Annotated in this window: 124 protein-coding genes, 2 tRNA genes and 1 pseudogene (2 of these 127 cut by a window edge); 56 read left to right on the top strand and 71 right to left on the bottom strand. The window is 38.8% G+C overall.

Annotated elements, in window-relative coordinates; translation table 11 throughout:
- The 4 genes from A3854_RS00545 to hpf all read left to right on the top strand — a co-directional run.
- Positions 1 to 482, top strand: partial view of a type II secretion system protein gene (locus tag A3854_RS00545; RefSeq protein ID WP_084040782.1) — the 3' portion only. 214 nt of this gene lie to the left of the window's left edge; the window shows 482 of its 696 coding nt (coding positions 215–696); its start codon lies off the left edge, out of view; its stop codon occupies positions 480 to 482.
- Complete coding sequence (locus A3854_RS00550) at positions 479 to 1495, top strand: type II secretion system protein (RefSeq protein WP_257639840.1); 1017 nt, start codon at positions 479 to 481, stop codon at positions 1493 to 1495. The genes A3854_RS00545 and A3854_RS00550 overlap by 4 nt, the downstream gene beginning before the upstream one ends.
- A complete protein-coding gene (locus A3854_RS00555) occupies positions 1495 to 1917 on the top strand; it encodes a hypothetical protein (protein ID WP_084040786.1) in 423 nt (140 codons plus the stop codon). The genes A3854_RS00550 and A3854_RS00555 overlap by 1 nt, the downstream gene beginning before the upstream one ends.
- Before the next feature lie 80 nt (positions 1918 to 1997).
- On the top strand, positions 1998 to 2525 hold the full coding sequence (gene hpf / locus A3854_RS00560; protein ID WP_004317788.1) for a ribosome hibernation-promoting factor, HPF/YfiA family: 528 nt from the start codon (positions 1998 to 2000) through the stop codon (positions 2523 to 2525).
- A gap of 478 nt (positions 2526 to 3003) precedes the next feature.
- Here hpf and A3854_RS00565 read toward each other — a convergent pair whose 3' ends face one another.
- Complete coding sequence (locus A3854_RS00565; protein WP_084040788.1) at positions 3004 to 3546, bottom strand: DUF1523 family protein; 543 nt, start codon at positions 3544 to 3546, stop codon at positions 3004 to 3006.
- A 71-nt stretch (positions 3547 to 3617) separates the two neighbouring features.
- Positions 3618 to 5849: a nitric-oxide reductase large subunit gene (locus A3854_RS00570; RefSeq protein WP_084040790.1), complete on the bottom strand. Its 2232-nt coding sequence runs from the start codon at positions 5847 to 5849 to the stop codon at positions 3618 to 3620.
- 217 nt (positions 5850 to 6066) lie between these two features.
- On the opposite strand from A3854_RS00570, the gene A3854_RS00575 reads away from it, so the two are divergent.
- The 4 genes from A3854_RS00575 to A3854_RS00590 all read left to right on the top strand — a co-directional run bounded on the left by A3854_RS00575 (position 6067) and on the right by A3854_RS00590 (position 9195).
- Positions 6067 to 7122, top strand: a complete 1056-nt coding sequence (locus A3854_RS00575) for an ABC transporter substrate-binding protein (RefSeq protein ID WP_084040792.1) — start codon at positions 6067 to 6069, stop codon at positions 7120 to 7122.
- A 3-nt stretch (positions 7123 to 7125) separates the two neighbouring features.
- Complete coding sequence (locus A3854_RS00580) at positions 7126 to 8133, top strand: FecCD family ABC transporter permease (protein WP_021084752.1); 1008 nt, start codon at positions 7126 to 7128, stop codon at positions 8131 to 8133.
- Positions 8133 to 8906, top strand: coding sequence for an ABC transporter ATP-binding protein (locus A3854_RS00585; protein ID WP_084040794.1), 774 nt, complete (start codon positions 8133 to 8135; stop codon positions 8904 to 8906). The genes A3854_RS00580 and A3854_RS00585 overlap by 1 nt, the downstream gene beginning before the upstream one ends.
- Positions 8907 to 9003: 97 nt before the next feature.
- On the top strand, positions 9004 to 9195 hold the full coding sequence (locus A3854_RS00590; RefSeq protein ID WP_257639841.1) for an excalibur calcium-binding domain-containing protein: 192 nt from the start codon (positions 9004 to 9006) through the stop codon (positions 9193 to 9195).
- Positions 9196 to 9316: 121 nt separating this feature from the next.
- Here the strand turns inward: A3854_RS00590 and recG are convergent, their stop codons facing one another.
- From recG to A3854_RS00605, 3 genes are read right to left on the bottom strand one after another with little or no spacing between them, the layout of a single operon-like run.
- Positions 9317 to 11134, bottom strand: a complete 1818-nt coding sequence (recG, locus tag A3854_RS00595) for an ATP-dependent DNA helicase RecG (protein WP_084040798.1) — start codon at positions 11132 to 11134, stop codon at positions 9317 to 9319.
- A complete protein-coding gene (locus A3854_RS00600; protein ID WP_084040800.1) occupies positions 11124 to 12353 on the bottom strand; it encodes a M16 family metallopeptidase in 1230 nt (409 codons plus the stop codon). The genes recG and A3854_RS00600 overlap by 11 nt, the downstream gene beginning before the upstream one ends.
- Positions 12354 to 13400, bottom strand: coding sequence for a dehypoxanthine futalosine cyclase (locus tag A3854_RS00605; protein WP_084040802.1), 1047 nt, complete (start codon positions 13398 to 13400; stop codon positions 12354 to 12356).
- Between the two features lie 132 nt (positions 13401 to 13532).
- Here A3854_RS00605 and A3854_RS00610 point away from each other — a divergent pair, with 132 nt between their 5' ends.
- Positions 13533 to 13748, top strand: coding sequence for a hypothetical protein (locus A3854_RS00610; RefSeq protein ID WP_084040804.1), 216 nt, complete (start codon positions 13533 to 13535; stop codon positions 13746 to 13748).
- Between the two features lie 21 nt (positions 13749 to 13769).
- On the opposite strand, the gene A3854_RS00615 is transcribed toward A3854_RS00610, so the two are convergent.
- Entirely contained in the window at positions 13770 to 14162 is a 393-nt protein-coding gene (locus A3854_RS00615) for an NfeD family protein (protein WP_084040806.1), read from the bottom strand.
- Positions 14159 to 15073 carry an SPFH domain-containing protein gene (locus A3854_RS00620; protein WP_084040808.1) on the bottom strand — a complete coding sequence of 305 codons (915 nt, stop codon included), beginning with the start codon at positions 15071 to 15073 and terminating at the stop codon, positions 14159 to 14161. Before A3854_RS00620 ends, A3854_RS00615 begins: the two co-directional genes overlap by 4 nt.
- A gap of 80 nt (positions 15074 to 15153) precedes the next feature.
- Between A3854_RS00620 and A3854_RS00625 the strand changes: the two genes are divergently transcribed.
- The 3 genes from A3854_RS00625 to A3854_RS00635 are packed head-to-tail and all read left to right on the top strand — an operon-like array spanning position 15154 to position 18031.
- Positions 15154 to 15582 (top strand): copper resistance protein NlpE, encoded by a 429-nt coding sequence (locus A3854_RS00625; RefSeq protein ID WP_084040810.1) that lies wholly within the window; start codon positions 15154 to 15156, stop codon positions 15580 to 15582.
- 48 nt (positions 15583 to 15630) lie between these two features.
- The gene (locus A3854_RS00630; protein WP_084040812.1) at positions 15631 to 16833 is read left to right on the top strand and encodes a copper resistance protein NlpE; all 1203 of its coding nucleotides are present in this window, start codon (positions 15631 to 15633) and stop codon (positions 16831 to 16833) included.
- Between the two features lies 1 nt (position 16834).
- On the top strand, positions 16835 to 18031 hold the full coding sequence (locus tag A3854_RS00635; protein WP_084040814.1) for an MFS transporter: 1197 nt from the start codon (positions 16835 to 16837) through the stop codon (positions 18029 to 18031).
- A 48-nt stretch (positions 18032 to 18079) separates the two neighbouring features.
- On the opposite strand, the gene A3854_RS00640 is transcribed toward A3854_RS00635, so the two are convergent.
- From A3854_RS00640 to A3854_RS09510, 9 genes and pseudogenes are all read right to left on the bottom strand, one after another.
- A complete protein-coding gene (locus A3854_RS00640; protein ID WP_021090925.1) occupies positions 18080 to 18904 on the bottom strand; it encodes a CheR family methyltransferase in 825 nt (274 codons plus the stop codon).
- Positions 18891 to 19460 (bottom strand): CheB methylesterase domain-containing protein, encoded by a 570-nt coding sequence (locus tag A3854_RS00645; RefSeq protein ID WP_021090732.1) that lies wholly within the window; start codon positions 19458 to 19460, stop codon positions 18891 to 18893. Before A3854_RS00645 ends, A3854_RS00640 begins: the two co-directional genes overlap by 14 nt.
- Positions 19461 to 19571: 111 nt before the next feature.
- On the bottom strand, positions 19572 to 19832 hold the full coding sequence (locus tag A3854_RS00650) for a FlhB-like flagellar biosynthesis protein (protein ID WP_021090972.1): 261 nt from the start codon (positions 19830 to 19832) through the stop codon (positions 19572 to 19574).
- Positions 19832 to 21463 (bottom strand): flagellar hook-length control protein FliK, encoded by a 1632-nt coding sequence (locus A3854_RS00655; protein WP_180378624.1) that lies wholly within the window; start codon positions 21461 to 21463, stop codon positions 19832 to 19834. The genes A3854_RS00650 and A3854_RS00655 overlap by 1 nt, the downstream gene beginning before the upstream one ends.
- A gap of 21 nt (positions 21464 to 21484) precedes the next feature.
- Positions 21485 to 22729 carry an MFS transporter gene (locus tag A3854_RS00660; protein WP_084040818.1) on the bottom strand — a complete coding sequence of 415 codons (1245 nt, stop codon included), beginning with the start codon at positions 22727 to 22729 and terminating at the stop codon, positions 21485 to 21487.
- Positions 22719 to 23273 carry a hypothetical protein gene (locus A3854_RS00665; RefSeq protein ID WP_257639842.1) on the bottom strand — a complete coding sequence of 185 codons (555 nt, stop codon included), beginning with the start codon at positions 23271 to 23273 and terminating at the stop codon, positions 22719 to 22721. The genes A3854_RS00660 and A3854_RS00665 overlap by 11 nt, the downstream gene beginning before the upstream one ends.
- Positions 23224 to 23502, bottom strand: coding sequence for an AtpZ/AtpI family protein (locus A3854_RS00670; protein WP_084040822.1), 279 nt, complete (start codon positions 23500 to 23502; stop codon positions 23224 to 23226). Before A3854_RS00670 ends, A3854_RS00665 begins: the two co-directional genes overlap by 50 nt.
- The gene (gene hemL / locus A3854_RS00675; protein WP_084040824.1) at positions 23502 to 24785 is read right to left on the bottom strand and encodes a glutamate-1-semialdehyde 2,1-aminomutase; all 1284 of its coding nucleotides are present in this window, start codon (positions 24783 to 24785) and stop codon (positions 23502 to 23504) included. The genes A3854_RS00670 and hemL overlap by 1 nt, the downstream gene beginning before the upstream one ends.
- A gap of 266 nt (positions 24786 to 25051) precedes the next feature.
- Positions 25052 to 25387, bottom strand: a pseudogene (locus tag A3854_RS09510) (c-type cytochrome); the annotation flags it as partial.
- A gap of 83 nt (positions 25388 to 25470) precedes the next feature.
- Here A3854_RS09510 and folD point away from each other — a divergent pair.
- Genes folD through A3854_RS00695 form a run of 3 tightly spaced genes read left to right on the top strand, consistent with a single transcriptional unit; the run spans position 25471 to position 27885 of the window.
- The gene (gene folD, locus A3854_RS00685) at positions 25471 to 26331 is read left to right on the top strand and encodes a bifunctional methylenetetrahydrofolate dehydrogenase/methenyltetrahydrofolate cyclohydrolase FolD (protein ID WP_084040828.1); all 861 of its coding nucleotides are present in this window, start codon (positions 25471 to 25473) and stop codon (positions 26329 to 26331) included.
- Positions 26332 to 26333: 2 nt separating this feature from the next.
- On the top strand, positions 26334 to 27239 hold the full coding sequence (gene lepB, locus A3854_RS00690; protein WP_084040830.1) for a signal peptidase I: 906 nt from the start codon (positions 26334 to 26336) through the stop codon (positions 27237 to 27239).
- Positions 27226 to 27885 (top strand): site-2 protease family protein, encoded by a 660-nt coding sequence (locus tag A3854_RS00695; protein WP_084040832.1) that lies wholly within the window; start codon positions 27226 to 27228, stop codon positions 27883 to 27885. The genes lepB and A3854_RS00695 overlap by 14 nt, the downstream gene beginning before the upstream one ends.
- 18 nt (positions 27886 to 27903) lie before the next feature.
- On the opposite strand, the gene A3854_RS00700 is transcribed toward A3854_RS00695, so the two are convergent.
- Complete coding sequence (locus A3854_RS00700) at positions 27904 to 29289, bottom strand: DUF4139 domain-containing protein (protein ID WP_084040834.1); 1386 nt, start codon at positions 29287 to 29289, stop codon at positions 27904 to 27906.
- Between the two features lie 110 nt (positions 29290 to 29399).
- Between A3854_RS00700 and rpiB the strand changes: the two genes are divergently transcribed.
- The 6 genes from rpiB to ychF are packed head-to-tail and all read left to right on the top strand — an operon-like array spanning position 29400 to position 33883.
- A complete protein-coding gene (rpiB, locus tag A3854_RS00705) occupies positions 29400 to 29843 on the top strand; it encodes a ribose 5-phosphate isomerase B (RefSeq protein ID WP_084040992.1) in 444 nt (147 codons plus the stop codon).
- On the top strand, positions 29840 to 30172 hold the full coding sequence (locus tag A3854_RS00710) for a hypothetical protein (RefSeq protein ID WP_002939538.1): 333 nt from the start codon (positions 29840 to 29842) through the stop codon (positions 30170 to 30172). The genes rpiB and A3854_RS00710 overlap by 4 nt, the downstream gene beginning before the upstream one ends.
- Before the next feature lie 20 nt (positions 30173 to 30192).
- The gene (gene apt / locus A3854_RS00715) at positions 30193 to 30741 is read left to right on the top strand and encodes an adenine phosphoribosyltransferase (RefSeq protein ID WP_084040836.1); all 549 of its coding nucleotides are present in this window, start codon (positions 30193 to 30195) and stop codon (positions 30739 to 30741) included.
- Between the two features lies 1 nt (position 30742).
- Positions 30743 to 31348: a DedA family protein gene (locus tag A3854_RS00720; RefSeq protein ID WP_084040838.1), complete on the top strand. Its 606-nt coding sequence runs from the start codon at positions 30743 to 30745 to the stop codon at positions 31346 to 31348.
- Positions 31329 to 32780 (top strand): leucyl aminopeptidase, encoded by a 1452-nt coding sequence (locus tag A3854_RS00725; RefSeq protein ID WP_084040840.1) that lies wholly within the window; start codon positions 31329 to 31331, stop codon positions 32778 to 32780. The genes A3854_RS00720 and A3854_RS00725 overlap by 20 nt, the downstream gene beginning before the upstream one ends.
- Positions 32780 to 33883, top strand: a complete 1104-nt coding sequence (ychF, locus tag A3854_RS00730) for a redox-regulated ATPase YchF (RefSeq protein ID WP_084040842.1) — start codon at positions 32780 to 32782, stop codon at positions 33881 to 33883. The genes A3854_RS00725 and ychF overlap by 1 nt, the downstream gene beginning before the upstream one ends.
- Before the next feature lie 488 nt (positions 33884 to 34371).
- Here ychF and A3854_RS00735 read toward each other — a convergent pair whose 3' ends face one another.
- The 6 genes from A3854_RS00735 to mscL all read right to left on the bottom strand — a co-directional run bounded on the left by A3854_RS00735 (position 34372) and on the right by mscL (position 39688).
- Entirely contained in the window at positions 34372 to 35166 is a 795-nt protein-coding gene (locus tag A3854_RS00735; RefSeq protein WP_084040844.1) for a phosphatidylserine decarboxylase, read from the bottom strand.
- Between the two features lies 1 nt (position 35167).
- Positions 35168 to 36280 (bottom strand): metallophosphoesterase, encoded by a 1113-nt coding sequence (locus tag A3854_RS00740; RefSeq protein WP_084040846.1) that lies wholly within the window; start codon positions 36278 to 36280, stop codon positions 35168 to 35170.
- A gap of 192 nt (positions 36281 to 36472) precedes the next feature.
- Positions 36473 to 37840, bottom strand: coding sequence for a multiheme c-type cytochrome (locus A3854_RS00745; RefSeq protein WP_084040848.1), 1368 nt, complete (start codon positions 37838 to 37840; stop codon positions 36473 to 36475).
- A gap of 9 nt (positions 37841 to 37849) precedes the next feature.
- Entirely contained in the window at positions 37850 to 38422 is a 573-nt protein-coding gene (locus A3854_RS00750; protein ID WP_084040850.1) for a cytochrome c3 family protein, read from the bottom strand.
- Positions 38423 to 38542: 120 nt separating this feature from the next.
- Positions 38543 to 39181 carry a Crp/Fnr family transcriptional regulator gene (locus A3854_RS00755; RefSeq protein ID WP_084040852.1) on the bottom strand — a complete coding sequence of 213 codons (639 nt, stop codon included), beginning with the start codon at positions 39179 to 39181 and terminating at the stop codon, positions 38543 to 38545.
- Between the two features lie 102 nt (positions 39182 to 39283).
- Entirely contained in the window at positions 39284 to 39688 is a 405-nt protein-coding gene (gene mscL / locus A3854_RS00760) for a large-conductance mechanosensitive channel protein MscL (protein ID WP_084040854.1), read from the bottom strand.
- Positions 39689 to 39833: 145 nt separating this feature from the next.
- Here mscL and gltX point away from each other — a divergent pair, with 145 nt between their 5' ends.
- Genes gltX through A3854_RS00775 form a run of 3 tightly spaced genes read left to right on the top strand, consistent with a single transcriptional unit; the run spans position 39834 to position 43046 of the window.
- Entirely contained in the window at positions 39834 to 41129 is a 1296-nt protein-coding gene (gltX, locus tag A3854_RS00765) for a glutamate--tRNA ligase (protein ID WP_084040993.1), read from the top strand.
- A gap of 8 nt (positions 41130 to 41137) precedes the next feature.
- Entirely contained in the window at positions 41138 to 41431 is a 294-nt protein-coding gene (locus A3854_RS00770; RefSeq protein WP_021090481.1) for a YggT family protein, read from the top strand.
- The gene (locus tag A3854_RS00775) at positions 41409 to 43046 is read left to right on the top strand and encodes a lytic transglycosylase domain-containing protein (protein ID WP_084040856.1); all 1638 of its coding nucleotides are present in this window, start codon (positions 41409 to 41411) and stop codon (positions 43044 to 43046) included. Before A3854_RS00770 ends, A3854_RS00775 begins: the two co-directional genes overlap by 23 nt.
- Here A3854_RS00775 and A3854_RS00780 read toward each other — a convergent pair.
- On the bottom strand, positions 42967 to 43446 hold the full coding sequence (locus tag A3854_RS00780) for a hypothetical protein (RefSeq protein ID WP_084040858.1): 480 nt from the start codon (positions 43444 to 43446) through the stop codon (positions 42967 to 42969). The genes A3854_RS00775 and A3854_RS00780 overlap by 80 nt on opposite strands.
- A gap of 121 nt (positions 43447 to 43567) precedes the next feature.
- On the opposite strand from A3854_RS00780, the gene mobB reads away from it, so the two are divergent.
- From mobB to A3854_RS00805, 5 genes are read left to right on the top strand one after another with little or no spacing between them, the layout of a single operon-like run.
- Positions 43568 to 44047 (top strand): molybdopterin-guanine dinucleotide biosynthesis protein B, encoded by a 480-nt coding sequence (mobB, locus tag A3854_RS00785; protein WP_084040860.1) that lies wholly within the window; start codon positions 43568 to 43570, stop codon positions 44045 to 44047.
- A complete protein-coding gene (locus tag A3854_RS00790) occupies positions 44047 to 44910 on the top strand; it encodes a class 1 fructose-bisphosphatase (protein WP_257639843.1) in 864 nt (287 codons plus the stop codon). The genes mobB and A3854_RS00790 overlap by 1 nt, the downstream gene beginning before the upstream one ends.
- The gene (locus tag A3854_RS00795; RefSeq protein ID WP_084040864.1) at positions 44910 to 45128 is read left to right on the top strand and encodes a hypothetical protein; all 219 of its coding nucleotides are present in this window, start codon (positions 44910 to 44912) and stop codon (positions 45126 to 45128) included. Before A3854_RS00790 ends, A3854_RS00795 begins: the two co-directional genes overlap by 1 nt.
- Positions 45129 to 45143: 15 nt before the next feature.
- On the top strand, positions 45144 to 47066 hold the full coding sequence (gene metG, locus A3854_RS00800) for a methionine--tRNA ligase (protein ID WP_084040866.1): 1923 nt from the start codon (positions 45144 to 45146) through the stop codon (positions 47064 to 47066).
- Positions 47067 to 48050 (top strand): ferrochelatase, encoded by a 984-nt coding sequence (locus A3854_RS00805; protein WP_084040868.1) that lies wholly within the window; start codon positions 47067 to 47069, stop codon positions 48048 to 48050.
- On the opposite strand, the gene ybeY is transcribed toward A3854_RS00805, so the two are convergent.
- Entirely contained in the window at positions 48039 to 48485 is a 447-nt protein-coding gene (gene ybeY, locus A3854_RS00810; protein WP_072594784.1) for an rRNA maturation RNase YbeY, read from the bottom strand. The two genes, A3854_RS00805 and ybeY, sit on opposite strands and share 12 nt — an antisense overlap.
- A gap of 25 nt (positions 48486 to 48510) precedes the next feature.
- Between ybeY and queC the strand changes: the two genes are divergently transcribed.
- Entirely contained in the window at positions 48511 to 49224 is a 714-nt protein-coding gene (gene queC, locus A3854_RS00815; RefSeq protein ID WP_257639844.1) for a 7-cyano-7-deazaguanine synthase QueC, read from the top strand.
- A 295-nt stretch (positions 49225 to 49519) separates the two neighbouring features.
- Here queC and mrdA read toward each other — a convergent pair whose 3' ends face one another.
- From mrdA to A3854_RS00880, 13 genes are all read right to left on the bottom strand, one after another.
- Positions 49520 to 51358 carry a penicillin-binding protein 2 gene (gene mrdA, locus A3854_RS00820; protein ID WP_084040872.1) on the bottom strand — a complete coding sequence of 613 codons (1839 nt, stop codon included), beginning with the start codon at positions 51356 to 51358 and terminating at the stop codon, positions 49520 to 49522.
- Positions 51355 to 51846, bottom strand: coding sequence for a hypothetical protein (locus tag A3854_RS00825; RefSeq protein ID WP_084040994.1), 492 nt, complete (start codon positions 51844 to 51846; stop codon positions 51355 to 51357). Before A3854_RS00825 ends, mrdA begins: the two co-directional genes overlap by 4 nt.
- A gap of 1 nt (position 51847) precedes the next feature.
- Positions 51848 to 52462, bottom strand: coding sequence for a ribosome biogenesis GTP-binding protein YihA/YsxC (yihA, locus tag A3854_RS00830; RefSeq protein WP_084040874.1), 615 nt, complete (start codon positions 52460 to 52462; stop codon positions 51848 to 51850).
- Positions 52459 to 52935, bottom strand: a complete 477-nt coding sequence (gene lptA, locus A3854_RS00835; RefSeq protein WP_084040876.1) for a lipopolysaccharide transport periplasmic protein LptA — start codon at positions 52933 to 52935, stop codon at positions 52459 to 52461. The genes yihA and lptA overlap by 4 nt, the downstream gene beginning before the upstream one ends.
- On the bottom strand, positions 52917 to 53435 hold the full coding sequence (locus tag A3854_RS00840; RefSeq protein WP_084040879.1) for an LPS export ABC transporter periplasmic protein LptC: 519 nt from the start codon (positions 53433 to 53435) through the stop codon (positions 52917 to 52919). Before A3854_RS00840 ends, lptA begins: the two co-directional genes overlap by 19 nt.
- A complete protein-coding gene (locus tag A3854_RS00845; RefSeq protein ID WP_084040881.1) occupies positions 53426 to 53914 on the bottom strand; it encodes a KdsC family phosphatase in 489 nt (162 codons plus the stop codon). The genes A3854_RS00840 and A3854_RS00845 overlap by 10 nt, the downstream gene beginning before the upstream one ends.
- A complete protein-coding gene (gene hisB, locus A3854_RS00850; RefSeq protein ID WP_180378627.1) occupies positions 53911 to 54486 on the bottom strand; it encodes an imidazoleglycerol-phosphate dehydratase HisB in 576 nt (191 codons plus the stop codon). The genes A3854_RS00845 and hisB overlap by 4 nt, the downstream gene beginning before the upstream one ends.
- A gap of 15 nt (positions 54487 to 54501) precedes the next feature.
- Positions 54502 to 55359, bottom strand: a complete 858-nt coding sequence (locus tag A3854_RS00855) for a septal ring lytic transglycosylase RlpA family protein (protein WP_084040885.1) — start codon at positions 55357 to 55359, stop codon at positions 54502 to 54504.
- Positions 55346 to 56557, bottom strand: a complete 1212-nt coding sequence (locus A3854_RS00860) for a lytic transglycosylase domain-containing protein (protein WP_084040887.1) — start codon at positions 56555 to 56557, stop codon at positions 55346 to 55348. Before A3854_RS00860 ends, A3854_RS00855 begins: the two co-directional genes overlap by 14 nt.
- 64 nt (positions 56558 to 56621) lie before the next feature.
- Entirely contained in the window at positions 56622 to 57407 is a 786-nt protein-coding gene (locus tag A3854_RS00865; protein WP_084040889.1) for a TatD family hydrolase, read from the bottom strand.
- On the bottom strand, positions 57404 to 58660 hold the full coding sequence (locus tag A3854_RS00870) for a GGDEF domain-containing response regulator (protein WP_084040891.1): 1257 nt from the start codon (positions 58658 to 58660) through the stop codon (positions 57404 to 57406). The genes A3854_RS00865 and A3854_RS00870 overlap by 4 nt, the downstream gene beginning before the upstream one ends.
- Positions 58661 to 58748: 88 nt before the next feature.
- A complete protein-coding gene (locus A3854_RS00875; RefSeq protein WP_084040893.1) occupies positions 58749 to 60269 on the bottom strand; it encodes an AAA family ATPase in 1521 nt (506 codons plus the stop codon).
- Positions 60262 to 61137 carry an NAD(+) kinase gene (locus A3854_RS00880; protein ID WP_084040995.1) on the bottom strand — a complete coding sequence of 292 codons (876 nt, stop codon included), beginning with the start codon at positions 61135 to 61137 and terminating at the stop codon, positions 60262 to 60264. The genes A3854_RS00875 and A3854_RS00880 overlap by 8 nt, the downstream gene beginning before the upstream one ends.
- Positions 61138 to 61229: 92 nt before the next feature.
- On the opposite strand from A3854_RS00880, the gene aspS reads away from it, so the two are divergent.
- The 5 genes from aspS (at position 61230) to A3854_RS00905 (ending at position 64977) form a co-directional block, all read left to right on the top strand.
- On the top strand, positions 61230 to 62987 hold the full coding sequence (gene aspS, locus A3854_RS00885; RefSeq protein WP_084040895.1) for an aspartate--tRNA ligase: 1758 nt from the start codon (positions 61230 to 61232) through the stop codon (positions 62985 to 62987).
- Between the two features lie 190 nt (positions 62988 to 63177).
- A complete protein-coding gene (locus A3854_RS00890; protein ID WP_084040897.1) occupies positions 63178 to 63747 on the top strand; it encodes an adenylate kinase in 570 nt (189 codons plus the stop codon).
- 129 nt (positions 63748 to 63876) lie between these two features.
- Positions 63877 to 64188 (top strand): NirD/YgiW/YdeI family stress tolerance protein, encoded by a 312-nt coding sequence (locus tag A3854_RS00895; RefSeq protein WP_257639850.1) that lies wholly within the window; start codon positions 63877 to 63879, stop codon positions 64186 to 64188.
- 70 nt (positions 64189 to 64258) lie between these two features.
- Complete coding sequence (gene ppa, locus A3854_RS00900) at positions 64259 to 64777, top strand: inorganic diphosphatase (RefSeq protein WP_084040901.1); 519 nt, start codon at positions 64259 to 64261, stop codon at positions 64775 to 64777.
- 123 nt (positions 64778 to 64900) lie between these two features.
- Positions 64901 to 64977, top strand: a tRNA-Ile gene (locus A3854_RS00905).
- A gap of 111 nt (positions 64978 to 65088) precedes the next feature.
- On the opposite strand, the gene A3854_RS00910 is transcribed toward A3854_RS00905, so the two are convergent.
- Genes A3854_RS00910 through A3854_RS00945 form a run of 9 tightly spaced genes read right to left on the bottom strand, consistent with a single transcriptional unit; the run spans position 65089 to position 75222 of the window.
- Complete coding sequence (locus A3854_RS00910; protein WP_084040903.1) at positions 65089 to 65748, bottom strand: M48 family metallopeptidase; 660 nt, start codon at positions 65746 to 65748, stop codon at positions 65089 to 65091.
- Positions 65741 to 68815: a type I restriction endonuclease subunit R gene (locus A3854_RS00915; RefSeq protein ID WP_084040905.1), complete on the bottom strand. Its 3075-nt coding sequence runs from the start codon at positions 68813 to 68815 to the stop codon at positions 65741 to 65743. The genes A3854_RS00910 and A3854_RS00915 overlap by 8 nt, the downstream gene beginning before the upstream one ends.
- A gap of 17 nt (positions 68816 to 68832) precedes the next feature.
- Positions 68833 to 70101: a haloacid dehalogenase-like hydrolase gene (locus tag A3854_RS00920; RefSeq protein WP_084040907.1), complete on the bottom strand. Its 1269-nt coding sequence runs from the start codon at positions 70099 to 70101 to the stop codon at positions 68833 to 68835.
- Entirely contained in the window at positions 70077 to 70232 is a 156-nt protein-coding gene (locus A3854_RS09515; protein WP_180378625.1) for a hypothetical protein, read from the bottom strand. Before A3854_RS09515 ends, A3854_RS00920 begins: the two co-directional genes overlap by 25 nt.
- Positions 70225 to 70992, bottom strand: a complete 768-nt coding sequence (locus A3854_RS00925; protein WP_084040909.1) for an abortive infection family protein — start codon at positions 70990 to 70992, stop codon at positions 70225 to 70227. The genes A3854_RS09515 and A3854_RS00925 overlap by 8 nt, the downstream gene beginning before the upstream one ends.
- Positions 70985 to 72169 carry a restriction endonuclease subunit S gene (locus tag A3854_RS00930; protein ID WP_084040911.1) on the bottom strand — a complete coding sequence of 395 codons (1185 nt, stop codon included), beginning with the start codon at positions 72167 to 72169 and terminating at the stop codon, positions 70985 to 70987. The genes A3854_RS00925 and A3854_RS00930 overlap by 8 nt, the downstream gene beginning before the upstream one ends.
- On the bottom strand, positions 72166 to 73149 hold the full coding sequence (locus A3854_RS00935; protein WP_084040913.1) for a virulence RhuM family protein: 984 nt from the start codon (positions 73147 to 73149) through the stop codon (positions 72166 to 72168). The genes A3854_RS00930 and A3854_RS00935 overlap by 4 nt, the downstream gene beginning before the upstream one ends.
- A complete protein-coding gene (locus A3854_RS00940) occupies positions 73146 to 74636 on the bottom strand; it encodes a type I restriction-modification system subunit M (protein ID WP_084040915.1) in 1491 nt (496 codons plus the stop codon). Before A3854_RS00940 ends, A3854_RS00935 begins: the two co-directional genes overlap by 4 nt.
- 1 nt (position 74637) lies before the next feature.
- Positions 74638 to 75222 carry a restriction endonuclease subunit S gene (locus tag A3854_RS00945; RefSeq protein WP_084040917.1) on the bottom strand — a complete coding sequence of 195 codons (585 nt, stop codon included), beginning with the start codon at positions 75220 to 75222 and terminating at the stop codon, positions 74638 to 74640.
- Between the two features lie 379 nt (positions 75223 to 75601).
- On the opposite strand from A3854_RS00945, the gene A3854_RS00950 reads away from it, so the two are divergent.
- From A3854_RS00950 to nifB, 3 genes are read left to right on the top strand one after another with little or no spacing between them, the layout of a single operon-like run.
- Positions 75602 to 76462 carry a substrate-binding domain-containing protein gene (locus tag A3854_RS00950; protein WP_084040919.1) on the top strand — a complete coding sequence of 287 codons (861 nt, stop codon included), beginning with the start codon at positions 75602 to 75604 and terminating at the stop codon, positions 76460 to 76462.
- Complete coding sequence (locus A3854_RS00955) at positions 76455 to 77267, top strand: 4Fe-4S binding protein (RefSeq protein WP_084040921.1); 813 nt, start codon at positions 76455 to 76457, stop codon at positions 77265 to 77267. The genes A3854_RS00950 and A3854_RS00955 overlap by 8 nt, the downstream gene beginning before the upstream one ends.
- The gene (gene nifB, locus A3854_RS00960; protein WP_084040923.1) at positions 77267 to 78094 is read left to right on the top strand and encodes a nitrogenase cofactor biosynthesis protein NifB; all 828 of its coding nucleotides are present in this window, start codon (positions 77267 to 77269) and stop codon (positions 78092 to 78094) included. Before A3854_RS00955 ends, nifB begins: the two co-directional genes overlap by 1 nt.
- Before the next feature lie 518 nt (positions 78095 to 78612).
- On the opposite strand, the gene A3854_RS00965 is transcribed toward nifB, so the two are convergent.
- The 5 genes from A3854_RS00965 to A3854_RS00980 all read right to left on the bottom strand — a co-directional run bounded on the left by A3854_RS00965 (position 78613) and on the right by A3854_RS00980 (position 81813).
- Positions 78613 to 79968, bottom strand: a complete 1356-nt coding sequence (locus tag A3854_RS00965) for a HAMP domain-containing sensor histidine kinase (RefSeq protein WP_084040925.1) — start codon at positions 79966 to 79968, stop codon at positions 78613 to 78615.
- 24 nt (positions 79969 to 79992) lie between these two features.
- A complete protein-coding gene (locus A3854_RS09715) occupies positions 79993 to 80127 on the bottom strand; it encodes a winged helix-turn-helix domain-containing protein (RefSeq protein WP_257639845.1) in 135 nt (44 codons plus the stop codon).
- Between the two features lie 129 nt (positions 80128 to 80256).
- Positions 80257 to 80610: a response regulator gene (locus A3854_RS09720; protein ID WP_257639846.1), complete on the bottom strand. Its 354-nt coding sequence runs from the start codon at positions 80608 to 80610 to the stop codon at positions 80257 to 80259.
- 38 nt (positions 80611 to 80648) lie between these two features.
- The gene (locus tag A3854_RS00975; protein ID WP_084040927.1) at positions 80649 to 81281 is read right to left on the bottom strand and encodes a hypothetical protein; all 633 of its coding nucleotides are present in this window, start codon (positions 81279 to 81281) and stop codon (positions 80649 to 80651) included.
- A gap of 46 nt (positions 81282 to 81327) precedes the next feature.
- Positions 81328 to 81813 (bottom strand): PepSY domain-containing protein, encoded by a 486-nt coding sequence (locus A3854_RS00980; protein ID WP_084040929.1) that lies wholly within the window; start codon positions 81811 to 81813, stop codon positions 81328 to 81330.
- 538 nt (positions 81814 to 82351) lie between these two features.
- On the opposite strand from A3854_RS00980, the gene A3854_RS00985 reads away from it, so the two are divergent.
- The 10 genes from A3854_RS00985 (at position 82352) to A3854_RS01030 (ending at position 89766) form a co-directional block, all read left to right on the top strand.
- Positions 82352 to 83410 (top strand): tyrosine-type recombinase/integrase, encoded by a 1059-nt coding sequence (locus tag A3854_RS00985; RefSeq protein ID WP_180378626.1) that lies wholly within the window; start codon positions 82352 to 82354, stop codon positions 83408 to 83410.
- 99 nt (positions 83411 to 83509) lie between these two features.
- The gene (locus tag A3854_RS09725) at positions 83510 to 83686 is read left to right on the top strand and encodes a type II toxin-antitoxin system RelE/ParE family toxin (protein WP_257639847.1); all 177 of its coding nucleotides are present in this window, start codon (positions 83510 to 83512) and stop codon (positions 83684 to 83686) included.
- Between the two features lie 34 nt (positions 83687 to 83720).
- Complete coding sequence (locus A3854_RS09730; protein ID WP_257639851.1) at positions 83721 to 83837, top strand: type II toxin-antitoxin system RelE/ParE family toxin; 117 nt, start codon at positions 83721 to 83723, stop codon at positions 83835 to 83837.
- Positions 83824 to 84096 (top strand): helix-turn-helix domain-containing protein, encoded by a 273-nt coding sequence (locus A3854_RS00995; RefSeq protein WP_084040996.1) that lies wholly within the window; start codon positions 83824 to 83826, stop codon positions 84094 to 84096. Before A3854_RS09730 ends, A3854_RS00995 begins: the two co-directional genes overlap by 14 nt.
- Positions 84093 to 84296, top strand: coding sequence for a hypothetical protein (locus A3854_RS01000; RefSeq protein ID WP_084040933.1), 204 nt, complete (start codon positions 84093 to 84095; stop codon positions 84294 to 84296). The genes A3854_RS00995 and A3854_RS01000 overlap by 4 nt, the downstream gene beginning before the upstream one ends.
- 936 nt (positions 84297 to 85232) lie before the next feature.
- Positions 85233 to 86015, top strand: a complete 783-nt coding sequence (gene fdhD / locus A3854_RS01005) for a formate dehydrogenase accessory sulfurtransferase FdhD (protein WP_002951020.1) — start codon at positions 85233 to 85235, stop codon at positions 86013 to 86015.
- Positions 86008 to 86775 (top strand): winged helix-turn-helix domain-containing protein, encoded by a 768-nt coding sequence (locus A3854_RS01010; protein WP_084040935.1) that lies wholly within the window; start codon positions 86008 to 86010, stop codon positions 86773 to 86775. Before fdhD ends, A3854_RS01010 begins: the two co-directional genes overlap by 8 nt.
- Before the next feature lie 27 nt (positions 86776 to 86802).
- Positions 86803 to 86991 carry a hypothetical protein gene (locus A3854_RS01015; protein WP_002951016.1) on the top strand — a complete coding sequence of 63 codons (189 nt, stop codon included), beginning with the start codon at positions 86803 to 86805 and terminating at the stop codon, positions 86989 to 86991.
- Between the two features lie 183 nt (positions 86992 to 87174).
- On the top strand, positions 87175 to 88503 hold the full coding sequence (locus tag A3854_RS01020) for an aminotransferase class V-fold PLP-dependent enzyme (RefSeq protein WP_084040937.1): 1329 nt from the start codon (positions 87175 to 87177) through the stop codon (positions 88501 to 88503).
- Between the two features lie 297 nt (positions 88504 to 88800).
- Positions 88801 to 89766, top strand: coding sequence for a hypothetical protein (locus A3854_RS01030; RefSeq protein ID WP_141081815.1), 966 nt, complete (start codon positions 88801 to 88803; stop codon positions 89764 to 89766).
- Positions 89767 to 89853: 87 nt separating this feature from the next.
- Here A3854_RS01030 and tupA read toward each other — a convergent pair whose 3' ends face one another.
- Entirely contained in the window at positions 89854 to 90672 is an 819-nt protein-coding gene (gene tupA / locus A3854_RS01035; RefSeq protein WP_084040943.1) for a tungstate ABC transporter substrate-binding protein TupA, read from the bottom strand.
- Positions 90673 to 90744: 72 nt separating this feature from the next.
- On the opposite strand from tupA, the gene tupB reads away from it, so the two are divergent.
- The 6 genes from tupB to fdh3B all read left to right on the top strand — a co-directional run bounded on the left by tupB (position 90745) and on the right by fdh3B (position 97174).
- Positions 90745 to 91437, top strand: coding sequence for a tungstate ABC transporter permease TupB (tupB, locus tag A3854_RS01040; protein ID WP_084040945.1), 693 nt, complete (start codon positions 90745 to 90747; stop codon positions 91435 to 91437).
- A 93-nt stretch (positions 91438 to 91530) separates the two neighbouring features.
- Positions 91531 to 92484 (top strand): tungstate ABC transporter ATP-binding protein TupC, encoded by a 954-nt coding sequence (gene tupC / locus A3854_RS01045; protein ID WP_084040947.1) that lies wholly within the window; start codon positions 91531 to 91533, stop codon positions 92482 to 92484.
- 301 nt (positions 92485 to 92785) lie between these two features.
- Positions 92786 to 93511, top strand: a complete 726-nt coding sequence (locus A3854_RS01050) for a TorD/DmsD family molecular chaperone (RefSeq protein WP_084040949.1) — start codon at positions 92786 to 92788, stop codon at positions 93509 to 93511.
- Positions 93498 to 93674, top strand: a complete 177-nt coding sequence (locus tag A3854_RS01055) for a twin-arginine translocation signal domain-containing protein (protein WP_084040950.1) — start codon at positions 93498 to 93500, stop codon at positions 93672 to 93674. Before A3854_RS01050 ends, A3854_RS01055 begins: the two co-directional genes overlap by 14 nt.
- A gap of 46 nt (positions 93675 to 93720) precedes the next feature.
- The gene (locus A3854_RS01065) at positions 93721 to 96531 is read left to right on the top strand and encodes a formate dehydrogenase subunit alpha (protein ID WP_257639852.1); all 2811 of its coding nucleotides are present in this window, start codon (positions 93721 to 93723) and stop codon (positions 96529 to 96531) included.
- A 1-nt stretch (position 96532) separates the two neighbouring features.
- Positions 96533 to 97174, top strand: a complete 642-nt coding sequence (fdh3B, locus tag A3854_RS01070; RefSeq protein ID WP_084040953.1) for a formate dehydrogenase FDH3 subunit beta — start codon at positions 96533 to 96535, stop codon at positions 97172 to 97174.
- A gap of 197 nt (positions 97175 to 97371) precedes the next feature.
- Here fdh3B and A3854_RS01075 read toward each other — a convergent pair whose 3' ends face one another.
- The 15 genes from A3854_RS01075 to aroQ form a co-directional block, all read right to left on the bottom strand.
- A complete protein-coding gene (locus A3854_RS01075) occupies positions 97372 to 99615 on the bottom strand; it encodes a molybdopterin oxidoreductase family protein (RefSeq protein WP_257639848.1) in 2244 nt (747 codons plus the stop codon).
- Positions 99616 to 99873: 258 nt separating this feature from the next.
- Positions 99874 to 101553 (bottom strand): hypothetical protein, encoded by a 1680-nt coding sequence (locus tag A3854_RS01085; RefSeq protein WP_084040955.1) that lies wholly within the window; start codon positions 101551 to 101553, stop codon positions 99874 to 99876.
- A 34-nt stretch (positions 101554 to 101587) separates the two neighbouring features.
- Positions 101588 to 101854 carry a helix-turn-helix transcriptional regulator gene (locus A3854_RS01090; RefSeq protein WP_084040956.1) on the bottom strand — a complete coding sequence of 89 codons (267 nt, stop codon included), beginning with the start codon at positions 101852 to 101854 and terminating at the stop codon, positions 101588 to 101590.
- 333 nt (positions 101855 to 102187) lie between these two features.
- Positions 102188 to 102262: transfer RNA gene (locus tag A3854_RS01095), tRNA-Asn, on the bottom strand.
- A 112-nt stretch (positions 102263 to 102374) separates the two neighbouring features.
- On the bottom strand, positions 102375 to 103397 hold the full coding sequence (gene mnmA / locus A3854_RS01100) for a tRNA 2-thiouridine(34) synthase MnmA (RefSeq protein ID WP_084040957.1): 1023 nt from the start codon (positions 103395 to 103397) through the stop codon (positions 102375 to 102377).
- Positions 103398 to 103445: 48 nt separating this feature from the next.
- Positions 103446 to 104039 (bottom strand): TIGR00730 family Rossman fold protein, encoded by a 594-nt coding sequence (locus tag A3854_RS01105; protein WP_084040958.1) that lies wholly within the window; start codon positions 104037 to 104039, stop codon positions 103446 to 103448.
- Entirely contained in the window at positions 104039 to 104887 is an 849-nt protein-coding gene (gene fliY, locus A3854_RS01110; protein ID WP_072594737.1) for a flagellar motor switch protein FliY, read from the bottom strand. Before fliY ends, A3854_RS01105 begins: the two co-directional genes overlap by 1 nt.
- Entirely contained in the window at positions 104877 to 105977 is a 1101-nt protein-coding gene (gene fliM, locus A3854_RS01115; protein ID WP_084040959.1) for a flagellar motor switch protein FliM, read from the bottom strand. Before fliM ends, fliY begins: the two co-directional genes overlap by 11 nt.
- Positions 105977 to 106681, bottom strand: a complete 705-nt coding sequence (locus A3854_RS01120; protein ID WP_021090868.1) for an RNA polymerase sigma factor FliA — start codon at positions 106679 to 106681, stop codon at positions 105977 to 105979. The genes fliM and A3854_RS01120 overlap by 1 nt, the downstream gene beginning before the upstream one ends.
- On the bottom strand, positions 106653 to 106997 hold the full coding sequence (locus tag A3854_RS01125; protein ID WP_021090750.1) for a hypothetical protein: 345 nt from the start codon (positions 106995 to 106997) through the stop codon (positions 106653 to 106655). Before A3854_RS01125 ends, A3854_RS01120 begins: the two co-directional genes overlap by 29 nt.
- Before the next feature lie 13 nt (positions 106998 to 107010).
- Positions 107011 to 107877, bottom strand: a complete 867-nt coding sequence (locus A3854_RS01130) for a P-loop NTPase (RefSeq protein WP_084040960.1) — start codon at positions 107875 to 107877, stop codon at positions 107011 to 107013.
- Positions 107870 to 109237: a flagellar biosynthesis protein FlhF gene (gene flhF, locus A3854_RS01135; protein WP_084040961.1), complete on the bottom strand. Its 1368-nt coding sequence runs from the start codon at positions 109235 to 109237 to the stop codon at positions 107870 to 107872. The genes A3854_RS01130 and flhF overlap by 8 nt, the downstream gene beginning before the upstream one ends.
- A gap of 9 nt (positions 109238 to 109246) precedes the next feature.
- Positions 109247 to 109723 carry a 2-amino-4-hydroxy-6-hydroxymethyldihydropteridine diphosphokinase gene (gene folK / locus A3854_RS01140; protein WP_012140119.1) on the bottom strand — a complete coding sequence of 159 codons (477 nt, stop codon included), beginning with the start codon at positions 109721 to 109723 and terminating at the stop codon, positions 109247 to 109249.
- Positions 109720 to 110745 (bottom strand): M24 family metallopeptidase, encoded by a 1026-nt coding sequence (locus tag A3854_RS01145; RefSeq protein WP_084040962.1) that lies wholly within the window; start codon positions 110743 to 110745, stop codon positions 109720 to 109722. Before A3854_RS01145 ends, folK begins: the two co-directional genes overlap by 4 nt.
- Positions 110742 to 111221, bottom strand: a complete 480-nt coding sequence (aroQ, locus tag A3854_RS01150; protein WP_084040963.1) for a type II 3-dehydroquinate dehydratase — start codon at positions 111219 to 111221, stop codon at positions 110742 to 110744. Before aroQ ends, A3854_RS01145 begins: the two co-directional genes overlap by 4 nt.
- An 84-nt stretch (positions 111222 to 111305) precedes the next feature.
- Between aroQ and mqnF the strand changes: the two genes are divergently transcribed.
- Positions 111306 to 112523: an aminofutalosine deaminase family hydrolase gene (mqnF, locus tag A3854_RS01155; RefSeq protein WP_084040964.1), complete on the top strand. Its 1218-nt coding sequence runs from the start codon at positions 111306 to 111308 to the stop codon at positions 112521 to 112523.
- Positions 112511 to 113374 carry a signal peptide peptidase SppA gene (sppA, locus tag A3854_RS01160; protein ID WP_084040965.1) on the top strand — a complete coding sequence of 288 codons (864 nt, stop codon included), beginning with the start codon at positions 112511 to 112513 and terminating at the stop codon, positions 113372 to 113374. The genes mqnF and sppA overlap by 13 nt, the downstream gene beginning before the upstream one ends.
- A 53-nt stretch (positions 113375 to 113427) precedes the next feature.
- On the opposite strand, the gene A3854_RS01165 is transcribed toward sppA, so the two are convergent.
- The 3 genes from A3854_RS01165 to A3854_RS01175 all read right to left on the bottom strand — a co-directional run.
- Positions 113428 to 114318 carry a glutamate--tRNA ligase family protein gene (locus A3854_RS01165; protein WP_084040966.1) on the bottom strand — a complete coding sequence of 297 codons (891 nt, stop codon included), beginning with the start codon at positions 114316 to 114318 and terminating at the stop codon, positions 113428 to 113430.
- Positions 114296 to 114541 (bottom strand): RNA recognition motif domain-containing protein, encoded by a 246-nt coding sequence (locus A3854_RS01170; protein WP_009294719.1) that lies wholly within the window; start codon positions 114539 to 114541, stop codon positions 114296 to 114298. The genes A3854_RS01165 and A3854_RS01170 overlap by 23 nt, the downstream gene beginning before the upstream one ends.
- A gap of 223 nt (positions 114542 to 114764) precedes the next feature.
- Positions 114765 to 114953 carry the 3' portion of a DJ-1 family glyoxalase III gene (locus tag A3854_RS01175; protein WP_084040967.1) on the bottom strand. 363 nt of this gene lie beyond the right edge of the window, so only the last 189 of its 552 coding nucleotides appear in the window; its start codon lies off the right edge, out of view; it ends in the stop codon at positions 114765 to 114767.

Here is a 114953-nt window from a genome sequence, read left to right on the forward strand (position 1 = left end):
CCATGCCATCATCTATAACCACTCAAGAGGCTATAATTTTTCCTCTTATTATCTGCGATCAAGGGGCAAATCCAGATTTTTATGAAAAAAGCGGTGTAAAAGGAGAGGGACATAGGATACTTGCATATCCAGTGCAAAATTTATCTGCATGTGCCACAAGACCTAATGATTCAAAGCTTCCAGAATCAATCAAAAGCGTAAATTTTAAAGTAAAATCTATCAAAAATTTCAATACTCAAAAATCCATCTCACCAACTGCTAGCACTACTAAACGTGACTTTATCATAGATACAGAGACGACTCCAACTATAACAAATGGAGCTGATAAATTTGTAGTTAGCACTCCTTTAAATGATAGTGACGTTTTACAGATAAAGCTAGATACGACTATGAAAACTACAAAAGAGAGCAAAAGCGTACTTTATGGATATGCCTTTAATATAGGTGAAAGCAGTACTTTAAGTGTAAAAGAATGGAAATGAAAAAAAGAAAAAAAGCTTTTACATTAATTGAGTTAATAATAGTCATCACCGTGCTTGGCGTTATCTCACTTATGAGCTTTAATACGCTTATGAATTTATATCAAAACTATTTTCAAAGCAAAGTAATAAACGAACTAGAAACACAAAGCGAAATCGCTCTAGAGCAAATTTCAATGCTACTTAGCCACAGAATCAAACAAAGCGTTATCGCTAGAAAAAAAAATGGAGATTATCTAGCCCTAAATGATAGTGGCGTAAATTTAAGTAGTGACTTTGAAATTTTAGAATTTATCCCAGCTGCTTATGAGCTATTTGATGGCATAAACGAATATAAAGGAGATGATACTAACGGAGATCCGATCATCGAAGAAGGCATATATAGCGGATATGTAGATCTAGCAAATAGCTCTGTTGCAAATGGACTAAAAAGTCCTGGAAGCAAATTTAATGACGCTTTTAGAAACGGCGTAATGGACTTGACCTGCGAAAATGATAGCGATGAAGAAGATGTAAATAGTGGCTCTAGGTGCATAAACGCCAATAATGAAAATGGTGGTTTAGTAGCGATATTTTCTAGCATACTTTATAGGGTTGGTAGCAGCTTTGGCTATCAAGAAAATTTAGACCAAAGGCACTTAGATATCGCAAAAGTAGGCATACAGTCAATCGACACGCTTAAAATTTCAAGTGATTTTAAAAATAAAAAAATTTCAGAACAGTATAAACTAGCTTACACAGCCATTGCCATAGCGCCAGCTGAGCAAAGTGCCGAGGATATACAAAACGGCTCTTTTGACCTTAAAATTTACTACAACTATAGGCCATGGCTAAATGAAAGCTTTAAAAAATTTAGCCCAACATCTACAAAGGCCATCAAAGCCGAAAGTGCAACACTAGCTAAACACGTAACAAGATTTGTCTTTACAGAAAAAAATGGTGTCATCGCGCTAAAGCTTTGCCTTAAAGCAGAAAAATCAGAAATAACCATTTGCAAGTCAAAGGCGGTTTATTGATGAGAAAAGGATTTACATTAATAGCGGCGATATTTTTTCTAGTTGTGGCAGCTTCTATCAGTACTCTTGCTCTTTCGATAGCTAGCACATCAGCTAGACAAAGTAGTGAAATTTATCTAAGAGAGCAAGCACAACTCGTTGCTCAAGCAGCAGCAGAGTATGCGATGTTTGAAATTTTTAGAACTGATTTCTCAAACAAATGCTTAGATAAAGTAAATGGGGAATTTAACGATATGTTCGACTTTAAAGTAAAAATAACTTACTTTGGCGATATCGGTATATGCACTCCACCGACCATCATGCCAGGAACAAACGAAGTCGCAAGTACTGGCAACATGATCTTTGATGTTTTTGTAACATCAAAAGATAAAAAAACGCCAAATCCTATAAATTTTCACAAACGAACTCTTCAGAAACTTTAAAATTTTATAAATATTTTACTTTAATTTGCTTTTAGTTTCGTCGTGTTATAATCATCTTACTTTCTATAAAGGAGATTGCGATGAACATAAGCATTGTAGGAAAACAATTTGAGCTAACAGAGCCCATCAAAAACTACATCCAAGACGCTTTTGACACCCTTGGCAAGTACAACCTTGACATCATCTCAGCAAGATGCGTAGTAGGAGCGGATGAAAAGCAAGGTAAAAAGGGCTTTAATGCAGAATTTTCTCTAAATATGGCTCACAAAGACACGATAGTCGTTCGCCAAAAAGATAAAGATCTCTATGCAGCGATCGATCTTGCTATCGAAAAGGCTTCAAAAGTTTTAAGAAGAGAGCACGATAAGAAATTTACAGTAAAAGGCAAGGCTGATGATAAAGAATTTCGCTCGAGAATAGGCGAAGAAAAGATCGAAGGTGTCGAAGAGATCGTGCCTATGGAGCTTGAAATTTACAAACCTCTTGAGGTAGAAGAAGCACTCGATAAGCTAAAATCAAGCGATAAACAATTTTACGTATTTAACGATGTCGATGCCAAAATGCGCGTCATCTACAAAAGAACAGACGGAACTTTTGGTCTTTACTAAAAATAGGGGCAGCTTTGCCCCTAAAATTTATGCTAATTCACTATAAAATTTCTTTCTGAAATCTAAGAAATCTTGTTACAAAAACTGCTACGCCAGCAAATGGCTTTAAATTTTCAAAAATAGAATAGATATCCTTGCATAAGATAGATGTAGATACAATGTGGCTTTCATATGAGCCACATTTAGAAGATCTTGGCAAACTAAATTTAACGACATAAACTAGGTTACAACTGATGAATGGCAAGGCAAAGAATTACATGCCATAAAAAAAGTGGGCGATTTTCTTAAAAATAATTTTAAGCATCTGGATGTGGAATTTTACTTTACAAGCTGGAAAAACGTAGATGAATGTGGTAAATAATATAGCAGAGCAAACGAGCTAAAAATGCTTGATAGTACTAGAAATTTTTAAAGATAAAAGAGAGACAAAGCTCTCTTTTTGATTTTTAAAATATCAAATAACTAAAACAAATACTATCTATTTCTCTAAATTTTCACTAGTTTTTGGTCTAAAGGCCTTATTTATCTTTCTTATCCAAATGATTAGCGAGATAAACAAGATAAAGTAAAATACATAGCTAGCTACCGGCCAACTAGTATCAGTGCCGCTTTCTTTTAGCGAGATGACATTTCTAAATTCTTGAAGCATAGAAATTCTATATCCATAATATTTTACAGTTACGTTTTTATCGCTATTTGCAAAGCCTTGAGCCTTGGCTTGTACATCAGCTGAGTTAAATTTAAAATAAAACGGAAAACTCCATGCAGTATCTTCATTTCTATAAGCCATGACTTTATTTGAATTATTAGAATCTTTAGTGTAGATAAAATAAACATCTCTGGTAGGGCCATCTGCCGGATTTTTAGCATCGATGATGCCATCTTTGTCCATACGTTTGACATCGCCACCTGTTATTTGCACATTTGCATAGTGTGGAAACGAATAATCAACTACAAGAGCCAAAAAAGAGTGTAAGAGTACGATAAAAATAACGCAAATTCTTTTAAAAAATATAATCATTTCTTTCCTTTTAAATTTGCGTTATTTTATGAAAAGATAGCTTAATAAAGGGGCAAAACACCCCTTTAATTTTAAGCTTTTTTATTAAGCATAAATTTTAGAAGTTGTGCAAGGAAGCTGATTCCACCGATTATTAAAATCGTATCACCAATCATTCTTACCCATCTTAAATTTTGCAAGTGTGATTGTTGTAAAAGCTCAGCGCTTCTTGCATACCACATACCATGCTCTAGGCTTGCAAATGCTTGATAAATTCCTATTGGAAGTAGTGAAAGCACGATCATTAGCATAAGGCCTATATTTAAGCCCCAAAAACCTACTTTCATAAGTTTCTCGTCAAATTCTTGACCTTTGAATAGATAAGTAGCTACTAGCCAAACAAATCCAAGTGCTAAAAATCCATAAACACCAAATAGCGCAGCATGTCCGTGAACTGGAGTCGTATTTAGGCCTTGGATATAAAATAGTGAAATCGGAGGATTGATTAAAAATCCAAATACACCAGCACCTAGCATATTCCAGAAAGCAACTGCGATAAAGCAGTAAAGTGGCCATTTTAATGTCTTAGCCCAAGTTTGAGCAAACTGAAGTCTGTAATGCTCATAAGCTTCAGCTCCAAGCAATACAAGAGGAACTACCTCAAGTGCTGAGAAGCTAGCGCCAACTGCCATTATCGGTGTTGTAGTGCCCGCAAAATATAAGTGGTGGAAAGTTCCTGGAATTCCGCCTACTAAGAAAAGTGATGCACTCGCAAGTGTTGAAAACGTAGCAAATCTCTTTGAAACAAGACCAAGACTAACAAACACAAAAGCAAGTGAAGCGGTAGCAAAGACCTCAAAAAAGCCTTCAACCCAAAGGTGTACAACCCACCAGCGCCAGTATTCCATCACTGGAAGTGGACTTCTTTGGCCGTAAAATAATCCTGCTCCGTAAAATAATCCAACTGCAACAGCAGAAGCTGCGAAGATAGCAAGTAAATTTTTGTCACCTTTGTTCTTAAATCCGCCAATAAATCCGCGAAGTAAAAGTAGCATCCAAATAACAAGGCCAACAAATAAAATAATTTGCCAAACACGTCCAAGCTCGATATATTCATATCCTTGATGTCCAAACCAGAAGCTTAAATTTATAGGCATAATATTTGCGATCGCTAAATACTCGCCAGCAAAACTGCCAACTACAAGGATTAATAGTGCGTAAAATAATAAATCTACGCCAAGCTTTTGGAATTTTGGATCTTTACCGCCATTTATAATAGGTGCTAAGAAAAGACCGCCTGCTAAAAATCCTGTCGCAATCCAGAAAATACTAGCCTGAATGTGCCATGTTCTAGCAAGTGAATAAGGAATATAAGCTGATAAATTTATACCGTAAAATTCTTGTCCTTCGACTGTATAGTGAGCTGTAAAGCCGCCTATTAAAATTTGGAATGCAAAAAGAGCCAAAGTCACAAAAAGATATTTTTTAAGAGCTTTTTGAGATGGAGTTAGGCTTAATTTACTAAGTGGATCTTCGCTAATAGCTTCCAACTTTTCATCATCTTTTTTGCCATAAAAAGAGCTAAACCAAACAAGAAATCCAATACCAGCAATAAGTATTACAACGCTTGCAATTGACCAAAAAATATTTTCGCTTGTTGGTACATTATCGATTAGTGGCTCATGTGGCCAGTTGTTTGTGTATGTAGCATCGCTGTTAGGTCTGTTTGTTGCGGTTGCCCAGGCTGACCAGAAGAAAAAGTTATTAAGATCATCTCTATCAGAAGCATTTGGAAGAGTATTTTCTTTCATCGCATAAGCTTCTCTTAAAGATTTAAACTTAGGGTCATTTCCAAAAAGTGATGAATACTCTTGGCTTACTTGTTTCATAGCCTTTAATCTATCGCTGCTAAGTACGATCTTATCGTCTTTTACGCCATTTTCTCGGTACTCTTTTTTAAGTAGAACTTTTAGATTTGCCTTTTGCTCATCATTTAAGTCAGCATATTTTGAGTGGTAAATTTCATCTGCTTTTAACTCTAAAAATATAACTAACTCTTTGTGAAGCCAGTCCGCGCTCCAATCAGGTGCTTGATATGCGCCGTGTCCCCAAACAGAGCCAACTTGCATACCTCCTATGCTTTGCCAGGCCTCTTGACCTTTATAGATGCTCTCTTTGTCGATAACGACATTGCCATTCTCATCTGTAAAATTTACAACTGGTGGCGAGCTTCTATAAACCTCAACGCCGTAGTAGCCTAAAATACTAAAGCAAATTACTAGTACTGCAACAAGTGCTAGCCAATACTTTTTGTATTCACGCATTGATTCTCCTTTTTTTAAAAATTTTAAGGCGAAGTTTATCTCATTTTAAAAAAGCAAATAATGACATATGTCAATAAGAGGAGAGAATTTATCCCATTAGTTTTATAAGAATTTACAATATATGCAAATTCTTCATAATGTATATGCAAAATTTACATAGAATTAATATAAATATTATTAACATACATGTTTATACTTCAAAAATAAAGGAAAAAATATGCAAACAAATTTTATGCATAAAGTAGCTAAATTTAGCCTTGTTGCTTCACTATTTATGGCTCTTAGTCTAAGCGCTGCTGAGTCTGCTAGAAGCATCACAGATATGAAAGGTGTCAAAGTAAGCGTGCCTGAGAAGGTTGAGAAGATCGCAGCACTGTGGAATGCAAACAACGAGATCATCCTAGCACTTGGTGGCATGGATAAAGTTGTAGCCACAACTGATCTGATCAAAACCAACAAGTGGTTTGAGCACGTCTATCCAAAACTTAAAAATTTGCCAGCTGCACTAAATGGCAAAGACCTTCAGATCGAAGAGCTTGTTAAACTTGCTCCTGATGTTATCGTGGTATCAAGCAAAAACTACCAAGATGAACTTATCAAAAACGGCTTTAGCGCGGTAAATTTGATCTTTAGAGACTATCCAGATATGGAGAAAAGCATCTACGCAACAGCTGAAGTCATAGGCACTGATGACGCTAGAAAAAAAGCTGAAAAACTTGCTAATAAAATCCACGATAACTCTGAGTTTGTAACAGCAAGAACAAAAAACATTCCTGACGCTAAACGTCCAAAAGTACTTCACCTTCTTGGCGGAGCGAATTTGCTAAAAATTGATGGTACAAACACTATCCAAAACACTTGGATCAAGCTAGGTGGCGGTGTAAATGCTATCCAAACTGAGGGCTCAATGATCGAAGTTAGCGCAGAAGAGATCATCAATGCAAATCCTGATATCATCATCGTTGGCGGCAATGACACAGATGCACAGATCAAAAAGATAAAAGAGCACCCTGCATTCTCTGGCTCAAACGCTGTTAAAAACGGCAAAATTTACGGCAACCCAAAAGGTGTATTTAGCTGGGATAGATATGGCGCTGAAAACGTGCTTCAAATTTTATGGGCAGCAAAGACTATCCAATCAGATCTATTTAAAGATGTCGATATAAAAGCAAAAACAAAAGAGTTTTATAAAGAGTTCTTAAATCACGATCTTAGCGACACAGAGTACGGCTATATCCTAAAAGGTCTAAATCCAGACGGTAGCAGCAAGTAAGATATGAAAAACGCAAATTTTTCAATAGTTGTTATCTTTTTAGCTCTACTAACGCTTCTTTGCGCCTTTGTCGCACTGGGCGTTGGTAGATTTTACATACCATTTAACGACGTCTTTAGCGTGCTGGCTCACAGCTTTGGTTTTGGAGATGGCGCAGCTAGCAACATCACAAATGTGATAGAAAATTTACGCATCCCACGCATCATCGCAGCCATCCTTGTTGGAGCCGCTCTTAGCGTGAGTGGTGCGGCCTATCAAGGCGTCTTTAAAAACCAGCTAGTTAGCCCTGATCTTCTAGGCGTTTCAGCAGGCGCTTGCGTGGGGGCTGCGACTGCTATCATCTTTGATCTATCGCTATTTTGGGTGCAGGCTTTTGCCTTTGGCTTTGGCCTAGCAGCCGTTGCTATCACGCTAGCCATACCAAAGATGATGGGTCGCACGAGCACGCTTATGCTAGTTCTTTCTGGTATCATCGTAAGCGGCCTTATGGGCTCAGTGATCGGCTTTTTAAAGTATGTCGCCGACCCTGAGACAAAGCTGCCTGACATTGTTTATTGGCAGCTTGGTAGCCTTGCAAAGCTCGATAGTGACAACTTAAAATACATAGCTCCAGTGATGATCATCTGCGCCATTTTACTAATCGCCATGAGCTGGCGTATAAATTTGCTCTCTCTTGGCGACGAGAGTGCGGCTAGACTAGGCGTAAATGTCTCATTTGAGCGCGCTGTCATCATCATCTGCGCTACGCTTCTAACAGCCTGCAGCGTCTGCATAAGTGGCATAGTCGCTTGGGTGGGACTTCTCATGCCTCACTTAGCGCGCATGCTAGTTGGCGCAAATAACATAAAAAGCATGCCTGCAAGCATATTTATGGGTGCGATATTTTTGCTATTTGTCGATACTCTAGCGCGCAGCATAAGCGTGAGCGAAGTGCCTCTTGGCGTACTTACTGGCTTTATCGGCACGGTATTTTTCGTCTGGGTTTTATGGCGAAATAAAAAGGTTGCATGATGCTTGAAGTTAGAAATTTAAACTTTAGCTACCCAAATGGGGCTGGCAAACTAGAAAATGTAAATTTAAAGATAGGCGCTGGGGAAATTTTAACCATACTTGGTCGAAATGGAGCTGGCAAATCAACAACTTTAGGCTTAATAAGCGGCTCACTAAAGCCAGTTTCAGGAGAGATCTTTCTTGATGGCAAAAACGTAGATAGTCTAAGCAACAAAGAGCGCGCTAAGATCATGGCGTACGTGGCTCAAAGCGAAGTTACAGAGTATGACTACACCGGACTTGAGTTTATCACGATGGGTCGCGCGGCGCACCTTGGCATCTTTGCAAGACCTAGCAAAGAGGACGAAGAGATCGCTAGAATTTACACTAAAAAGCTCGAGATCGAGTATCTTGAGGATCGCTTCATCACGCAGATGAGTGGCGGTCAAAAGCAGATGTGTATGATCGCTCGTGCGATGGCTGCGCAGCCAAAGATGATCATATTTGACGAGCCAACTAGCGCGCTTGACTTTGGCAACCAGTATAAATTCCTACGTACCGTCAAATGGCTAAAAGAGCTTGGCTACTCGGTCGTGCTAACCACTCACAACCCTGACTTTGCCGTGCTTCTTGGCGGATATGTCGCTCTTGTAAAGGGTGATGGCGAGGTTGGATTTGGCACGGTTGATGAGATCATTAGAAGTGAGAATTTAAGCAAGCTTTACGGACTAAATTTAAACGTGAGCTACATCGACGAAGTAAAAAGAGAGTGCTGTTTAACATATCCTCTTTAAATTTATACTCTCAAAAGAGAAATTCTTTTGAGAGCGCTTTTTTGTATTATTTTTCTTATTTAATACTGCCTTTGGAGTAAAAATAAAAAAAGTAGTTTTGATTTTATTTTTTGCATTGATGGCAAACGCGGCGGATAAATTTGATTGTTCTAAACGCTACTGCAAAGAGATGAAAAGTTGCGAAGAAGCATATCACTATCTAAGAAACTGTGGACGCAGTGGGTTTGACCGTGATCGTGACGGCATACCATGCGAGAATGTATGCAAAGAGCACAGAGTAGAAAAATAATTTTATAAATTTTAAAAAGCTTAACCTTGGCACTTACTTTAAATTCGATAAATTATAAAAAATTTAAACAATCCAAAAGAGCCGGTAAAAAAATCAAAAATTTAGATTAAGCTAAAAGCAACTAGGCATTATTTTTAGCAAGTGCCGCCACTCTAGCCTTTGCAGCCTGTGTGATATCATCCTCATAGTCGTAGAAGTTAAATGTCGCTCCATGCTGTACAAAGCCGTTTAGTATATCGCCGCTTTGGCGGTTTTTAAGATCAAGCTCAGCCACCTTAAAGCCGTCATTTGTCGCGCAAAATTCTTTTAGCCTAGCTGGCGTCTCTTTTAGCTTAGTAAACAAAAAACAGTATCCATCGCCACCGTTTCGCCCTACTCTGCCCCTTAGCTGATGAAGCGTGGCAAGGCCTAGCCGCTCAGCCCCCACGATGACGATGGTATTTAGCCTTGGCAGAGAAATACCAACCTCAACAACGGTGGTTGAGAGCAAAATTTCACCCTCTTCTCTAAACCGCCTTAAAATTTCCTCTTTCTCTTTGTCCTTGCCGTGCGTAACGAAGACATTTTTGAAATTCTTTAGCCAAAAGCCCTGCGCCTCGCTTAGACTTTGGTAGTTTGAGCTCTCGCTGCTCTCAACTAGCGGATAGATGATAACCACCTGAAAGCCGCCCGCAAGCTGCTTTTTGATGTGAGTTAGCAAAAAGCCAAACTCGCTAGCGCCTAAAATTTGGCTCGTTATATTTTTCTTAAATGGCATCTGCTTTAAAAAGCTAAAATTTACGATCTCAGACTGGATTAAACTTAGCGTCCTAGGTATCGGTGTAGCTGAAAACTGCACGAAATTTGCTCGCTCGTCCTCGTTTGAGGCAAGCTCTTCTATCTTTTTGCGCTGATTTGAGCCAAAGCGGTGCTGCTCATCGACCATGACAAGCGGTGAGTTTGGCAGCTCGTGAAATAGCAGTGCATGCGTGCCGATGATCAAATTTACCCCGCTAAAGTCTATCTTTTTCTCCCCGCTTCGCACTAGCATCACATTCATAAAAGCAGGTAGCAACCTCTTTGCTTCGTCATAAATTTGCTCGCTTAAGATGCTTGTTGGCGCCATCAAAATGGCACTTTGCGGATATACGCTAAGAGCAGCTGCTAGGATCACTAATGTCTTGCCACTTCCCACGTCGCCCATTATGACGCGCCTTTTTGCCTGCACAGCACTAAGGTCGTCTCTGATATCATTTATTGCATTTAGCTGGTCATTTGTCGGCGTAAATGGCAAACTCTTAAGCCAAGAGCTTATGTCAAAAAGCTTGATTTCTGGGCTTTTAAAGTAGGTTTTTTTGGCACTTAGCTTTTTTATGTAGTTAAAAATTTCTACAAATTTTAAAATTTCTAAACCCTCGCCATCATTTTTTAGGCGATATAAAATTTGCACGCTTTGATCATCTAGCCTTTGCAGATCAGCTAGAAATTTAGCCTCTTTTTCATTTAAACCTTCGGCCATTAAATTTTGTAAATTTAGATATTTTAAGATGAGTTTTTTTAGCTCTTCGTCTTTTAGCTCGGTCTTAAATTTAGGCACGATCTGACCTATTTTTGTGGTGATTTTTGGATTTACTATCTGCCATGAGCCAAAGGCGTAGGAGCAAAGCCCATATATTGCCATCTCTTTGCCCGTCTTAAAAGCGCCGTAGTGCCAAGACTTTGCGTTAAAAATGACGATCTTTACGCTACTTTGCCACTGCTCGCAAAAGGCAAGTGTTGTTAGCATGCCAGGGCGCGAGGCTAGCGAAGTGATCTTTACGTTTATGCAGACCTGCCCCTCTCTTGGGCTCTTAGCGATAGTCGTATCCTCAAAGCCCTTTGGCAGCACTAGAGCAAGGTCAAGCAGGCTAAGCACGCCTATTTTTAGAAGTTTTGCTCTGTCGCTTGCTTCAAATTTCATTTTTTAGGACGCAAAAACTTAGCTGATTGATCTCTACGTGGGCTTTTATAAAGCTATTTAGCTCGCTTAGCGAAAGGGCTGAAATTTTATCAAGGTCCTTTAAAAATGCCCCAAGCTCGCCATGCTCATAAAACTCGCCCTGCGCGATGTCGAGGCGCTTAAATAGCGTCTCAAGTCTAAGCGGCAACGAGCCAAGTAAAAATTTCTTCGCCTGCTCAAGCTCGGCCTTGCTAACGCCTTTTTTACTAAATTTTAAAATTTCCTCTTTTATAACGGCGATAGCCTCATCTTTTTTCTCATTTTTTGTCTGCATGTAGCCATAAAGCTGGCTGTAAGAGAAATTTAGCAAATTTCTAGCGTAGGCACTGTATGCAAGACCTCTTTTTACGCGGATCTCCTCCATGAGCCTCGAGCCAAAGCCACCCTCGCCCAAGATAAATGTCGCCACTGTGGCCTTGTATTTTTCTTCAGGTTTTACATAAAATGGCGCTCCAAAGTAGATGTATGCCTGCTCGCTTTGCCTGATGATCTCGCTACTTTCGCACTTGTTGCTTGGACTAAAGCGCTCTAACTTTCGCACCTTGCCAGGTTTTAGTATCTCTAAAACACTAGCAAGCTCTTTTGTCTGTTTCTCGTCGATGTCGCCACCTAGCACGCAAAGCAAATTTGAAAGGTCTAAATGCTCGTTTAAAAATTTGCTTACATCTTCAAGCGTGATCGCTTTTACGCTCTTTTTAGTGCCAATACTTGGCTGAGCAAGCACACTTTTTGGGTATAAAAGCTCAAAAAGTCCCTGCCTTGCTAAGTAGTCAAAGTCATTTTCATTTGCTGCGATCTCGCCAAGTGTGACGTTTTTGCACCTATTTAGAATTTCTTCTGTCAAATTTGGAGCGAGCAGTAGCTCTTTTAGCTTGCCACACGCAAAGGCAAAGTGCTCTTTTAAGCAGTTTATATCGATGCAAAATGTCTCAAAGCCGCAGCTTGCATTTAGGCTGATCGCCCTTACTTCAAGCTCTTTGGCAAATTTAGCCGAGCCTAGCTTCATATCGCCCTCGTTTAGCAAATTTGCACTTAGTCTTGCAAGGCCTGCTAGCTTGCCATTTTGCGAGCTACCAGCTGCTTTGAAAACTAGCTTTAAGCTCACTACTGGCATCGCTTTTGAGCTTTCAAAAACGACTGGGATTTTTACATTTTTTACATTGATATCTAAAATTTTCATCTAAAATTTCTCCAAAATATCATAGTTTGTGTTGCGCTTAGCTGGAATTTCTCCGACATCTTTTATAAGCTCGATCATCTGATCTTGATTCATCCTAAAGCTTGCGCCTGCGGCCTTTACGACGTTTTCTTCCATCATTGTGCTACCAAGGTCGTTTGCACCAAAAAGAAGCGCTAGTTGACCTACGTAGCTACCCTGCGTGACCCAGCTACTTTGGATATTTTTAAAGTTATCCAAAAAGAGCCTTGAAACCGCAAGAAGCCTTAGATAGACATTTGAGCTTTGCTTTTTGATCTCAGGGAATTCTTGCATGAGTTTTGTATTTAGCCCTTGAAAGCTCCAAAGTATAAAGGCTCTAAATCCAGCCGTTTCATCTTGTAAATTTCTGATGTGCTCCCAGTGCTCCACGATCTCGCGAGTGCTCTCAACCGTACCAAACATCATCGTAGCAGTCGTTTTCATGCCAAGCTCGTGCGCCTCTTTGTGTATGCGAAGCCAGTCTGCAGTGTCACACTTTTTAGGGGCAATGATGTCGCGAACGCGGTCGCTTAAAATCTCCGCTCCAGCCCCTGGCATCGAGTATAAGCCCTTTTCGTTTAGGCGTCTTAAGACCTCTTTTGTAGAAATTTTTGAAATTCTTGCGATGTAGTCGATCTCAACGGCAGAAAAGCCATGTATCGTGATGCTTGGATAGTGCTTGCTGATGTAGCCAACAAGCTCCTCGTACCACTCGATCTTTAGCTTTGGATGAACGCCACCTTGAAATAAAATTTGAGTACCACCAATGGCGATTAGCTCCTCGATCTTCTTGCCGATCTCTTCAAAACTTAGCACATAAGCGTCTTCTTCTTTTGCGTGACGGTAAAATGCGCAAAATTTACAATCCACCCAGCAGACATTTGTATAGTTGATGTTGCGATCTACGATGAAGGTCGTTATGCCATCTGGATGAAGCTCTTTTTTTCTAGCTAGTGCCATCTTGCCAAGCTCGTGAAGCGGTGCATTTTCTATAAGATCGATGGCCTCATTTACACTAAGTCTTTTCAAATTTAACCTTTTATTTTGCTTATTTTTGGGCGAGAGTTTAGCCAAAAATGCTTTTAAATATGATAAATCAAGCGTTATGAAAAATTAATTTTTAAAGGCTAAAATGTGAGAAATTCTTTAAAGGAGCAAGTTATGAAAAAGATAGTATTTGCCGTTATTTGCGGACTATTTTTAGTTGGTTGTGCTAAAAATGAGCCAAAGCCAGCAAGCCATGAAGGTTGCGGTTGTTCTCATCATCAAAAAATGATGCAAGAAAATATGCCAAGCTGCCCACATCATGGCATGCAAGGGGCGATGCAAGGCTCAATGCACGGCGACATGCAAGGCTGCCCAGCTCACGCAAAATAACTAAAGTGCCAAATGGCACTTTTATTTTAATATCACCTTGTCACCTTTGGTGCCAAGAACCGTCACTTTCTCTCCATTAGCTAAATTTCCGTCATATTTCCAAAGTGTACCTTTGAAATAGACCATATTTTCTCTGATCTCGCCAACGCCGGCTTCGTCTAAAAATTCCTCGTTAAAGCTCTCTTTTCTGGACATAAATTTACTCTTTAACGGCGCTTTTAAAAGCACAAGGAGCACGATCGCAATCACTGCCGTAATTAAAATTTGATAGCTCCAAGCAAGACTAAAACCAAAATTTATAGCTCCAACTACGATAAAAGCTATGCCAAAAAATAGCAAATAAAACGAGAAAAAGATAAACTCGGTGATGCATAAAACCACACCGATTGCTATCATTATAAAAGGGCTGATCACGCCTTATCCTTAGCTAGGAAATTTTTCAAAACGCTAAGTGAACCAATAAGCTCAGTCGACTCGTAAGGAACTAAAATTTTATCTTTTGAGTTATTTTTAGCTAGCTCGCTAAATGCCCCTACTCTATCGCGCGCGAGCAAAAATTCTGCCGCATTTGCGTTTTTGCTCATGCTATCATTTATCATATCCATAGCCTCTTTTTGAGCCGTTGCGATAGCGATTTGCTCGTATTTTTTCGCATCAGCCATACGCTCGATCGCTTCTGCTTGAAGCACTTTTTCTTGTTTTAGCGCTTCGGCGTTGCGAATTAAAGCCTCTTTTTCAGCCAAGGCTTTTAGCTCGATCGCACGTTTTTCGCGCTCAGCTTTCATCTGCATATTCATCGCCTCTTCGATGCCAAGTGGGACAGAAATTTCAGAAATTTCTACACGCATGATCTTTACACCCCAGTTGCCAGCAGCGTCGCCAAGAGCCACTTGAAGTGCGGCATTTAGGCGGTCACGTGAGCTTAGTGTATCGTCAAGATTCATCGCACCTATCTCGCCACGAAGCGTTGTCATGGCTAAATTTGCAATGGCACGCTTGTAGTTATCGACATTATAAACCGCCATTTTTGCATCAAACACCTTTAAAAAGACGATACCATCGACGCTTATATTTACGTTATCTTTTGTGATGACTTGCTGTTTTGTGATGTCTACAAGCTGCTCTTTTACGGTAATGATCGCTCTTATTTGATCGACAAATGGGATGATTATGTGAAATCCGCCATCAAGCACTTTGTGGAATTTACCAAGTCGCTCGATGAGTAGATTATCAGCTTGTGAGACGATCTTGATGCCAGCCTTTAAAAACAAGAACGCAAAGATAACCAGAACTACGACTAAAACGCCAAATGCTTCGATTTGCATTTTTACTCCTTTAATTTATAATTTGTTATTTTCTTAAGTATTATAATACATTTTAAATTTTGTTTTCAAAAAGGATTAGCATGAAAAATTTTATATTTGCACTAAGTGCGGCTCTACTTTTAGCAGGTTGTGCCTCATCTAGCCAAAACGCAAACGTCCCACAAGGCAAATGTGAAGTAAAAAGCAGCTGCGAAGCTCCAATTAGTAGCATCGAGGGCACTTATAAAGCATTTTTACCTTGCGCTAGCTGCATGGGTATAGACTCAACCCTTATACTAAAAAAGGACGGCACATTTGAAAGTGTGATGAACTACAAGTCAAAAGACAACTACAAAGCCGTTAGTAAAGGCAAATACTCGATCAAAAATGGTGTGATAACAACGATTGATGAGTATAAAGAAAAGAGCTTTTATAAAATAGAAGGCGAGAACCTAAAAATGCTAGATATGGATCAAAAAGAGGTCACTGGCGAGCTAAAAGATAAATACATCTTTAAACGCGTAAAATAAATTTTAAAGGCAAAATGATATAATTTTGCAATTTTTAAGGAGTTGCAAATGAAATATCTTTTTGCCATACTTATCTCATTTTTCATCCTTGGCTGCGCAAAAAATGAAAATTTAGAGCCAAAACAAAACACACAAAATACAGTAAAAGAAGACAAACCGCTAGTTCAGGCAGATACACCCAAAAAGCCAGAAAAGCTAATACTTCCAAACTCAATTTATAGTAGTTTTCACACTATTTTGCCTTGCCCAAACTGCGAAGGTATAAAAACTATCATCACGTTAAATAAAGACAAAACCTACACAAAAACAATGCTTACTATGGATAAAGAAGTAAGCTTAGTTGAAAAAAATGGCACATTTGATGTTGATGATAGTGCTATCATTTTAAAAGATGAAAATGGCAATCTTAGCTACTTTGCACCAAATAAAAATTCCCTTCTTCAACTTGATGACAAGAAAAATAAGCGAGTTGGTGTGCTAGCTCAAATTTATAATTTTGAGCCAGTAAATAAAGCTTACAAAGATAGTTTTTTTGCTAAATTTTATAAATTTAAAAACAAAGATAACTTTTTAGATATCGTAATCGTGCCAAGTAAAAATGGTGCGAAAATAAGTTTTTATTCATCATTAAAAAATGGCTCGCCACTTTGCGAGTTTAGCTCTGAGCTACTTTACGACAAAGGAATTTTTTACCTTTTAGATGAAAAAGGCATTGCTCTAAGCATACACAGGATAAATAATGCAATTTTTCTAGTATCAAACGATAAAATTTGTAAAAATGCTCACATAAGCGGACGATATAAAAAAGATAAAGATCAAAAAAATCTCTTTGGCAAAGGCTTTTTTGCAGAGCTGACAAACGAATCAGCAAATAGAGATGTGATAAAAATTTACGGCTCAAAAAACATAAAACGAGATAACACAAAAAAAGAAAACAGCTACATCGTAACAAACAAAAATGAAAGAATTTTTGAATACACCTTGCTAAATGGCATTATCACAAGCATTGAAATTTATTCAAACGAGTTTAAAACTCCAGAAAATATCAGCCTTAAATCAAATTTCAAAGATATAAAAAATTCTCTCGTTATCTCTAAATTTAGTAGCGATAAAAACAATATCTATCTAAAAATAGATAGCCACGATATGCTAATCACACTAAAAAATCCACTTGCCAAAGAGATAACAAGCTTAAACGATATACCAGATGAAACAAAGATAGAGCAAATAACGCTAATGTGGAATCAATAAGTTGAAAGAATATCTTAAACTTTTAAAAGAAGAGAAAAATTTTCGCCTCTTAAGCATCATTCAGCTTATATGCTATTTTGGCGTATGGTTTTCGCACACAGGTATTTTTACACTTCTTATCAAGCTTGACGCTCCTGTTTGGGCGATCACACTAAGTGCAGCGATGGCATTTATCCCAGGTGTTGTTATAGCTCCATTTAGTGGGATTTTAGTTGATAAATTTAGCCCAAAACCGATGCTTGTCATCATGATGGCAGTTGAGACGATAAGCGTTTTCATGCTTCTTTTTATAGACTCACTTGATTTTTTATGGTTACTTTTACTTATCATTTTTGTTAGAAATGGCACTGGAGGAATGTACTTTCAAGTGGAAATGAGCGTGCTGCCAAAAATTTTAAGCAAAGAAAATCTCAAACTCGCAAACGAGATCCACTCTATCATCTGGGCAGTCTCATACACTGCTGGCATGGGGCTGGCTGGAGTTTATATACACTTTTTTGGGATAAAAAGCGCCTTTTTGCTTGATGGCATACTATACATTCTTAGCTTTGGATTTTTATATTTTTTAAATTTACAAGGTTTAAAGCCAGAATTTATAGAAAAACCACTAAAAATGCTCAAAAATGGGCTTAAATATTTAAAAGAAAATAGACTCATCGTGCATCTTATATTCTTGCACGCCTTTGTTGGCATTACCGCTTATGACGCATTGATCGCACTTTTGGCTGATTACAAATATGCAAATTTACTCTCGACATCACTAATTATAGGACTATTAAATACTTCAAGATCCATTTCGCTTATGTTTGCTCCAGCCATACTTAGTAAATTTATAAATAAAAACACGCTTATTTTCGTATATATCGGTCAAGGCCTTGGTATCATTATTTGGGCTTTATCGCTTTGGAATTTTTATCTATCGCTTATTGGCATTATCTTCGCTGGATTTTGCACATCAAGTCTTTGGAGCTACACCTATACGATGCTTCAGCAAAACTGCAAAAAAGAATTTTATGGCCGAGTGATTGCATATAACGATATGGTTTTTCTTGGCTTTAGCGCTCTCATTTCATTTATCATTGGTCTGCTTTATGATATTGGACTTAGCGTTGAGATGATTGCGAGTTTTATGGGAAGCCTCTTTTTTGTAGGGGCTTTTTACTATCACATCGTATTAAAAAGCTACAAAATAAGGTGATTGATTTTAAATTAAGTCGCCCAAGTTAAAAGGCGACTTGGCAAATTTTTATTTTTTTAGATAGTAGGTAGTTCCATTTGAAAAGCGTTTTTCATAAGCTGGAGTGTAAGGCACAAGATCAGCGTGCCCAGCATAAAGCCTACCGTCTGGCTTAAGCAATTTATGAAGCCTCTCAACGCATTTTAATCTAAAATCATCATCAAAATAGATCATCATATTTCTTGAAAGCACAATATCAAATTTTCCTAGATTAAAAATAGCATCATCAAAAACATTTAAAATTTTAAACTCACACCTTGGTAAAATTTCTTTTTTTATCTTAAATTTATCATCGACTTTTGTAAAAAATCTCTCTTTTTGAAAATCGCTTAATCTATGCAAGCTCCTCTCACTAAAAATACCATTTTGACAGCTTGCTATGGCTTCTGAGTTTATGTCTATACCTACGATTGAAATTTCATGCTGTTTAAATCCCATCTCATAAGCAAGCATCGCGAGCGAATATGACTCATCTCCAGTAGAGCAAGGAGCACACAAAATTCTAGCTCCTCCAAGCTCCTTTGCGTAATAGATCACATCTTTAAGTTGAGGTAACTCTCTATAAAAATAAGTCTCATTTACAGTTACTAAATTTAAAATGTCTTGTCGTAAGCTTGAGTTATATCTTATCATTGAAACAAGATCTTTAAAGCTTTTTATCTGGCGATCTCTAATAAAAATGGTAATTCGCTGCAATGTGATATCTCTTTTTGGCTCCAGATCAACTCCGCAAAGAGTTTTGATAACATTCATAAATTCATTAAAACTATCCATATCTTGTGAAGTATTTGTTTGCATTGTTTTTGTATCTTTTGCGTCATTAGTTAATAGCATTTAAAAAATCCTCCAGCTCTTTTTTTATCATAGTTAGATTTAATGATTTTAAGCTTTGATTTAGCTCTTTTGCACGTTTTGGCATACCATAAACTATCGCGCTCTCTTCATTTTCAGCTATACATTTTGCTCCAGCCTTATAAAGCTTATCAAGCCCAGATGCACCATCGTCTCCTATGCCAGTTAGCAAGATAGCTAGGACATTTGCGCTTTTACAAATTCCAACTCCAGATTTAAACAGCACATCAACATTTGGCGTATATATAGTCTTTTCTTCTGTATTTGGCTTTGCGCTAATTGGTAAATTTGGCGACACCACTACATTTTGTTCACAGACATATACGGTATTTTCTTTTAAAATTTTCCTCTCATTTAAAATTTCAACATCCAAGCCACACTCTTTTCCGATTTGCATAGCAAAAGAGTTTATAAACATTTTATTCATGTGCTGGGCTATCACGATGATAGCTCCATTTAGTTTTACGTTTTTTAGTAACTTTTTTAAATGCCCAGGCCCGCCAGTAGACGCCCCTATTAATATTAATTTTTGTGCCACAAATAGCCTTTAAAATTTTAATTTAATATTTAGCTTACGCCACTTTTTGTATATCGTCAATATCCCTGCCACTCTTTATATGCCTTGCTAATTTTTAAGCAAATTTATAGATTATTTCTTTGTGATCTTATACAAAAAGCTAAAAATTTCAGCAACAGCTTTATATAAATTTGGTGGAATTTCTTGATCAACTTCAACCTTGCTTAAAATTTCAATAAGATCAGGATCCTCTTTGATCGGTATATCATGTTCTTTTGCAAGATCAATTATTCTATTTGCTATCTCACCAGCGCCACTAGCCAGCACTCTTGGAGCATTATCTTTAGATCTGTTGTAGCCAAGAGCTACTGCTTTTTTCTTATTTACTTGCATTAAATTTTCTTATCAAAGCCCACATCAAGGCCACCAAATTTTTTAAATCTATCATTTAGCTTTACTTTTGACAAAGTTTTGATATTAAAGTTTGAAACTATAAGTCCAAACTTTGATATTGCTTGTTTTAATTCGCTAGAGTTTGAGAGGATTAGCTCCTTAAACTCATTTGTTTGCGTAGCTACCGAAAGATCGATGTATCTTTTATCAATAAGTCCAACCATCACATTTATCTGTCCAAATTTCTTAAAATTTAGATCGATCTGAGCGTAAAATTTATCCTTTTTGCCTTGCTTAAATGCGATATTTCCACCCTCAACGCCGTCCCAAATATAAGGCATATAAGTTTGAATCCCGCCTTGAAGGCTTGATATCATTTGATGCATCTCGATCTGCGAAATCATCTTATTTGCAGCATTTACGCTTTGTGGGTTTTGACTCTTTTCACTGATATTTAAAAGCGTACTTTTTATATCTTGGCTTAGCACTTTTGAAATTTCGCCACTATTTTTAGTCGTAATGTTATTTATATCGTTTGTAGCGAGATTTAACTGCTTTAAAAGCGCCTTGCTCTCGCTTAGCTCATTTTTAGCCAAACTTGCCTTAGCGTCAGCAAGACTTAGGCTATGAGCAAGACGTCTCGCCGCACTTTGGAGCTTATCTTGCAAGCTGCCATCCTTTGAAACATCACTCATCTCATTAAACGCTTTTACAAGCCCTGCTTCATCGCCTATGTTATTTAGCGTTTTTAGATCGTTTTTTATGCTATCAAGGATAGTTTTTAGCTCTTTGTGATTTTGGCTAAAACCAAAATTTTGATTTAGCTTTTCATTTGCTAGGCTTGCGACTTTCTCGCTTAAATTTGAGATGAAATTTTGCATTTTGCCTATTTGATTTTTTACTAGCTCGCCATTTTGATCTTTTGAAAAATTTTTATCTAAAAATTTAACCACACTATCAAGCTTATCAACATCTTTTAAAAGGGTTTTTATGCTTGAGTTATCAAGGATATTTTTTGCGTCACTACTCGCTTTTTCAAGTATAGAAGCAAGCTTTGAAAAAGAGTTTTGATTGTCTAATTTTTCATCATTTAGGGTTAAAATTTGATTTAGTAAATTCCCGCTTGAGAGATTTTTTATATCGCTTAGTAGCTTCTGAACCGAGCTTGGAAGCTTCTCTGGACTAAGTGCATCTTTTAAATTTGCTTCAAGCATTACGCCTGAGTTTTTGATCTGATCATTTAGTGAGCCAGCTTTTAGATCGGCTATTGGTTTTAGAAATTCTTTTAGCTTTAGTGCAAGGCTCTTTATTTCACTATTTTCATTTTGCGTTGCTTCTGCTTCTAAGCTTTTTGCAAGGTCTGATAGCTCGCTGGCTAAATTTGGAGCGATTTTCGTATCTTTTGCCTGAGATAAAATTTGTTCAGCCTTGCTAAGACTTGAAGCACTTTTTAGATCATCAAGCACTCTTGCAACGAGTTTTCCAACATTATCAAGTGTCTCTGAAACGCTTTGCTCACTAGGCGTTTGTACGCTTGGCTGATTTTTAAAAAGCGAGCCTTCATTTTTACGAACTGGCACATTTTGAGTAGTATTTTGCCCGGTTTGAACCGAAGTATTTGATATATTCAAAGAATTTCCTACGTCCATTTTTTACTTTTTATTTTTTCTATCGGCAAAATTTCCATTTTGCTCAATAGTAGCTATGCCAGCCGTCCTTGCAACGAGCCTATCGTTATACTCTTTTCTCATGTGCTGTGGTATTGTCTTTTGCGTTAGTGCAAATAAAATAAGTCCAGCAAAAAGCACCAAATAAACATAGATAAAGCCAAATGCTCCAAAAATTTTCATCGCATAGCTCATAAGAAGCGGTGAGAAAAGCGAAGCCAAAGAGTAGCTAAATAGCAAAGCACGTGCGACTTGCACACTCTTTGTCTTGTCTGTGATCTCATCATTTGCCCTAGCCAGAGAAAGTCCATATGTGCAAAAAATTCCAGCTCCAAAAAAGAATGAAAGCAGATATTCAATCGTCAAATTTTTGCCATTTAGCAAAAACAAAACCGCACTTATTAAAGCCACGCTACTACAAAGCAAAATAGCTGGCCTTCTACCATATCTATCAGAGAAACTACCGATAAAAACTTGAGCCAAAAAGCCTCCAATCATCGCAACCGTCATAAAAAAAGATGCCTCTTTTGTGCCGTATCCTTGAAGCAAGACAAAAAGGCTTGCCATCGAAAAAAAGCCATTTATCGCTAAGCCTGCAATGAGCGCGCCAACAAGAGCGAGCGGGACTATGCCAAAAATTTTTGGAATATTTATTGGCTGACGCTCTGGGATTTGAGGCTGATTTATACGGATCAAATTTAACGGAATGCTTGAGAGCATGATAAAAGCTGCGCTTATGATGAAAATTTCAAAGGTATTAAGATCAAGTGCTAAGATCAAAATGCCAAGTCCAAAACTCGTGTAAAAAACGCCTTCATAAAAGGCAATCACGCGAGATCTTATTTTATTTGGAATTTTTGCATTTAGCCAGCTTTCTATAACCATCAAAAGCGCGTAGTAGCAATATCCCAAAAATGCACGCAATATCGCCCAAAATACTAAATTTTGATTTACCGCATGAAGCATAGCTGAGACTGCAAAAATAGCTGAAAAGATGGCAAATGCTCTGATGTGGCCAGTAGTTGAGATGACTCTGTGAGCTGTAATGGTGCTAATTAACGCACCCACAAAAAAGCCTGTATTAATTAACCCAATCTCTAGCTCGCCCACTCCATTTTGCTTAAGAAGTGCGCTACAAGATGCGATAACTAGGCCATTTCCGATAAAAAGCAAACTCATGCCCAAAAATAGCGGTCCCATCGAGCGGATGATCCTAAAGCTACTTGCCATCAGTATCCTTTGCGGTATTAAATTTATTCTCCATAAGCCCAAAAATAAATGCACCAATAGGCATCGGAGCAAGCCCAACTAAAAAACCAGACACATTTAGTAAATTTTCATTTTTTAAAAAAATAAATCCAAAAAAAAGTATCGCATAAGCCACCAAGCGGTAAGGCATAAAGGCTGCTGCGAAACTCTTATCTTTAAATGAAAATCTCTGCTTTTTTAGCCTTGCTTTCTCATCCTTTAGGCTAAATTCTTTTGCCTCATTTTGTGCCAAATTTTCGTCATCTTCATCATCTTCTTCTATCTTGGCTAAAATTTCATCTCTTGCATTTTCTAGTCTAGAATTTATGCGGTTTTTATAGGCAAAAAAGCTAGCCGTTAAGATGATAAGCGAGGCAAAAAATGAAATTTGTGAGCTTATGAAAAATTGATTTGATATAAATTTGCCAACCACGCTAAGAGCTAGCCAAAGCGCAAAATAGCAAATCAAAAGCCTACTAATCATCCTCATCATCGTCTTTTGTGTAGCCTTTGTATCTGCTTTCATCTTTTAGCTCATCTAGGCTTTTAACCTGCGCTTTGTAGGCCTTATAGACGTTTAAAATGGCAGCTGCGATGCCGATAGCAAAGCCTATCCAAAGTGCTGGCGTGAAATTTGTAGCCTTTTTTACAAAATACCCAAGCCCAGTGCCAAGCAAGATCGCAACTACGATTGAAACGCCAAGGCTTAGCTGCTCAGCACCCGCTACGATATCTTTTATCTTAAATTTTGCCATTAGGCTTTTATCTCCAAAAACGCCTCTTTAGCTGCGCTTACCGCTAGATCGATATCAGCTTCGCTCATCGCATCGCAGACAAATCCAGTCTCAAACTGACTTGGAGCTAGATAGATTCCGCGCTTAAGCATCGCTTGGTGAAATTTAGCAAAGAGCTTTGTGTCGCTCTTTAGCGCATCATCGTAGTTTTTTACCACGTGATCTGTAAAAAAGTAGCCAAACATCGAGCCACGAACCTCAGTTTGGATGGTGATGCCAGCGCTCTTTGCAGCCTCTTTAAAGCCGTCCATTAGTCTTTTAGCTAGTTTTTCAAGTCTAGAATATAAATTTGTATCGCTATTTATCTTAGAAATAGCCGCTATACCAGCACTCATCGCTACTGGGTTGCCACTTAGCGTGCCTGCTTGATAGACAGCGCCCTCTGGGCTTAAGCAGTCCATTATCTCAGCCTTGCCACCAAATGCAGCGACGTTCATACCTCCGCCTATAACCTTGCCAAATGTAATGAGATCAGCGTCCACTTCGTGAAATGGATATGATCCAAACCGAGAAGCTCTAAAGCCACTCATAACCTCATCAAGGATAAGCACAGCTCCAAATTTATCGCAAAGTGCTCTAAGCTCCTCTAAAAATTTCTTATCAGCTGGCACAAGCCCCATATTTCCTGCGATAGGCTCAATTATGACGACACCTATTTTGTCTTTATTATTTTCAAAGATAGCTTTTACGCTCTCGGTGTCGTTGTAGATAGCTAAAAAAGTGTTTTTCACAACATCTTGTGGCACGCCGCCACTTGAAGCGTTGCCGTATGTCGTAGCACCACTTCCTGCTTTGATAAGAAGTGCGTCGCTGTGTCCGTGGTAGCAGCCTTCAAATTTTATTAGACCATCTTTTTTAGCATACCCTCTAGCCACTCTTATCGCGCTCATAGTGGCCTCTGTGCCAGAGCTAACGAAGCGAATTTTATCTATTTGTTTAAATTCATCACATATTAGCTTTGCTAGAGCGGTCTCTTTTGGAGATGGCGCGCCGTAAGATACGCCTTGTTTTACAGCAGAGATGATCGCCTCTTCGATATCTTTGTCACAGTGGCCAAATATGAGCGGTCCCCAGCTTTGGATAAAGTCAAGATATTTTTTGCCCTCGACGTCGTATAGATAAGCTCCCTTTGCGTGATCGATCATTACAGGCTCACCGCCAACGCTTCCAAATGCACGAACAGGCGAATTTACACCACCTGGGATATATTTTTTGGCTTCGCTAAATGCCTCTTTATTTGTCATTTTTTATCCTTTTGATTTTGTGTTTTTAAATTTGTCTTTTGATTATCTTTTTGATTTGTTACTGGTTTTACTGGCGACTTTGGTGCTTGCGTAGTAGCAGTTTTTGCTGACTCAGCTGGCTTAGCCGTGGTAGTTTTAGCTGGCTCTGCTGGTTTTGTAGCAGGAGCGACTTTAGCAGATTGCTCTGGCTGTTTTTGCGTCGTATCAGCAGCAACTGGCTTGCTTAAATTTTGCGCTTTTGCTACTTTTGAAGGAGTATTTATCTTATTTGTAATGTACTCATAAAGGATGGTTGTCTCCTCATCTGTCAAAAAATAACTTGGCATGACACCTTTTGGCTTTGTTAAAGCGGCTTTAAAGCTCTCAAAATCTATATCATTTATCTTTGGCGCTCTAAGCTCATCATCAACCGTTTTGTTTGCCTTTTTGTCAAAGTGTTTGTATTTGGAGATTAAACTACCCTCGCCCTTTACACCGTGACATTTGTCGCATCCTATGCCACGTGGATTTAGGTATAGCATCTTGGCGTACTCGGTCTTTGTAATAAAATCAGCACCAAAGATCGCTACACAAAAAAGCAAAATCAAAAAAACAGACCGCATAAACCTCTCTTTTAAAAATTTAATTTAATTTTAGGTATGATACCACCCTTGTGATTAAAAAAGCTTTTAAATAAGGATCCAATATGAAAATTTTAGACGGCAAAGCCGTATCTTTAAAGGTCAAAGAAAGCGTAAAAGTAAGAGCTGAAGAACTAAAAAAATTTGGCGTAGAGCCAACCCTAGCTGTCATCTTAGTAGGCGAAGATAAAGCATCTCAAACATACGTTAGAGCCAAAGAAAAAGCCTGCAACGAATACGGCATAAAAAGCGTAGCTCACCGTCTAAGCGAAAATACAACTCAAGCAGAGCTTCTAACACTTATAAATGTGCTAAATTTAGACGATAGCATCCATGGAATTTTAGTGCAGTTGCCACTTCCAAAACATATAGATACAAACACCGTTTTAGCAACGATCGATCCAGCAAAAGACGTAGATGGCTTTCACGCTGTAAATGTTGGCAAACTTGTTAGCGGACTTGATGGATTTGTGCCTTGCACACCGCTTGGAGTTATGGAAATTTTAAAAGAGTATGGTATTGATGTGGCTGGACTAAACGCGGTGGTGATCGGTAGAAGCAACATTGTTGGCAAGCCTATGGCAAATTTGCTTTTAAACGCCTCAGCAACCGTTACCGTGACTCACAGCAAGACTAAAAATTTAAAAGAAATTTGTAAAAATGCCGACCTCATCGTCGCAGCCATTGGTAAGCCATTTTTCTTAAAGGCTGACATGGTAAAAGATGGCGCAGTAGTCGTTGATGTGGGCATAAACAGACTTGATGATGGCAGACTTGTAGGCGATGTGGATTTTGACGAGGTTGCGCCAAAATGCTCATACATCACGCCTGTTCCTGGCGGCGTAGGTCCGATGACGATTGCGATGCTTTTAAATAACACAATCCTTGCAGCCCAAGCTAAGATAGCTAGCCACAAAAGAGCGTAATAATGAAAAAATTTTTTACTAAATTTTATGACTTTTGCTCGAGCTGGACTGGCACGGTCATCATCGTGCTTTTTGTTATATTTTTCATAGCTCAAGCCTTTGTTATCCCGTCTGGTTCGATGAAAAACACGCTTTTAGTTGGTGATTTTTTATTCGCCAAAAAATTTGTTTATGGTATACCAACACCAAGAATTCCATGGCTTGAAGTAAAAATTTTACCTGAGCTAAACGATAATGGACATCTCGTAACAGGTGATGGCCCAGCAAGAGGAGATATAGTCGTCTTTCGTTATCCAAAAGACGAAAAGACCCACTTTGTAAAACGCTGCTTTGCCACAAGCGAAGATGAGATAGTATTTACCGAAAAAGCCCTCTATCTACGCCCAAAAGAGGGAGATGATTTTATAAAGGCAAACTGTCGTGAAAATTTAAACGGTAAAGAGAGCAAATTTGGCTACTCATGTAGCGATATAACCGAGCTTGATGGTAAGCTTTTCATAAAAGAGCCATATAGATTTAGCGGCATCCACTATGACGAAAATGTAAATTTATTTGAGCAGATGGTTTTCATGCTAAATACAAACAAAGATAGTGTTTTTATGAAGCTAGTGTCCATTAGCTCACTACCGCAAAATCCAAATTTTAACCTTAATGCATTTTACGTCAAAGTGCCAAAAGATGAGTACTTTATGATAGGTGACAACCGCGATCACTCAAATGATAGCCGTTTTTGGGGAAGCGTGGCTTACAAGGACATAGTCGGACAGCCTTGGTTTATTTATTTTAGCTGGGACAAGAACTACAATGTGCGCTGGGAGCGTATCGGACGCTTTGTAGATACGATAGAAAATGACGAATTTTTCACTAACAAAGCTCTAAAAGAAGGCGAAGTAGATGGGCTTCATTGATAACATAGACATAGTCAAAGTCGCCACTATCGTCATCTCTTTAATAATCGCCATCGTCGGCCACGAGATCGCCCATGGCTATGTCGCTTATAAATTTGGCGACAACACCGCAAAAAGCCTTGGCAGACTTAGCATAAATCCAATAAAACATATTGACCCAGTTGGCACTATCATCGTGCCGCTGGTACTTTACCTAAGCACTGGCATGATGTTTGGCTGGGCAAAACCAGTGCCTGTAAATACCTACACAGTCGTGCGAAATGGCGGATATAAAGCAGCTATCTACGTAAGTCTAGCTGGCATTTGCTACAACATCATCTTGGGCGTCTTGTCGCTTTTTGTGCTAAAGGCTTTATTAAATATAGAAACCTTTGCAATTTTACTTCAGTTTTTATTTACGCTTGCGCTTTTAAATTTGATGTTAGCCATCTTTAATCTCTATCCGATCCCGCCACTTGACGGCTTTCACGCGCTCGAGTATGCGCTTAGAAATTTTGGCTTTCACGCACTAGCTGAGAAGCTTGAGGGCATCTCAAGATATGGCTTTGTCATCCTTATCATTATCCTCGTCTCGCCTTTAAAAGATACTATCTTTTATCCGACAAGATACGTTTTAGATATCGCAAGTACCTTTATAAATGGCTAAATTTAGAGCAAATTTGCTCTAAATTTTTGACTTTGTGATCTTATAAGAGTACTCTCTTTTAAATTCCTCTTTTGGTGCAAGGCTAAATTTAAGCTCCACCTTGCCATCTTTGCTGATATCTTTTTTATCAAAGCCCTTTACCTCAACCTTTACCGCCTCATCAGCAGATACTGGCACGCGCTCCACCAAAGTGACATCAACGCTCTTACTTGAGTTATTTTTGACACTTATCTCATAGCCCTCTTCGCTTATGCGATCCTTACCAAGAAGCGAGCTCTTTTTAAATTTATTTAATCGCTCTTTTTTAAGCTCGATTAGCTCGTTTTGTCCCAAAAATAACTGTACTGGCTCATCTTTTGCTTTCATCTCAAACTCACTTGGGCTGCCAACACTCACACCATTAACGTAAAACTGCGTTTTAGCTGGCGTTAGATCGTCATTTAGCTTAAAGCTAGCTACGTTATATGCCTTTAGCGAGCCGTAAAAATCAGCAAAAACGCTAAAATTTGCATCCATTTTTTGCGTGTCGTAAGTTATATATTTACTCTCACCTTTTGCTAAATTTATCCCATCTATCTTCCAAATTTTGGCAAACTCATTCTCATCTCTTTGCACACGCATATCAGCGACCTCAGCGGTGACTTTTGCGGCTCTTAGCATATTTTTTGAAGTGCCGTAACCATCAGCCTCCGCCTCGCTCTCTTTATACCAAGGGTAAAATTTGCTTGGAGCAAGCGCCTTTTGATATCTGGTCGGATAGATGGCGAGCTTTAAATTTTTAACATCGCTAGCAAATGGGTTTGTAAGCAAAATTTCTTGTTTTATCAAGATATTTTTGTTTTTTGTGTCTGCATAAATTTCATTTAGCGTCTTTGGGGCCTCATCATCCATATATGAAAGCGTCGCCTCTTTTGGGTCGCAAGCAAATTTCATATCAAGCTGCAAAAATCCAGCCATCTCGCTCTTTGGCTTATTTTCTTTAAGCGTTTCAAGCTCGCCTTTGACAGCTGAAATTTTCTCGATATTTTCTAAGCTAAATTTATAAAACTCATCAGCCCTTTTTGTCACATCGTTACTTTTGTTTTCTGCTATCAAAGCTTGCTCTATAAACCTGCCTCTTGCTTTTAGTGCCTCAAGCTTGCTACTTAAATTTACAACTTCTTGCCTCCATTTTATGTAACTTGGGTTATCTTCTTCACGGATCTTTTTTAGATAAGCATTCGCGTCACAATCGCCATTTATAGTGATACTATCACTCTGTACGCCCTCTGGCACAAAGGCGCTAAAAGAGCTATTTGCGTCGCTAAATTTTTGAGTGATGATGGTTTGATCAGTGTAGATCTCTATCAAATTTTCATTTGCAAAGGCTAGCACTGAAGCCATTAAAAAGAGCGTCTTTTTCATATTTTTCCCTTTTAAGAATTTCACAAATTATAGCCTTTTATCACATGCAAGCAAAATTTTATTTTAATGCAACTTTGACTATAATCTGCAAAAAATTTATTGGATTTTTCATGAAAATAGATAAAATTTTTATCGCTTGCGATCACGCTGGAGTAGAGCTTAAGGTAGAGCTAAAGGAAGCCATAAAAAAGCTTGGACATGAAGTCATTGACCTTGGTACGAATGACAAAAATAGCGTTGATTACCCTGATTATGCGCATTTGCTAGCGAGCAAGCTTGAGCCTAACTACTACGGCGTGCTCATTTGTGGCACTGGTATTGGCATATCAATAGCCGCAAACAGGCATGAAAACGTAAGGTGTGCCCTTTGTCACGACGAATTTACCGCTAGACTTGCGAGAGAACATAACGATGCAAATGTTATCGCTTTTGGCGCAAGAGTGATCGGAGCTGGCGTTGCTACAGCAGCACTTGAAACATTTTTAAAGACAGAGTTTGCGGGCGGCAGACACGAAAGAAGAGTTAAAAAAATAGAGATTGAGGCAGACAAATGATAGGTGAGTGGATCGTTTTTACCGCTCTTGTTTGTGCTGCGATCTACCTAACTGTAATGGTTTTTTACTTTAAAACGCTTCTAAAAAAAGAGCGTGCGACAAAAGATTTTATGAAAAATAATCTCCAAGACACCGAGGTCGTCATAAGAAAATTTCAGATCCAACTCCAACGAAGTCTAGGCAACATCGACATCTTAACAGACGAGCTAAATAAGACCAAAAACGACGTGACCTCACTTCGCACAAGAAATTCCCAGTACCGCTTAGAAAACGACAAGCTAAGACAACGCATACGTGAGCTTGAAGGCAAAATCGAAGCGCTACTATAACATCAAATTTAAGGAAATTTATGAAAGTTTTAGATCAAAAAGGCAAAGAATTTTTACTAAACTCTATTCGCTGCATAAACGACTTTCCAAAGCCTGGCATAGTCTTTCGCGACATCACGACGCTGCTAAACAACAAAGAAGCATTTAACTTTTTAATAGATCATTTGGTGGCTAGATATGAGGATGCAAAGATTGATTACATCGCTGGCATCGAGTCACGTGGCTTCATTTTTGGCGCAGCGCTTGCAGCAAGACTAAGGCTGCCTTTTGTGCCTATTCGCAAGCCAAAAAAACTGCCTTTTATCACGCTTTCTCAAAAATATAGCCTAGAATACGGCGTCGATGAAGTGCAAATTCACATCGATGCTTTTGGAGAAAAAGCAGGTGCTAGAGTGCTTTTGATGGACGATCTAATAGCAACCGGAGGTACTGCAAAGGCTTCAGTCGAGCTTATCAATCAAACTAACGCAACCTGCGTAGAGGCGTGCTTTATCGTAGATCTAGTCAATCTAAAAGGTAGCGAGAAGCTAAAGTCACTTACTAAAATTTACAGCGTTTTAGAGGTTTAGTATGGAAGAGTTTTTTATAGAACTGCTTAAAGAGTACGGCTACATCATACTTTTTGTCTGGTGTATCATGGAGGGCGAGATGGCCTTAATAATGGCTGGAATTCTCGCTCACACCACACATATGCACATCGCGCTTGCTATCTTTGTGGCTGGACTTGGGGGCTTTGTGGGAGATCAAATTTACTTCTACCTTGGCCGTTACAATAAAAAATACATCGCAAAAAGGCTCCACGCGCAGCGGAGAAAATTTGCAGTGGCGCACATAATGCTGAAAAAATACGGCTGGCCGATCATCTTTTTGCAACGCTATATGTATGGCTTTCGCGTCATCATACCGCTTTGCATAGGACTTACTGGCTATGATGCTAAAAAATATGCCTTTATAAATTTGATCAGCGCTTGGTGCTGGGCGGCGATCACCACCATACCTGCTTGGATACTTGGCGAGCATATACTAGTGCTACTTCAAAAAGCAAAAGAGCACTGGTACGTCGCTATCCCAGTGGTTGCTATATTTATGGGACTTTTGATATATACATTTAAGCGCATCGAAAATAAAATTTTAAACGAAAGGAGAGACAGAAGACATGCAGTTTCAAATAGTTGATAAGAAATTAAAAGATATAAAAGCTGATATTGAACTAATTTTAGTAGTAGATAAGGACTTAAAACATAAATTTATAGGCGATAAAGAGGCTATTAAATTTAACAATTACAAAGGCGATAGCGTCCTCATCCTAAGCGAAGCAAAAAGGGCTTACGTGCCACTTTCTAAGCTTGATCTTGACGAGCTTAGAGTTGCAGCCGCTAAAGCTTATAACGCGCTAAAATCGCTAAACATCAAGAGCATAAAGCTAGCTTCTTACGTAGCGGAGTGCCAAAAACTAAGCTTTGAAGCGCTAGCTGAGGGCTTTTTGCTTGGGAGCTATGAATTTAACAAGTATAAAGAGAAAAAAGAGAGATACACCCTAAAAGAGATCATCTTTTCTACTGAAGAATTTTCTGGCAAAAAGGTCGATCTAAAGGCAGCAAATGAGGGCTTTAAAGAGGCAGAGATAATAGCAAGTGCTACAAATTTCACAAAAGATATCGTAAATGAAATCCCAGAAATTTACACACCACAAAAGATGGCGCAAGATGCACAAAATTTAGCCAAAAATATCGCAAGCATAAAGTGCGAGGTCTATGACGAGAAATTTCTAGCAAAAGAGAATATGAACGCATTTTTGGCGGTAAATCGCGCAAGCGTGCATAAACCAAGGCTCATCCACCTAACCTATAAGCCTAAAAAGTCTAAAAAACGCATCATCTTTGTTGGCAAAGGGCTAACATACGATAGCGGCGGACTTAGCTTGAAGCCGGCTGATTATATGCTCACTATGAAATCAGACAAAAGCGGTGCAGCAGCAGCTCTTGGCATCATAAAAGGCGCAGCGGAGCTAAATTTACCATTTGAAATTCACGCCATTTTGGGTGCAACTGAAAATATGATCGGCGGCAACGCCTATAAGCCTGATGACGTGCTTATTTCAAGAAGCGGCGTTAGCATAGAGGTTAGAAACACCGACGCAGAGGGACGTTTGGTCTTGGCTGATTGCCTAAGCTACGCGCAAGACTTTAAGCCAGACATCTTAATCGATATGGCAACTCTAACTGGTGCTTGCGTCGTGGGACTTGGCGAATACACAACAGGCATCATGGGTAACAGCGAGAGCCTAAAAAATGAGTTTAAAAACAAGATAAAAGATAGCGGCGAACTAGCAACTATGCTTGATTTCAACCCTTATCTGAGCGAGCTTATCAAAAGCCAGATCGCAGACGTTAGCAACTGCGCCTCAAGCAGATATGGTGGTGCGATCACTGCTGGTATGTTTCTAGCTAAATTTATCAAGGACGAGTATAAAGATAAGTGGCTACACCTCGATATCGCAGGTCCAGCATACCGCGAAAAGGCATGGGGGTACAACCAGGCAGGTGCGAGCGGGGCTGGCGTGAGGATGAATTTATACTTTTTACAAGCACTTAGCAAGGAGAATTGATGGGACTTTCAGTTGGAATAGTAGGCCTGCCAAATGTGGGCAAATCAACGACATTTAACGCACTTACAAAGGCGCAAAATGCCGAGAGTGCGAACTATCCGTTTTGCACTATCGAGCCAAACAAAGCCATCGTGCCAGTGCCTGATAAGCGCCTAAACGAGCTTGCAAAGATAGTTAGTCCTAATAAAATTCAATATTCAACCATCGAATTTGTCGATATCGCTGGCCTTGTAAAAGGGGCTAGCTCTGGCGAGGGACTTGGCAATAAATTTTTATCAAACATTAGAGAGACAGAGCTCATCCTTCATATAGTTCGTTGCTTTGAAGATGAAAATATCACCCACGTTGAGGGCAGCGTCGATCCAGTAAGAGACATCGAGATCATCCAAACCGAGCTAATACTAGCCGACATTGAGCAGCTAAACAAAAAGATAGAAAAGCTCACAAGAGAGGCGAAAGCAAACGCAAAGGGCGCTAAAGAAGCGCTTGAGATAGCAAATTTACTTTTGGCTCACCTAAATGAAGGTAAAAGTGCAAGCAGCTTTGAGCAAAGAGATAGCGAGGTATTTTTGGCGTTAAATAGAGAACTAAGACTTTTAAGTGCCAAAGAGGTAGTTTATGGTGCGAACGTCGATGAAGAAGGGCTTAGCGAAGATAATAAATTTGTAAAAGCGCTAAAAGAGTACGCAAAAGCCTCAAATCACGAGGTGATAAAGCTTTGCGCCAAGGTCGAAGAGGAGCTAATAGGCCTAAGCGACGAGGAGGCTCACGAGTTTTTAGCCTCTCTTGGCACGAGTGAAAGCGGTCTTGAAAAGATCATAAGAACGTCTTTTGCAAAGCTAAATTTGATAAGCTATTTCACCGCTGGCGTCGTTGAAGTAAGAGCTTGGACGATCACAAAGGGCTGGAAAGCACCAAAAGCAGCAAGTGTCATCCATAACGACTTTGAGCGTGGCTTTATCAGAGCTGAAGTGATAAGCTACGACGACTATATCGCACATGGTGGAGAAAATGGAGCCAAAGAGGCTGGTAAGATGAGACTTGAGGGCAAAGACTACATCGTACAAGATGGCGACGTGATGCACTTTAGGTTTAATGTTTAAATTTAGCCCTCTTTTGGGCTAAATAGTTAAAAAATATTTAATCCTTGGGCTGCATAAGGTAAATTAAAACTTCCTTATTATAGTTGATAAAAATTCTTTTGAAAAATATACTAAGCTATATCGTCTTATTAATATCTTTATTGATACATAAGCTTTTCTATACAAGCAATGATGTAAAAGTTATCAGCTCTGTGATATCAATATGGGTTTTATAAGTAAAGATAATAGCTCTTAGTTGCAGAGGTTGATGGTTTAATGAAGAACACAATTAAAGCAAGAAAGATTTCGATAGATAAAATAATACACTCATTATATTTTACAAGCTTTCATATCTATAATATTTTGAAGCCTATGAGCTTATGACTATAAAAAACATGATACTTTTTTAAGCTCATATTATAATGAATATATGAAAAACCACCAAAGTCTGAGCAAATAAGACACCGGCCAAGTAGGGTATAAAAATTTTACTTATATACCTAGCGTATTTATTTTATTATTCCAATGGTCTCGGCAAATTTAAGCTCTTTATTTTCAAAGAGATTGTATTCAATTGCATCTTTTTCGCTAAGTATCACGATAGTTGAGCCAAGCTCAAAATTCCCAAGGCGCTCGCCCTTTTTGATATGTAAATTTTCATACTCGTAAATTTGTGTAAAATTTGCCATCGCATTTGTCTGTATACGCTCATCAAAACAAAATTTCATCTTTCCGACATTTAACGCACCTACAAAAACAAGCCAAAGTTTCTTACCATTTTTTATCTCACAAGATAGCGCTACGCGTTCATTCTTTGTATAAAGGCTGTCTACTTTTGCAAGCCATTTTGCAGCCACGCTGTAAAGCTTACCCGGAATGTATATGGCTTTTTTAATGGCAATATCGCAAGGCGCATGATAATGATGATAATCTTTTGGGCTAAGATAGATATTTGCAAAGTCATATTCGCCCTCAAGCTCACTCTGCCCCAATAGTTCGCTTACACTATACTCCATGCCTTTTATGCTAAAGGCCTTTAGTTCCTTTGTGCTACCAAAACTAAGACAAGTACCATCAACTGGGCTTATAAACATCTCATCTGCTGCATCAAAATCTCTTGGTTTTATGAGCCTTCTAGTAAAAAGCTCATTTAAATTTTTATATTCATTTGCTGGCTTAAACTCGCTCATATCTATCTTAAACAGCTTTATGTAAAAAGAATTTATGGCTTCTTGAAGTGGTTTGAAAAAGTTAATCTTTGCAACCTTTCCAAAAATTTGAGAAAACAGATTGTCTTTACTCATTTTATTCCTTACTTAAATTTAATATTGCAATCTCACTTGGAGCAAAAATTCTAACAGGAGGCCCCCAAAATCCAGCACCACTGCTAACATAAGCTTGCATTTTATCATTAATCTTATAAAGGCCATGTAAAAATCCCTGATCAAGTAAAACCAAAAGACCAAAAGGGAAAATTTGACCAGCGTGCGTATGGCCGCAAAGCACTAGATCAACGTCTTGCTGCATTGATTTTATAAATTTTGGCTGATGAGAGAGCAAGATAGTAGGTAGCGATGGATCACATCCTATCAATGCTTCATCCAAATTTGGCTCTAAATGTTTAAACCTAATACCAGCCAAATCGTAAACGCCTGCTAAATTTATACTTGCAATTTTTTTGTTTTTATTACCTAAAATTTCTATGCCAAGAGAACTGATCTTTTCTAAAATACCATCTATCCCGTGATAATACTCATGATTGCCAGGGACATAAAAAGTCCCATAAGTGCTTTTAAGACTTTTTAATGGCTCCAAAAAATCTCCTATAAAAGCAGCATTTACATCAACTAAGTCGCCCACTATCACTACGATGTCAGGATTCGCCAAATTTATGTCATTGACGAGTTTTTTCATAAAATCTTTCTGCAGAAATTCTCCTATATGCACGTCCGTTATCATGGCTATTTTTATGGTGCTTTGTAAATTTTTTATTTTTATATCTACTTGTCTGATCTTTGGTGGTGTTAAAGCATTGAAAATACCTTTTAAAAAACAAGCAATTACAAAAATGACAAATGTAATATCAAAACAAAATTTTATAAATTTTCGTCTTGTTGGACTAAAATTACTTTTAGAAAAAATACTACGTAAAATATCGTAAAATAGACTAACAGCAAACAAAAATAGTGAAAAACCTATGAGCATACCAGCGATCAAATAAAGCTCAATACTTAGGAATGAAAACCTGATCTGAAGAACAAATATAAACTCAAAGATACAAATAACATATAAAAATATTCTAATTTTAGCAAGATATGGTATAAAAAATGAGACCTTTTTTATGAAACGATTATACGAATAAAAATTTATAAGAAAACTAAATACGAATGCTCCAATAATAATTCTCAAAAGTCCCAAAAATTATCCTTGTAAAAATAAAAAATTATATTTTATATTTTTAAATTTGTACTATAAAAATTAATATCTTACTTTTAATGTTATTAGTCTTAAAAATTGTATAGTTTTGAACGTATAAAAAATGATTTAAGTTGAGTAAATCTAATAGTTATTTAAGAAAGTAAGGTGGGAGAAAACCCACCTTATAAAGAATTATTTAACTTTACCAGTCTCAATTCTTTGTTTATAGATCTCACGAAGTTTTCTAATGTCGTTCTTAACTTCAAATACTCCATGCCAGTGTGAATAGTCAGGACCACCCATTAGAGCGCCTTGTCTCATACGGCGACCTTCGTGGTGCCACATATGATAGTAAACATCTTGGAATTCATCTTCCCAAGCGTCTGCGAGTAGTAAGTTTTTAGCTTTCAACTCTTCAAGCATCTTAGTTGCTTCAGCATTGTAAACGTTATAAAGCTCTACTTGCTTATCACCCATAATGAAGAAGTTATCTGTATGAGTTGATGTATGGCAAGCTTTACAAACTAGCTTCATCTCAGCTCTTGCTGCTTCTGGTCCATTTGGATGACCTGCAAGTGGCGTTCCTATGGTTAGTTTGCCAGTTTTTTCGTAAACAACAGCAGCTTGTTCATCACCAGCTGTTCTTAGCTTACTGCTGACGCCCCATAGGTTCCATTTTAGTCTTCTTGAAACATTGTGAGTTGTTGTTGTTTCACCAACACCACTCATGTGGCAAGCTGCACAAGTTGGAGCTCTAAAGTCTGGTACATCCCATGTATCAGGAGCAGCATCAAAATTCCATTTGTGAGCTTCGCTATTATAGATATGTCCGTGCATTGAGTTGTTAAAGATCTCAATATCTGGGTGATCAGGTCCAAGGTGGCAAGATGCACAAGCAGCTGGTTTTCTAGCTTCAGCTATGCTAAATGTGTGTGCGCTGTGGCATGATTTACATCCGCCTACGCCACCATCAGGATAAACATTACCTATACCGTAGTTTGGCCAAGTCTCTTTTGTAGGTTTGTGATCAGCGTCTAGTTTGATGACGGTTCCGTGGCACTGTGTACAACCAGTAGCGTCTGGAGCCATTTTGTATTCTGGATGATCCATACCTTCATAGTGATACATTAGTTTTACCATCGCAGGGTTAGCATACATTTGCATAGCACCTCTTGCGTGACCACTCTTAACAAATTCTTCAACCTCATTCTCGTGGCACTTAGCACAAGTTTTTGGGCTAACTAGCATTGATACGTGGTTGTTAGAATCTTTTGGATGCACCTTAACTGAAGCCATAGGATTATCTGCATTTACAGAGTGGCAATCCATACAACTTACGCCAACGTGAGCGTGGCGACTATTTTTCCAATCGGCAACTATGCCGGGTGTCTCTTTAGCGTGGCACTCAACACAGCTTTTTGATAAGTCTGACATTTTGTGAGCAACTTTAATGTTTTTTACAACATTAAGGTTTAAAGCGTCAGATTTATTTGCATCCATGTTTGCGGCAAAGCCAAAAGACATTAGACAGGCTAATAACATTAGCGACTTTTTAAACATCTCTCCTCCTTACTTGGTTTTATTGTTTTCTTGTTTTTTAATTGCTTCAAATTTATCGATTTGTAGTCCTAAATTCTTGTGACCAACATGCTCGTGGCAGTCAACACATGATTTCTTATTAGGATTTCCAAGAACGAAATAATCTCTATGTGGCAAGAATGATTTACCAGCTTGAATAACATTTTTTAAATTTGAGTGGCAAGTCAAACATCCACTATCATAGACAAAGTGAGATGCATGCTCACGTTTTTTACGCCAGTCGATCTTGTCTGTATCTGTAAAAAATGTCTTATAGCCATCATTTATCGATACTTTAAGTTTTGTAAGTACATAGGTATAGGCACTTGTATGGTTTAGGTGACAGGCTGAACATTCAGCTTTTATGCCAAGCTTGTTATTGCCGCCGTGCGCATCTTCATGATATGCAGCATTCATAGGATCCATCGTGTGGCAAATAGTACAGATGTAGCCGCTACCAGTTGCATGAAGTGCATCAGCAATACCCATAGACGCAATAAGTCCGATCACAATGCCGATAATAACAGATGACCAAACAAAAAATTTCTTCTTAACTTCAGCCAAAATCTCCTCCTGAATTTATCAATATATCGTAAATTTTTACGAAAATTTTAAGTGAATACTATCAAAAAATATATAAATTTTTTCTTTAAGTAAATAAAAATATTTATTTGATATTAACTTTCAATAAGAATAAATTTCTTGTAGCCCACCTATATCTTTTTCCAAAATTTGGTTCTTTTCGTCAAGTTTAACCAAACCATTTGTTTTAAATTTATTTAAAATTCTCGAAAAAGTTTCTGGCGTCATGTTAAGTATTGATGAAATTTTTGTATGTTTTAGCTCATTAAATAAATCTTCATGATCTAAAATAAACCTAGCCACTTTTTCTTCTGAGCTTAAAATTAACTCTTGATGAAGTAGATTTGTTGTGATTCTTATCTTTTCAGACATTGACTTTAAAAATTTCATACAAATTTCTGGCTTTATTAAAAATTCTGCCGCGAATTTTTCATAATTTATCTTTAATACCTCGCCAGATATGGTAAAAATGGCACTAGCTGGGTAGACAATATTTTCAAAATTTACGACTTCAGCTACAAAATTCATAGGTGCTAACTGATGAATAAAAATTTCTTTTCCATTTGCCGTGGTTTTATAAAGCTTAACAGAGCCGCTTATTAAAAATATTAACCATTTTGGCTCCTCGCCTTCTATAAATAAAAATTCACCCTTTTTATACTTTTTTACGACACTTATGGCTTCAAGTTTGGCTAAATCTTCTTCGTTTAAGCCTTGAAAAAACGGGATTTTTTCTATCATATTTTTACTCGCCTTTTTAAAATAAAAAACATTTTAGCATATAAAAATAAGATAAATTTTAATAGATTTTCAAAGGGAATTTTCCCCTTTGAATTTATGAAATTATTTTTTAAGTAGATCTCTAATCTCAGTTAGAAGTGCTATGTCAGCTGGAGTTTCAGGCTCTGCTGGAGCTGGCTCCTCTTTTGGTAATTTATTTTTAAGTGTATTTAAAGCTTTGATAACGCAGAAAATACAAAATGCGATTATTAAAAAATCAACCATTGTTTGTATAAATGAGCCATAGTTTATCGTAACAGCAGGTACGCCATCTACCGCTTCTTTTAGTGTAAGCTTAAGATCAGTAAAATTTACACCGCCAGTTAAAACGCCAACAACTGGCATGATGACATCACCAACTAGTGATGAAACGATCTTTCCAAACGCGCCACCTATAACAACACCAACAGCCATATCTATGACATTTCCACGCATCGCAAATTCTTTAAATTCGCTTATAAAACTCATTGTTTCTCCTAAAAATGTTAAATTTTTGTTCGGATTTTATTCAAGAAATGCTTTGCTTCGGCTAAAAAAATCAAATTACATAACTTTAAATTTATCAAGCTGGTGCTATAATCCAAACTCAAAATTTAACGTAAGGAATGAGCTTATGTATCGTTTTGCACCCTCTCCAACAGGAGATATGCACATAGGAAATTTACGTGCCGCTATTTTCAATTATATTTGTTCTTTACAAGATAAAAGTGGCTTTATTTTACGCATAGAAGATACCGACAAAGAGCGAAATATCGAGGGAAAAGAGAAAGATATCTTAGAAATTTTAAGCAAATTTGGTATAAAGCCAGAGCAAATTTACATCCAAAGTGAAAATTTAAAATTCCACAGGCAGCTAGCTTCAAAGCTTCTTATCGACAAAAAGGCCTTTGCTTGTTTTTGCACCGAAGAAGAGCTTGAGGCAAAAAAACAAAAAGCAAAAGAACAAGGCGTGGCATATAGATATGACGGTACCTGCGAGAGACTAAGCGATGCTGAAGTTTTAAACTGCGAGAAGCCATTTGTCATCCGCATGAAAAAGCCAACACGCACTATGAGCTTTACAGATGCGATCAAAGGCGAGCTAAGTTTTGAACCAGACGCAGTTGATAGCTTTGTCATCATGAGAGCAGACAAGACTCCAACTTACAACTTTGCTTGTGCAGTCGATGATATGCTTGAGGGCGTAACTTTTGTCATACGTGGCGAGGATCACGTGAGCAATACACCAAAGCAAGATCTCATACGCGAGGGCCTTGGCTACACTGGCAAGATGAATTACGCGCATTTGCCTATACTTTTAAATATTGAAGGTAAAAAAATGAGCAAACGTGAGAATGAGTCAAGTGTAAAATGGCTCTTTGAGCAGGGATTTTTGCCTGAGGCGATCGCAAACTATTTGATACTTCTTGGTAACAAAACTCCGACTGAAATTTTTACCATCGAAGAGGCGGTGAAGTGGTTTGATATAACCAAAATTTCACGCTCGCCGGCTAGATTTGACGTGAAAAAACTTGAGCAAATAAATAGAGAACACATCAAGCTTGCTTCAAAAGAGCGTATAAAAGAAATTTTTGGCGTAGATGAGAGTAAGGCTGAGTTAGTTAAATTTTACACTCAAGAAAGCTCATTAGTGCCTGAGATAAAGGCAAAAGTAGAGGCTATATACTCACCAAAAATAGCTCCAGATGAGTACAAAAACGAATTTGAGATCATCAAAAAAGCAGCTCGTAATTTAAAAGCTTGCGAAACTTTTGATGAGTTTAAAAAAGAGCTTATGAACGCTACAAATTTAAAAGGCAAAAACTTTTTCATGCCGCTACGTGCGCTTCTTACAAACGACCTTCACGGTCCTGAGCTAAGCGAGCTCTATCCTCTTATCAAAGATGATCTGGCCAAAATTTTAATCTAGGAGCAAAAATGATACTTTCCACTCTATTTTCAGCGATCGCAAACATTTTGCACCTTATTATCACGGTCTATACTTGGGTCATCATCGCAGCAGCTCTGATTAGCTGGGTCAGACCTGATCCTAGCTCGCCGGTCGTGCAGCTACTTTATAGGCTAACTGAGCCGGTTTATAGCTTTATTAGACGCTATATAAAGACAAATTTTAGCGGCATCGACTTTACTCCGCTTATTGTGCTTTTAGCACTTCAATTTTTAGATCAATTTTTAATAAGGCTTTTATTTGGTTTTGCTGCGTCACTTTAGTATTCTCTCTCTTGCCTGTGTTGCTCTTTTAGGTAAAATTTATACCTATGAGGAGCTAAAAAATGAGCCAAAAAGCCTAGCAAAAGACTACTATATTAACCGCCTTATTAACGAGGGCAGTTACACAAAAGAGCAGATCGCAGATCTTTCGCGTGATGTGTTTAGAAAAGCGGGTCTTGTTCAAAAATCAATCGATAAAATTTTACCTCCAAAAGTGGCTCCTAGCAAATGCCCTGGTATAAATGCAAAAAATATCACCCAAGCAAATCTAACCTGCCAAAATTTTCTAACATCTATTGCTTTTAGCTTAAAGCTTGATAATCACACTCGTGAAATTTTAGCAGCCAATCTTGCAAAGACAAATCCAGAAAAATCAAAAATTTTACTCGTATTAAATGAAGCAAATCCGGCTAAAGTTTTTGCAAATTTAAACGATACAAAGAGCTTTTTAGAGCTATTTAACGCCTCTAGCCCGCAAAATAAAAGCATACTTTTTAGCGAAAGCTTTGATGCAAATTTTATGACCAAGCTCTACTCACAAAAGGGCTTTACAAATTTATTAAACGACCTTGTTTTTAATAAAAAATATGAAGGTTTTAGAAGAAATTTGCTAAGTATCGATCCAGCCATCACTGAGAAAAATGATGCTTTTACGCTTGGATTAAATGCCATTTTACTAGGACAAGACGATATCGCTTTTAGTCTTTTTGCAAGAGCTAAAAGTACATTTGAAAGAGCTTGGCAAAGAGACAATGCGACCTTTTGGCAGTACCAGATAAGCAAAAACGAAAGCTTTTTAAAAGAGCTAGGTGCCAGCAAGGACGCAAATATCTACTCACTTTACGCAAGAGATTTGATCGGTGGCGAACCACTCGAGGTCATCGTACCAAGGCCTAGTAAGCAAAATATCGAAAATTTTGACGTAAGCGATCCGTTTTTATGGAACAAAACTGTAGCCCTTGCAAAAGATATGAATGCCACGCAAGCAAGCGAATTTGCGAAGAAATTTTATACAAACGAAAGCATCGGCGCCTATGCATACTTCATGCAAAAGGCGCATGGCTGGGAGAAGCAATACTTCTTAATGCCAAGCTCTCCTGAGCTTGAGGGCATCAGCAACGAGAGAAAGTCAATGATCTACGCTCTGGCTAGACAAGAGAGTCTCTTTATCCCAAGCGTAGTTTCTACTTCATACGCCCTTGGTATGATGCAGTTTATGCCGTTTCTCGCAAATGCGATCGGCAAAAAAGAGCTAAAAATCCCAAATTTTGATGAAGACGATCTTTTTAAAACCGATGTCGCCTTTAAATTTGCAAATCACCACCTAAACTACCTTGATAAATTTCTCTATCATCCGCTCTTTACCGCATACGCGTATAACGGCGGTATCGGCTTTACCAAAAAAGTCATCACAAGAGATGATATGTTTAAAGAGGGAAAATTCGAGCCATTTTTATCGATCGAGCTTGTCCCAGTCGCAGAAACTAGAAACTACGGAAAGAAGGTGCTTGCCAACTACGTAATCTATATGGCGCTTACTGGTTCCAATATAAAGATTTCGCAACTTTTCGAAAATTTAACAAAACCGGCTTTGACTGATAAATTTCGAAACTAAGTGCTAGATCATCGCTTTGCTTACTTGGTGCGGTCACTTCATAATAGAGCGCCCAAGGCATAGAAAATCCAGCAAATTTTAGCATCTCGTCATTTTCATCAAGTAGCCTTGCATTTGTGGCATTTGAGTCGTCATTTACTTTTATGTTCTTTAAATTTTGTGCATGTTCTTTTGGATTTATAGCCACCAAAAAGTGCTCTTTGCTTGCATCTAAATCTGAGTTATAAATAGGATTTAGATAGGTTGCTACAATTAGCGTTCTATCGGTACCGTCAATAATCTCGCTCTTGCTTGTGTAAGCTAGAAGCTCATTTTTTAACGGCTCATGTACAATTACTTTTTCACCAGCACAGCCAAATATCATCAAAATAAATACAAAAAACGATAAAAATTTGCTCATAAAAACTCTTGAATTTCTAAAATTTCTGCCATTTTAGCATTTTAATTTTTAAATTTCACTCATAAATTTTAAAGCCAACATAAGTTATAATCGCGAGAAATTTTAACAAAAAAAGGTTCTTATGAAAAGACTTGCTATTGCTTTTTCTGGCCCTTCAAATAGCGGGAAAACGACTCTTATTTTAAAGGTAGCAAAAAAATTTATAGATGATGGTTTGAAAGTCGCGATAGTAAAACATGATCCAGGCGACAAGGCCAAATTTGATGTTGAAGGCAAGGATAGCTTTAAATTTTCACAAACTGGGGCAGATGTGGTGGTGATGAGTCCGACTAGAACAACTTATTTCTCACAAAATCCACAAGAAATTAGCGATGTCATTAAAATGCTAGGTGAGTTTGACATGCTCTTAGTCGAGGGTTTGAAGACGCTTCCACTACCAAGATTAAGTGTTTTTAAAGATGAAATAGATGAAAAATATCTTAGCTTTTCAGATGCGATCGCAACATACAAAAAACAAATTCCTTACGAGATAAAAAATATAAATTTAGACGATATAGACGCAATTTGTGCGTGGATAATCAAAAATGCAAAGGCTGTATAATGCAAGAATTAAACCAAATTTTTAACACCATAAAAGAGATCGCAAAAGAGATAAGCGAGGTCATAAAATACGCCGATCTTGGCTACACAACTCACGAAAATGCAACCGGAGACACACAGCTAAAGCTTGATGTCAAAAGCGACGAGATCATCACGGCTAAATTTAAAGAGCTTGCCTGCGTAAAAGCACTAATTAGCGAAGAGAAAGAGGACGCTCTTGAGATAAATAAAAATGCTAAATTTATAATCGCTTACGATCCACTTGATGGCTCAAGCTTAGTTGATGTAAATTTCGCTGTTGGCTCGATCTTTGGTATCTACGAAAACGAAGTAAAACCAGAAAATTTAATAGCCGCAGCTTACAGCATCTATGGTCCAAGACTTGAGCTTGTAATTGCCGAGAAAAAGGGTGCCTTGCCTAAATTTTATAGACTTGGCAAAGATGGCGAGTTTAAATTTGTAAAAGAGCTTGAGCTAAAAGAAAAGGGCAAGCTAAACGCCACAGGAGCCACGCAAAAAGGCTGGAGCCAAACGCATAGAAATTTCATAAATGAGCTATTTAACGAGGGCTACAGGCTAAGATACTCAGGCGCGATGGTAAGCGACTTGCATCAAATTTTACTAAAAGGTGGTGGTCTTTTTAGCTACCCTGCAACGAGCGATCATCCAAATGGTAAGCTAAGGGTCGTCTTTGAAGTGTTGCCATTTGCCTTTATATATGAAAACGCAAAGGGCGTAACCTCAAACGGCGAAAACCAAACACTTTTTAATATAAAAATAGAAAAAATTCACCAAACAACGCCATGCTTTTTTGGCTCACGTGATGAAATTTCTCTTTTGCATAAATTTTACGAGCAAAAATAATGCAAGAAACACAAGCAAACGAGCCACTTGACGCATTTGAGCTAGCCTTAAAGCAAAAAGCAAAAATTTTGCAAGAGTGCCAAAGCCAAAAAGGGCAAAAAAGCTGCTTTAACTGCGAAGTATTTTTTGACTGCGAGACAAGAAAAGAGTATGTAAATAGCTGCTATAACTCGATGTCAAAAGGCAATACTGGCAGCGATGGCGGATTTGATTTTTAAAATTAAAGGAAAAATATGAAAGAAAAAGCTTATATAACGACCCCAATATACTATGTAAACGACGTGCCACACATCGGCCATGCATATACAACCATTATCGCTGATACACTTGCTAGATTTAACCGCTTGCAAGGCAAAGAAACATACTTTATGACAGGTACAGACGAGCACGGACAAAAGATCGAGCAAGCAGCTCGTGCTAGAGGCAAGACTCCAAAAGAGTACGCCGACGAGATCAGTGCGAAATTTAGGTCACTTTGGGATGAATTTGAGATAAGCTACGATCATTTTATAAGAACGACCGACGAAGAGCACAAGCAAACTGTGCAAAATGTCTTTGAAAAGATGCAAGCAAATGGCGACATTTACAAAGGCGAATATGAGGGATTTTACTGCGTTAGCTGCGAAACATTTTTTAATCAAAGAGATCTACTAGAAGACAATCACTGTCCGGACTGTGGCCGCGTGACGTCTTTAGTCAAAGAAGAGAGCTACTTTTTCAAGCTTTCAAAATATGAAGACGCGCTTTTAAAATGGTACGAAAACGACGAGCTTTGCGTCATCCCAAAGGGTAAGAAAAACGAGGTCGTAAGCTTTGTAAAAGGTGGACTAAAAGATCTCTCTGTGACAAGAACGAGCTTTGACTGGGGCATAAAGCTACCAAAGAGCGCAAACGATGAAAAGCACGTTATGTACGTCTGGCTTGACGCGCTTATAAACTACCTAACAACACTAGGATATTCAAGAGATGACGCTAGAATGGATCTTTGGCCATACACTACTCACATCGTTGGTAAGGACATTTTACGCTTTCACGCAGTTTACTGGCCGGCATTTTTGATGAGCCTTGGTTTACCATTACCAAAACACGTAGCAGCTCACGGCTGGTGGACTATAAATGGTGAAAAAATGAGCAAAAGCAAGGGCAATGTCATAAACCCAAGAGAGGTCGCAAACGCTTATGGGCTTGAAAATTTCAGATACTTTTTGCTTAGAGAGGTGCCATTTGGTCAAGATGGCGACTACAGCCAAAAGGCTTTGATCGAGCGTATAAACTCAGAGCTTGGCAACGGTCTTGGTAACTTACTAAGCCGCATTGTTGGCATGAGTGCAAAGTATAGCGACTATAAAATAGACTCAAAAGACGTGATCAAATTTCACAAAGCCGAGCTTGATGAGGCAAAGGGCTATCTTGATGAGGCTATAAAAAATTTAGAAAATTTAGCGACAAACCGCTACTTAGAGGATCTTTGGAAGGTCGTAACGCTTGCAAACGCAGCCGTTGCGAAGTATGAGCCATGGTCACTTGTAAAAGCTGGCAAAACTGACGAGGCAAACGCACTTGTGGCACTTTGCGCGAATTTGCTTACAAAAGTGGCGATACTACTTAGTCCAGCTATGCCAAAAACTTGTGCCAAGATAGCTGACGCGCTTGGCTTTAGCATAGACACAGCATCTTATGAAAGTCTTGTTTTGAAAAATGGAATTTCAAATTTTTTAGCAAAAGCTACTGAGCCACTTTTCCCAAGGATAGAAGAAGAGCTAATGGGCGAGGCTAGCGAGCCAAAAGTGGAGGCAAAGGCTGAGCCAAAAGAGGAGAAAAAAGAGGACGAAATCATTAGCATTGATGACTTTGCAAAGGTGGTGATAAAAGTAGGTGAAGTGCTAGAGTGCGAGAGAGTTGAAGGTAGCGAGAAGCTACTTAAATTTAAGATAGATCTTGGCGAGGAGCAGCCACGTCAAATTTTATCTGGCATTGCAAAATACTACGAGCCTAGCTCGCTTATTGGCAAACAAGTTTGCGTTTTAGCAAATTTAAAAGAGCGAACAATGATGAAAAAATATGTATCTCAAGGCATGATCCTAAGCGCATCTGATGGCTCGCTAACGCTTCTTGGTACGCAAGGTAAAGTTAAAAACGGCGCGATCGTTGGCTAAATGACAATAGAAAATTTAACTCGTCTAATAAATGCCGAGGCTCTAAACGCACCGACGATAACTAGCGTAAGCGAATTTGTTTTTGAGCTAAAGCATGTAAGACGTGGCTTTGCGTATATTTGCTTAAACGCAAACGATAGCGACATAGAAACAGCGATTAAACAAGGCGCATACGCCATAATTAGCGAAGATAATGTGCCAATTATCGACAAAGAGATCGCTTTTTTAAAAGTTAGTAGCTTACAAACAGCCATGATAAAACTCATGAGATTTGAGGCTACTCATAAAGATTTAAAATTTTGCGCCGTAAATCCTTTTATAAATGACTTTTTAGAAAAATCAAAACTTGGCTCTAACGCACACGTTATGTCAAAAAATATTACTGAGCTTTTTAATCAAATTTTTCACGCAAAGGTCTTTGATGTCTTTTTTGGCGATGATACAAGAACACTTCAGCGAATATCGCCTCTTTTTGAGACCATTTACACAGATACAACTATGCACGAGATAAATCCAAGCTCGATCTTTTTTACAAACACGGTCTTTAAGCAAACATACTATCAAAACTTAAACATACCACGAGTTTTTGCTGGAATGTTTTATGGGCTTTTAAAATTTCTTGATAGCAATAAAATTTCATTTAAACCTTACGAGGGCAGGATTCACGGGCATTTTGACCCGATTTTTATAGATAAAAATTTTCTTCCTACTAGTTTTGGAAATAGCTTTAGAGCCATAATTACTGAAAGCGATGAAGATTTGTTCATAAGCCAAAGCATATTTTTAAATAAAAAATTTAGCCCTGATGAGATAAAAATTTGCTTGCCAGAAGGCTCGTTATTAAAAGTACAAAACGCAATCTACTTTAAAAATTTAAGCGAGATAAAAAAGCTTAAAAATTTTATCTACATATTGATTTTATGCCAAAAAGAGGAGCTTTTAGAAGAGCTTCACAAAACATCTGAAGAAAATCTACTCTTTTAAATTTTTATTATTTATAAGATCGATTAGCCTAACATCCTCGCTTCTTACGATTAGACTTTTAGGCAGCTCAAATTTTTTTATCACTTCGCACTCTTTTTCCCTCATTTCGCCATCATCTTTTTCATGATCAAATCCCAAGATATGAAGTAATCCATGTGTAAAAAGTAGTGCGGTTTCGGCCTCTTCGCTATGATTTAGCTCAGTTGCTTTCTCTTTTACCATATCTTTGTTTATAACGATTGAGCCAAGTGGGGCGTGAATGACAAGCTCAAGCGGAAAGCTTAAAACATCTGTCGTTTTATCGATGCCTCGCTCAGTTTTATTTAGTTCTCTCATTTCTTCTTTATCGACAAAAACTAGCTCGATTTCTCCTAGTGTCAAATATTCGCAAATTTCATCTAAAATTTTTGGATAGCTCTCTTCGCAAAGTATCATTTTAGGCTCTTTCCTTAGTAACTTTTTGTATAATTCTAGCAAAAATAAAAGGCAAAATATGAAAAAAGCAGTTTGCATAATGAGCGGTGGTATGGATAGCACGCTTTGTGCTGTAATGGCAAAAAAGGCTGGATATGATATCGTAGCGCTTCATTTTGACTATGGTCAAAGGACGATGAAGCGTGAAAAACGTGCATTTAACGAAATTTGCGAAAGATTAGGTATTACAAAAAAGATGAGTTTAGATGTTAGTTTTATTGCCCAAATAGGCGGAAATTCTTTAACCGATGAAAGCTTGCAAATAAGAAAAGATGGGGTGGAAAAAGATGTGCCAAATACCTATGTGCCTTTTCGAAATGGCATTTTTATCTCGGTCGCTGCCGCACTTGCTGAAAAAGAAAATGCACAAGCTATCTATATCGGAGTCGTAGAAGAAGATAGTTCAGGCTATCCTGACTGCAAAGAGAGCTTCATAAAAAGTATAAACGAGTCCATAAATTTAGGCACTTCACCTAGTTTCTCGTGCGAGATAATTACTCCACTTGTAAATTTAAGCAAGGCTGACATCGTAGCAAAATCTCTTGAGCTTGGCTCGCCACTAGAGCTTACTTGGAGCTGCTACGAGAGCGATGACGAGGCATGTGGACTTTGCGATAGCTGCAGGCTAAGGCTAAATGGCTTTAAAAAGGCGAACGCCACTGATAAAATCGCATATAAAAATCAAAAATTTTCCTTATGAGCTTCTATAAAATAGCAAAGAGATATCTTACTTTGCTACGTTTTTATATATTTAAACATTTTGGAAATTGATATTTTTCCTAATCACCACATCTTATTAAGCAAGGCTATTTAACGAATTTAAAGATATATCAACGCTTAGGTTCTTGCTAGCTACCAAAAACATAAATTCTCAGTCAAGTTTGCCAAAATTTAATAAAGAAGATTAAAAAGTAGTTGATAAATTTAGCCAAAATGCACTAAGCACAAGGTAAAAATTTTAAGCAAGCGGTCACTACCACGGCTTTTTAGTGATCTTATTTTTTCTTATTGTCTTGTTTCTTATTTTGATCGCTTTGGATTTTTTCTAAATTTATATATCCCATTTCAACGAGTTTATTATAAATTTGAGCAATTTTTGGCCCAGCCGCACTTCCACCATGGCCACCATGCTCGATAACCATTGTGATGACATATTGCGGATCTTCATAAGGCGCATATGTAGTCATCCATGCATGAGATCTTTGCAAATACGCCATATCCTCCTCTTTCATACGTTTCTTTTCAGTTTGAGAAATTCCAACGACCTGGGCAGTACCTGTCTTTGCAGCAACTTTAACTAGGCTTCCAATAAAATGCCTATTTGCCGTTCCTCTTGGGTGATTTGCTACTTCATACATTGCATGCCTAATGGCTGGTAACTGTGATTTTTCAAACGGCGTAAAAGCATCATCTGTTGGCGTAAAATCAACATCCTTGCCATCAATGCTCTTTAAAAAATGTGGAGTCACATTTAGACCAGTTGCAAGGCCTGCTGTATATTTTGCCACTTGCATAGGCGTGACCAAGAAATTTCCCTGTCCGATAGAAGTGATAAGGGTCTCACCTTGAAACCACGCTTTGCCATACTTCCTCATCTTCCACTCTCTACTTGGCAAAGTCCCTACAAACTCATTTGGCAAATCAACCTCGGTTTTTCTACCAAATCCCATACGCTCAAGTATCGGAACAATAGCATCTATGCCGATCTTTTGACTACCTTTATAAAAATAATCATCACAGCTCTCTCTAATTGCCGTATTCATATTAACATTTCCATGTCCGTGAGAGTTCCAGCAGCGAAATTTACGTCCTCCAAGCTCATACGAGCCACTACAAAAAAAGCTATCATATTTACTCATGCCATTATCCAAAAACGCAAGCGCCATACCCATTTTTACTACCGAACCTGGCGGATAAAGGCCGTTTATTAGCTTATTTGTAAAAGGATGATCGACGTTTTTTACAAGCTCTTCCCATTCAGGCTGAGAAATTCCAAGCACAAATGGGTTTAGATCGTACTCTGGAAAGCTACCAGCAGCTATGATAGCACCATCTTTTAGACTCATAACGATAACGCTTCCTGCATCCTTACCAAAGACATCGGACACAAACTGCTGAAGCTCAAGATCGACTGCAAGCTTGATATTTTGACTTTGTGGTGCTTGATAGCTTATCTGTTCGATCTCTTCATTTAGGGCATTTACCTTTATCTTTTTAAATCCCTGAATTCCTTGTAAGATCGGATTATAAAACCGCTCCACGCCACTTCTTCCAATGTAATTTGTAAGCTTTGTCAAAGGATCATTATCCATATCTTTTTGATTTGCCCTACCGACATAGCCGATGATGTGAGAAGCTAGATCGTTATACGGATAGTGGCGTTTTGAAGCGGGCCTTATCTCTAAATTTTCACGCAAAGAAAGTGATGCAAAAAATGGCAAAAATTTATCATAATCGATAAATTCGACCACATTTATAAAATCTTGGTTATAAGCTGAGTCATTTTTTATGTATTCATTTTTAAGCTTTGTGACATTTAGATCACTAAATAGTGAGCCAATGTAAGCTAGCTCATCATCTAAAATTTTTACCTTTTTATTAGCACTTAAATGAGGTCTAATGGATACTGAAAAGCCAAGACGATTAACAGCCATTGGCTTATCATGTGCGTCAAAAATAATACCCCTAACTGGCGGAATATAAATAGTCTTTATCGCATTTTGTTCTGCAATCTCGTTGTAGTAAGTATTTGAGTTGATGCTTAGGTGATAAATTCGTCCCAAAAGTATAATCCAAAAAAGAGCGATCACGCTAAAAACGATGCGCATTCTCATAGCACTTTATCCCTAAAAAGAACGATAGCAAGGATACTTTCAAATGCTATAAAAAATAGATATTCAGTCGAAAATGCTAAATTTTGCTCATTTAAAACGTAAGCAAATAGATTATTTACAAGAAATGTTAAAGTATATCCAGCTGCTACAAAGATGATAAGTAGACAGTTTCGCCACTTCATCGTGGTATATAGCCAATCTAAAATAAAATTATAAAAAAGCAAAAATGCAATAATCGTTGAAAAAAGATGAAATCCATGAATTTGCTCAGCAAATATTATAAAAATTATCGCAAAGTACCAATTATGCTTAAACTCGTCGTATTGCTTTTGTTTTCTTGAATACTCCAAAATCATATAAGTAAAAAAAATACCAATGAGTGGTGGCAAGAAACCAAATTGCGTAGTTGCGATCTCGTATGAGAATAAAAAAACAGCCCACCAAAATTCTTTAAAAATTTTAATATCTAAGCTGCTTATGGTTTGCATTTTATCTACCAAGAGCGTTATTTATGATAGCTTCTCTAGCCTTTTCGATACCGCTTTTATTAAGAGTTGAGACCAAGATGCCGCTTGGATCAAATTTCATTACCACACTCTTTTGGCTTTGATTTAGCTTATCGCTTTTTGTATATAAATTTAAAATTTTCTGGTCAGCCCTTAAAAAGCTTTTTAGATAAGCATCCACATTTACGTCTATGTCTAAATTAAAATGCCTAGCATCAATTAGGTGTATAAAAAGTCTAATGTCGCTTCTAAATTTTAAGAACTCATCCAAATTTTTACGCCACTCATCATGTTTTGACTTTGCTACTTTTGCGTAGCCAAAGCCTGGTAAATCAACCAAGATGAGCTTAAATTTATCTTTGTCTTCCTGCTCATCTTTTTGCTCACAAAACTCGGCCTCAAAAAAATTTATAAGCTGAGTTTTACCAGGAGTCGATGAGCTTTTGGCTAGATTTTTTTGATTTACAAGTGTATTTATGAGGCTGCTTTTACCAACATTTGATCTACCCAAAAAGACAACTTCGCTTGTTACGAAGCTTGGAGCCTCTTTTATACTTGGACTTGATGTGATAAATTTAGCACCTATTGGCCTTATCACTTATCTTTTTCCTCTACCTGAAAGATAAATTTAACAGGCTTTTTCTCATCACTATTTACACTATACGTACCATCTTTTTGGTTAACAACTATCTTTTCACCATAAACATTCTTATCAGTTTCTACTTCATGCAAATAGCCATTTCCACTAACAGTATAGATCTGTTTTGCTGGCTCGTATGTAAGAGTATTGCCTTTGCCATCATAGTGCTTATCTTTTATAAAAATTTTAGCTCTAGCATTGCCAGTAGCCACATATTTTATAGGTTGACGTTTTTTGTCAAAATAGACGACCACTTTGTCTGCCTTAAGCTCATCAAATGAGCCCTTTTTGATATTTACATTACCTATGAATTCACTAGTTTGCTTATTCTCATCTGCAAAAAAATCATTTGATGTGATTTCAACTTGCTCTGCATTTAAAAATGTAAAACCCAATATCACCGCTAAAATCGCTAATTTTCTTCTACCCATGCCCTTAACCCTTTTACCTGCGTTTGTTTCTTGCCAAGATCATAGCTTCCACTCTCACCCAGTGCCTTATCATTATTTCTTATGAGCGTGAAATTTGCTTCAGATCTTACTATTTTTGTTTTTGTTCCATATATCACTTCGTCACTTATAAATCTCAAACTATCGTTGTTTTCATAGTTTGCATTTTTTTGAAAGATGATTTCGTCATTTTGTGAGATTGCTTTGTCTGAGCTTAAAAAATGTTTTAAATTTCCTCTTAAAATTTTTGCTTTAAAACTCAAAAATTCATCTTTATCATTGTATCTATTTAGCTCGTCAGCCTCATAGACTCCGCTTATTTTTGTGGAATTTATCTCATAATCTATCACATCATTTATCTGCATATTTGATATCTTTGTATTAATCTTTAAAACATTTGCAAGGTATGGATCTTGAGCCGCCAAAAATATCATCACGACACTAAAAATGGCCACGACGAAGTAGAAAATTTTTACAACCAACGCTTAGACCACTCGTCATATAAATTTTCTGATTTTATGATCATCTCGATCATCTCTCTAACCGCGCCATTGCCACCTTTGTGCTTTAGCTTTGTCTTTACGTCAAGCTCTTTTATTGCATCTTTTGGCTTAAAGCTCCAAGCAACTGCGTTTAAAATTTTATAGTCATTGTAGTCATCGCCGATAGCTGCTGCGTTTTTAAAGCTAAGCCCTTCAAATTTTAATATCTCACTCGCCACTTCAAATTTATTACCAACACCTTGATAGACGTGATTTATCTTTAGATCTTCAGCTCTTCGCTCAACGATGGCTGACTTTCTGCCAGTGATGATAGCTACTTTTTTGCCAAGCTTTAGCCAGCTTTCTATCGCGTAGCCATCTTTCACATCAAAAAATTTAAGCTCTTCACCATTTGCATTATAGATGATCTTGCCATCAGTCATGCAGCCATCAACATCTAAAAATATAATCTCTATCATAAAACACCCTTTGTGCTCGGAGTGCCTATCCTTGCGTTTTTAGCAAGCGCTCTGCGAAGTGCGACGGCAAATGATTTAAACGTTGCTTCAATGATGTGGTGAGTGTTTTTACCACGAATTTGATTTAGATGAAGAGTGATGGCTGAATTTATAGCAACCGCTCTAAAAAACTCCTCCACAAGCTCAGTATCAAACTCGCCAACTTTGGCATTTTCATTAAAATTTTCATATACAAGATAGGCTCTGTTGCTAAGATCTAGCGCACAAAAAACAGCCGCCTCGTCCATAACGACGCTCGCCTCGCCAAATCTCTCAACGCCACTTAAAGGATATAAGGCCTCTTTTAAAAGCTGACCCAAAACTATGCCTACATCCTCAACGCTGTGGTGAAAATCCACATGCGTGTCGCCCTTGCATGAAATTTCAAGATCAAGCAAAGAATGCTTTGTAAAAGCTTCAAGCATATGGTCAAAAAAACCAATGCCAGTATCTATATTTGCAACACCAGAGCCATAAATTTTAAGTTTCATTGAGATTTGTGTCTCTTTTGTATTTCTAGTTAATTCTAAAATTTCTTCTCTCACGCCCTAGCCTCTTACTATAAATGCACCTTGGAATTTACCGCTTCTTGCATAATCCCTGGCCTCGTCCTCACTTCTAAAGCCATTTAAAAATACTCTATAAATGGTAGATCCATCTATAGTAAATGTCTTAACTACCGACTTATAGCCATCTATACTTTGATGTTCTCTTTGATATCTGTTTGCGCCCTCAAGGTTTTTAAATGAGCCAATTTGCACCATAAAATCTCCACCTACGACTCGTTGCTCCGACGAAATAATAATGCCTCCAGTTGGAGCTGTCGGAGAGACTGGATTTGGCACTTTTATGCCAGTGCTTGTCGGTTTTACTTGAGTGTTAATGCTTGCAACAGCATTAATATCTTCATTAAAGCCTATGACTTCCATACTGACTGGAGCTGTGCCTGTACCGATAATATCAAGTTTAGTTGCAGCCGCCTTTGAAAGGTCTAAAACTCTATCAGCCACAAAAGGTCCACGATCATTTACGCGAACAATGACGCTTTTTTGATTTCTTAAATTTGTTACTTTAAGAATCGTATTCATCGGCAAAGTTTTGTGTGCTGCAGTCATGTTGTACATATTATAAATTTCGCCGTTTGAGGTTGTTTTACCATGAAAATTTGGACCATACCAGCTTGCTGTGCCACTTGCCTTATCACCCACACTTACAACGGTTGGGTAGTATGTTTTGCCATTTATCGTGTAAGGCCTCATTGTTGCTTTTTGGATAGAAGCTGAATTATTGCCCTTTACATTAGTTGGACCACTTGGTGTAAATGGTGCTCCACTCCAAGAGCAACCAGTAACTAAAAGAGTAAAACTTAGTCCTATATAAAATTTTAGGCTCTTATGGTATGACAATATTTGCTCCAACATTTAAATTTGAACTAGCAAAAGAATTTGCATCTTTTAAATCTTTTTCGCTTACATTAAATTTTTTAGATAAAGAAGCTATCGTATCACCAGTTTGGACTATATAGTTTTGAGATTTATTTTGGGCAGAAAATGGAATAATTAGTTTTTGATTATAGCTTACGGCATTTGTGCTAAGCTCGTTGTAGTCTTTGATCGCTCTATGACTAACACCTGTTTTTTTAGAGATAGAAAGTAGTGTTTCGCCTTTTTTTACAACATAGGCATAAAAATTATTTTTACCATTAAATGGCTTGAAATTTTCTGCAAAAAGCTGTTTTTTATTTTCAGGGATATAAACATAATAATCTTTTAGAGTTGGTGGAGTAAATACAAATTTTAAATGCGGGTTGTTATTTTTCATCTTTTTTGTACTAAGACCGATACTATCGCCTATTTGAGCCAAATTTGTACCGCCTGGAACTTTTACTTTTACAAGCTTAAGGCCACCATTTATATTTAATAAAGATGAATCTTTAGACATTAGGAAGTCCGCGTCTTTTGCAGTATATGCTGCTCTTAAAATTTTAATAACAAAATTTCTAGTTTCGGCTGGAAGGTATTTTTTCTCAGCATCAAGAAGCGTTACAAGATCATCTGTGCCAGCTTTTTGTATAGCTCTTTTTAAGGCTCCATCGCCGCAGTTATAGGCCATAGCTGCTAAATACCATTTGCCAAATTGATTTTTAAGCGACTTTAGATAATTTGTTGCTGCAATAGTAGACTCTACTGGATCTTTTCTCTCATCAACATACTGTCCTACCTTTAGACCATGCAGTCTAGCCGTTTGCTCCATAAACTGCCACATGCCAGTAGCTTTTGCGTTTGAGACTGTATGATTTGAAAAGCCTGATTCTATCATTGCCAGATAAAAGAATGACTCAGGTACGCCTGATTTTTTGATCTGCTCTTTTACCATCGGTATATACATATAACCATTTTTTAGAGCTTCTGTAAATGTTTCAAGTTGTGATTGTTTAATACCTTGTCTCATCTTTGCATAGTGAGAAGTCTTCATAAAGCTAGCGTCAATATCCAGCTCTTTTAAAATTTTTACCTGAGTGTCGTATGAGCTCTTTTCAGGCGTATTTGCTAGTAGCAAGGTACTACATGCAAACATTAAAAATATTTTAAGCATTGCTTTCATTTCTATCCTTTTTTGTGTCAAAACTTAAGATGCTAGCATCTTAAACAAGTGCAATGCCCAAAATTTAAGCAAAGCACTTAAACAACCTTTTGGCATTATTTGAAGTTTTTTCACAAACAACTTCAAACTCAAGGTTTAAAATTTCAGCTATCTTTTTAGCAACAAATGTCGTAAACGCCGGCTCATTTCTCTTGCCACGATTTGGTTCTGGCGTGAGATAAGGAGCGTCGGTTTCAATGACTATCCTATCAAATGGGATTTTTGGCAAAATTTCGACTAAATTTTTAGCATTTTTAAATGTTAAAACACCGCCTATGCCAAAGTAAAAATTCCCAAATTTACAAAGCTCTAAAAGAAGTGGCGAAGCATTATAACAGTGCAAAATCGCTCCAGCTTCAAGCTTTGGCGCATACTCTTTTAAGATATTAAAAGAGTCCTCATTAGCCTCCCTAATGTGAAGAATAACGGGTTTTTTTAGCTCAACAGCCAAATCAAGTTGAGCTAAAAAAATACGTTTTTGATCCTCTTTTTCTTTTATCTTTTCATTTTCATCTTTTGGCAAGCGAAAGTAGTCAAGACCGCATTCACCAATCGCCACACACTTTTCATCTTTAGCAAAATTTCTTAAAATTTCAATGCTAAAACTCTCTTTATCATATGGATGAACTCCAGCGGCAAAGAAAATGTCAGAATTTTCACGTGCTATTTTAGCCGCTTTTGGTAAATCATTGATATCAGCTCCCGGGATAATAAAGCCTTTTAGCCCTAAATTTCTAGCTTCATCTAAAATTTTATCAAGGTCAGGATCATAAACTTTACTATCCAAATGACAATGTGTATCTATAATCATAAAGCTATTTCTACTCTGTTTCTACCATTTTCTTTTGCGGTGTAAAGCGCTGAATCGCAAGCCTCAAGCATATCATCTATCTCGCAATGCCCATTGCCAAAAGATACACCTATAGATATGGTCACTCTTATTTTTTGTTTCTTTATAACTACTTCATTTTCAGCCACTTTGGCTCGTAAATTTACAAAAAATTTAACAGCTTCTTCTCTGCTTATCTTTTTAAGCACGACGCAGAATTCTTCGCCGCCAAATCTAGCAACGATGTCACTTCCTTTTGTATTGTCATTTAAAATTTTTGCGATTGATTTTAGTATCCTGTCTCCACCATCATGGCCATATGTATCATTTATCTTCTTAAAATAATCAACATCAATCATCGCAAAAGCATAAGGCTCATTGGTCTCTTCAGCTGCTTGGATATACTCTTCCACGTCGGAATAAAAAAATCTTCTATTATAAACCCCAGTCAAGAAGTCACGATTTGCAAAATTTGCTATCTTGTTTATATTTTCCATCGCTTCGATCGTGTTATTAACACGGCATATTAGCTCTTCTTTTGAAAATGGTTTTGCTATAAAATCGCTCGCACCATTTTTTAAAAATATTGATGCGTCAGTCTTTTCGCTAGGCGATGTCATAACGATTACGCCAAGACTATTTTTATCTTTTTCTTTTCTAACCTCTTTTAGAACTTCAAGACCGTCTTTTACCGGCATTCTATAATCAGTTATTATAAGATTTATATCAGGATTATCCGCAAAATAGTTTATCGCCTCTTCGCCGTGAGCTGCGGCCAAAACCTTAAACTGAAGGCTAGTTAATATCTTTTTTATCATATTTCTAAAAGGAAGCGAGTCTTCGACAACCAAAACCTTGTATTGTCTATTTTTGCTCAGTCTATTTATCATTTGGAAGATATAGTTGATATCGTCCATATTTCCTTTATAAACATAATCCACAATATCTTTATTTATAAAATTTTGCCTTGTTTCATCATCAATGCTACCTGTTAAAACGATAGCCGAAAGCCCTTTGGAAAGCGCATAATCAACAATCTCTCCATTTGGAGCATCTGGCAAATTTAAATCCAAAATAGTCATAAAATAATCTTTGTCATGCTCGCTAATTAGCGTCTTAGCCTCGGCAAAACTGTATGCGACATCAATTGTCATATCATCAATAGTCTTTTCCATTTGCATAACAATCAGCTTTGCTAACGCCTTATTATCATCAACTACAAGGATTCTTTCCATATTATTCCTACAAAAATTTTTATCAAATTAGTGGCGATTTTATCAAATAAATTTATTTACAAAGCTTAAATTAATAATTTAAATTAAGCTAATTTAAAAGCCCTTTAGCAAAATTTATCGCCTCTTCGCTTATGTGCTCGCCACTTATCATACGCGCAAGCTCGTTTACACGCTCCTCTTTATCGAGCTCTCTTACGACCGAGTTTTCTCCGTGACGTTCTACCAAAAAGTGAGAATTTGCCTTTGAGCTAAGCTGTGGCTGATGTGAAATAGCAAAAATTTGATAAAAATTTGCAAGCTTAAGCAAGACATTTGCGATGCTCATCGCCTCTTTTCCGCTTAAATTTGCATCTATTTCATCAAGTATGATGACATCACCGCCAGTTTTTGTGATCTCGCTAGAGGCAGCTATGAAGGCCAGTCTTAGGCGGTTTAGCTCGCCTGAGCTTAAATTTTTAAGCGAAGTCTCATTTAAATTTAGACAAATCTCATCAACGCCCAAAATATCAAGCTTTTTAGCCTCAATACTCAGCGTAATATCTGGCATATAAAGCTCTTTTAAATATGAATTTATCATACTCTCAAGCTCTTTTAAATTTACGCTCCTTGCCTTGCTTAAGATGCTAGCTAGCTCATTTGCCTTTTTGCTTAAAATTTCAAATTTCTTCTCTAGCTCGCTCTTTTCAAAGCTTAAATTTTCATATCTGGCAAGCTCATTTTCCTTTTTATCAAGCGCTTCTAATGCCTCTTCCTCGCTGCCGTATCGCCTAATGATGGCATTAAGAGCTTCTATTCTATCAAGCACGCTCTCCACGTCGATATCGTCAAGCTCCTCCATATTTAGGCTATCTCTTGCAACCCTTAGCTCGTTCATCGCGTCTTCAAAAAAATCATTGTCAAGGTCACTGATGCTTAGCGCCTCATTTACACTGTGCTCTAGCTCAAATATCCGCTCAGCTCTAGCCCACGCCTCATTTATCTTATCCTTTTTACTAAGCCTTTTTTTAGTCTCCATAAGCTCTTCGAACTCGCCTTTTTTAGGGCCTACGCTTCTTATCTTCTCGATCTCAAAGCTAGCAAGCTCTTTTAGCTCCTCGACCTTTTTCTCTTCCTCTTTGATAGTGGCTAGCTCTTTTGAAATTTTAGAAAATTTCAAAAAGGTCTCTTCAAATTCCTGTTTTATCTCTTTAAATTTCTCATTTTTTGAAATTTCAAGCCTATCAAGCAAATTTAGAAATTTCTCATTTTCAAACTCGTTTGCCTCTTTTGCCGAGAGATATTTGATGTGCTCACGCGCCACTTGAGCTAAATTTTTCTTTGAGATGGCTTGTTGGTTTATAAAATATCTCGTGCTTTTATCTTTTAAAAGCTTGAAAATATTGACCTCTTCGTTTTCTATGCCAAACTCATCAAGCTCAAATTTATGTTCCACGTCAGCCTCAATCAGCCTTGCTTCGCTATCTTTTAGCCCAAAAACAGCCATTATAGCGCTCATCAGCACCGACTTGCCAGCGCCACTAACGCCCGTAAATACGCTAAGACCCTCTTTAAAATTTAGCTCGACATTTTTAAAATTTAGATAATCCTTAATCAAAATTCGATCAATCATTATAACCCCAGTGAAGTTTCTCTTTTAAAATTTGAAAATAATCCCTACCAATATGACGTATCAGCCTCGCTTTTTTATCGCTCAGGCTCATGCTAACGGCTGAAATTTTACTCATATCAAAGCGGTCTTGGCCGTCTATTACTAAAATGGCGTCACTATTTGTTCTAAATTTGACCGTATGATTTTTGGTAAGCACGACTGGACGCTGTGTAAGTGAGTGCGAGCATATAGGAGTTACTGTAAAAACTTCGCTTAATGGATAGATAATAGGGCCATTTGCGCTCATGTTATATGCCGTTGTTCCAGCAGGTGTCGCTACTATAACGCCGTCTCCAAAATATGAATTAAAATATTTTTCATTTAAAAGTGCCTCGATATGTGTCATCGAACCGCCATTTTTACTAACAATGACTGCATCGTTAAATGCTATCTTTTGCTCAGTTTTGCCATCATTTTTGTGAAGCGTCACATCAAGCATAAAAGGCGTTTCCACCTCAAATTTATCATCAAAAAAGTCTTTAAAAAATTTCTCACTCTCATTTATCGTAATATCTGTCAAAAAGCCTAGCCTACCAGCGTGTATGCCAAGGACAAGCGGTGAGATATGAGCTAGTTTTCTACAAGTTGAGATTATAGTGCCATCGCCGCCAAGCGTGATTAAAAATTCGCACTCTTTGGCCAACTTTATAAGCTCAAAACCACTTTTTTCTATGCGCTTAGCACAATTTTTTTCAAGCAAAATTTCTGCGTTATACTTTTTTAAAATTTTTTCTAATTTTTCTAAATCTTGCCTAAATAATGGATAATCTTTAGCAATAAGTCCCACTTTTTTTGTGCAAAAAGTATTAAATTTTTGTTCATTTTTCATGTAAATGATTGTAACATATTTTATTTTAACAAAGCTTTTCAAAAGAAAAAAGCGATTATAATTGCCTAAAAAACATTGCAAAGGAGCATTTTATGCGAAGTCATTATTGCACCGATCTTAGCAAAGCTGATATCGGTAAAGAAGTAATACTTTGTGGCTGGGCAAACACATATAGAGACCACGGTGGCGTTGTTTTCATCGACTTAAGAGACGTTAGTGGGCTTATACAGTTAGTTTGCGATCCGGCTGATAGCAAAGAAGCACATGACGTGGCTGCAAAAGTAAGAGATGAATATGTCTTAAAAGCAAAAGGAAAAGTAAGAGCTAGAGGCGAAGGACTAACCAATCCAAAGCTAAAAACTGGCGAGATAGAAGTAATAGTAAGTGAGCTAATCATCGAAAATCCAAGCGAGCCACTACCATTTATGATAGGCGATGAGAGCGTAAATGAGGACATTAGGCTAAAATACCGCTTTTTAGACCTTAGAAGTGAACGCTTGCAAAATATATTTAAAATGCGTTCTCGTGCAGCGATCGCGGCTAGAAACAGCCTAGATAAAATGGGCTTTATCGAGTTTGAAACTCCAGTTTTAACACGCGCAACTCCAGAAGGTGCGAGAGACTACCTAGTGCCAAGCCGTGTATATCCGGGTCAATTTTATGCACTCCCACAAAGCCCACAGCTATTTAAACAGCTTTTGATGTGTTCTGGCTTTGATAAATATTTCCAAATCGCAAAATGCTTCCGCGACGAAGATCTAAGGGCTGATCGCCAACCAGAATTTACTCAAATAGATATCGAAATGAGCTTTGTCGAACAAGAAGATATCATAAATATGGCTGAGACGATGCTAAAAGATATATTTAAAGCCTGCGGATACGATATCAAAACACCATTTAGACGCATGAGCTACAAAGAGGCGACTGAGACTTATGGTTCAGATAAGCCTGATCTTAGATACGATCTAAAAATGATCGATGTTATCGATATTTTTGAACGCTCAAGTAATGAAATTTTTAGTTCTATCGCAAAAGATAAGAAGAAAAACCGCATAAAAGCGCTAAAAGTGCCAAATGGCGACAACATCTTTAGTAAGCGCGAGATGAATAGATTTGAGGAATTTGTACGTAAATTTGGAGCACAAGGGCTTGGCTACTTCCAAATGAAAGAAGAAGGACTAAAAGGCCCACTTTGCAAATTTTTTGAACAAAGCGATCTTGACGAGATCGTCTCAAGATGTGAGCTAAAAGTTGGTGACGTTGTATTCTTTGGTGCTGGCAAGAAAAAAGTTGTACTTGATTATATGGGAAGATTTAGAATTTTCCTAGCAGAACAAATGAATATCATCGATCAAGACAAGCTTGAGTTTTTATGGGTGCTTGACTTCCCAATGTTTGAGCAAAATGACGATGGAAGCTACTCTGCGATGCACCATCCATTTACTATGCCAAAAAATATAGACGAGCCTGATCTTGAGGACATCCTTTCTATCGCTCACGACGTTGTTCTAAACGGCTTTGAGCTTGGTGGCGGAAGTATAAGAATTCACAAAAACGATATCCAACAAAAGGTCTTTAAACTTCTTGGTATAGACGAAGAGGAGCAGCGTGAGAAATTTGGCTTCTTGCTTGATGCCTTGACATTTGGTGCGCCTCCACACGGTGGTATCGCGATCGGATTTGACAGACTAAATATGCTTGTAAATAAAGCAGGCTCGATCCGTGATGTTATAGCCTTTCCTAAAACACAGCGCGCTCAGTGCCCACTCACAAAAGCACCAAGCCACGCTAGCAACGAGCAGCTTAGGGAGCTAGGACTAAGGATAAGAGAAAAAGAGCAAAAAGCTTAAAATTTTGTTGTAATAAATTTGGACTTTTTGGATGTCTAAATTTGAGTTATTTTATTTTAAAGATTAAATTTTTGAGATGATTTTGGATGTTGTGCAGAAAATTTCATCCCAAAGCTAGACATATAGTCTGCTGCAGGGTGAAATTTTCAAACTCATTCAAAGGCGCTCAAAAAATATAAAAAGGGAAAGAATGAAGAATTTATTTTTAATCATAGGCGCTCCAGGCAGCGGCAAAACGACAGATGCATCACTTATTGCACAGCAAGACGAGAAATTTGCACATTTTTCAACTGGCGATCTTTTAAGAGCTGAGGTTGCTAGCGGTAGCGAGCTTGGTAAGCTGATAGACGGCTTTATCTCAAAAGGAAATTTAGTTCCGCTTGACGTTGTCGTAAATGCGATCGTATCAGCCATTAAAGGCTCAGAAAAATCAAACATCATAATAGACGGCTACCCAAGAAGCGTTGAACAAATGACAGAGCTTGACAAGGTATTAAGCGAGCAAAAAGAAATTTCTCTTAAAGGCGTCATCGAAGTAGACGTTAGCGAAGATGTGGCGAGAGCAAGAGTGCTCGGCCGTGCAAGAGGTGCTGATGACAACAACGAAGTATTTAACAACCGCATGAAAGTATATCTTGATCCGATCGTGCCTATCCGTGAATTTTACAGTAAAAAAGAGCTACTTCATGTAGTAAACGGTGAACGCGGTATAGACGAGATCGTAGCTGATATCAAAAATTTACTAGCTAAACTTTTATAAATTTACTGACCTTGCATCAAAAGGTGCAAGGTTTTAAAACTTACCATTCATTAATACCAAAAATGTAATATCCTTTAAATTTAACAACCATTTTAAAAGGATAAAAATGAAAAAATCATCATCGCTTCGCTGGCTGCTAGCATCGCAATGACTGGAGGCTTCACATCAAAGCACTCAAGCGAAACGATAAGTGTAAAAGATGCCTTAAAACTAAACGACGACGCCAAAGTCGTACTTGAGGGCAAGATAAAGTCACATATAAAATCAGACAAATATGAATTTATTGATAAAAATGGTGACGTCATCGTTGTTGAGATCGATAATAATAAATGGGACAACATAACAGTCAATGAAGATACGCCTTTACGAATAAGAGGTGAGATAGATAAAGACCTTACAAAAACAGAGATCGATGTAGATAGCGTAGAGGTTGTAAAGTAGTTAAAATTTACACGCATTTAATGCAAAAAATACTAAAATCACGAAAATTTCTAATAAAAAGGACAAATATATGAACGTTTCAAAGATCAAATTTGGCTCAAACCCAGACAAAATCAATGCCGTAATCGAAATACCTTATGGCTCAAATATCAAATACGAGATCGATAAAGATAGCGGTGCAGTCGTGGTCGATCGCGTGCTTTACTCAGCGATGTTCTACCCAGCAAACTACGGCTTTGTGCCAAATACACTTGCAGCCGATGGCGATCCAGCTGATATTTTAGTGCTAAATGAGTATCCGCTCCAAGCTGGTAGCGTCATCCCTTGCCGCTTAATAGGCGTTTTGGTGATGGAAGATGAAGCAGGTATGGACGAGAAGCTTTTAGCTGTGCCAGTTACAAAGATCGATCCAAGATATGAGGCGATAAAAAGCTACGAAGACTTACCAGTTGCAACGCTAAATAAAATTAAAAATTTCTTTGAAACTTATAAAATTCTTGAGCCAAACAAATGGGTTAAGGTGAAAGAATTTAAAGACGCAAATGCTGCAAAAGAGATTTTAGACGCTGCTATTAAAAATTATAAATAATTTAAAGCCCTATTTTAGGGCTTTTCTCTTTTTAAATTTGTTAGTTTTATACGCTGCATAAAAAAGGATATTTTTATATTTAGATAAGCTTTTTCTTGTATAATACGATTTTCTTTCAACTGCGGGTTCATAGCTCAGTTGGTTAGAGCATCCGGCTCATAACCGGATGGTCCCAGGTTCGAGTCCTGGTGAACCCACCACCTACTTTATCAACACTAAAAAATCAAAAATTTTTCATCACTTTTCCTTAGATCTTAAAATATTTTTAAAATACAAAAATGTTTAATAGTCCAAAATTTAAGCCAAATTTTCTAAGCTCTTTCTAAAATTTCCTTTCGTTTTTGCCAGTCAGGCATATAAAGCGTTAGATAGTCATAAAATTTCTTTGAGTGATTTGGATACAGCAGGTGAGCAAGCTCGTGAAATACGACATACTCGATACACACTCTTGGCTTTTTAATAAGCTCTATGTTTAAATTTATATATGATTTATAAGGATTGCAACTCCCCCATCTCGTCTTCATCTGCCTTATTTTTACGCTTTTGATATCTTGTTTTACTATCTTGTTAAATTCTTGCAAGATATTAAAAAAATATAACATCGCCTTTTCATAGTACCACTCATAGACTAAATTTTCTTTTCGCTCTAGGTCGCTTTTATCTTTCACAAATAGCTCAAGATAGCCACATTGAAGCTTTACACGCTCCTCTTTAGACTGCACGACTTTAAGCCTATAACTTCGCCCAAGATACTTAAAATCCTCGCCGCTTACATACTCTTTTTTCGGCGTCTTAAACGAGGCAAAAAACGCGCGCTTTTGTGCTATCCACTTGGCTCTTTTTTGCATGATAAATTTTATATGCTCATCACTTGCCGTTTTTGGCGCAGTTAGGATAGCTTCGCCGCTAGGTCTAACTTTTAAAGTGATATTTTTTACGTCTTTTCGGACGATTTTTACGCCTTCAAGCATAAAAACTTATCTCTATGCCTCGGATAGTTTGGTAAATTTTCTCTTTCTCATCGATAGAAACGCTGTATTCGTCCTCTATCTCCCAAAGAGCGTCTTCCATCTGGCTTGTTATCTCATTTTCTACATCTTTATTTTTGTGCCATTCTGGTTTTTTTGACGCTTTTTCATAAATTTCATAAAATTTCACGCTCAAATTTCTAGCTACCACCTCGACATCCATAAGCCCCACATCGCCTAAAATGTCAAGCAAATTATCATAAATGGCAAACAAAATTTTCTTACCATTAAATTCTTTTGGATACCTGTCTTCATTTGGCTTTAAAGCACCAGTTATTAGGTCTTTTAGCAGTTTTGCTTTGGCAAGCTTTTCCTCTTCGCTTAGCCTTTTTGCCTTGTACTCGTCGATGATATCTTGTATCTGTTGCGCTATTGATTTATAAAACGCTGGATTTGAGTCCATTTTCTCTTTTACCACCGCGCTTATGGCGCTGATGATCGTATCAGCCTTTGCATTTTTGCCCTCAACCCTTTGCACCTCATCGTCAAATTCCGTCTCAAAGATATTTACGAGTTTCGTAAGCTCATTAACCCCTTGTGCATTTACGTAAGTATCAAGTAGCTTTTGCATCTGCGCTTCGTATTTGCCAAAGTCGCAAGCCTCATGATACCTTAGCTGCACCGTCTTTCTTAGCTCGTTATAAAATTTAACCCTCTGCTTATAAGCTTTGATCTCCTCTTCGCTTAATATGTCATAAATTTTCTCACTTGAAAGCGCTAGTTTAAACGCCCTTGCAAACTGTGATAGCCACTCTTTAAAGTCATCTCGTTTTTGCACGTCCTCTAAAACCGCCACGTAGCTTTCCAGATCGTCTTTAAATTTCACACTGCTAAAAAGATCGTCCAGATGAGTATAGTAAGTCTTTGCCTTTATTATCTCGCTTCTTACGTCTATCACGGCTCCAGTTATATCTTCTGGGTCAAAGCCACTTAGCGAAGCATAGCTAGTAAGCGCCTGATCAAGCTCACCTAAAAGCCCTCTATAATCAATAATGTAGCCGTAGTCTTTCCCGTCATAAAGCCTATTTACTCTAGCTATGGCTTGGAGCAAATTATGCTCTTTTAGCTGTTTATCTATATAAAGCGTGCTTGCTCTTGGCGCGTCAAAGCCAGTTAAAAGCTTATCCACGACGATGAGCAAATCTATCTCGTCGCCATAAATAAATTCATCCTTCACATGCTTTAGATACTCTTCCTCGCTGCCGTAGCCCCTTATAGTCTCTTGCCACGCCTTTGCGACATACTCTTTATGTCCGCCCTCAAGCTCCTCGTGCTCGTTACTTGATATCACATAAGCACTTTTTATCTCTCCAAATTCTTCAAATATCTCATGATATTTTATGGCGTCATATTTTCTTTGAGTAGCCAGCATCGCTTTAAAGCCGCTTTTTTTCAAAGTCTTTTTGATGTGCTCATTTATATCCACAGCTATTAGCTCCAGTCTTTGCTCGCTTGATGCCACACGCTCAAACCTCGCCCACTTTTGCTGCAAGTCCCTCTTGGCTTCATCACTTAGCTCTCTTGATATTAGATCAAATTTTCTTGTTAGTCCATCGGGATCTAGCACCTCTTGACCCACGTATCGCCCCTCGTAAAGTAGCGGCAAGACAGCTCCGTCTTTTACCGCATCATCTATCGTATATCTATGAATTTCTCCGCCAAATTTCGCAAAGCTGTTTTTCTCACGTTTTAAAAGTGGCGTGCCGGTAAATCCTATATAACAAGCAAGAGGCAACGCCTTTTTCATAGCCTTATGCAGGTCTCCGCCTTGCGTGCGGTGACTCTCATCTACTAGCACGAATATATCGCCATCTCTTATCACTATCTTTTGGTTTTTCACCTTTTCAAATTTATGCACGAGCGTAGTTATCACGCTAATGCCGCTTTGTAGCTTTTCTATCAGATCGCTTCCGCTACTTGCTCGCCCTGCTTTTACATCCGTGTTTTCAAAAGTCTCGTGTATCTGTCCGTCTAGATCTATCCTATCAGTTACGACGATGATCTTTGAGTTTATGTAAATTTGCTTTAAAAGCTTTGTTAGCATCACCATCGTGAGCGACTTGCCGCTTCCTTGCGTGTGCCAGATGAGTCCGCCCGCTCTTGCTCCGTCTTTTTTCGCCGATACCCTCTTTAGCGTCTCTTCGATAGCGAAGAACTGCTGATAGCGGCAAACTTTTTTCATCCTTTTATCAAACACTATATAGTGCCTAACTAGCCTTAGCAGCCTATCTTTAGATAGTAGCGCAAAGAGCGTCATATCAAGCGCACTTATCTCTCTATCCTTTACTACACTCTTTAGGCTCTCTTTTGCTTTTACCTCGTCTTGTTCTTTCCACACGCTATAAAATTTAAACGGCGTTCCAGTTGTGCCGTATCTTGCCCCGCTTCCATTTGCTGCGATAGTTAGCTGGATGTATTTAAAAAGATGCGCTATCTCATCTTTGCCCTGCTCTTTTTCTAGCTGCTTTATGCCGTTTTCAAAGCTCACGCTTGATTTTTTAAGCTCGATCACGACTATTGGTATGCCGTTTATAAAAAGCACAAGATCAGGCCTTCTATGCTTTTGCGCATCGCTCTGGCTTACTCTGCTTACTTCAAATTCTTCCGTTACGTAAAAGTCGTTATTTTGTAAACCTTCAAAGTCTATAAATTTAAAAGAGAAGCTCCTTTTTGTCCCATCTTCTAAATTTTCCTCCAAACTGGTGCCAAGTAAGAGTAAATTTGTGATCCTTTCGTTTGCGACCATTAGCCCTTCGTTTAAAGATACCCCAGCTAGCTCATCGACCGCTTTTAAAACGTTACTTTGGCTAAATTTATATCGCTTGCCCTTATACTCATAGCCATTTATCTCGCCAAGCTTTTTGGTTAAAATTTCCCTAAACAAAACTTCGCTTGATTTACCGCCGCGAAGCTTTAAATTTTCCTCTCTACTTACAAATTTATAGCCCAAGCTTTGAAGTAAATTTATGCTATTTTGCTGGATCTTATTTTCTGAAGTATCTGGGGTCATTTGGTATCCTTATTTGGCTAACTTCTCTTTAAAGATTTTTTTACAATGTCATTATTATCGTATTTATTAGTATTACTAATATCATTCAATAAAAACCTCAATGCCTCTTTAGTATCTTCATCTATCTCATCTTTTTTAAAGCGTATAACAGAGAAAAAATCATCATCTAACTTATCAAAATTCTTCTCCAGTAAATCCGCAGTATGCTCATTTTTATTTTGATTTAGTTTCGCTATTTTAGCCGTTCCAATATAATTTCCATTATTCCATACATAAAACGAGGTTTGATATCCGTGGTCATCCCATGAATATTTTTTTAAATATATTTTATTTGCCTTGTTAGTATCTTCTAATTTAAATCCTTCCGTTTTAAGAACACTTAAATAATATTGTTTATCTCTTACTTGATTATTGGATTTTTGTATGTTTATTTCTGTAGTATTTTGCTTATTATATATTTGCAATTTTCCATTTGTTAAGTTTAAACCAATTCTATCTATCGTAGATTTTATAATAGCATCTATCTCCGATCCGTCAGTATAGTCAGCTTTAGCAATATAATTAACTCTATTTTGCTCCAAAAGAGTTTTGGCAGTCTCTTTATTTTCATCATAAACAGCAATTGAAGTTCCACCATTAGTTTTTAGTAACTTCATAGCTGGAACATCGGTTTCTCCATCACCTATATATATCATATTCTCAAATAAAATACGTCTTTCATTCTCTGGTATATATTTATTAATTAGTTTATTGTCCCAAGCGTTAAGAATTCCTTTGCTTATCCTGTATAAATATTGAGTTTTTGTCGTATAGTTAATTGCCAAAGCTGGCCAAGTCGGTTTGCCGTATTCATCATACATAAATGATGACGCATAAATATTTTTAAATTTATTCGCTATAGTCGTTCCATCGATCATTTCTTTGGTACCTGATGATACTATATAATGCTCAATCAATATCCCCTTTTGTGCAGCATAATCATTAATCCTTTCAAAAAACTCTTCCACACCGTTAAAGTATTTAACAGTTTTACCGTGTTTACTAAGCTCCTCTCTTGTAATTTTTGCACCAGCACCATCTGCTTTTTTCACAATCAAATACATATATGACAATATCTCATCCATATTGTTTTCTTCAGATAGTTCCTTTACTTTATTCCAAAAATCTTCTTTTTTTATACCTAGTGTTGTTGGTATAAAAGAATTTTCTTGTATATTTCCTCTTGCTAGTGTTCCGTCAAAATCATATGCGATTGCCATTATTACATTGCTTTTTTCACATAACATGTTCTCATTTCTCCTTTTAGTAGTTTTTGCATTAAGTCTTGTTTTTGTTTTTTTAAATTTTCTAGCTTTAAATTTAGTAAATTTATTTTATTTTGTTGAGTTGCATATTTCAATGTGATATCGTTATTCATCTTCCGTTCCCATCCTTGGCTCAACTCCAAATCTTTCCCTATATGTTCTAAAAATGAACATTGCCATTGTTCCAGCCAAATTTACTGCCAGCTCACTATGTCTCTCCAATGGTTTCATATTTTTACTAGCCCTACCATGTGCGTCTCCAAGTTTGTTTCTTAGCTCACTAAGTCCAGTGACGATACCACTCATGCCACCTAAAATTTGTTTAAGAACATCTTCTTGATATTGTTCTGGTGAAAAATTTAAAATCTTAGCTACTTTTTTATACAAATCATGCATATTTACATTTTTATTATTGTATTCAATTCCTTGTTTAGTAAGCATGTATTTAAACAAATCCTCCAAAAGCGTTCTAGAAAGTGTTATAGCACCCTCAGGATCATTTTTTTTACGTTCCAACGCCTTTTCCCATCTCTCTTGTATATATTTTATATCAAATACGACTTCATCTTGCAAAACGGATTTTTCTAAAAATTCTAACTCATCCAATAATTTTCCAAATTCATTCCACAGAAACTCTCGTCTTGGCTGATAACCTTCTATTTTTTTAATAAAAGCCCAAAATTGATCTATGGTTCTGCAAGTAAGAATACATTTAGGAAGCTTATCTTTTAAATTTTGTCTTTGAAGTATTCTTGCTCTGACATATTCATAGTCGTCAAAACTGCCACCAGTTGCACGAGATATTAATCCATTTTGGAGATACTGTACTATTTCAAAATCATTAAAATCATCTATAGTTTTTGTTTCATACATACCTTGCTCTTACCTTTCCGCTTAGTAGTTTTTGCATCAAGCCTTGTTTTTGTTTTTTCAAATTTTCAAGCTTTGAATTTAGTAAATTTATCTCATCATCGCAAGCCGTTAAAACCTCTGCGATTTTTTGTTGCTCGTCTAAATTTGGAAGTTTTATTTTATGATATCTAATGTTACTTGTAATTTGAGGCTGTCCTGAGCCAGAGATTAGATATTGGAAATTTGTATTTGATAGTAAATAATAAATAAAAGTTTTTATAGCTTTAGTTGAATTGTCTAAATTTATAACCATAGCATTACCAGTTATCCATGATTTTGGTTTTGTAAAATTAACCGCACCGCATGTGTTTCCTCTGCAAGTTATAACAACTTGTTCAAATTCGTGATTATAACTACTATATTTTCCTATAATGCCATTGGCGCCATAAACGTCAAATCCACTATCTGTTAATTCACTTTGTGAAATTGTTTGCGGTTGATATATTTCAGAAACCTCTTCCAATTTCACAATTAGCCACTCGTCTTTGAACTGGGGAAAGCGGATCTTGGCTGTGAGTAAATTTTGCATAAGAGCTTTTTTAAACTGCTTTTTGCTTTCTATTAAATTTATAGTCAAATTTATAGCCTCATCCCAAGTAGATAAAATTTCTGCTATCTTTTCTTGCTCGTCCAATGGCGGAAGTTTAATTTTTAAATTTAATAAATTTGATTTTGAAATCCCCAAAACAGAAATACCTGTGGCTTTTTTCTTTAGCTCTTTTGCAACCCAAGGCTCGTAAAGAATATATCCTTTATAACCGTCTGCAAAATAATCACCTTTATCTCTAAGCAAAAAAGTATGTAGCCCAGCAACCGCTTTGTGTTCTAAATTTTTAATTTCCACGCTTTTTGCGATATCTATATAATCTTCCGAAGCATCGGCAATGACCAAATCTCCATTTTTGATAAATTCTGGCTTGTCCCCCAACTTGCTTTGATGTATTTTTGGCAAAGAGGCAACACGAAAATCTAAGTAAAATTTATATTTTTTATGTATTTCCCCATAATGGATATATGAAATTTCATCATAATCATTTAGACTTTCACGTGAATTTGTATAAGTTTTTAAAAAATCAAAAACATCCCCAAGCCTCACGACCCTCCATCCACTAGGTAAATTTTTAAATTCGCCTTTCATCTTCTGTCCTCTAGCTTTTTAACAAATTTATCAAAATCAGAAATTTCGTCTAACTCTTGCATTTTTTTAAATTTTTCAAACTCCTCTAATGCATGTTTTTCAGCACTTTCTCTGCTTATAGAGCCGTTGTTATTTAATATCTCTTTTTCGTTGAGGTTTAAAAAATCATCTAGCTTTTTTATCCACTCTTTTTGCGTCATAGTTTTTTTATTTTTGGCTTGAAATTCGGCGAAATTTAGATACATCTCTACTATCCTGTTGTAGTTATCTAGCTCGTCTGCACTCAGATAATTTTTAGCTACCGATATATCAGACTTTCTTATTTTGCCAAACGGAGCATTCTTAAAGCTAAATAATCCCATATTTGGCTTAGTTGCGTCAGCTCTTTTAAATATTATCTCACATGCCGTAAATCCAGTCATAGCATAGTGAAATTTATCTTGAACTTTTGCGTAAAACTGCTTCGTCATATCTGAATTTGGGTCATAGTCTATGCTGCATTTTGCGTAAATGTCTGTTACTTTTTGATAAAACCTGCGCTCACTAGCTCTAATATCTCTAATGCGCTCGAGCAACTCGTCAAAATAATCATTAAGCGGTTGGTTTGGATTTTTAAGACGTTCATCATCCATAGCAAAACCCTTGATTAGATATTCGTTTAAAATTCCAGTAGCCCAGATCCTAAAACGAACCGCTTGCTCGCTGTTTCTAAGACGATATCCTATGGATATGATCATTTTTAGGTTGTAGTATTTTACTTGATATTTTTTGCCATCAGATCCAGTTGTTTCCAAAATGGAAACAACTTCGTTTTCGTCAAGCTCTTTTTCAAGCAAAATATTTTTTATGTGCTTACTTATGGCGGATTTGCCCACACCAAAAATTTCAGATATTTGAGTGGCTGATAGCCAAATACTTTCGTTTGATACTTTGACTTTTATGTCTAAATTATCAGTTTTGTATATAACTATATCGCTCATAGTCCAAGCTCCGCAAGATACTCGCTCATCTTGCTTTGAACGCTTTTTAGCTCAGCCTCTAGGCGTGAAATCTCAGCCTTTGTAGCCTCGATATCCACAAGCTCTTCTTCTTCAAATGTATCGACGTAGCGAGGGATGTTTAGGTTGTAGTCGTTATCTTTTATCTCGCTAAGGCTTGCTAGGTGGGAGTATTTTTCTATCTCGCTTCTGTTTTTGTAGGTAGCGACTATCTTTTTTATGTTTTGCTCGGTTAGCGAGTTTTGGTTTTTGCCTTTTTCAAATTCCTTGCTAGCGTCGATAAATAGCACGTCTTCGTTTGCACGGTTTTTCTTAAAAACGAGTATGCAAGCAGGGATGCTCGTGCCATAAAATAAATTTGCCGGTAGTCCGATGACGGCGTCAAGCAAATTTTCTTCGATCAGCTTTTGGCGTATCTTGCCCTCATTTGCCCCGCGAAATAACACTCCATGCGGAAGCACGACGCCCATTTTGCCGTTATTGTTTAGACTTTTTATCATGTGTACGACAAATGCGTAGTCGCCCTTGCTCTTTGGCGGCAAAGCATAGCTAGCAAATCTCATAAAAGGATCGTTTAGGGCAAAGTCGGCACCCCATTTATCTAGGCTAAAAGGGGGATTTGCCACGACTATGTCAAATGTCTTTATAAGGTTGTCTTGTAGGTGAAGCGGGTTTCTGATCGTGTCACCCCACTCGATCACCGCATCATTTATCTCATGCAAGAACATATTCATCTTGCAAAGTGCGTGAGTTTGTCCGTTTTTCTCCTGTCCGTAAAGGCGGAAATTTTTGCTGCCGATCTCTTTTGAAGCCTTGATAAGAAGTGAACCCGAACCGCAAGTAGGATCGTAGATCATATCGCCCTCTTTTGGCTCAACCAGCTTTGCAAGAAGCGTCGAAACCTCGCTTGGCGTGTAAAACTCTCCGCCTTTTTTGCCAGAGTCACTTGCAAAGTAAGCTATAAGATACTCATATGCGTCGCCTATTATGTCGTTGCCCTCAAGCATAGAAGGGCGAAGATCTAGCCTAGCGTCACTAAAATCATCGAGCAAATTTTTCAATATGGCGTTTCTCACTTTCGTGTCGCCGAGCTTGTTTTTGTTATTAAAATCGATGCTTCTAAAGATGCCTTCAAGCTTATCTTTATTGTCTTCTTCGATCTTTTCTAGAGTTTTGTTCATTATCTCGCCTAAATTTACCGCTTCTTTGTGCGCCAAAAGATACTCAAAGGTGCAACTCTCATCAAGCTTAAATTTCTCTTTCTTTAGCTTTGCTTCGATCCTATCACTCTTATCGCCGTATTCGACTTTAAGCAATTCAAGCTTTTCTTTATAAAAATCAGATAGATACTTAACAAAAAGCATCGTTAAAACATAGTCTTTATAATCGCTTCCGTCCATCGTGCCGCGAAATGTGTCGCAAGCCTTCCAAACGACGTTATTTATGATCTCTTGTGTAGTCTTTTGCATCTTAGTTCTCCTCTTTTATTAAATTTTCAAATATGCTTTTGTGATATTTTTGCTTTTGGGCTGCTAAATTTTGCAAAATTTCGCTCTCCTCGCGAGCTAAATTTAGGTATTTTACTATCTTGTTTTGAGTTTGCAAATTTATGGCTGGTATTTTTATATTATTTATGCTTGCAACGCCTATCATCGCTATGGTAGTGCCTGAAACATCTGGCGCAAGGGCTCTTTTAACGGTGCTGCTGTTTAGATAATGTGCCACAAAACGCGGATCAAATATGTCGCTTTTAACCCTTATGCAAACCATCAAAGATGTGTAGATAAGGTCTTTATAGTCCTTGTCTATATAAACGGCGAAATTCGGCTCTCTAAGTCGCAGCAAAACATCGCCAAGTCTTACTTTATACTCATCGCTTATTTTTTCGCTTGATATAAACTCATCGGCAAATGTGTCATCAAAGAGTGCATTTTCATTAAAGGACTTTAGCGAGACTACTTTATAGCGAAATTTCTCATCTACGTTTTTGTCTGCCTTTTTACGGTTTAAAACTAGACCGGTTTTTATATCAGATATGTCGCCTATTTTTATCATCTTAAGATACTCCTTTCTGTATTATTTTAAAAATAATACTAATAATTTTATGAGCGAAGTATAACAAAAAAAGTAAAAACTAGCAATATATTTTTATATTATTTACAAAATAATACATCAAATTGACGACTAAAATCTTAATTATTTTTTTAAACGATAAATTTACTTTAGCAATTTTACCCCTGCGTTTTTTAAATTTATCTCGATTTTTAAGCTAGCATTTGGCTATAATCACTCAAATTTAGATTGCGGTCGCAATTTACATTTGCATAAATTTACCTTCAACTACCATTTTTGCAAATTACAAAAGTCAAATTTCACAAGTTTCGCGTGCCGAAAATATCAAATTTACATTTCTTAAATCCCAAAAGGAGATTTCATGGAATTAAAACAAACCGGTATATCACGCCGTGGCTTTTTAAAAGGTGCTTTAGCCACAGCTGCTGCTGCCACGCCACAAACGATGCTGGCTGGCTTTACGCCATTTAAGTCTGATTCGCTTCAAGTTTGGTCGTGTGGAGGCTTGTCTGAAGCTTTTAATGAGCTAAATGCCATTTACGAGTCAAGAACAGGGCATAATATCCAATACACCGGCGCTTTTGCTGGCGCTCTTGGCAAGTCGCTTTTAGCACTTCAAAGCACGACCGAGCTCTTTGGAGCAAGGGTTTTAGAGCTTTCTAAAAAACTTCGCAAAGCTGGTCTTAGCCTCCACTTTAGGCCGCTATGCTTTACTGACTACGTCCTAGTCGTGCCAAAAGGCAACCCTGCTGGCATTCGCGACTTAAAGGACCTTGCAGAACCAGGAGTTAGAGTGATGCTGCCTCTTAGATCATCGCCCCCTGGCAGTGGCCCAGTCAAAGGGATCTTGAAAAACTCAAATCTCACTGATGCGGTGATGAAAAACATGGTCGCAAACGGATCATGCGTCATAAATATGATGTGCGAGCTAGTTGATGGCAAGGGCGATGCTTCGATCATCGAAAAGCGCCTAACAACGCACGATAGGTTTAAAGACAAGATCGAGTATATGCCCATTGACGAAAAACTTATCCCGCCTGGACCGCTCACTTTTACGCTAAATATAATGAAATATGTAAAAGATGAAAGGCTAGCAAATGACTTTGCAGACTTTGTTTGCAGCACCGAGGGGCAAGAAATTTTTGAAAAACATGGCTTTACCTCCATTTATTCAGCGCGTGGGCTAGAGCTTATAGAAAGGTTTGGTGTAAAAGATGTGTAGTAGCTGTAATAGCGCATGCTCTAATAGCAGTGCATGCGGCAATGCAAATTTAAAAAAGAAAAGCAAAAACTCTCCCACAACAAAGATAAGACGCCTAGTACAGCTCATCTTTATAGCAGGCATCGGTCAATGGGCGTATTACGGCATTTTTAGATGCCCTTTTGTAGTGCCTTTTGTAAATTGCCAAAACTGCCCTATCATCACCTGTTGGGGGCGGATCACGTCGCTGTTTTTTGGATTTTGGCTATTTATCCCAGCGCTTGTCATCCTCTTTGGCAGGGCATTTTGTGGCTGGGTCTGTCCAGCTGGCTTTGTCAATCAAATGCTTGGTAAATTTGCCTTTTTCAAGCTAAAAATTCGCAGCAAAAAGCTAATAATCGCTCAAATAGGCATGCTAATTGCCATAGCAATCAGCCTTTGGGTCTATTTCATCTGGGGCAATCCTCGCATGATGATACCTATAAGAACGAGCGATGAGTACCTAACAGCCCTCACTTTGTCACTTCGCTTTGGCGAATGGGAGTGGGTCACTCGCACAGCAGTCATCATCTCAGTCATGCTAGCCTCGCTAATCATAGCTAACCTCTGGTGCCGCTTCGCCTGCCCATCAGGTGGCGTGCTTGAAATTTTGCGTAAATTTTCGATATTTCGCGTCTATAAAACAAGTGCTTGTGACGACTGCGACGCGTGCTTGCGCAAGTGCGAGATGGGGACAAGACCTGATGAGATAAACTGCACAAACTGCGGTGACTGCCTCAATGTCTGCCATGCAAATGCCATTAAATTTGGAAGGAAAAAGAGCTAATGATTTTTCGCACTAAGGCTGATTTAGACAGCCACCCCTGCTTTAACAAAAAGGCCTCCGCTAACTACGGACGCGTGCATCTACCAGTTGCCCCACACTGCAACATCCAGTGCAACTTCTGCAACCGCATATATGACTGCGCTAATGAAAACCGTCCTGGCGTAACAGCAAAGGTGCAAACTCCAGATGAATCAGTGAAATTTTTAGAAAAGCTCTTTAAATTTAGACAAGACATCTCCGTCATTGGCATCGCTGGACCTGGCGATCCGATGTGTGACGCTGATAAGACGCTAGCAACCTTTGAAAAGTGTAAGTCCCACTTCCCAAATACCCTGCTATGCCTCTCAACTAATGGCTTAGCACTGCCTGAGCATGTTGATGAGATCGTGCGTCTTGGTGTGAGCCACGTGACAGTAACGGTTAATGCCGTGACGCCAGATGTTGGCTCGAAGGTATATTCGTGGGTGAGGTATGAAAATAAAAACTACTACGGCGAGGAGGCTGCTAGGATACTGCTAGCACGCCAGGACGAGGGCATCCGCAAGCTAAAAGAGGCTGGTATGCTAGTAAAGATAAACACCGTAGTCATCCCTGGGGTCAATATGGACCACGTCCAAAGCATCTCGGCAAAAGCAAAGCAATGGGGAGCTGATATAATGAACTGCATGGCGATGATACCGGTGCATGATACGCCTTTTGAAAATTTAAAATCCCCTTCAACTTATGAGATCCACCGCATCCGCAGATCGATAGGCAGTGACATAAATCAGATGTCACACTGCAGTAGGTGCCGCGCTGATGCATGCGGCAAACTTGGCGAAAGATAGAGATAAAAGGCACTGAATTTAGTGCCTTTTTTGGTTTTTGCTTGTAGCTCGTGGATTATGCGCCTTCGGCTCGTGGCTCTGGGCTAAATTTTGTAAATTTTGTTAGATATCAAAGTTATAAAAAGGCACTGAGAAGTGCGGTTAATTTGCAGTTAGAGCAAGCTTTGTTCAAAATCAAAACGGCGAAAATTTCTTTACATTGCTTTGCAAAATATCTTTTTACAAACCCTTTTAAAAGCCTTTTAGATGGGCTTTAAATCATACGTCTTAATGCTTTGCTTACTATATAGACCTCAAACCTCTACTATCTTCATCTATCTAGCAGCTTTGATAGTATTTGTTGATGCTTATGATATTAGTGCGCCATCAAGACCCTTTTAGAGCAACTTAACTATGAGATTTCTGTAAAAGTTTATGACTTTAACTTCGCCTTAAAAATATAGATGCCGTTTTATGCGGCGTTTAAATTTATACTCGTATTTATTTGCTATTTCATAAATTTTGTCTTAGCAAACTGCCTAAATTTTCACTTCTTTTAAATTTACAAGCTCAAATTCTGCCCAAAATTCGCTTCCAGCTCCAACTTCGCTTTTTACTCCAAGCTTTGCGCCGTGAATTTTAGCGATGTTTGCAGCGATAGCAAGTCCTAGTCCGCTACCTGTGTTTAGGCTTTTGTTTCTTGAGCTTTCAACTTGATAAAATTTATTCCAGATTAGCTCGCTATCTTTTTTAGAGATGCCCATGCCATCGTCTTTTACAGACAAAAGTGTGTGCGTTTTTGATGCGCTCAAACATAGTTCAATCTTAGTTGCAGCAAATTTTAGTGCATTGCTTAAAAAATTATCGATTAGCCGCGAAATCATCAGCTCATCGCCCAAAATTTCAACGTCTGACGCTATATCGTAGCTAAAATTTATCCCTTTGGCGCTTGCTAGCTTCTCATAGTCGGTGGCTAAATTTTGCAAGATAGAGCTTAAATTTATGCGCTTTAGCTCCAAATTTCTGCCAGATTCCAGTCTTGAAAGCTCCAAAATTTGATCTATAAGCGAGGTTATTTTCCTTGACTGCCTAGTGATGACCTCCAGTGACTCTTTGGCCTCGTCCAAATTTTGTGAGTAGTTTTTAGCGTAGTCGCTCTCAGCCATGATGACAGATAGCGGCGTTCGCAGCTCGTGCGAGACGTCTGAGGTGAGCTGTTTTTCGCTTTGATAGACCTTTTCAAGCGAGTCAAGCATCTGGTTAAAAACGCTCGCAAGCGCGTGCAGCTCGTCTTTGCCAGCAGGTAGGTCTATGCGCTTTGAAAAGTCCCGGCTGCTGCCTATCTCAAGCGCAGCCTTTGACATCGTAGCAACTGGTTTAATCGCGTTTTTTATCGTTTTGTAGCCGCCGTAAAGCACAAAGAGAAATAAAACCGGCACAAAAACGCCAAGCGCTAGTAAAAATAGCCCCTCTTTTTTGAAAAATTTTTCCGCATTTATCACACCTCTGACCCAGACATCTTTGCCTTTGGCTGCGATATCGTAGTAGTAAAAGCGGTTTTCTCCTTCTTCATAAAGCTGCACTGCACCGCTATTCATTTTAAGTAAAATTTGAAAGCGCTTTGGCGCTAAACCGCCGATCACATCGCCTTTTGCGTTATATTTTATAAAAAATATCCCATCATCATATGGCTCAAACTCATCCATATTATTGGCGATCTTGGTGACTGATTTGGCTAGCTTTTTTTGGCTCGCATCCTCAAAAACCTCATCCGCCACGACCGCCGAGATAGCAACTAGTGCCGCCACGATAACGATGATAAAAAATGAGTACCAAAGCGTTACGCGCGCGGTTATTTGGATATTTGCGAGAGCTTGCTTAATCCTTAATAACATAGCCAAGCCCTCTTTTGGTTTGGATTATTTCGCACTCGCCAAGCTTTTTCTTATGTTTTTTATAAGCACATCGATGACGTTTGAGCCGCCTGTGTAGTCGAAATCCCAAACGTGCTCTTTGATCTGATCGCGGGTTAAAATTCTGCCCTTGTTTAGCATCAAAAGCTCTAAAATTTCATACTCTTTGCCAGTTAGCTCGATCTGCTCGCCGCCAAATTCGACCGACTTTTTTGAAAGATCGATCTTTAGCTCGCCTGCATAAATTTCATTAGCCGCATTGCCGCTGTTTCAGCGAATGAGCGTGCGTACCCTAGCTAGTAGCTCCTTAAAATCAAATGGCTTTATCAAATAATCATCCGCGCCCGCATCAAGCCCCTTTACAACGTCGTCCACATCGTCTTTTGCCGTTAGTATCAGCACAGGGGTCGCTAGCTTTGCGGCGCGCGATCTTTGCAAAAATGTAAGTCCGTCCATCACTGGCATCATAAGATCAAGCACGATGAGATCGTAGTGCGCCACGGCGGTAAAGTCCATCGCCTCCTCGCCGTTAAATGCGCTATCGACGCTATACCCGTTTTTCTTTAGGTGTCTTGTGATGACGCTATTTAGGTCTATTTCATCCTCAACGACTAAAATTTTCATCTTCGCCTCGCTTGGTTTTGCTAGCTATTTTAACAAATTTAGCTTTTTATTTTTAGATTTAAAATTTCGCCATTTGCTGCGCCTATCTTGAAATCATATAAAAAGCCATTAAATTTAGCCCTTGCGTCATAAAAATACTCCACTCCAAGCGTGCCAAAGCTTTGTTTTTTAGCTAGATAGATCGGCGAAAATTCCACCTCGTTTGGCTCTACTTTTAGGCGCTCTAAAATGAGCTCTTTAACTCTTTCTGGTGTGATGCAAGCCAGCCCTTCAAATTTGGCCTGCTCTTCATTTATCTTTGATAGCTCCGCTCTTTTCACCTCGTTTTTTAGGTGGTTTGAAGCGTTTGATAGCCACACTCCAGCCTTGCCTGCGTAGATGAGCAAATCCGCTGCACCTTGAAGTGAAAGCTCAAGCGCATTTTTAAAGAAATTTTGAGCTTTGCATTTCGGAGCTGTTTGGCTTAAATTTTTATCTAAATTTTCAGGGCTTTGCTCGCTCTTGTCTAAATTTTTGTAACTATTTTTATTAGCAGCATTTTTACTTAAATTTTCTCTCTCGTTTTTGCTAAAATCAGCGACTTTATTTTCGTTTAAATTTTTATTCAAATTTCTCTCTAAACTCTGCTTGCTAACTTTCTCATTTAAATTTTGATCTAAATTTTCACTCATCTTTTTCACCTTTATAAAAATTTAATGCCCAAAAAAGGGCGCTAGATCACTTTGTATAGTTGCCGATTATCTCGCCAGTTTGAGCGTTTATGATCACTTTTTTCTCGCTCCTGTCGCGCTTAAGCTCTACTTTGTATATCCAAGCACCATTTTTATTATCAAGGTCTGCCTCATCAAGACTCCAGCCAGCTTCAAGCGCTTGAGCTTTGGCCACAGCCTCATCGATGCTTAGAGCAAATTTTGAAAAATCTACCGCTTCGATCGGCAAGATATGTTTTTTGTTTTTATTCTCCATTTTAACGATCTGACCGCTATTGGCATCGATCTTGATATCTTGTTTGACGCCATCTTTAAAAGACACTATCTTATAAAATGTCACACCGTTTTTGGCATCCATCTCGATATCTTTGACGCTTGAGCCTGGGAAGTTTTTCTCAGCTATGTTTAAAGCATCCTTTGATGTGATGGCTGCTTGCAAACTTGTTGCTCCTAAAATTGCTGCTAAAACTGCTGCACCTAATACCTTTTTCATTTTTGATCCTTTTATTTTTAATTTCCAACTTTCGTTTGGATGAGCGCATTATAAAAGCCTTAAATGAAGCTAGAATGAATAAAGGAAAATTGTTTTAACTTCGTCCAAAGATGAATATCTAATAGTATTTTGACCGCGAACAGAACGATATACTTTGAAACAGCAAATAAATCTGAGGGTAAATAAAGGGGAAAAATACAAAAAAATAATAAAACTTAAAGTTCTTAAAACATCGTTAAAATCGGGATTTTAAAATGATTTTTGAAGAAAAATGGCTCCGGATGCTGGGTTCAAAAATATATAATTCTTAAATACTCCAAAATACTCTATAAATCCCTAAAATACGCCATTTAATAGCTTAAGCATATTCTAAGTTACACTAAAATATCATACATTTTTACAAATTTCGGGAACAAATAGGAAACAAATTTAGGGGGTATTATGGCAGGAAAGCTTAAATTACAACTCTGCTTTTGGAGTCAATAAATATCCGGGAATTTTCTTTAATAATCTAGCTAGCGGCGACGTGGTTTTTTATATGAGAGTTACGCTTGAAGGCAAAAAGGCCAACGTAAAAATCGGATCAAAATCCGAAGGCGTAAATATAATCTACGCATATAATAAAAAGAAAGAATTCGACGCCAAGCAAAGAAACGGCGAATTGCCAGATAGCATAACCAAGAAAATAATAGCCAAGAACAACAAAAACTCGCTTAAATTTGATGAGATCGCAGACGCATTTTTCGGATTTAAGCTAGAAAAAGAACCCGATAACGCCGTCAATATAAAAGAGCAAAGACGAGATTACGAAATTTACCATAAGGATAAGTTAGGCGGTCTAGCCACGACGCAGATAACACTCGAGATGATAAATGAGCATCATAAAGATATTTCTCAGATAATCTCACCTAAAACCAAACGAAAGCTGTCGCAATCCAGGATAAACGTTATAATGGGTATAGTTAGGACGATTTTTAATCACGCTATAAAAAATGACCTTATCGATCATATTAGCCCATACAAGATAGAACTAAAAAAGCCGAGCAACAAGCGAGAGAGATTTTTGGAGCTTATAGAGATAGGGCTTTTGCGAAATGAAGTGGCAAGCAAAGAAGACTTTGCCCTAGAGCTGTTCGTTGAGCTTGCGCTTTGTACGGGAGCTAGATTAGAAGGAATTTTAAATATCAAGAAAAAGGATTTAGCGTTATCTACCAAGTCGGTCACCATAAGCGATTTTAAAACAAAGAGCACGTATACAGGGTTTTTAAGCAAAAGGGCGTTAGAAATGATAAATCAAATTTATACCGCCCTATCCCCGAACGATTTTTTAGTAAATAAGCCAAAAGCTACTATTCAAAACGTTTTACAGCCGTTACTAAACAAGCTTTTTAATCAGAATTTAGATATAAGCGACGCAACCAATAGAGTAGTCATTCACACCCTTAGGCATACGTTCGCTTCGCATCTTGCTATAAAGGGCACTCCGATACTAACGATAAAAAAGCTAATGAATCACTCTGATATCAACCATACCTTAAGATACGCTAAACTAATGCCAGATAGCGGAAGGGAGATGGTGGAGAGGTTGTATGAATAATTTTATGTCAAGTTGTTTATTCAGCAATAAGCATATAAAACAAACTGCATTTTATAGCATATATGGCACAATAAGACTTAGTCGCATAAAAGGGTTACGATGCGGAGCGTAGAATTTGCAAACGAAGCCATAAAAGATGAGTTCTTAGGATTACCCGTAAGACTTAGACAAAGAGGCTATAAAATGTTCGAGCTTTTAGAGACTAGAGACAATAGCTTAGGAGAGTCGCATACCAAAAGCCTAAAAGGCGGACTATTTGAGATGCATAAAGTCTGATGAAGGTATAGCTAGAAGTATATATTGTTATGAAATGGGTAAAAGGATAATAATCCTGTTAACTTTTGTTAAAAAAACGCAAAAGACGGCTAAAAGTATACTAAATTTGGCAGAACAAAGACTGAATGAGTTTAAAGATGAGAACCGTTAATTTTAGAGAAGTTTTAAAAGAGGAGCTAAAGAATCCGGAATTTAAAGCGCAATACGATGCGCTAGAGGACGAATATAAAGCCATAGAAACCTTAATAGACGCTAGAAACGAGGCGGGTCTAACTCAAAGCGAGGTAGCTAAAAGGATGGGCATAACCCAATCAGCCGTAGCTAGAATAGAAAGCGGAGCGTATGACATAAAGTATAAAACATTCTTTAACTACATAAAAGCTTGCGGTAAAAGAGTGGCGATAGTTTGAGTGAGATTAATTATCTAATAAATGCTCAAACCAATGCAGAAGAAAAAATATTAAGCTTTGTAGGTTCTCAAGACGGGATTCTTGCGGATACGATAGCTAGGATTTGGAAAAATAAGGCTCTTATAACATGGGCATATTTAAAACACAACCAAATCGAGATTTTTAATACGACTACAAAAATAAATACGGCTATATTATAACGATGCTTGTTTTGTTAAATAATCTTAATCCCACACAAAAATACTCTTCTTTTTAATTTTTATTTCTTGCTCAAAAAACAATCTCTACTTTAATCTTTATTTATGCTATATAAAAACCAACAAAATCTCAATTTTTAAAATTTGAGCTAAAATACCAAATAAAAAAACAAAAGTAAATTTCCGTATAAACCAAAATTTACTTTAACTTAATAAAAGACAATCGCTTCAAATTCCATAATGCAGTCTTAGAACTTGATATGATTTATCAAAACATCAAGAATAAACAACCCCCACATAAGACAATATGTTAATATAATACTTACTTAGCAAACTCAAATTGAGTTTGCTGTAAGGTCTTGGCAGACGGCCGATATTTTTCTTTGACCGAGCAAAAGAAAAATATAAAAACTTAGACGAAACTTTATCTCTCTAAAATGATTTCTCGCCGATAAAATGTCTAAGTTTTCATATAAAAAACCCTTAATGAATATAATTAAGGGCTTTTTATATACGGTCGGCGTGTTTGAGTCATGCACGGGCTATATAACAGTAAAATACGGCTTGACAAAATTAGTTTTTTGACTCGACTCTATAATATAAATTTCCTTCTCGGTCTTACGTCAGGCCGCAAATTATATTTATGATTTTTCAAGATTTAACCTACATATGCGGCAAGTTATGTGCGATCTCGTTCTAGCCTTATGCTATTTTTTTATTATTCCTTCATTTCTTATGCAAATAATAGATAATGATAAAATCGTGGTCAAAAATATCTTAAGATATATGCTAAATTCGTATATACAAATCATCATCAGATACCGATAAAAACGCGCTAAAATACGTTTAAGTTTTTGCTTGATTTAAGCAATAATTCACTACAATCAAATCTTAAATTTAGATTTTCAAGCTATCATTTCGCAAAAATTAAGGAAAATAATGCAACCTATTTTTACGACGCAAATCATCAAATTTAAAGGCGCGCAAAAAAGCGCCGTGGATGATATTTTGGTGCGCGAGATCAAGCTTGAGATCTACATAAACGGCAAGCGTTTCGGCGCGGTGATGGCGACTCCGACCGATCAGGAGGCTCTGGCCGCAGGCTACCTAATCAGCGAAAATTTGATTGCAAGCCCTGAGGATATCGAGAGTATCGAGCTCTCAGACGACGCTTTAAGCGTGCGGGTAAAGGCTAAAATCAACGAAAAGCGACTTGAGCAGTTTGACGAGGAAAAGGTGATAATCAGCGGCTGCGGACGCAGCTCGACGGCAAACATCGATCCAGAGGCTATGGCGGCACGTTCGATAAAGGGCGAGGTTAAATTTCACAAAGACGAAATTTTGCGCCAGATGGGGCAGTTTTACACGCAGTGCGAGCTTTACGAGATGACTGGCTGCGTGCACACGGCTAAGCTTTTTGTTAGCGGCGAGCAGTTTTACATCGGCGAGGATATCGCTCAGCACAACACCATAGACAAAGCCGTCGGCAAAGCGGTACTAGCAGGAGTGCAGCTGCAAAATTCGTTTTTGATGGTAAGCGGGAGGCTAAGCTCCGAAATGGTAGCAAAGGCTGTCATGCACGGTATCCCAGTGCTCGTCTCGCGCACGGCTCCGACTAGCCTTGGCGTCGTGATAGCGCGTAAATTTAACCTCACGCTGTGCGGCTTTGCTCGCGGCGAAAACATAAACGTGTATAGCGGCGCGGAGAGAATCTATGAGTGAGCAAATCCGAGAACTGATCGCAAAACTGCTAAACCCAAAAGGCAGGCTGGACTGCGGCGCGGCGTTTAAGATCGCCGCAAAGCTAGGCGTAGAGGTCGGGCTGGTTAGCGACGAGGCCGAAAAAATGGGCGTAAAGATCGACAACTGCGAGCTAGGGCAGTTTGGCGGGTTGGAAAACGGACGCGGCAAATACACCGTGATGACGCAGCTAAAGCAGATGACCGACGAAAAAGACAGAATCCTGTGCAAAGACGCTAGAGACGCGGCTGCGGGCGTGGGGCTAAAGACGATACGCTCGACGCTAAAAGACTATAAAATCGACGTAAAATACTGCCAGTTGGGGTGTTTTAAGGAGAAGAAAGGAAAAAAGATGAGAGTAAAAACCAAAACCTGGATAGAAAACGACGAGGGCGAGCTGATCTTCGGCAAGGGTAAAACAGAAGTCCTAGACGTCATCGCCGAGGTCGGCTCGATCTCAAAGGCCGCCGAAATCCTAGGCATGAACTATAAAAAATGCTGGAATCATCTGCAAATTTTGCAAAAAAATCTAAAAGAGGAGCTCTTTACTACCAAACAAGGCGGCGGAGAAAACGCAGGCACGACGCTAAACGAGCGCGCGCATGAGCTCATAAACGCCTATAGGCAGCTTCAAAACGACATAGAGGATTTTGCGGACAAGCGCTTTAAGGAGTTGTTTTTGAAAAAAGACGGCGAGAAAAAGGACTCGACCAAAGACGACGCAAACGATAAAAAGAAATAAAACCACATCAAATTTAAGGGAGAAAAAATGTACGTAAAACTAAACGATAGGGTCTATCTAAACAAAGACAAGATCACTAGAATAAAGGTAGATAGCGTCCAAGACGGTATCAGGATTCGCTTCTACGAGGGGCAAAATCAGGTCGCTAAAAGCGGACGTTTCGAAACCGAAGCAAAAGCTATCGAGTGGCTAGAGAAAAATTTTATAAACAAATAATAAAATGGTCGTGAGCCTCTGTGGCTCGCGCTTCTCTGCTGTATCAAGTTAAATTTGCCGCTTTGCGGTTAAATTTAGCTTGCTCAAATTTAATCTCCAAATTTACTAAATCATTTCCACCGCAAAAGCCCTAAATTTGCGAAAATTTACTATAATTACCGTATCAAATTTAAAGAGTAAGAAATGCTAAATTTAGACGAAATTCGAAAAAATATCATCCTAAAACCTGGCGTGCACTATTTTGATTACACGGCTTCAGGGCTTGCTTATGAGCCCGTAGAGCGCGAGATAGCGGACGTTTTAAAAACCTACGCCAACACCCACTCCGACAGTAGCTCAAGCGCCATCATCACGCAGCGGCGCTACGAGGGCGCGAGAGAGAGCCTAAAAAAGCTACTTGGGCTTGACGAGCGGTTTTATCTCATCGCTTGCGGACAGGGCGCGACGGCTGCGATCAAGAAATTTCAGGAGATACTGGGCATCTATCTGCCGCCTGCGACCAGAAGCGCGATCGGCGAGGCAAATTTACGCGCCGCACAGCTTCCGCTCGTGCTCGTTTCGCCGTACGAACATCACTCAAACGAACTTAGCTTACGCGAGGGGCTTTGCGACTACATGCGCGTGCCGCTTAGCGAGTCTGGCGAGATCGATCTGCTCGCACTCGAGCGCATCCTGAAGCTAAATGCCGGATGCCGCATCATCGGCTCGTTTAGCGCCGCCTCAAACGTAACGGGCGTCATCAGCGATTATAAAAAAATCAGCAAACTAATCAGGACCGCGGGCGGTATCGTGGCCTTTGACTGCGCGGCGCTGAGCTCGCACGCAAATTTAGACTGCGATTACTTCGACGCGATTTTCCTCTCGCCGCATAAGCTACTCGGCGGAGTTGCTAGCTGCGGGCTTTTGGCGATCAAAAAGGAGCTGCTAAATAGCGATGTGCCGACATTTGCCGCGGGCGGGACGGTCGCCTACGCCAGCCGCGAAGGACACGTATTTTTGAAAAATCCCGAGCAGCTAGAAGAAGGCGGTACGCCGCCCATAATCGGGCTCATGCGGGCAAATTTGGCATACGCGCTGCGAAACGAGGTGGGTTTTGAGAGGATAAAAAGCATCGAGGACGAGCTCGCGCGGCTTTTTGAGAGCGAGCTAGCAGGCATTGACGAGATCGTAAACTACGCTCCAAAGGGCGCGCCGCGGCTGCCGATAATTTCTTTTAACGTGCGTGGCGTCTCGGCGTATGATTTCGCCGCGAGCCTTAGCAACGACTTCGGTATCCAGACGCGCGCGGGCGTGATGTGCGCTGGCCCGTACGCTCACGATCTGCTGGGTATCAAGGAGGGGCGCATGCCAGAAAGTAAGCCCGGCTTCGTACGCGTGAGCCTGCACTACACGCACACCGAGCAAGACGTGCTATATCTAGTTGGCGCGATAAAATCCTGTATCAAAAAGCACCGCGAGCTTTGGGGCGAGGAAAAGGCGATGTATGAGATATTCGGCGGGAAAATTTTCTAAGCAAAAAAATAAAATTTAATATATAAAAATTGGAATTTATACAAATTATATAAACTATTTGGAGTATAAAATGAAGATTCAAATACTAACTAAACGCACTTGCTTTTTGAGAGATGAAAGTTTTTGTATAAGCAAAATAAGCGAGCCGAGAAGTTTTGATGAATTTGACTTTAATATAATAGATTTTAATGATGGTAAGCTCTGGAAATCTGATAAAAGGAAAAGTATATGTTTGGACATTAAAGGATTTGCTAGCTTATTATCAGAAATACTTAAGGAAACTAAAAAAGTAATACTTTGATAATAATGCCACAAAATATAACAACAGAAGAAATTAGTGGCGATGGCTGGACAATAAGTATTTCCAATATAAAAATATCTAGTATAATCCAATATTTTCCGGATTCTTTATCGCCAATGATACGTAATTTTCCAACTATCAGATATGAAAGAAGTGTAACTAAAATAGATGATTACACATTCTTATCTGATTTTGTTTTTGATGAGTCTATACACAGATCGTTAAAAAAATCAAACGGCGGAAAAAATGTTATATTGGAGATTAATGGCGTATATATAACAACACTAGACATAAAAGACAATAATGCGGCTCGCGCGGTTCTTTATTTTATATTGTCTAAATATCAGAAGTCTGTAGCTCCGGAATGGATAAACAATATAGAGCATTTTAGTAATATAAGTTATTTGAGTGAAAAAGATGAAATATTAAAACAACTTGATGTATTAGAAAAAGAAATATCTAAAAATAATAGATTTAAATCAATCCTATATTCAATAGGAGATGAGCTAGTTGGTGTAGTGAAGGAAATTTTAGTAGATATTTTCAAGCTAAAAGACAGTCATTTTACAGATGTGAAAAAAGAAGATTTTAGATTCGAATTTGAAGATGTTAACTTTATGGTAGAGATAAAGGGAATAAATACAAACGTCAAAAATAGCAATATAGCACAGTGCAAGAAACATGTAACTGATTTAATAGCCGAAGACGATACCAAGTCTCCTGGCAATGTAAAAGGCCTGCTAATAGTTAACCCTCAACGCGACATAGAGCCTGGCAAAAGGGAGCCGATACATGCCAATCAAATAAGCTATGCAAAAAGTGAAGGTATATTAATAATAACGACTTTAGAATTACTAAAATTATATCAAGCATACACTAAAGACGAAGTTGTTAGTAATAAATGTTTTGAGACGTTTAAAAATAACGTCGGAGAGTTTAAATTTGAAGAAGAGGCAAAATAAATTTTGATTTATAAAAAGGGCGCAAAGCGCGCCCGAATCACGCAATTTTAAGCCATAAATTCGACTCAAATTTGCGCGTAAATAAAATTAGTTTTTGCGAGTATTCGCGTCAGGCGTGAAAAGTGGCTTATCTAGCAGCTTAAAGTTGCCGATAAATTTCTGACCCTCTTCGCTCGTCGCCCACTCTATAAATTTATTTGCGTTTTCGATGTCGGCCTTAGCGCAGTGCTTCGGATTTACCGCGATTAGCGAGTAGAAGTTCTTTAGGTCGTTGTCGCCCTCGTTGATGATGACCATCTCAGGCGCGCCTTTTTTGGTGTCCTCGTACTTGATGTAGGTGCCGCGGTCGGTGAACGTCACGCCCTTTTGCTCGGCTGCAGCGTTGATGGTAGCTAGCATGCCTTGGCCGGTTTGCATATACCAGCTGTCTTTTTCAGGCACTTCGCCGATGATTTTTTTCCAGATACCTTTTTCTTTGTTGTCAGTGCCTGATTTATCGCCGCGAGAGAAAAATTTGATATTCTCTTTTTTGATCAGCTCAAAGCTCTCTTTTATGTCTTTGCCTTTAAATTTATCGGCGATAGATTTATCGGCGATAACGACGAAATCATTGTACATTACGGCTTTTCTCTCGACGCCAAAACCTTTTTCTACGAATTCTTTCTCAACTTTTGGCGAATGCACGAAAAGTATGTCCGCATCGCAGTTTTCGCCAAGTTTTAAAGCAGCGCCCGTGCCTACGGCGGTCCATTTGATATCGACGCCGGTTTTTGCCTTATACGCAGGGTAGATCGCGTCTAGTAGCCCCGTGTTATCGGTGCTGGTGGTGGTAGCCATGATGAGTTCGCTATCGCCCGCAAACGCCAAAACGCTCGCGATTAGCGAGCCTAATATTACTTTTTTCATTTTTCTCCTTTTTTAAAAGTATGCTATTATAGCATATTAAATTAACCATATAAACATACGGAGAAATAATATTTGGACTTTCTACTAAACGGATTCTTAGAGGCCTTTAGGCTGCTTTTTAGCGGCGATGAGGAAACGTATTCGGCGATCAGGGCGACGCTTTACACTTCGAGCGTTTCGATATTTTTTACGATTTTAGTCGGTTTTCCGCTAGGCTTTACGCTGGGATTTTACGATTTTAAAGGGCGCAGGATTTTGAGACTGCTCAGCGATACGGCGCTTGCGATGCCCACCGTTGCGATCGGGCTTATTTTATACGCATTTATCACGCGAAACGGCCCGTTTGGCGAGTTTGGACTGCTTTTTACGCTAAAGGCCGTGATGCTCGGCCAGTTCGTGCTGGCTCTGCCTATCATCGTCTCGCTAAGCGCTAGCGTCGTGGAAAATATGGACAAAAAACACTATCTAACCATCCTAAATTTACGCCTGAGCGCGCCGCGGCTAGTGGGCTGCGTGCTTTACGAGCTAAGATACGCTTTGATGGTAGTCGTAGCGACGGCGTACGGGCGTATCGTGGCCGAGGTCGGCGTGGCGATGATGATCGGCGGAAATATCAAATACTTTACTCGCACGATCACGACTGCGGTGTCGCTGGAGACGAATAAGGGTGAGTTTGCAATGGGTATAGCGCTGGCTTTGGTACTTATCTTTATCGCATTTGCCGTAAATTTGACGATACACGCGCTAAAAAGGCTGGATAAATGAAATTTGATAAAATTAGAAATTTTACGCTCGCAAAATGCGCTCTAGGCGCGTCAAATTTGAGCTTTTTTGTAAATTTAACGAGAAAGGCGCAAAGTGATAAACGTTAGAAATTTACGCCTAAACTACGGCGCGAGCGAGATTTTAAACATCCCGCACCTTGATATCGACGTTAGTAAAATCACCGCGCTAACGGGCAGCAACGGCAGCGGCAAAAGCACGCTGATGCGAGTAATGTCGTTTTTACAAAAGCCCACTAGCGGCGAAGTGCGGCTGTGGGGGAGCAGCGCGCCGAGTCTAAATTTACTGCGCGACGTTAGCATTTTGTTGCCCGAACCGGCACTTTTAAAACGCTCCGTGAGGGAAAATTTTAGAGCCGTTTTAAAAAGCCGCGGAGTGCTAGCGGAATTTAACGAAAGGGCGAGCGAGGCGTTAAATTTGGTCGGGCTTGACGAGAGCTTTTTGAACAAGCGCCACTTTGAGCTTAGCTCGGGACAGACGCAGCGCGTTAGCTTTGCGTTAAATTTGGCGCTTAGATCGCGGCTTTATCTACTCGACGAGCCGACAAATAGCGTGGACGTGGGCACCTCAAAGCTTTTCGGCAAGGCGGTGCTTTATATGCGGCAAAGATACGGCTGCGGCTTTGTGATCGCTAGCCACGACGACAAATGGCTAAGCGCGGTCGCCGAAGAAAACGTCTTTTTACACAAGGGCCGCGTGTGCGAATTTGAGTACAAAAATATTTTTGACACGCATGGCGGGGTTTTAAAATTTGACGAAAACGCGAACGTAAATTTGCCGCAAAATTTACGTAATGCCGTAAAAATCGCCGTAAATCCAAGTAAAATAACGCTAAGCAAAACGCCGATAGAAGGCTACTTAGGCGGCATCTTGCACTCGGTTTCGCTCTATCTTGGCAAAGATCTTTTGGTAAAAATCAAAATCGGCGACTTTTTGATAAAAACCCTGGCGCCTAATTCGCAAAATTTTAATGTCGGCGAGAGGATTTATTTTAAATTTGACGAAGGAGCGTTTTTGGGGCTTGAGTGAGCCCCGAAATTTTGCAAATTTCGCTCCTGATTTTAAATTTAGGCTCGTTTAACGCCCGTTAAAATAGCCGAGTTAAAAGTAAATATCAAAATGAAGCGTAAATGCAATATATATGCTGAAATTTCATATTTATTTTACCTCCTAAAATTCGCCGTAAGCAATATGCAACTAAGGCATATTTAAGTATATATTAATTTTTTTGATTTATTTTTTTTTAAGTATAAGAAATAAGCCAAAAAGTAGTATAGTTTCACAATCGAGAAAAATCTCAAAAAATAGACAAAAATGATAAAGGAAGGCGATGACTAGCAAGGGCGAATTTGCGGCGGGACGTGGGCTTTACTACTCGCTATTTTCGCGTTTTTTTGTTTTTAGCCAAGAAGCCGATAGATTTAGCGGCGTAAACGCGATGCTAGGCCTTGCCTCGGCGCACGCTCTAAACGAGGAATCGGCCGCCGCGATAATGCGCATACAGGCAAAATTCGACGAGAAAAATTCGCAAAATTTAGCGGATGAATTCGATGAAATTTTCCACGCTCTGCCAAGTCCGCTCAGAAACTCGCTATCCTACTACGACGAGGGCTATGAGGTCGGACACGCCTGCGCAAAAGTGCGTAAAATTTTAGCCCGCACAGACATTAGGCGCGACGAGGCTAAATTTAAAGAAAACGAAGACAACGTGGGTTTCGTGTTTGCACTAATGAGCGAATTTATCGCGAGAGAGAGCGAGCTGGAGCTATACGGCGAGCTTGAGGAGCAGCTCTTTAAAGAGATCATAAATCCAAACATCGACGAGTTTATAGAGAATCTTTTTAATCACGAAAGCAGCGAAATTTACAAAGACGTAGCGGTACTTCTGCAAGGATTTATAGAGTTTGAGCGCGTAGTTTTAAACGCGCCTCGTCCTATAAATCAAGGCGAAAACAAAAAGACCTTGGACGGAGTTTCAAGATCCGAGGCCATAAGAAGGCAAAAAAACCGAGTGAGAAAGCTAAAAGCTATGGAGGAAGAAAATGCAAAAAAATAGGCGAGAATTTTTAAAAAAGGCGGGGCTAGTCGGCGCGGCAGCGGCTACGGCCGGAGTAGCGACGGCAGCGGCGTCAAACCTAAAATACGGTAAAAGCAAAAAGACCGAAGTGCTTTATAAAAGAAGCAAAAACTGGGATCTATACTACGAACAAGCGAAATAATAAAATTTAAGAAAGGATGAATATGTCTGAGGCAAATTTACGTCTTATGCCCCACTCAAACGCAGTCGGGCGAAGATCGTTTTTAAAAATGGCCGCGCTAGCAGGCGTAGCGGGCGGCATGAGCGGGCTGGCTGCTAGCGGCGTAACTAGAAGTGCCACAAAAGAAGAAATGGCAAATCCGTTTCCAAACTCTAAAATCGTAAAAACCGTTTGTACGGTTTGCTCCGTTGGATGCGGAGTGCGCGCCGAGGTAGAAAACGGCGTTTGGGTACGCCAAGAAGTAGCCCAAGATCACCCGGTAAGCGCGGGCGGCCACTGCTGTAAGGGCAGCGACGTCATCGATATGGTGCGCTCTCACTGCCGCGTGAAATACCCGATGAAAAAAGTAGGCGGCAAATGGAAACGCATCAGCTACAAAGACGCGCTTGACGAGATCGGCGCCAAACTAAAGGCGTATCGCGAGAAAAACCCTGAACAAGTGATGTTTCTAGGCTCTGCAAAAGACAGCAACGAGCAAAGCTACTACATCAGCAAATTTTCCGCGATGTTTGGGACGAACAACCTAGATCACCAAGCTAGAATTTGACATAGCGCAACAGTCGCCGGTGTGGCGAATACGTGGGGTTATGGAGCTATGACTAATCACCTTGGAGATATCCAAAACGCGAAGTCTATCTTTATAATCGGCGCAAATCCGGCTGTAAACCACCCGGTAGGATTTAGGCATTTTCTAAAAGCGAAAGAAAATAACGGCGCGAAGCTGATCGTGGTCGATCCAAGATACACGAGAACTGCGGCTAAGGCTGATTATTTCGCTCAAATTCGCCCAGGTACGGACATACCTTTTATGTATGGCATGATGAATCTCATCTTTGAAAACGGCTGGGAAGATAAGAAATTTATAGAAGACCGCACATACGGTATCGATGAGATCCGCAAAGAGGCTGCAAAATGGACGCCTGAAGTGGTAGAAGACGTAACCGGAGTACCGGCTGCGACGCTAAAAGAGATAACCGAAGTTTTTGCAAAAAACCGCCCTGGTTCGGTCGTTTGGGCGATGGGTCTAACTCAGCACACCATAGGTAGCTCAAACACTCGTATCGCTCCGATCCTGCAACTAGTACTAGGAAATATGGGCGTATCAGGCGGCGGCTGCAACATCCTGCGCGGTCACGACAACGTCCAAGGCGCTAGCGATATGGCAAACGCGCCCGATAGCTTGCCTGGATACTACGCTAAAAACGAAGCCACCTGGAAATACTTCGCTAAGATGTGGAAAGTAGACTACGAGTGGCTACAAGGAAATTTCGTAAAACCAGAGTGGATGTTTAAGCCGGGATTTACCCTAGCTCGCTGGTGGGCTGGCGTACTTGACGGTAAAAACGGCAATGACCCGGTTGAAAACGCAGGCGATAGCCTAAAAGCGCTAATCGTCATCGGCAACGGTATCACCTCGACAGCTCAACAAGTAAAAGTTCAAGAGGGTCTTGACGGCCTTGAGCTTTTGGTACTGCTTGATCCTTTTGTAAACGACGCCGGCGTTATAACAAATAAAAAAGATGGCGTCTATCTACTGCCTGCGGCGACTCAGTTTGAGGGTAGCGGCACGGTCGTAGCCACAAACCGCAGCGGCCAGTGGAGAAGCCAGGTCGTAGAGCCTTTGTTTGAGAGTATGCCCGATCACGAAATTTTATTTGAGCTAGCAAAGAGAATAGGCTTTTACGACGAGCTAACTCGCACGATCAGAGACTCCGAGGGTAAGATCGAGTGGCCGGAGGCTGCTACTCGCGAGATCGCTAGCATCGTAAAAAGCATCGGCCTAACTGGCTGGACGCCGGAGCGTCTAAAACGCCATCAGGCTAACTGGGATAAATTTGACGAAAAAACGCTAATGGGCAAAGAGGGCACCGAGGTAGCGGGCGAATACTACGGCTTGCCGTGGCCTTGCTGGACGGAAAAACACCCTGGCAGTCCAAATTTATACGATATAAGTAGACCGGTAATGCAAGGCGGCATGGGCTTTAGAAACCGCTTCGGCCTAGAGCACAACGGCGTAAATCAGCTAGCCGCCGACGGTAGCGCGCCTGTAGGCGGCGCTCAAAGCGGCGGATATCCGGAGATCAAAAAAGATAACATCGAAAAGATACTAGGCATCAAGCTAACGGATGAAGAGCGCGAAAAAATGGGCGCTACTTGGGCCACGGACGGTAGCGGTATAATCGCAGAAAAATGTATGGAAAAGGGTATTGCACCGTACGGCAACGCAAGAGCTAGAGCGGTAGTTTGGACCTTCGTCGATCAGATACCGCAGCACAGAGAGCCGCTACATACGCCTCGCCAAGACCTTGCGCAGAAGTATCCGAGCTTTGAGGATAAGCCGAATCACTACCGCGTATTTACGAAATACAAGAGCTTGCAGCTAAGTAAGGACTTCTCGAAAGAATTCCCGATAAATTTGACTACGGGACGCCTTGTAAACTTTAGCGGCGCGGGTATGGAGACACGCGCTAGTATGTATCTATCGCGTATCACGCCTGAGATGTTTGCGGATATCCATCCTGAGCTTGCGGCTAAACACGGCATTAATAACTGGGATTTCGTATGGATTCATTCGCCTGAAGGCACGAAAATCAAGGTACGAGCTAGAGTCGTACCGTCGGTCAAACTAGATACTATATTCTTGCCGTTTCACTGGGCTGGATACATGCAAGGCATCGATATGACTGGTAATTTCCCAGAAGGCACCAAGCCTTATGCGGTAGGCGAGAGCGCAAATACCGTCGCTAACTACGGCTACGATATAGTCACTCAAATACCTGAAACCAAAAGCGGTCTATGCCGCATAGAAAAGGCGTAAAATGAGCGAATTTAACGATAATAATAGACTTAAATTTTACTGCGACGACGATAGATGTATCGACTGTAACGGCTGCGCGGTGGCTTGCGACGAGGCTCACGAGCTGCCTCTTGGTATCCGCCGCCGCCGCGTCATCACGCTAAACGAAGGCGTACCAGGTAAGGAAATTTCAACCTCGATAGCCTGCATGCACTGCGAGGACGCGCCGTGCTCGCTGGTTTGCCCGGTTGATTGCTTTTATATCAGGAGCGATGGTATCGTACTACACGACAAAGATATCTGCATCGGCTGCGGATACTGTCTATACGCGTGTCCGTTCGGTGCGCCTCAGTTCCCGCGCGAGGGAGTTTTTGGCGCCAAAGGTTCGATGGATAAGTGCACGATGTGCGCAGGCGGTCCGCTACCGACGAATAGCGAAGCCGAGCGCGAAGAGTACGGCCAGGATAGAATTTCCGAAGGCAAAGTGCCGGTTTGTGCGGCGATGTGCTCGACAAAGGCACTGCTAGTAGGCGAATCTGCAATGATAGAAAAAATCTACGGCGATAGAGTCAAGGCTCGCGGCTACGGCTTTAAAGACCTAAAACAAACTCTGACCTGGAAGCTCGCCTACTATGCTGGCGATAGGCTTAAAATAAAATCTTAAAATTTAGCTCGCTCTTGCCGAGATTGCGGGAGCGAGCAATCTCATCAAATTTGACGCGGTTTGTCTGCGTCAAATTTGACTCATGCTTCTTTGATTTCATTAAATTTTACATGGGTAGTTCGTCAAATTTGAATGCGGGTAAATTTAAAATAAAAATGGATAAATTTAAGTAGAAAGGGCGGTCTCCCGCCCTAAATTTACGCTCTAATAGGAGACAAATACGGATTTGCCGAGTGCATCGACATCTCGTTTTGCTCTCTAAATTTGATAAATTCCTCTTCGCTTAGACGCCTGATATTTGCTATCGTCATCTTTAGCGGCGTGATGCCCGAGAGCGGATCTGGATCGCCCGCGTTTGCTAGCTCGTTACCGTCGGCCTCGCTGTAGTGGAAGGTCGTAAATATCGTGCCTTCTTTTAGATCCGGATTTACGCGCAGTTTGGCGGCGATCTGGCCGCGTTTGTTTTGTACGAGCGCGTAGCAGCCCTCCTCCAGCTCCCTCTCGCGAGCGATATCGGGACTTACCTCGATGAGCGCGCCCTCGATACCCGCGCCGTATTCAAGAGCCGGACACTCTCTAGTCATCGTGCCGGTGTGGTAGTGATAGACCTTGCGTCCTGTCGTAAATAGGCACGGATATACCTCGTCTGGCACCTCGCTAAGCGCGCCGCTACCGACTGGGTAGCCCTCTGGGATATTCATCTTGGCTCTAAATTCGGCCTCGGCCTTTGCGCGCCCCTCTTTATCGTCTAAGTAAAGCACCGGCGCAAAGCGGAATTTACCGCCCGGCAGCATGGACTTGTGATCGGAGTAAAGTACCGGCGTGCCAGGGTGTTCCTCGTCTGGGCACGGCCAGCTGATACCTCCTAGCTTGCCTAGTCTATAGTAGCTGATACCGCCGAAAAATTTAGGCATAAGCTCCCTTAGCTCGTTCCAAATTTGCTCAGGGCTCGCAAAATCAAACCCCTCTAGTCCCATGCGGTTTGCGATGTTGCAAACGACCTTCCAATCAGGCTCCACGCCGTTAACGGGCTCGCTAGCTTTGCGAGTGCGTTGGACGCGGCGAGAGGTGTTGATAAAGGTTCCGTCCTTCTCGCCCCAGCCCGCGGCAGGTAGCACCACATCGGCCTTGTGCGCGCTCTCGGTAAAGAAAAGATCCTGCACGATAAAGCAGTCTAGGTGATGTACGGCGTGGACGAAGTGCTCGGTCCAAGGGTCGCTCATTACGGGGTTTTCGCCGTAGACGTAGAGGACTTTTAGCTCGCCGCTATCCATTTTATCGGGCGCTTGCGTTAGCTTAAAGCCAGGAACCGGATTTAGCTCAAAGTGCCATACTTTGCGCGCTTGCTCCTGCGCATAAGGGCTGTTTACCGCTCCTGCCGGGATGACGTTAGGCAGCGCGCCCATATCGCATGCGCCTTGGACGTTGTTTTGACCGCGCAGAGGATTTACGCCAGCGCCCTTTTTGCCTAAATTTCCGGTTAAAACGGCTAAATTTGATAGCGAAAAGACGTTTGACGTACCGTCGCTAAACTGCGTGATACCCATCGTGTAGCAAATCGCCGCCGCGCCTGCTTTAGCATACATTCTAGCTGCCTCTATGATGAGCTCTTTTTTTATACCGGTTTCGCGCTCGAAACGCTCGGGCGTAAAGTCCTTAACCGCTTCTTTTAGATATTCAAATCCCTCGGAGTACTTCTCGATAAATTCGCTATCTTGCAAATTTTCGGCGATTATGACGTGCATCATCGTGTTTAGCGTTTTGATATTCGCTCCGATCGGGATTTGCAAGAAAATATCGGCTTTTTTAGCCATATCAGTGCGCTTTGGATCTATGACGATCATCTTGGCGCCTCGCTGAAGGCCGCGCTGCATCTGCATAGCGATGATCGGGTGGCACTCGCTCGTGTTTGTGCCGATGAGTAAAAATACGTCCGTATCGGTCGCAAATTCGACTAAATCATTAGTCATCGTTCCGTTTCCTAGCGTGCTGGCAAGACCTGCCACTGTAGGAGCGTGTCAAAGACGGGCGCAGTGATCTACGTTGTTGCTGCCCTGGGCGCGGAAAAATTTCTGGAAAACGTAGTTGTCTTCGTTATTTGAGCGCGCGGAGCTAAAGCCCATGATCGAGCTTGGGCCGTATTTTGCGACGGTGGATTTAAATTTATCCGCGAGAAAATCATAAACCTCCTCAAAACTCACTTCTTCAAGCTCTCCGTGCTTGTCGTAGACGCCGTTTAGCTTTCTCATCATCGGACGGCTTAAGCGTTTAGGAGAGTTTACGAACTCCCATCCGAACATTCCTTTTAAGCAAAGCTCGCCGTCGTTTACGTGGTGGTCTTTGCTAGGTTTGGCATCTACGATTCTACCGTTTCGCACGATAAGATCGATGCCGCAGCCCGTACCGCAATATGGACAGGTGGTCTTTACGATCTCTTCCATTTTTGATCCTTTCTGGTATTACTGAAAATTATGAGATTATTATACAACTGCAAATGTAAATTTAGTTTTAAAATTAGTATATTTTTTTAAGAATTATTTAAGTAATATGCAAATTTAGCATATTACTCTTTTGGCTAAATTTGTCTTTAAAATCGTATTTTGAAAGCAAAATCACATATTGGTCATTTTGATAAAATTTGTCCTACCGGTACTACTCTATAATAATCTATTAAAGATTTCTCGCTACCGATAACTTGCTTATATCTCCATCCCATCCCTACTATACATCTTGCCTTTTATCTCATTTTTTACCTCATTTGGTTCGTCATCCAGCAACCTGCTAAAATTCGGTATTAGATTGCTTATTTTTGAGATAAAATTAATAACCTTCGTTTTAAAGTTTTCTAATACAGTTAACTTATCCTGTAAATTTTCTATCCTTTCGTCTTTAGCTTTTACTTCTCCTTCCAGCTCGGATATTCTTCGATCTTTGCCATTTATAGAAGTTTGTAGTTTAACGATTTGTAGTTGTTTATTATCGTTATCTTTCTTTATGGCTTCTTCGTTTATTTTGGATGCTTCTAAATATCCGTTTCTTTGCTTTAAATATTGATTTGTTTTTTCTTTATATTCTAGGTCTTGATTGACTTTTTCAAGCTCGCTTTTTAGTATGTCGCTTTGACTTACTTTTTGCTTTAATTCTTCTATTTTTTCTTTATCTGCTTCAAAGCTTTTTATTTGATTTTGCAGTTTAATGTTTTCGTTATCTTTTTGGATTAGCTCGGCAGAGAGATCGCTTATTTGCAAATTTCTATCTTTTATAATTTCATCTTGATTATTTAGATTTGCGTTTGCTTCTTTTAATTTTTCGTTTTCTTGGATTAACTCTTCGTTAGATTGTTCTAGTTGATTATTTTTTGCTATTACTTCACCTTTGTTTAAAAGCTGATTGGTTAGTTCCTCGACCGTTTGTTTTAATTCGCTATCAGTAACTATGTTTATATTGTCCTTCATTTGATCTAAAACCAAATTCGTAAGACTTGTTATAAAAGCCTTATCGTCTCCGATTTCCAGTCTAAAATAATCTTTGCCAAACATAGACTCTTTCTTTTTTATATACTTCCTTGCTCTATCGACTATCGATTGTCTAATTTTGTTTTTAAACTCTTGCTCATTATTAAACTCTTTTTCATCTTTGTGCATTTGTTTTAAATTCTTATGTCTTGCCTTAGTGCCGATTTCGCCACGCATTGCTATGCCTTCAAATGCCGCTCCGCCCATTTCTTGCATACTTCTGCCAAATTTTAACGTCTCGCCTTTGCCGTTGAACCTAAGGTTTTTATGGTTTTCAAATTGGTAATTTGTAAAAATAAGCTGATAATGCTTAGTTTTCTCATCGTTGTGCTCAGCGATTAGCAGGCATTTAACGCCGTATTTAGCGCAATAATCGTTTGCAAATCTTCTAACTCTGTCGAGCGAGACCTGAGCGTTGATAAAATTTACTTCGGTTTTATTTAGCCCTTCTTTGGATTCTTTATTCCGATCGGTGCCGAAACTTATGACTATTTCGGAAAACCCGACCATATTTTCTCGCCAACGATTCTTTACCACCTTGCCGTTTTTATAGATTTTAGTTTGGGCTTCGTAGTCGGCCTTCATTTTTTCGTGGTATTTTTTCAAGAGTGCTTTTATATACTTTCTATCGCTAAATTCCCTATCGCTATTAGGCATCTCTCGCATATTGCCGTTATCGTTATATTCGCTAAGCACTATGTATCTATTATTACGGCTGTTGCCTCTAAGATATCCGATCTTAGAGGCGTGCTTAACCTCTCTAACATTGTGCTCATACCTTATAATAGCCTTTTTGAGCGTCAAGAATTCGCTTCTTACACAAAGAACTAGGCTGTGTCCGCCTATTTGAAGAGCATCACTCATTTTTAGTCCTTTTCTTTATTATCTACTATAGAAATTAAGAGCATGTTTTAACCCTTTTTTGAAAAATATAAGTCGCGATGTCCGTTATCGCAAACGCTATGCGAGAATTCTTTGCATCTCCCATCTTTATATAACGCGGAATATCTCTGCCCTGCGATATACGAAGATCAAGAGTAGATACGCCGATGCCAAGAACCCCTGCGGTTTGCTTTCTGTCTAGAACTACCTTTCCTTTATATTGGCTAGATATGTGCTCAAGAAGCGTTTTGTACTCTACATCGTTATATAGTTCGTTAAGCATCCCATTTTCTCCTTATGCTTATTCTTATATAACTAATTATATGTACTTTTCATTTACTCTTGCTATTTTGAGTAGTTTTTGGATAGTTTTTGAAAAATTTTTAATATCCTATGATTTCTTAGGGTATTTTAGAGTAATTTAGGATAAAAAATGTTTTCTTGTTTTTAAAAACAAAAATAAAGCATCTTAGATTGACTTAGAAAACATGGCGAGAAATTGGAATATTAAAAAATTTCGGGAACAAATAGGGAACAAATTTTATAAAACTAAGAAAACTTAAAGTTCTTAAAATATCGTTAAAATCGGGATTTTAAAATGATTTTTGAAGAAGAATGGCTCCGGATGCTGGGTTCGAACCAGCGACCAAGTGATTAACAGTCACCTACTCTACCGCTGAGCTAATCCGGAACACTTGAAAAGAGCTCGTATTATAGACGAAAAGATATATTTTGTCAATAAATTTTAGCTTAATTTGGAAAAAATCGCACAGAGCTCAATAAATTTTTATAAAAGGCTAAAACTAGCCTTTTATAAATCCACTTGCAATAACCTTATCGCCATCATACATAACACAAAGCTGGCCTTGTGCCACACCAAGTGCATTTTGATTTAGCGTTAGTTTTGCTGTTTTATTCTCTTTATCAACCTCAACAAAAGCATCAAGTTTAGGGCTTCTATATCTTATCTTGGTTTCGCAATCAAATTTATCTTTATCTATAAACAAATTTACGTTTTCAAGCTCGACTACCTTTTGAGCCAAGTCATCTTTTGTTCCTACAACGATCTCGTTTTTATCGGCATTTATCTTTATAACAAAATGTGGCTCATGGGCGCCAAAAACCTCAAAACCACGGCGTTTACCGATAGTATAGTGCATATAACCTTGGTGACGGCCGATTATTTTGCCGTCTTTATCAACTACGTTTCCTGGTAAATTTGTATTGTAATGCTTATTTAAAACTTCGATATAGGTATCTTCCACAAAGCAAATTTCACTACTTTCTGCCTGCGTAGCAAATTCTTCAAGCACTTTTACACTTCTTGCAAGCTCTTTTATATCTTTTTTAAATTTATCCCCAAGCGGAAAAATAACATCTTTTAATATCTCTTTTGGCACTTGGGCTAAAAAGTAGCTTTGATCCTTGCTAGGATCTTTTGCACATGTGATAAATCCATCAATAACTTGCACATAATGCCCAGTAGCAAGCTTCTCACAGCCATTTGCCTTTGCAAAATCAAGCAACGCACCAAGCTTTATAAATTTATTGCACAAAGCACAAGGATTTGGCGTCTTGCCCTCTTTATAAAGCTTCACAAAAGGATCATAGACAAACTCGTTAAATTTTTCCTGCAGATCCAAAATATGCACCTTTATGCCAAGATACTCGCCTACTTTTTTTACTTTTCTGATATTTTCTTCGTGATATCCTGGCTTTTGATGTAGCATCATATAGCAACCTTGCACTTCATGACCAGCTTCTTGCAGAAATTTAGCCGTCATAGTGCTATCTACACCACCGCTCATTGCGACCATTACTTTCATATTTTTTACCTCTTTGAAATTTAAAAGCGGATATTTTATATCTTATTTTTAAATAGTCAAAATTTCGTTTGCGATAAGCTCTAAATCATCGGTGATTTTGTATAAATTTATATCTTCTTTTTTTATTGTTTTTTGGCTAACTAGCGTATTTTTTATAAACTCATCAAGCCCTTGCCAAAACTCGCTCCCAAAAAGAAAAATTTTTACTTTTTTGCTACCAACTTGAGCAAGTACTAAAATTTCAAAAAGTTCATCAAGAGTGCCAAAGCCGCCCGGAAAGACGACAAATGCGACTGAACGATCGGTGAGTGCAAATTTTCTTGGGCTTAAATTTGAAAAGAGATATTTTGCTGTGACGTAAGGGTTTGTATTTTGTTCAAACGGAAGCCTCACATTTAGGGCTATACTTGGCGATTTTGCACTGTCAAACGCGCCCTTGTTTGCGGCTCTCATTATGCCATCCCCGCCACCAGTTAAGATGGCATATCCTAGCTCGTTTAGTTTGTAAGCTAGTTCATAAGCCTTTTTGCAGTAGAAATTTTCTTCATCAAATCTAGCCGAGCCAAAGAAGGTAACATTTTTATTTTTATATTTTAAGACGTTTGGAAAATTTAAAAGATCACTAACTAATTCATTATTCATTATTTTAACTGTTGAAGCCTCTCGCGTTTTGAGCCTATCTGAGTGATCTGGATGCCAAAGTTTCCGTCTATTATTACCACTTCGCCAAGGGCTATTACCTTATCGCCGATCAAAATTTCAAGCGGATCATTTGCTAATTGATTTAACTCGATAACTGAGCCAATATCCATGGTAAGTACATCTTTTAAAAGCATTCTTTTTGAGCCGATACGAACACGAATAGGCAGCCTAACGTCCATTATAAGACCGATATTTCTCATCTCTTCAGCGCTAAAATCGCCCTTAGCTACGTGAGGAGTGCTCGCTGGTGCAGCTGGTGCTTCAGTCTTTGTTGGCTCAAAAAATTTCATCAACGAATGATCGCAAGCAAAACCGATATGCTCGCTTAAGTCTTCAATTTTGACATTAAATAAAAATAGCTTTTCATAAACACTAAAATCAAGCGAAGAATTTTCATCTAAAAAATTTACATTTATTACTTCAAAATTTATCTTTGGCATGCCCTTTTGAGCACCCAAAGATGTACTAAAGGCACTAAAAAGGTTTGAAAATATCTCTTTTGCGGCGTCAAGCTCATCACTGCCTAAATTTTCATTCTTTGAAATTTCCTCTTCGCCCATCATCCATTCGCTAATGGCACTTATTAAAACCGGAGTGCATACTATCTCTGTTTTAGCATTGATGTCGCCACTTAAAGAGATATTGGCCATCACTACTGGTGGCTTTATGCCATTTTGCGTTGGTGCATCAAATTCATTTCTTTCACCAACTTCTGGAGCTCTGCCCGTAAGTCCTTCGATAGTAGCTTTTAATTCATTAGAAAATATATTAAAAAAATCATTCATCATCTTCGTCGTCCTCTTCTTCCATTTTGCGCTCATTAGCTTCATACGCCATTAGCTTTGCTTTTCGCTCTTCTTCGTATTTTTCTAAGATATTTTTGATCTCATCTTTATCAGAGCGTATTAACTGCTCAATCCTTATAGATTTTCTAAATCTATGAAGCCCAACCTCAGCTAAGAAAACTTCTTTTTTATCGATACAAACGATCGCCTTATCATCAGCTCCTCTATCAAGCCTTAAAATATCGCCTTCTTTTAAATTTAAAAACTCATTTACGCTAATGATCGATTTGCCAAGTATGGCTTCATATAAAATTTCTGCTCGTCCGATAAGTGTTTTTAGCTCTTTGTTTCTACTTTTTTTTGCACTCGTTTCACCAAGCATAATGTCCCTGTTTGCAAGGCGTGAGAGTATCGGTTCAAGATAGATGACTGGATAGCATAAATTTATCATACCGCTTGAGCCACCAACTATGATCTCCATAACGACCATGATGACGATCTCGTTTTGAGAGACGATCTGTACGACATTTGGACTGCTCTCTTTAGCTTCCACATTTGGATACATATCAGTTATCATCGACCAGCTCTCTTTAAGACGTTGCATGATCATTCTAAGCACCGCATCAAGTAAATTTACTTCGATGTCGGTTAGCTCTCTATTTGCCTCAAAATTTTCACCAGTTCCGCCAAGCAAACGATCTATCATCGGAAAAGCAATGCTTGGATTTATCTCCAAAACACAGTTTCCATCAAGTGGCTTTATAGAAAAGACGTTGAAACTAGTTGGACTTGGCAAACTCATCAAAAATTCGCCATAAGTCATCTGATCAACACTGTGAAGTCTGATCTCGACAATACTTCTCATCACACTTGAAATTTGACTAGCTAAATTTCTAGCAAGCTTATCATGGATGCCTTTTATCGCGCGAAGCTGCTCTTTACTAACGCGGTTTGGACGCTTAAAATCATAAATAATAATCTGCTTTTGTTCGCCTTGCGATCTCTCTTCGACCTCGATATTACTCGTATCGCCGTCTTCATCGACAACTTCAAGTAGCGCGTCTATCTCTTCTTGACTTAAAATATCAGCCATTAAACCCCCAAGCTACGCCTAATACGATCAAGCAAACGTTTATGAATTTGTGAAATTCTACTCTCGCTGATATTCATGATCTGGCTTATCTCTTTTAAATTTAGCTCTTCATAATAATAAAGCTGAACTAACATCTGATCTCTTTCGTCAAAATCTTTTAAAGCTTCTTCTATTTTTAAAATGAGATCCTCTCTCTCAATGCTTTTCTCGACATCATTTTGACCAATTAGCTCCATTTGCTCGTCTATTGGCAAAATAGTAATGATACCGCTAACGCCTCTTGCCTCTCTTATCTTCTCAATATCTTCATTAAGCTTTTCGGCCAAATACTCATCGCTTGGCTCTTCTTCAAATTCATTAAAATAGTTATCTATCTCGCTATTTATGCTCTTTACTAGCTTTCTATCGCTTCTGCTAACAACATCAAGCGTCCTTAGATAATCAAGCATAGAGCCATAAATTCTCTTTTTGCCATAACCCCAAAAAGAGTCATTTTGCTCCTTGTCATACTTCCTGCTAAGTTTTATCATCTCTTCAACGCCAATGCTTATTAGGTCATTTGTATCTATGCTTGATGGTAACCTCTCTTTAAGCCTAAACGCCATTGCACGCAGTGCTGGCATATATTTTAAGACGATTTCGTCTTGTTCCTTTTTTATCGTATTTTTATAAGCGTTAAGCTGCTTTTGCTTTAACTCGTGCATTTCGTTTACCAGAATCAAAATTTTCAGCAGTCATTTTTACCATAATATTTTCCATACGCTTTTCTCTAGTATTTAGCTCAGAGATGAGATAGTCTGCGATCTCTTCGTGTTTTTGTTTGTCAAAAATTTTAGTTAAAGCCCTTTTTACATCGATGTAGTTCATGATAACAATGTGAATTATAAGATAAAAAAACAAAGTAATAACTAGTGTATAAACAAGCATTTCGATAGGCTCACTCACCTTTAACAAGGTAAAAACTATACCTACAAAAAAGCCACAAACCGTAAAAAATGCTATAAAATTTTCTGCACGCAAAGCTCAATCTCCATTAAAATTGTTCTATCAAACGCTTAAAGAAGCCCCCAAAGCTCCTGCTTTGCTCATCGTTAAGCACTTTTCGTTCCAACCTATAAAGTAAATTCGAAGCTATCTGTTTTATCTGGGCACTAGGCTCAGCATAAGCAGCGTCGTCTGTAAAAAGCGTTCGTTGTTTTATACTTCTTGAAACATTCTTATCAGAAGTCACAAATCCTATAAGCTCTAAATTTAAGCTAGGCCCGATATTTGCATTAGCAACGCGTTTGATATTTTCATAAATTCTAGTCGCTTCTACTTCATTTTTTACCATATTTAAAAGCAAAAGCTCACTATTTTTAAACCTTGAGACGATCTTTATGACAGCGTATGCATCAGTTATCGCCGCAGGATCAGGCACGGTCACCACTACTACCTCATCAGCCGCTTCTAAAAACAGCTGCGTACTGCCGCCTATACCAGCTCCGGTGTCAATGATCAAAAAATCAAGCTCATCAAGCTCGCTCGCCTCATCCAAAAACCTCTCAAATAAAAATTGATTGTTAAATTTCAAAATTTCATCACCGCTTTCGCCAGGAATGAGGATCAAATTTTTATTTATAGGTATCAAGATATCTTTTAGGCTGCACTCACCTTTTAGCACGTGAAGTAAATTTTTACCCATTTTTACATTTAGGATGACATCAAGGTTTGCAAGGCCGATATCAGCGTCAAATAGTCCTACTTTGTAGCCATTTTTTGATAAAACATTTGCTAAATTTGCACTTATCGTACTCTTACCAACACCGCCTTTGCCGCTAGTTATCGCAATAAAATGCGTATTTTTGCTCTTGCTTTGAGACTGGACTAAATTTTGTAATTTTTGCGCTTGATTATTCATCGCTAGCCTTTTGCTTTGTAAAGCCGTCAAACACGCACTCTACTAAAAATTCGCTCTTTGCCTCCACAAGATCATCAGGCACCTCTTGGCCCACGCTAAAGTAGCTAACCGGCGTATTTGTCTCATATATCAGCGAAAAGACGTTACCAAAAATTTTTGTCTCATCAAATTTTGTGATTATCAGCGTGTCAATATCCAAAAATGAAAACCCATTATAAATTTCTATCAGATCTTCAACCTTTGAGCCAGCCGAAAGGACCAAATTTACATCAATCTTTGCGCCGCTATGCTTTAAAAATTTATCAAGCCTTTCAAGCTTTTCTTTGTCATACTGCGAATTTCCAGTCGTATCAATAAGTATCACATCACAATAATTAAGCTGTTTGATAGCATTTTGAAAGTCATCTATCTCGATAACATCGAGAATAGGCAGCTTCATCATTTTAGCGTATTGAAATAGCTGCTCAACCGCTCCGATACGATATGTATCAAGCGTGATGATACCTGTTTTATAGCGCTTTTCATTGCCGTAAGCAAAACGAGCCGCTAGCTTTGCAAGAGTCGTAGTCTTACCAACTCCAGTTGGACCAACTAGCATCATAATACGTTGTTTTTTATCGCTTGGCTCTTTTCTGCATGGCAGCATATTCCGTAAAAGCGAGTAGAAATATCTTTTTACTGCGGTTGGATTGCTCTTCATTGAGACTGGTAAATTTTCAAGCGTCGTTTGCATAATAGCCTCTAAATGCTCATCTTTCATCCCGCTTTTTTTTGCGAGCTTATAGATACTTGCAAACTCAGGTGGGATCGAAAGATTGTTGCGATTTGGGGCTTTTTCATCCCAGATCATGTCAGTTATGAGCCCTATTTTTTCGCTTAGTACGCTTACTTGCTTTGCCACATCGTCTATTTTTTTATTCATGCCATTTGATATGCTCGACTCTTTATCTTTGACGTCATCGATATTTACATTTGCGATCGTGCTTATCTCTTTTGCAGCAGCTGAGATATTTAAAAGCACGCTCTCGTTTGGGTCATAAGGCTCGGGCGACGCTGTCTTTGCCTCAAATTTAGCCGGCTCTTCTTTTATCTCAAATTTTGGCTTAGTAGGCTCATAGTTTTTATTAAATTTAGAGTAGGCATTTTCGTAGTTTATGGCTTTTGTATTTGGTTTTGTGGGCTGCTTTACGTCGTCTTCTTCGACGCTTACTAAAATTTCATAAAGCGGCTTTTTATTTATCGTTTTGGCTTGAATTTGCTTTGTTGTAACAAGTATGGCCTTTTCACCGCACGTTTCTTGAGCCTTTTTCAAAGCCTCAATGGTGCTCTCACCTGTAAAAGTATGAAATTTTGTAGCCATTTATATCCTTTAACCTCTCATAAGCCCTAGTGGCACGATCACGCTAAGCCTCTTACTAGCCCCCGGGTGCGGGACGATAAGGCGCGGCGTCTTATAGACTTTTTTACTAAAATACAAAATATCTAGATCAAGCGTACGTGGCGCATTTTTAAACGTCCTCACGCGCTTAAATTTACTCTCATAGTGCCCCAAAATTTTTAGCAAATTTCTAGGGCTCATAGATGTTTGTAAATTTATAACAGCGTTACTAAAATCATCCTGCGCTTCGTAGCCAAATGCCGCATTTATAAGGATCGGCGAGACTTCAACCACATGAAACCTGCTATCGCTTGTAATCGCTCTTATAAATTTATCAAACCTCTTTGCGCTATCGCCGATGTTGCCACCCATGCCAACTAGCGCCTCATACTTAAACTCATCTCTTTTATGAAAAAAACTAGGGCAAAAACGGCTTTTAACAATCTTTCTTGCTCCAGCTAGCCTCATAAAATCTCGCACCCACCTTCTCTTGCGACCACCACGTCCTCGATACGCACGCCAAATTCATTTTCTAGATAAATTCCAGGCTCCACGCTAAAGACCATACCCTTTTTTATGAGCGTTTCGCTCCTTGCTGAGATGACTGGAAGCTCGTGTATATCGACACCCACGCCGTGTCCTGTCGAGTGAAAAAAAGCCTTTTCATATCCAGCCCTTGCTATCACACTTCTTGCTGCAAGGTCTATCTCGCACGCCTTAACGCCAGCTCTTGCGACCTTTATCGCAACAGTCTGAGCCTCTTTTACGATTTCGTAAATTTCTTGCATTTTGGCGTTTTTAAATTTTTGCTCCTTTGAGAAGTTAAAATTTTCATCAAAGCAAGCAGTTCTGGTGCGATCAGAGCAGTAGTGATTAAATTTAACCCCAGCATCAAGTAGCAGCAAATCGCCCTTTTTTAAAATTTTATCCCCAGGTAGCGCATGCGCCTTTGCGGCATTTTCATTTATCGCTACGATCGGATCAAAGCTAAGACCTAGCTCGTTTTTTTGCCTAAAGATGAGCGAGGCGTTAAAATGAAGCTCTTTTTCGCTCATTCCTTCGCCATTTTCACGCACAAATTTAGCAAATTCATCAAAGCATTTTGCTCCAAATTCGCTAGCTTTTTTTAAAATTTTTATCTCATCTTCGCTCTTGCAAATTCTCTTTAGCCTAGAGAAATTTGCCTTTGGCTTGAAATTTATCTTAAAACCCTTGCTAAGCGCGTTAAACTCGCTTAAGCTTAGCTCATCAGGGTTAAAAACGAGGCTACTTGGCTTCATCTTTCTTAAAAATGCCCTAACCTCGTTTATTAAATTTCTCTGAGCTAAAAGAACGATCACGCCTGCATTTACGCAGCTTTTTGCCTCGAAATAATACCTCGCATCCGTGAAAAAGTATTTCACGCCATCAACGCATAGCAAAAACTCATTGTCGCAGCTGTAGCCGCACTCGTAAAATACGGCGTTTTCGTCCTTTAAGATGAAATTCATTGTGCTTTTTGATTTGCTCTTACTGCTTTGATTTGCTCAAAAATTTGAAGCATGCCTATCATCGCCAAATGATAACCAACTGGTCCAAAGCCTACGATCTGGCCTGCTGTAACTGGTGCGATGAGGCTTTTATGGCGGAACTCTTCTCTTCTATAAACGTTGCTGATATGCACCTCGATAACTGGTAGCGCAACCGCACTTAACGCGTCACGGATAGCGATAGAGGTGTGAGTGTAAGCGGCTGGGTTTATGATGATGCCGTCAGCATCGCCCAAGCACTCTTGGATCTTATCAACTAGCTCGCCCTCAAGGTTGCTTTGAAAAAACTCGATCTCAACGTCATTTTGATCGGCAACGATCTTCATTTGAGAGTGGATATCCTCCATCTTCATAACGCCGTAAATTCCTGGCTCTCTAGCGCCAAGCATGTTGATATTTGGGCCTTGGATAACCATTATTTTTAGCTTCTTATCCATGTCACTCCTTTTTGATTAAATAGCCCAAATTATACATTTTCGTTCCTAAATTTTCGCTACAATAACAAAAATTTAAGGCTAGAAATGGAAATTTTAAAAGCAAAAAAGATCATCACTGGCGGAGAAAATCCAAAAATTTTAAGAAATTCTTGTCTAGTCATCGATGATGATAAAATTTTAGAAATTACAAGTGAAAAAGAGGCGCAAAAGAAATTTAAAGAGGCTAAAATTTGCGACTTTGGTGATAGCGTGATCGCCCCAGCGTTCGTAAATACACACGTTCATTTGGAATTTAGCTCAAACGTTAGCACACTAAAATATGGCGATTTTATAAAGTGGCTTGGCTCTATCATCGATAAAGGGAGCGAGCTAGCCAAAATGGACGCTAAAAAAGCAATGAATGAAGCTATAAAATCACTGCTAAAAAGCGGAGTTTGCACCATTGGCGAGATATCTAGCTTTGGTTCGGAGCTTGAAATTTTAGCCGCTAGTCCGCTAAAAGTCGTGCTTTTTAGTGAAATTTTAGGATCAAGCGAGCAAATGGTTCAGCAAAATTTGCAAAATTTCTTAGCTAAATTAGAAAAAACAAAGGGCTATAAAAATAAAAATTTTACCCCAGCCATCTCACTGCACTCACCCTACTCTGTGCACCCAAAGCTAGCCAAAGCCGCCCTTGAGATAGCCAAAAAGGATGACTTGCTAGTTAGCACGCACTTTTTAGAGAGCAAGGCTGAAAAGCAGTGGCTAGAGCATAGCAGTGGTGGCTTTAAAAAGCATCTTTTAAGATTTAGCCCAGATCCAAAGCCTATGTATGATAAAGAGGGCTATTTTGAGATGTTTCGTGAGATAAATACGCTATTTACGCACTGCGTTTATGTGAGCGATTTTGCTAAATTTAAGCCTCATCACAGCGTGACGCACTGCGCCGTTTCAAATAGGCTACTTGGTAAAAAGGCGCTAAATTTAAAAGAAATTTTCAAAAACAATGTCAGTCTGAACATCGGCACAGACGGCCTTAGCTCAAATATCAGCCTAAATTTTTGGCATGAGCTAAGAGCTGCCCTATTTACCCACACGAGCCTTGATCTAAACGAGCTTGCCACTAGGCTTTTTGTCGCTGCAACGCATGGTGGAGCAAAAGCGCTTAGAACAAATAACGGCGAAATAAAGGCAGGACGAGCGGCCGATCTTGCCGTCTATAACGACCTAGAGTGCGATGATAGCGAGCTAATACTTCAGCTCATACTTCATACAAATGAGGCTAAAAAACTATATATCGGAGGCAAAATTTGCAAATTTTAAGACTTATTTTTAGAGGATTTTTGGGAATTTTTAAATTTATCAACAACTACTTTAAGGCGCTCATATTTTTACTCATCTTATTTTTCGTATTTGCGCCAGATGGTAAGATGAAAGAGCCAAATTTAGCCCGCATAGATATCACTGGTACGATAATGGATACAAGCGAAATTTTAGATGCGCTCGAAAAAGCAAGAAGTGACAGAAACATCAAAGGCGTGCTACTCTACATCGACAGCCCAGGCGGTGCGCTAAGTCCTAGCGTGGAGCTAGCCATGGCGGTCAAGCGGCTAAAAGAGAGCAAAAAAGTGCTCGCATACGCAGCTGGCAACATGGCAAGTGGTAGCTACTACGCTGGCGTAAATGCCGACACTATCGTAGCAAACCCGGGCGCTTTCATAGGCTCGATCGGCGTCATCATGCAAGGGGCAAACATCGAAAATTTAGCCAAAAATTTAGGTGTGAGCGAGCAGGTGGTGAAGGCTGGCGAATTTAAAGAGGCTGGCACCTTTATGAGGAGCTGGAGCAAGCAGGAGCGTGAGAGCTTGCAAGGGCTCGTAAATGACGCTTACATGCTATTTGTAAGCGACGTGGCAGAGGCTAGAAATTTAGATATCAAGAAAAAAGATGAGTGGGCAAATGCGAGAGTCTTTTTGGCACACAACGCCCTAAAGATGGGGCTAATTGATAGCCTTGGTAGCTACATAGACGCTCAAAACGAGCTAGCTAAAATGAGCCTCGTAGATGAGCCAGTTTGGCAAGAAAAACCGCAGATCGAAAAGATAATTGAGAAATTTACAAAGCAAGGCATAAACTCGCTTTTTAATGCATTTTTTGAGACAAGGCTCAAATAATCAAAGCAAAATATTAAGGCGGGGATAAACTGCATATATAATATAAATTTAGCTCATACTTTGCAAAAATTTTTTGCAATATTTTTTAGCTTAAACTCGTAAAGTAGATTTTGGATTTTGTCTGCTGATTTTATATCTAAACCAAGATCATTTGCTAAAATTTTATAATAAATTTGCGGGCTATCTTTTAGATTAATTGGCGGTGATTTTGAGCTTTTTGAGAGCTTTTTGCCATCTTTTAAAAGTAGCTTATGATGAATAAAATTAGCATTATAAAAGCCAAAATTTAGCCTTTTTGCAAGGTATCTTTGAGCTAGCGTGCAAGCCTTTAGATCCTCACCTCTAACAACCAAATTTACGCCCATGTCTTCATCATCTATCACGCTTGCAAAGTTGTAAGCAGGAGTAAAATCTTTTTTGTATATCACAAAATCGCCCATTTGCTCTGCCACAAGCTTACCAAGAGGATCGCCCTCATCCACGCTTAGTCTAATAGCAGTATTGTCTTTTATAAATTTTAGATTTTTATCTTTGCATATTTTAGTATAAATGCCGTTTATGTAGGCATTTTTTGTAGTCCTTGAACATTCGCAGATATAAATTTCATCTAGTTTTTCAAGTACATCTTCGTATCTTTTAGCTCTTACTTTAAAGCTAAAATTACGTTCAAAGTCACTTACATTAATTGGACCTTTGTCGTAATCAATTTCCAAAAATTCTAAAACATCAAAGATATTTTGAACAAATTCTTGCCGGTATCTACTAAGATCATAATCATCAATACGTAAGTGCAAAACGCCACTTGCCGAACGTGTCAAAAGATAAGTTAGGATGAAGTTATAAGCATTGCCAGCATGCAAAAATCCACTAGGCGTAGGAGCTATGCGGGATGCTATGCCACCATTTGGTGGCAAATAGTCATTAATCCCTTGGTCTGGCCTCATTTACCCTTAAAGTACGTCCGCCTAGTTCTTTTTCATTTAGTGCGTCTATAGCTTTTTGTCCCTCATTTGCATCGTCCATTTCAACAAAGCCAAAGCCTTTTGAGCGATCAGTTTCTCTATCTTTTACTATTTTTGCTCGCCTTACTTCACCAAATTGCGCAAAGGCTTCCTTTAATTCTGCCTCTGTCGTTCTATACGACAAATTTCCTACATAAATATTCACAGGAGCGTTCCTTAAAAAAATTACCGATTTATTCGGTTAGTGTGATAATAGCTAATTTTCGTCAAAAAGATGTAAAAAATCAAAAATTTATTATATTTTTTTGAAAAATATTCTTAAAAGCTACAAACTCGTATATATAGAGTTTTTATAACTATCACTAAACAAAATCTAATCTTAAGTTTAAAAAGAATAATTAAATAAAAAACTATTTTATCTTTATAAGCTATTTATAAAGTAAATCATTCTTTACTTGAAGATAGGCTTCATCGCCAAGTAAATTTTTAACTATAAAAAGTGCAAATTCCATTGAAAAAGCAGGACCTTTTGCTGTAATAATATTTTGATCCCTCAATACACTCTTACCGTTATCATAGCCCCTTTTATCACTTCTTACATTTTCTTCAAATCCTGG

It is taken from the genome of Campylobacter concisus (assembly GCF_002092845.1).
Taxonomy (GTDB): Bacteria; Campylobacterota; Campylobacteria; order Campylobacterales; family Campylobacteraceae; genus Campylobacter_A; species Campylobacter_A concisus_AQ.

Bases quoted from the DNA above. Each gene is read 5' to 3' on its own strand.
- A3854_RS00550 (WP_257639840.1), top strand. From the start codon at position 479: ATGAAAAAAAGAAAAAAAGCTTTTACATTAATTGAGTTAATAATAGTC.
- A3854_RS00555 (WP_084040786.1), top strand. From the start codon at position 1,495: ATGAGAAAAGGATTTACATTAATAGCGGCGATATTTTTTCTAGTTGTG.
- hpf (WP_004317788.1), top strand. From the start codon at position 1,998: ATGAACATAAGCATTGTAGGAAAACAATTTGAGCTAACAGAGCCCATC.
- A3854_RS00565 (WP_084040788.1), bottom strand. From the start codon at position 3,546: ATGATTATATTTTTTAAAAGAATTTGCGTTATTTTTATCGTACTCTTA.
- A3854_RS00570 (WP_084040790.1), bottom strand. From the start codon at position 5,849: ATGCGTGAATACAAAAAGTATTGGCTAGCACTTGTTGCAGTACTAGTA.
- A3854_RS00575 (WP_084040792.1), top strand. From the start codon at position 6,067: ATGCAAACAAATTTTATGCATAAAGTAGCTAAATTTAGCCTTGTTGCT.
- A3854_RS00580 (WP_021084752.1), top strand. From the start codon at position 7,126: ATGAAAAACGCAAATTTTTCAATAGTTGTTATCTTTTTAGCTCTACTA.
- A3854_RS00585 (WP_084040794.1), top strand. From the start codon at position 8,133: ATGCTTGAAGTTAGAAATTTAAACTTTAGCTACCCAAATGGGGCTGGC.
- recG (WP_084040798.1), bottom strand. From the start codon at position 11,134: ATGAAATTTGAAGCAAGCGACAGAGCAAAACTTCTAAAAATAGGCGTG.
- A3854_RS00600 (WP_084040800.1), bottom strand. From the start codon at position 12,353: ATGAAAATTTTAGATATCAATGTAAAAAATGTAAAAATCCCAGTCGTT.
- A3854_RS00610 (WP_084040804.1), top strand. From the start codon at position 13,533: ATGAAAAAGATAGTATTTGCCGTTATTTGCGGACTATTTTTAGTTGGT.
- A3854_RS00620 (WP_084040808.1), bottom strand. From the start codon at position 15,073: ATGCAAATCGAAGCATTTGGCGTTTTAGTCGTAGTTCTGGTTATCTTT.
- A3854_RS00625 (WP_084040810.1), top strand. From the start codon at position 15,154: ATGAAAAATTTTATATTTGCACTAAGTGCGGCTCTACTTTTAGCAGGT.
- A3854_RS00630 (WP_084040812.1), top strand. From the start codon at position 15,631: ATGAAATATCTTTTTGCCATACTTATCTCATTTTTCATCCTTGGCTGC.
- A3854_RS00640 (WP_021090925.1), bottom strand. From the start codon at position 18,904: ATGCTATTAACTAATGACGCAAAAGATACAAAAACAATGCAAACAAAT.
- A3854_RS00650 (WP_021090972.1), bottom strand. From the start codon at position 19,832: ATGCAAGTAAATAAGAAAAAAGCAGTAGCTCTTGGCTACAACAGATCT.
- A3854_RS00660 (WP_084040818.1), bottom strand. From the start codon at position 22,729: ATGGCAAGTAGCTTTAGGATCATCCGCTCGATGGGACCGCTATTTTTG.
- A3854_RS00665 (WP_257639842.1), bottom strand. From the start codon at position 23,273: ATGAAAGCAGATACAAAGGCTACACAAAAGACGATGATGAGGATGATT.
- A3854_RS00670 (WP_084040822.1), bottom strand. From the start codon at position 23,502: ATGGCAAAATTTAAGATAAAAGATATCGTAGCGGGTGCTGAGCAGCTA.
- hemL (WP_084040824.1), bottom strand. From the start codon at position 24,785: ATGACAAATAAAGAGGCATTTAGCGAAGCCAAAAAATATATCCCAGGT.
- folD (WP_084040828.1), top strand. From the start codon at position 25,471: ATGAAAATTTTAGACGGCAAAGCCGTATCTTTAAAGGTCAAAGAAAGC.
- lepB (WP_084040830.1), top strand. From the start codon at position 26,334: ATGAAAAAATTTTTTACTAAATTTTATGACTTTTGCTCGAGCTGGACT.
- A3854_RS00695 (WP_084040832.1), top strand. From the start codon at position 27,226: ATGGGCTTCATTGATAACATAGACATAGTCAAAGTCGCCACTATCGTC.
- A3854_RS00700 (WP_084040834.1), bottom strand. From the start codon at position 29,289: ATGAAAAAGACGCTCTTTTTAATGGCTTCAGTGCTAGCCTTTGCAAAT.
- rpiB (WP_084040992.1), top strand. From the start codon at position 29,400: ATGAAAATAGATAAAATTTTTATCGCTTGCGATCACGCTGGAGTAGAG.
- A3854_RS00710 (WP_002939538.1), top strand. From the start codon at position 29,840: ATGATAGGTGAGTGGATCGTTTTTACCGCTCTTGTTTGTGCTGCGATC.
- apt (WP_084040836.1), top strand. From the start codon at position 30,193: ATGAAAGTTTTAGATCAAAAAGGCAAAGAATTTTTACTAAACTCTATT.
- A3854_RS00720 (WP_084040838.1), top strand. From the start codon at position 30,743: ATGGAAGAGTTTTTTATAGAACTGCTTAAAGAGTACGGCTACATCATA.
- A3854_RS00725 (WP_084040840.1), top strand. From the start codon at position 31,329: ATGCAGTTTCAAATAGTTGATAAGAAATTAAAAGATATAAAAGCTGAT.
- ychF (WP_084040842.1), top strand. From the start codon at position 32,780: ATGGGACTTTCAGTTGGAATAGTAGGCCTGCCAAATGTGGGCAAATCA.
- A3854_RS00735 (WP_084040844.1), bottom strand. From the start codon at position 35,166: ATGAGTAAAGACAATCTGTTTTCTCAAATTTTTGGAAAGGTTGCAAAG.
- A3854_RS00745 (WP_084040848.1), bottom strand. From the start codon at position 37,840: ATGTTTAAAAAGTCGCTAATGTTATTAGCCTGTCTAATGTCTTTTGGC.
- A3854_RS00755 (WP_084040852.1), bottom strand. From the start codon at position 39,181: ATGATAGAAAAAATCCCGTTTTTTCAAGGCTTAAACGAAGAAGATTTA.
- mscL (WP_084040854.1), bottom strand. From the start codon at position 39,688: ATGAGTTTTATAAGCGAATTTAAAGAATTTGCGATGCGTGGAAATGTC.
- gltX (WP_084040993.1), top strand. From the start codon at position 39,834: ATGTATCGTTTTGCACCCTCTCCAACAGGAGATATGCACATAGGAAAT.
- A3854_RS00770 (WP_021090481.1), top strand. From the start codon at position 41,138: ATGATACTTTCCACTCTATTTTCAGCGATCGCAAACATTTTGCACCTT.
- A3854_RS00780 (WP_084040858.1), bottom strand. From the start codon at position 43,446: ATGAGCAAATTTTTATCGTTTTTTGTATTTATTTTGATGATATTTGGC.
- mobB (WP_084040860.1), top strand. From the start codon at position 43,568: ATGAAAAGACTTGCTATTGCTTTTTCTGGCCCTTCAAATAGCGGGAAA.
- A3854_RS00790 (WP_257639843.1), top strand. From the start codon at position 44,047: ATGCAAGAATTAAACCAAATTTTTAACACCATAAAAGAGATCGCAAAA.
- A3854_RS00795 (WP_084040864.1), top strand. From the start codon at position 44,910: ATGCAAGAAACACAAGCAAACGAGCCACTTGACGCATTTGAGCTAGCC.
- metG (WP_084040866.1), top strand. From the start codon at position 45,144: ATGAAAGAAAAAGCTTATATAACGACCCCAATATACTATGTAAACGAC.
- A3854_RS00805 (WP_084040868.1), top strand. From the start codon at position 47,067: ATGACAATAGAAAATTTAACTCGTCTAATAAATGCCGAGGCTCTAAAC.
- ybeY (WP_072594784.1), bottom strand. From the start codon at position 48,485: ATGATACTTTGCGAAGAGAGCTATCCAAAAATTTTAGATGAAATTTGC.
- mrdA (WP_084040872.1), bottom strand. From the start codon at position 51,358: ATGAGAATGCGCATCGTTTTTAGCGTGATCGCTCTTTTTTGGATTATA.
- A3854_RS00825 (WP_084040994.1), bottom strand. From the start codon at position 51,846: ATGCAAACCATAAGCAGCTTAGATATTAAAATTTTTAAAGAATTTTGG.
- lptA (WP_084040876.1), bottom strand. From the start codon at position 52,935: ATGGGTAGAAGAAAATTAGCGATTTTAGCGGTGATATTGGGTTTTACA.
- A3854_RS00845 (WP_084040881.1), bottom strand. From the start codon at position 53,914: ATGATAGAGATTATATTTTTAGATGTTGATGGCTGCATGACTGATGGC.
- A3854_RS00860 (WP_084040887.1), bottom strand. From the start codon at position 56,557: ATGAAAGCAATGCTTAAAATATTTTTAATGTTTGCATGTAGTACCTTG.
- A3854_RS00865 (WP_084040889.1), bottom strand. From the start codon at position 57,407: ATGATTATAGATACACATTGTCATTTGGATAGTAAAGTTTATGATCCT.
- A3854_RS00870 (WP_084040891.1), bottom strand. From the start codon at position 58,660: ATGGAAAGAATCCTTGTAGTTGATGATAATAAGGCGTTAGCAAAGCTG.
- A3854_RS00875 (WP_084040893.1), bottom strand. From the start codon at position 60,269: ATGATTGATCGAATTTTGATTAAGGATTATCTAAATTTTAAAAATGTC.
- A3854_RS00880 (WP_084040995.1), bottom strand. From the start codon at position 61,137: ATGAAAAATGAACAAAAATTTAATACTTTTTGCACAAAAAAAGTGGGA.
- aspS (WP_084040895.1), top strand. From the start codon at position 61,230: ATGCGAAGTCATTATTGCACCGATCTTAGCAAAGCTGATATCGGTAAA.
- A3854_RS00890 (WP_084040897.1), top strand. From the start codon at position 63,178: ATGAAGAATTTATTTTTAATCATAGGCGCTCCAGGCAGCGGCAAAACG.
- ppa (WP_084040901.1), top strand. From the start codon at position 64,259: ATGAACGTTTCAAAGATCAAATTTGGCTCAAACCCAGACAAAATCAAT.
- A3854_RS00910 (WP_084040903.1), bottom strand. From the start codon at position 65,748: ATGCTTGAAGGCGTAAAAATCGTCCGAAAAGACGTAAAAAATATCACT.
- A3854_RS00915 (WP_084040905.1), bottom strand. From the start codon at position 68,815: ATGACCCCAGATACTTCAGAAAATAAGATCCAGCAAAATAGCATAAAT.
- A3854_RS00920 (WP_084040907.1), bottom strand. From the start codon at position 70,101: ATGTTATGTGAAAAAAGCAATGTAATAATGGCAATCGCATATGATTTT.
- A3854_RS09515 (WP_180378625.1), bottom strand. From the start codon at position 70,232: ATGAATAACGATATCACATTGAAATATGCAACTCAACAAAATAAAATA.
- A3854_RS00925 (WP_084040909.1), bottom strand. From the start codon at position 70,992: ATGTATGAAACAAAAACTATAGATGATTTTAATGATTTTGAAATAGTA.
- A3854_RS00930 (WP_084040911.1), bottom strand. From the start codon at position 72,169: ATGAAAGGCGAATTTAAAAATTTACCTAGTGGATGGAGGGTCGTGAGG.
- A3854_RS00935 (WP_084040913.1), bottom strand. From the start codon at position 73,149: ATGAGCGATATAGTTATATACAAAACTGATAATTTAGACATAAAAGTC.
- A3854_RS00940 (WP_084040915.1), bottom strand. From the start codon at position 74,636: ATGCAAAAGACTACACAAGAGATCATAAATAACGTCGTTTGGAAGGCT.
- A3854_RS00945 (WP_084040917.1), bottom strand. From the start codon at position 75,222: ATGATAAAAATAGGCGACATATCTGATATAAAAACCGGTCTAGTTTTA.
- A3854_RS00950 (WP_084040919.1), top strand. From the start codon at position 75,602: ATGGAATTAAAACAAACCGGTATATCACGCCGTGGCTTTTTAAAAGGT.
- A3854_RS00955 (WP_084040921.1), top strand. From the start codon at position 76,455: ATGTGTAGTAGCTGTAATAGCGCATGCTCTAATAGCAGTGCATGCGGC.
- nifB (WP_084040923.1), top strand. From the start codon at position 77,267: ATGATTTTTCGCACTAAGGCTGATTTAGACAGCCACCCCTGCTTTAAC.
- A3854_RS00965 (WP_084040925.1), bottom strand. From the start codon at position 79,968: ATGTTATTAAGGATTAAGCAAGCTCTCGCAAATATCCAAATAACCGCG.
- A3854_RS09715 (WP_257639845.1), bottom strand. From the start codon at position 80,127: ATGCTAAACAAGGGCAGAATTTTAACCCGCGATCAGATCAAAGAGCAC.
- A3854_RS09720 (WP_257639846.1), bottom strand. From the start codon at position 80,610: ATGAAAATTTTAGTCGTTGAGGATGAAATAGACCTAAATAGCGTCATC.
- A3854_RS00975 (WP_084040927.1), bottom strand. From the start codon at position 81,281: ATGAGTGAAAATTTAGATCAAAATTTAAATGAGAAAGTTAGCAAGCAG.
- A3854_RS00980 (WP_084040929.1), bottom strand. From the start codon at position 81,813: ATGAAAAAGGTATTAGGTGCAGCAGTTTTAGCAGCAATTTTAGGAGCA.
- A3854_RS00985 (WP_180378626.1), top strand. From the start codon at position 82,352: ATGAGAGTTACGCTTGAAGGCAAAAAGGCCAACGTAAAAATCGGATCA.
- A3854_RS09725 (WP_257639847.1), top strand. From the start codon at position 83,510: ATGCGGAGCGTAGAATTTGCAAACGAAGCCATAAAAGATGAGTTCTTA.
- A3854_RS09730 (WP_257639851.1), top strand. From the start codon at position 83,721: ATGGGTAAAAGGATAATAATCCTGTTAACTTTTGTTAAAAAAACGCAA.
- A3854_RS00995 (WP_084040996.1), top strand. From the start codon at position 83,824: ATGAGAACCGTTAATTTTAGAGAAGTTTTAAAAGAGGAGCTAAAGAAT.
- fdhD (WP_002951020.1), top strand. From the start codon at position 85,233: ATGCAACCTATTTTTACGACGCAAATCATCAAATTTAAAGGCGCGCAA.
- A3854_RS01010 (WP_084040935.1), top strand. From the start codon at position 86,008: ATGAGTGAGCAAATCCGAGAACTGATCGCAAAACTGCTAAACCCAAAA.
- A3854_RS01015 (WP_002951016.1), top strand. From the start codon at position 86,803: ATGTACGTAAAACTAAACGATAGGGTCTATCTAAACAAAGACAAGATC.
- A3854_RS01020 (WP_084040937.1), top strand. From the start codon at position 87,175: ATGCTAAATTTAGACGAAATTCGAAAAAATATCATCCTAAAACCTGGC.
- tupA (WP_084040943.1), bottom strand. From the start codon at position 90,672: ATGAAAAAAGTAATATTAGGCTCGCTAATCGCGAGCGTTTTGGCGTTT.
- A3854_RS01050 (WP_084040949.1), top strand. From the start codon at position 92,786: ATGACTAGCAAGGGCGAATTTGCGGCGGGACGTGGGCTTTACTACTCG.
- A3854_RS01055 (WP_084040950.1), top strand. From the start codon at position 93,498: ATGCAAAAAAATAGGCGAGAATTTTTAAAAAAGGCGGGGCTAGTCGGC.
- fdh3B (WP_084040953.1), top strand. From the start codon at position 96,533: ATGAGCGAATTTAACGATAATAATAGACTTAAATTTTACTGCGACGAC.
- A3854_RS01085 (WP_084040955.1), bottom strand. From the start codon at position 101,553: ATGAGTGATGCTCTTCAAATAGGCGGACACAGCCTAGTTCTTTGTGTA.
- A3854_RS01090 (WP_084040956.1), bottom strand. From the start codon at position 101,854: ATGCTTAACGAACTATATAACGATGTAGAGTACAAAACGCTTCTTGAG.
- mnmA (WP_084040957.1), bottom strand. From the start codon at position 103,397: ATGAAAGTAATGGTCGCAATGAGCGGTGGTGTAGATAGCACTATGACG.
- A3854_RS01105 (WP_084040958.1), bottom strand. From the start codon at position 104,039: ATGAATAATGAATTAGTTAGTGATCTTTTAAATTTTCCAAACGTCTTA.
- fliY (WP_072594737.1), bottom strand. From the start codon at position 104,887: ATGATGAATGATTTTTTTAATATATTTTCTAATGAATTAAAAGCTACT.
- fliM (WP_084040959.1), bottom strand. From the start codon at position 105,977: ATGGCTGATATTTTAAGTCAAGAAGAGATAGACGCGCTACTTGAAGTT.
- A3854_RS01120 (WP_021090868.1), bottom strand. From the start codon at position 106,681: ATGCACGAGTTAAAGCAAAAGCAGCTTAACGCTTATAAAAATACGATA.
- A3854_RS01130 (WP_084040960.1), bottom strand. From the start codon at position 107,877: ATGAATAATCAAGCGCAAAAATTACAAAATTTAGTCCAGTCTCAAAGC.
- flhF (WP_084040961.1), bottom strand. From the start codon at position 109,237: ATGGCTACAAAATTTCATACTTTTACAGGTGAGAGCACCATTGAGGCT.
- folK (WP_012140119.1), bottom strand. From the start codon at position 109,723: ATGAGGCTAGCTGGAGCAAGAAAGATTGTTAAAAGCCGTTTTTGCCCT.
- A3854_RS01145 (WP_084040962.1), bottom strand. From the start codon at position 110,745: ATGAATTTCATCTTAAAGGACGAAAACGCCGTATTTTACGAGTGCGGC.
- aroQ (WP_084040963.1), bottom strand. From the start codon at position 111,221: ATGGATAAGAAGCTAAAAATAATGGTTATCCAAGGCCCAAATATCAAC.
- mqnF (WP_084040964.1), top strand. From the start codon at position 111,306: ATGGAAATTTTAAAAGCAAAAAAGATCATCACTGGCGGAGAAAATCCA.
- A3854_RS01165 (WP_084040966.1), bottom strand. From the start codon at position 114,318: ATGAGGCCAGACCAAGGGATTAATGACTATTTGCCACCAAATGGTGGC.